We start from the raw sequence: 107,099 nt of genomic DNA on the forward strand, positions 1-107,099 counted from the left end.
AGCCCGCACGCAAACCGCTTGATCCTGCGGTCAGCGATATCCTGCGCCAAGAAGCCGCCCGCGAACAGCAATTGCGGACATCCGCCAGCACTGCGCCGCGCCAGACACAAGACGACACCACGCCCAAACCCGCCGTTGATGCCGCGCAAACCCGCCGCCGGATCGCCGGGCTGACCGAGGCCGAAGCAGCGGCCGAGGCCGATGTCCGCGTCGCGCCTGCCCCCAAACCTGTCAGGGCCGTCCGCGTGACACCGCCCCCCGCGCGCCCCGAACAGCCCCGCGTCATGCCCGCCAGATCAGCCGAAGCCACCGATGCCGATGCCAGTGTTGATTCCGCTGCCGATGACAGCGCGGATGACATGCCCAGCATGAATGACATCAACACCAGCCTGCGCACACGCGCCCAAGCGCCAGAGTCTGCGCTGACCCCCGCTGAAGAGGCCGAGATCATCACGCGGCGCGGCTTTCGGCGGGGCTTTGTCTTTGTGCTGCTGATCTTCGCTGTGCTGCTGGGGCCTTATATCCTGGCCGATCAGATCGTCGCCACCTTCCCCCAAAGCGCGGATGCCATGGCAAACTATAGCGCCACGCTGGATGCAATGCGCCTGTCGCTGAACCAGAGGGCCGGAGATTTGGGTGACTGGATCGCAGAGATCACCGCAGGCGCAAGCAACAGCCCGCCAGATCAGAACTGACCCAGCAACCGCCGCAGGTAATCGCGTTCCAGCGCGGGGCGGTCCTGTTCGGCGGACCGGCGGCGGATTTCGTCAAGCAATTCTGCCGCGCGGCGGTTGATATCGAGACCACCCAACAAGTTCTGATCGCTGCCCATCTGGCCGGTATTGCCGGTGTCGCGGCCCAGCGGATCGCGCTGACCGGGCGTCGCACGCCCTGCCGCCTCGCCCTGTTCGCCTTGCTGGCCCGCTGCGCCGGGCTGGCCTTCGGCCATGGCTTGCCCCAAGGCGCGCATCCCGTTGCGCAGGGCATCCAGCGCCTCGGCCTGCCGGTCGATCGCTTCGGCCAGATCGCCGCCGCGCAAGGCCTGTTCCGCACCTTCCATCGCCCCTTCGGCCTGATCAAGAGAGTCGCGCGCCGCCTCGCCCGCCGCGCCGGGCAGGTTGGGCAAGCCGTCGCGCTGGCGCTGCAATTCCTGCCGCAAGGCCTGCTGGCGCTGATCAAGGCTGCGCTGGTCGTCGGCTCCGGTGCCTTGCCCGTCCTGACCCTGCGCATCGCCCTGATCTTGCTGGCCGTCCTGCGGACCAGCTTGGCCCTGCTGGCCTTGTGGCTGTCCCGGCTGCTGGCCTTGCTGACCCTGATCAAAGTTGTCCTGCAGCTCGCGGAATGCTTCGTCAGACAGGTCCTGCTGGTTGCGCAGCGTTTCGGCCAGATCCTGCATTGATCGCTGGCCGGGCGTGGATGGGCCGTCGCCGCCACCCTCGCCCTGCGCGACGCGCATGTTTTCCATCAGGCGGTTCAGCTCTTCCATCAGCGCCTGTGCCTCGGCCATCCGGCCTTGCTGCATCAATTCCTCGATCCGGTCCATCATGGCCTGTAGATCGCTCATCGACATTTCCATGCTGTTTTCGCTGCTGTCGGGCTGATCGGTGCCATCGCCCGGTTCGGCCTGTTCGGCCAGCATGCGCATGTAATCATCCGTCGCTTCGCGCAATTCCTGCATCAATTCCGCGATTTCAGCATCAGAGGCGCCGTTGCGCATCGCCTCGGCCAGCCGTTCCTGCGCGCGGCGCAGACGTTCGCGGGCATCGGCCAGGCGGCCATCCTCCAGCTGGATCGCAAGATCCCAAAGCGCGGTCACGATCTCGGCCTGTGCCTCCGCATCCATGCCGGCCCCGATATTGGTATCAATCTGCCGGATGATCGTGCGCAGGCGCAGATACATCGCCTCTGAGGTAAAGATATCATCGGGCCGGTGCGAGATCGCGCGCAGGATCTGCCGCACGCGGCGGCTGTTGTCGCGTGACCACATCAGGTCGCGGCGCTGTTCGATCACCGCGCGGGCAAAGGGCTGAAAGAACCGCCGCCCCGGCAGGATCAACGGCTCTGGCGCGGTTGTCGCGGTCTGGCCCGTCGCATCGGTCACCGCCAGTTGCAGCGTGACAGGCAGGTTGGCCAAAGGATGCTCGCTGAGGTTTTCGACGAGGAAAGCATCAAATTCCGACCTATCCCCCGTGAAGGGCATCGGCAGATCCAGCACAAGCGGGTCAATCGGATCAGGTTCTGTGGCCAGACCGAAAACCCGGTCTACCGCGGCCAGATCAAGCGTGATCGTCGCGGTGCCGCTTTCGATGCCGTAATCATCACTTGCGCGGAAAGGCTGTGACATCTCGCCCATCGCGTCAGCGGTGATCGGATCGGTCAAGGCCACGACAGGTGGCGCATCAGCGACAGCAGTCACCCGCCAGCGCCGCCCGTTTTCGCCGTCCAGCACCAGCGTGCCGGAATAGAGGATCTCGAATTGCTGCTGGCCATCGCCAAGCCGGGTCGTCACCGCGTCGCCGCCCGAGACATCCTCGATCAACGCGATCCCGCCAGTGTCACCATAGACCCGCAGCGTGAGCCTGCTGCCCGCAGGCACCTGCAGCGGCCCTGCGGGGATATCGTTGAGATAAATCGAGGGGCGGCCCGTATAGGCGGGCGGCTCGATCCAGCCTTCCCAGACAGGACCGCTGGCCACTGCCGCAGACGACCCCGTCACGATGTCACCGACCGAGGCCACGCGCAGGAACGACCCGAACAACAGCGCCGTCACAAAAAACAGAACCGCGATGAAGCGCAGGCCGTAGGGGTCACGGTCCGCGATGCGCAGATCGGGTTCGACAGCGCGGGCCGATTGCGTGCGTGCGGCCATGCGCGCCACATGCGCCTGCCAGACCGCGATAGAGGCCGGATCAGAGGCCCCGATCGCCTGCACATCCGCGACAGCGGCAATCGGACGGCCCGGCATGGCGGCATCGACGCGGGCCAGCGCCGCGGTCGTTGTGGGCATCTGAAAATGGCGCAGGCCCCAGACCAGCGCGGCCAGCAAGGCCAGACCAGCAATCACCGCAAAGACCCAGACCACCGCCAGCGGCAGAAGATCCTGCCAGCCCATCATCAACGGCGCCAGACACAGAAAACCGATGGTCCAGACCGGCCAGAAACAGCGCACCAGATTTTCAGCCGCCATCCCGATCCGTGTCAGGCGGACCGGCAGGCGCAGGTGGCGCATCTGGTCGGGGATTTGTGTCAGCGTCACTCTCCGCTTGGGTGGGTCAGTCCAGCCATTCTGGCAGGCTATCGCGTGCGATCATCTCTTCATAGCTAGGGCGCTTGCGGATAACTGCAAATTGATCGCCATGGACCAGCACTTCGGGGATCAGCGGGCGCGAATTATATTCCGAGGCCATGACCGCACCATAAGCCCCCGCCGAGCGGAATGCGACAAGATCGCCCGGATGCATCGGCGGGATCTCGCGGCCCTTGGCAAAGGTGTCGCCACTTTCGCAGACCGGACCAACGATATCGTAAGGCACAGGCGCTGTGCCGGCGGCGGGTTCCACCACGGGAATGATATCATGCCATGCGTCATACATCGCCGGGCGGATCAGATCGTTCATCGCCCCGTCAAGGATCAGGAAATCGCGGTCTTCGCCGGATTTGACATAGATCACCTGCGACACCATCAGCCCGGCATTGCCCGAAATCAGCCGGCCAGGTTCAATCTCGATCTCGCAGCCCAGATGGCCCAATGTGCGTTCGATCATCGCGCCGTAGTCCGACGGCAGCGGCGGTGCCGCGTTCGAGCGCGCATAGGGGATGCCCAGCCCGCCGCCCAGGTCAAGACGGGTGATTTCGTGACCATCCGCACGCAAAGCTTCGGTCAATTCGGCGACCTTGGCATAGGCGGCCTCGAACGGGGCGAGGTCTGTCAGTTGTGACCCGATATGCACGTCGATGCCGACAACTTTCAGGCCCTTCAGGGTGGCGGCCAGCGCGTAAACCTCGCGCGCGCGCGAAATCGGGATGCCGAATTTGTTTTCCGACTTGCCGGTGGCGATTTTCGCATGGGTCTTGGCATCGACATCGGGGTTGATGCGCAGGGTGATCGGGGCCAGCTTGCCCAGCGACCGCGCCACCGCGTCCAGCATCACCATCTCGGGTTCGCTTTCGACGTTGAACTGGCGGATGCCGCCTTGCAGGGCCATGCGCATTTCATCCGCCGTCTTGCCCACGCCGGAAAACACGATTCTGTCGCCCGGCACACCTGCGGCCTTGGCGCGCAGATATTCGCCGCCCGATACCACATCCATCCCCGCGCCTGCCTGTGCCAGCACCCGCAAAACGGCGATGTTGGACAAGGATTTCATCGCGAAACAGACCAGATGATCGGCAAAGCCCAAAGCCTCGTCAAACAGCTGGAAATGCCGCGTCAGGGTCGCGGTGGAATAGACATAGAACGGCGTGCCCACGGCGGCGGCAATATCCGCGACAGCGACATCCTCGGCGTAAAGCGCGCCGTTGCGATAAAGAAAATGATCCAAAACGTGGTCCTAACGGGCAAAGCCGGGGCGGCTGCGCAGATATAGATAAAGCGGCAGGCCACAGCTGACACCGATCATGAATGTCGCAGGCACCGCCAGCAGGCTCAGGTAATTCTTGCGCGAAAACGCTTCATAGATCGCCCAGATCGTCAGCGTCACCGCGGCGATGGTCAGGTCCCAGACCAGACCGCTGGTCGCGGCATTGGCATGCCATGCATCCACCATCGCCATGATGTCCCATGTATGCGCATTGAACCAGCCGACAAAGTAATACATCGGATGGATCGCGCCCCAGACCGCCAATGCCAGCCAGATATAGCGCATCTTACAAACCAACCCCGACCGAGACGCGCCCACTGCTGGCCCCGACACTTCCATAGGTGCCGATGCCGCCCGACCCAAGGCTCAGCCCCAGATTGGCAGAGGGCGTGATCGGCGGTCCATCAGCGCCACAAGCGGCCAAAGCGGCAAAGGCCGCGATCAGGGCAAGACGTGTCATGTCAGAACCTCTTTCCAAGCGGCGACCCTTGCGCGGACCTGTGCCGGGGCCGTGCCACCATAACTAGTGCGCGAAGCGACCGAGTTTTCAACCCCCAACACATCGAAGACATCAGGCCTGATGCCATCATGCACGCCCTGCATATCCGCAAGCGTCAGGTCCGGCAGGTCGCAGCCTTTGGATTCGGCCAGTGCGACCAGCGATCCGGTGACGTGATGCGCCTCGCGGAACGGCAGGCCCAGTTCGCGCACCAACCAATCGGCCAGATCGGTGGCGGTGGAAAACCCGCTGCTGGCCGCAGATTTCAGCACATCGCGGTTGGCGGTCATATCGGCGACCATGCCCGTCATCGCGGCCAGCGCCAGCATCAGGCTGTCGGCGGCATCAAAGGTCTGTTCCTTGTCTTCCTGCATATCCTTGGAATAGGTCAGTGGCAGACCTTTCATCACCGTCATCAGCGCGACATTGGCGCCGAAAATCCGCCCGATCTTGGCGCGGATCAACTCGGCCGCATCAGGGTTGCGTTTCTGCGGCATGATCGATGATCCGGTGGACCATTTGTCCGACATCTTCACGAACCGGAATTGCGCCGAGGACCAGATCACCAGTTCTTCGGCCAGACGGCTGAGGTGCATGGCACAGATGCTGGCGGCTGCCAGAAATTCCAGCGCGAAATCGCGGTCGCTGACAGCATCCAGCGAATTGGCCATCGGGGCGTCAAAGCCCAAGGCCTCGGCTGTCATCTGCCGGTCGATGGGGAAGGACGTGCCCGCCAGCGCCGCAGCACCCAAAGGCGACAGGTTCATGCGTTTGCGTGCATCGGCGAAACGGCCCCGGTCGCGGGCGAGCATTTCGACATAGGCCAGCATATGATGGCCCCATGTCACCGGCTGCGCGGTTTGCAGATGGGTGAAACCGGGCATGACCCAATCCGCCCCCGCCTCTGCCTGCCCCAGCAGGGATAATTGCAAAGCTTGCAGCGCCGCATCCGCCTGATCGCATTGGTCACGCACCCAAAGCCGAAAATCCACCGCCACCTGATCATTGCGCGACCGTGCAGTGTGCAACCGGCCTGCCGGTTCGCCGATCAATTCGCGCAGACGGGATTCCACATTCATGTGAATATCTTCCAACGCTGTCGAAAACGGGAAGTCGCCCGTTTCAATCTCTGACAATACGGTGAGAAGGCCTTTGCGGATCGCCTCTGCATCTGTATCTGAGATGATGCCACAGGCGGCCAACATGGCGGCATGGGCACGCGAACCGGCGATGTCTTGGGGTGCCAGACGGCGGTCGAACCCGATCGAGGCGTTGATCGCCTCCATGATCGCGTCCGGTCCGGCGGCGAAACGGCCACCCCACATCGTGTTTGCGGTCTTGGTCATAAAGGAATGCGCCCATGCGTCAGTTGATGTCAGCCCTGCTTTATACGGCCCTGCTGGGCGTTGCAAACCTTGGCGCGGCCCAGCCTGCCGATATTGCCGACCTGCGCAGCGGTGACATGCGCAAGCTGGTGTTTCATGCCGCACCTGTTGCGGCATCTGACACGCCCTTTACCCATGAGGATGGCAGCGAAATGGTGCTGGCCGATCTGCAAGGGCGGTATGTCGTGCTGAACTTCTGGGCGACATGGTGCGCGCCCTGCCGGATCGAAATGCCGCATCTCTCGGCGCTGCAAAGCAACCTTGGCAGCGATGATTTCGAGGTGGTGACCGTGGCCGTCGGCCCCAACCCGCTGCCCGCGATGCAGCGCTTTTTCGATGAAATCGGCGTCGAGAACCTGCCGCTGCACACAGATGCGCGCCAGCGGTTCGCGCGCAGCATGGGGGTATTGGGCCTGCCCGTGACCCTGATCCTGAACCCCGATGGCATGGAAATCGCGCGGATGCAGGGCGAGGCGGATTGGTCCAGCGACAGCGCCATCGCCATCATCCGCGCGCTATTGGATGCCCCAAGCTAGGCGTGGCCTGCCGTTGCGGATAATAACAGCGGATCAATGCCCAGCGATTTCAGTGCGCTGGACCATTTATCGCCATTCGTGCGGCCAAAGATGATATCATCGCGCGGATCACAGGTCAGCCAGCCGTTTTGCAGGATTTCCTGTTCCAACTGCCCTGCCCCCCAGCCGGCATAGCCCAGCGCCAGCATCGCCTGTGCCGGGCCGCGCCCTGCGGCAATGTCTTCCAGCACATCCATTGTCGCGGTCATGCCGATCCCGCCACCGACCTCTAGCGTGCCCTGACCGGATGTGTATTCGGTCGAATGCAGCACGAATCCCCGCGCGGTTTCGACTGGGCCGCCGGTATGGACACGGATATCGGGCGTCGCGGCGGTATGGGGCAATTGCATCTGGTCCAGAAGATCGGTGAAGCTGATCTGCAACTGCGGTTTATTGACGATCAGGCCCATGGCGCCCTCGTCGGAATGGGCACAGATATAGATCACGCTTTTGGCAAAGCGCGGGTCGGCCATGTCGGGCATGGCGATCAGCAGCTTTCCGGTCAGATGGGTGGCAGATGGGTCCATTCGGGCAGAATGCGGGCGGGCGGTGTTTCGTGCAAGCCACAACATGTCAGGGTCTCGCCCAAACGTGACTTTTCATGTCACGCGGAATCGCCCAGATAACGATCATGCGCAAATTCTTGCTGATCCCTCTTGTCCTGTGCGGCCTGCCTGCGACCAGCTTTGGCCAATCGGTCGAAGACCTTGCGACCGTGACCGTGCTGCCCGGCTGGCGCGATGCGGATGGCAGTCATGTCGCGGCGTTGCGGATTGATCTGGCCGAGGGCTGGAAAACCTATTGGCGCGCGCCGGGCGACAGCGGCATCCCGCCGTCGTTTTCCTTTACCGGCGCCGATATCAGCGCCGTCCAGCCACATTTCCCCGTGCCAGAGGTCTATGAGGATTTCGGCATCCGCTCGATCGGATATGAAAATTCGGTGGTCTTTCCGCTGCGCCTGACCCTGCCCGAAGATGGCAGCAGTGTCAGCATGGCAGGGCAGATCGAAATCGGGGTGTGTGATGATATCTGCATTCCGGTCACGCTTGATTTTGCCGCTTTGCTGCCCGCTGACGGATCATCTGACCCCGCCATCGTGGCGGCCCTGCGCGACCGCCCCCTGACCGCCGCCGAGGCGCAGGTGCATGCCGTGACCTGCAAGCTGGAACCGATCAGCGACGGGTTGCAGATGACCGCGCAGATCACCATGGCCCCCAAAGCCGCCGAAGAAGTCGTGGTGATCGAGGCGGGCGATCCGCAGGTCTGGGTCTCCGAGCCGGTCGTCAGCCGCGCAGAGGATATCCTGACAGCGGTCGTCGATCTGGTGCATCTGACAGCCCAGCCCTTTGCGCTGGACCGTTCGCGCATCCGGATCACCGTGCTGGGCGCGGGTCAGGCGGTCGAAATCCGGGGCTGTGCCGCGGGCTAGGCCTGCCGCCTGCGCGCGACAAAGCGGATCGAAGCGATGGCATAGATCGCCAGCAACACCCCCGACAGCACCAGCACGAAGACCGCCAATGCGGGCGCGAACCCGCCTGCAAGCAAGGGCAAGACAGCCGTGACAGCAGCCAGCGGCTGGCCATGCAGCAACAAGGGCAGCACCAGCAGCGCAAAAAGCGCGGTCGCCGCAACAGCCCCGATTGCGGCAGGCAGCAGCATCGCCCAGCGCCTGCCGCGCAGCGCGCGTTTGGCCGATTGCACCTGCCGCGCCACATCGGCCTGCATCGCCATGACCGAGGGCACCACCAGCAGCACCAGCAGCATCCCGAAAGCCAGCCCGAACACCAGCGTCACCACCGTGGGTTTAAGAAATTCCGCCTGCGTCGAGCCTTCGTAAAGCAGCGGCGCCAGACCCAGCACCGTGGTCAGCGTGGTCAGCATCACGGCGCGCAGCCGGTCCACCGTGCCGTCGATGATGGCCGGCACCAGCCCACGGTCCTGCGCATATTCATCGACTGTCGTCACCAGCACGATACTGTCGTTGATGATGATCCCCACCATGCCGATCAGGCCCACCACGGTGAACATGCTCATCGGGATGCCCCAGATGTAATGGCCATAGATCGTGCCGACCAGCGCGAAGGGGATGATCGACATCACGACCAAAGGCCGCGTCCAGCTGCTGAAAATCCAGGCCAGCGTCAGGTAAATCCCCAGCAGCACCAGCACCAGCCCGACCTGCGCATCCGCAAGGAACCTGTTTTCCTGCTCGCTTTGGCCCGAAAGCTGCGTCTCGATCCCGAAATCGCTTTGCAGGCGGGGCAGGATATCGCCGGTGATGATCTGCGTGATCTCGGTCGCGCGGGCGGCATCGTCGCTGTCCAGTTCGCCGGTGACGGAAATCAGCTGGATGCCGTTTTCGCGCCGCACGGTGGAAAAACCGGTGCGGGTCTGCGTGGTGACCACATCGGCCAGCGCCACATAGACCCCATCGCCCGTGCGCAGCTGCGTGCGGTCCAGAAAATCGGCGGTCACTTCGGCATCTGGCAATTGCACGCGGATCGCGGCAGAGCGGTTGCCATCGGGGAAGGTCGCCGCCTCGATCCCGCCCAGCGTGTTGCGCAGCACCCGGCCCAAAGCCTCGATGCTCAGCCCCAGCGCCTGGCCCTGCGGGGTCAGTTGCAGCAAGAGTTCTTCCTTGTCATAGGCCAGCGAATCCTCCAGCGCCGAAATCTCGCCAAATTGCAAAAGCTCGGTTTTCAGCGCCTCGGCCGCGGCCTTGAGCGTGTCGCTATTCGCGCCGAAGAGCTGGATATCAAGGCCATCGGCACTTGGCCCTGACCCCCAGCTGCGGAAACTGACGGTTTCGGCCATCGGATGCTGCACGATGGTGTCTTGCAAGGCAGAGACAAAGGCATTGCTGCCATAGGGGCGGCTGTCGGCATCGATCAATTCGATGGTGATCGCGCCCAATTGATCGGCATCCTTGGTTTCGGACCCCGCAACCGGCCTGCCGGAATTGCCGCCGATCTCGGCGATGGCGATCAGCACGGGGTTGATACCGTATTCGGCCTCATAACGTGCGCCCAGCGCCTCGGTCGCGCGCTGCATCTCTTGCATCATGGCCAGCGTATCGGCGCGGGTGGCCCCGGGCAGCATGGCGAAATTGCCGGTGACCTGGCTTTGTTCAGGCGCGTTGAAGAACCGCCAGGCCACATCGCCGCGGATCACCAGCGCCACCGAAGAGGCAAGCGCCACCACCGCCAAGGCCAGGACAGGATAGCGCGCGGTGATCACCAGCGCCATGAACGGGCGGAACAGCGTGAACCGGAACCGGTCAAAGGCCCGGTTGACCGCCTTTGACGGCCTGTCATACCAATGATCCTTGGCCGAATGCGCGATAGCATGGGACAAATGGTTCGGCAGGATCAGGAAACATTCGATCAGGCTGGCGATCAGCACGACGATCACGGTAAAGGGAATATCCGCGATCAGATCGCCAAACCGCCCGCCAATGGCCACCAGCCCGAAAAACGCGATAATCGTCGTGACACTGGCGGAAAAGACCGGGCTGAACATGCGCCGGGCGGCGTTTTCGGCGGCAACGACGGGCGGTTCATTCAACTGTCTGACGCGGAAATCCGCATGTTCGCCAACGACAATCGCGTCATCCACCACGATCCCCAGCGTGATGATCAGCGCGAACAAAGAGATCATGTTGAACGTGATCCCCGCCGCCCACATCAGCGCCACCGCCGCCAGCATCGCCACCGGAATACCCGCCGCCACCCAGAAAGCCGTGCGCGCGTTCAAAAACAAGAACAACAGCGCCACGACCAGCGCCAGCCCCGTCGCGCCATTCGTCAGCAGGATATTCAGACGCCCGGTGATCTGTTCGGCGCGCGCATTGGTCAGGCGGATCGTGACGCCTTGGGGCAAGGAGGCCTCCATCTCGGCGGCGACCTGTGCGACACTGCGTTGCAGCCCGATGGCATCGCCGCTGGCAGAGCGCTGCACGACCACGGTGACTGCCGGATCAGCACCAACGAAATAGGCCCTTTCGCGGTCGATGCCCTCGACGCGCAGATTGGCCACATCGGCGATGGTCAGGAATGATCCGTCGGGATTGGCGCGCAGCGCGATTGCGCCGATTTGTTCAGCGGTGCGGCGTTCGACCCCGGTGCGCAGCCGCGCATTGGCCGAAACGTCACCTGCGGGCGCGGCCGCCGCTTCGGCGGCGATACGCTGGGCGATATCGGCCATGCCGATGTCATGTTCGATCAGCGACAGCGCAGGCACCTCGACCAGGATCGAGGGCGCAGCCACGCCCTGCACCACCACGCGGGTCACACCTTCGGCAAACAGCCGGGCAGCGAATTCATCGGCAAAGCGCCCAAGCTGGTCCACACCGACCGGCCCCGAGATCACAACATCGGTGACCCGGTCCGACCAGCCGCCGCGCCGCACGCTGGGGTCATCGGCATCATCTGGCAGGTTGCTGGCGCTGTCCACGGCCAGCTGCACGTCTTCGGCGGCGCGGTCGATGTCATAGCCCGGCTCGAATTCCAGCGTGATCCTTGCGCTGCCCTCGGTCGAGCGCGACGCGGACGAGGCCACGCCATCAACGGCCAGCAGCACCGGTTCCAGCACCTGCACGATGGCGGCATCGACATCCTCTGCACCGGCACCGGACCATGCGACATTGACGGTGATATTATCCACCACGACATCGGGAAAGAATTGTGCCCGCATATTGGGGATCGCCAGCGTCCCCGCCGCCAGCATCAACACAAGCAGCAGGTTTGCCGCCGTGCGGTGCCGCGTGAAATAGGACAGGATACCGCCCGCGCCCGCCGTCAGCCTGTCGCCGCCCGTCGCCATCAGCTGCCCATCCGGCTTTCCAGCCGTTCCACGGTTTCAAAGGATACTTCTTCCTGTTCCAGCTGCGCGATGATCCGGGCCTTGACCTCGTCGGGCATCTGCCCTTCGGCCACATAGGCGATCAGCCGCGCCCGCCGGTCAGGGTCCAGCGTGATCATCTGCGCGGTCTCTTCTGCAATCACGCCGGGGCGGATCGGGCGGACCTTGATCCCCGCCCCCAGCAAGGGCGAGCGTTCCATCACCACGGTCAACCCCGCAAGACCGCCGGCCGCGATGATCACATCATCGCCTTGGCGGCGCAGCACATCGACAGGCACGGGCTGCAGCCGGTCATCCGCATCGACAGTCAGGATCATCTGATCGGACCCGACAGCGGTGGCGGGCAAGAGCGCAACATCATCCAGCGCGGGTTCAGCGATACGCACGGTCACAAAATCACCGGGTCGAAAACCGGGGGCTGCATCAAGCTGGGCAAAGAGCTGCCGCCCGGTCTGCCCGGTGCCGACGCTGGCGCCTTCGCGGGTGATCCGGCCCAGCGCGGTCAGGTTCACACCAGAGGCATCCAGCGCCACGCTGACAGGCGCAGGCGTCAGATTGCCCGCCCCGTCCAGCAAGCGCGCATATTGCGAGGTCGAGACACGGAATGCGACCTCTAGCATGCTGGGATCCACCAGCCGCGCGAACATTTCATTGGCCGTCACCCGGCCCCCCGGACTGATCGTGACATCCGACAGGGTGCCGTCAAAGGCGGCGATAACCTCGGTTTCGGCAAGGTTGCGTTCGGCTTCGGCCAGATCGATGCGCACCCGCGCCAGCCCGGTCGTCGCCTGATCAATCCGCGCCTCGGCACTGGCGATGGATTGGCGGCGCGTCAGCACCGCAGCGGCGGCACTGGAGGCAGCCAATTCCGCCTCTTCGACAGTCGCTGCGGTGCCGACACCGCGCGCCTGCAGATCCACGGCACGGGCCAATGCCTGATCGCGCAGGGCCGCTTGCGCGCGCGCGGCGGCCAATTCATCACGCCCCAAGTCGAGCGCGCGTTCGGCATCGCGCAATTCGGCCTCGGCATCCTGCACATTGGCCCGGATACGCGCCAGCGCGGCCTCGGCCTCGACCGGGTCGATCCGGAGCAAAAGCTGGCCAGCGGTCACGGCACCGCCTTCGACCAGCGCGTCAGAGGCATGCCGGACGATACCGCCCGTGGCCGAGCGCAGGTCCAGCGTCCGCTGGCTGCGCAATTCACCAAAGGCCGTCAGTTCCGGCACAATGCTCTGCGGTGCCAGCGTCAGAACATTGACGCTGAATTCACGTTCGCGCTGCGCAAAACTGCGCGGTTCCTGCCCCAGCCGCGCCTCGACCGCAGATCGCACGGTATTTCCCGCCCATGCCAAAAGCACCAGCGTCATGGACAACAGGAAGATACCCGTCAGGCTTCGTCGCAAAAATCGCATTCAAAATCCCATCAGACCGCAATAAAAGGTGGTGCCACGCGGCGTTCTGTCCAGTGATACGCGCAAACGCGTTACTTCCGTCGCAAATGTTCGTCCAGACGGGGCATGATCTCGACAAAGTTGCAGGGCCGGTGCCTGAAATCGAGCTGTTTGCCCAGAATTTCATCCCAAGCATCGCGGCAAGCCCCCGGACTGCCGGGCAAGGCAAACAGATAAGTGCCCTGCGCCACACCCGCCGTCGCGCGGCTTTGGACCGCGCTGGTGCCGATCTTCTGCATCGACACGATGGTAAAGATCGTGCCGAAAGCATGAATTTCCTTTTCGTAAACATCGCGATGCGCCTCGACCGTGACATCACGCCCGGTCAGCCCGGTGCCCCCCGTCGTGATGATGACATCGACCTGTGCATCGGCGCACCAGTCGCGCAATTGCTGCGCGATCTGGTCGCGTTCATCCGGCAGGATCATGCGATGGGCAAGATGATGGCCCGCCGCGGCGATCCGGTCGACAAGGGTCTGGCCGGATTTATCCTCGGCCGGGGTGCGTGTGTCGCTGACCGTCAGCACGGCAATGCGAACGGGGATGAAATCGCGGCTTTCGTCGATCCGGCTCATGTCTTCAACCTTGCATTCAGTGTCAATAGATCGGCCCAGGCCGCGCGTTTGGCGGCGGGGTTGCGCAGCAGATAGGCGGGGTGGAACATCGGCAGGCAAGGCTTGCCAAGCACCTCGGCCCAGGTGCCGCGCAAAGTGGTAATGCCCTTTTGCCCCAAGAGCGCCTGACAGGGGGTGTTGCCCATCAGCACGATGATCTGCGGATCGGCCAGCGCGATATGGCGTGCCAGAAATGGCAGCATCATCGCGATTTCATCGGCATCAGGGGTGCGGTTGGACGGGGGCCGCCATGGCATGACATTGGTGATATAGACCGCGCGCGCTGGATCATCATGCGCGCGGCCCAGATCGATGGCGGCCAGCATCCGGTCGAGCATTTGCCCCGCCTGCCCGACAAAGGGCCTGCCTGCGCGGTCTTCCTCGCGGCCCGGCGCCTCGCCCACGATCATCACAGCCGCGCCGGGCTGGCCATCGGCAAAGACGGCATTGCGCGCGCCAAGCTTGATCTCGCAATGTTCAAAGGCGGCGATTGCCGCGGCAAGCGCAGGCAGATCGGGCGCAGCGGCAGCCGCGGCACGCGCCACGGCAACAGCGTCAAGCGCAGGCGCGGCATTAGGCGGCACCGCAGCGGCCACCGGCGCGGCCTTGACCGGCACCGGATCAAGCGCATAGCGATCCAGCGGCGCATCAAGGATCGCATCGGTCACGCCCAATTCGACCTGCCATTCCAGCGCCGCGCGGTCCTGCCAATATGTGTCTTGCGAATCCATTGACGCGACAATAGGCGCAATCGCGGCCCTTGTGCAGGGCCTGCGGCATTGAAGCCTGCGGGCGCGCGGCCTATAACCCACCGGACGACGGCAAAGGATCAGGGCATGACATTCCGCGCAAGGCATCTTCTGGGGATCGAACAGCTGCATCCGACAGAGATCACGACCCTGCTGGACCTTGCGGATACCTATGCCGATCACAACACAAGCGGCCATGCCCACCGCGAGGTGCTGGCCGGTCTGACCCAGATCAACATGTTCTTTGAAAATTCCACCCGCACGCAGGCCAGTTTCGAACTGGCGGGCAAAAGGCTGGGGGCCGATGTGATGAATATGGGGATGCAGGCGTCATCCATCAAAAAGGGCGAAACCCTGATCGACACGGCGCTGACGCTGAACGCGATGCGCCCCGACCTGCTAGTCGTGCGGCATCCGCAATCGGGCGCGGTGGACCTTTTGGCGCAAAAGGTCAATTGCGCCGTGCTGAACGCAGGCGACGGGCGGCACGAACATCCGACCCAGGCGCTGCTTGACGCGCTGACGATCCGCCGCGCCAAGGGCCGGCTGCACCGCCTGAATATCGCGATCTGCGGCGACATCGCCCATAGTCGCGTGGCACGGTCCAATATCATGCTGCTGGGCAAGATGGAAAACCGCATCCGCCTGATCGGCCCGCCCACGCTGATGCCCGCAGGGATCGGTGATTTCGGGGTCGAGGTTTATGACGACATGGTCAAAGGCTTGCAGGGTGTCGACGTCGTCATGATGCTGCGGCTTCAGAAAGAGCGTATGGACGGCGGTTTCATCCCCTCCGAGCGGGAATATTTCCACCGCTACGGGCTGGATGCGGCCAAATTGTCCCATGCGAAGCCCGACGCCATCGTCATGCACCCCGGCCCGATGAACCGCGGGGTCGAGATCGACGGCAATATCGCCGATGACATCAACCGCTCGGTGATCCAGAAACAGGTGGAAATGGGCGTGGCCGTGCGGATGGCCGCGATGGACCTGCTGGCACGCAACCTGCGCGAGGCCCGCCGCGACCAAAGCGTGATGGTGTAGGTGATGCTGAATATTCCCGCCAATGACCACGGCGCATTATATGTGCTGGCCGCGACGGCGACCGACGCGCCGACAATCGCAGCAATCCTGGGACCCGTCACGCTGAACACCGATTTCGTGGACCTGATCTCGCCGGACCAGCGCGCCACCGTGCCCCTGCCCGAGCTGATCCGTCAAGGCTATGACATGGCGCTGACAGCTGAACAGGAGGTCTTGTTACAGCAGGCGCAAGGCACAATCTTGCTGGTCATGTCACGCGCCTTTGACGGGCAGGCGCAGCAGATCGACCTGCCGGCAGGCACGGTACTGGTGACCGTGCTGCGCGAAACACCTGTGATCGCGGCATCTGAAAAGCTGACATCCCCCTCGGGCGCGGGTGCGCTGCCCGGCCCGCCCGCCAAACCCCGCAAATCCGACGCAAGAATGAGCGGGATGGTCGCCACCGCCGCCTTGCTGATCATGTTCGCGCTGGTCGGGCTGGTGGTCTGGGTCGGCGGATAAGCAAGTGCAAGGAACCAGACGCATGACCGCCACCTTTTTCGCTAATGCCCGGATCATCGACCCTGTCGCGCTCAGCGATGCGCCGGGCGGTCTCTTGGTTGTGGACGGCCTGATCCATGACGTGCTGCCAGCCGGGGCAACCCCGCCCGTGGGTGCGACGATCATTGATTGCGCCGGCTTGTGCCTTGCCCCCGGCATCATCGACATCGGCGTCAAGGTCTCTGAACCCGGCGAGCGGCACAAGGAATCCTTTCGCTCTGCTGGCCGGGCGGCGGCGGCCGGGGGTGTCACGACGATTGTGACCCGCCCCGATACCGACCCCAGCATCGACACGCCCGAGAAGCTGGAATTCGTCGCGCGACGCGCGCAGCTGGATGCGCCCGTGCATGTGCTGCCGATGGCGGCGCTGACCAAGGAACGCGCCGGTCAGGAAATGACGGAAATCGGGCTTTTATCCGATGCGGGTGCGGTGGCCTTCACCGATTGCGACCATGTGGTGACCAAAACCAAGGTGCTGGCCCGCGCGCTCAGCTATGCGCGCGCACTTGATGCGCTGGTGATCGGCCATGTGCAGGACCCCGGCCTGTCCGAAGGGGCGGTGGTCACAAGCGGCAAATTCGCATCCTTGCGCGGGCTGCCGGGGGTGTCACCGATGGCCGAACGCATGGCGCTCGACCGTGATATCAGCCTGCTGGAAATGACCGGCGCGCGCTATCACATCGACCAGATCACGACGGCCCGCGCGCTGCCCGCGCTGGAACGGGCCAAACGCAACGGGCTGCGGATCACGGCGGGCGTCAGCATCCACCATCTGACGCTGAATGACATGGATGTTGCGGATTACCGGACCTTTTTCAAACTGACCCCGCCGCTGCGTGCCGAGGATGACCGGATCGCCGTTGTCCAGGCCGTCGCCGAAGGGCTGATCGACGTGATCTGTTCGATGCACACACCACAGGACGAAGAAAGCAAACGGCTGCCCTTTGAAGAGGCCGCAAGCGGGGCCGTGGGGCTGGAAACCCTGCTGCCCGCCGCGATGCGGCTCTATCATGCAGGCCAGATCGACCTGCCGCGCCTGTTTCGTGCATTGGCGCTGAACCCTGCAAGGCTGTTGGGGCTTGCAGCAGGGCGGATGCTGGCCGGCGCCCCCGCCGATCTGGTGCTCTTCGACCCGGACGCGCCGTTCCAGCTGGACCGCACGACATTGCAATCAAAATCGAAAAATACCCCCTTTGACGGGGCGCGCCTGCAAGGCCGCGTGATCGGCACATGGGTGGACGGCACCCGCATCTGGGGGGGCGCATAATGCCCATGATCGAAAGCAGCCTTGCGGTTCTGGCGCTCTGGGGCGCGCTTGGCTATCTGCTGGGGTCGATCCCCGGCGGGGTGATCATGGCGCGGCTGATGGGCTTGGGCAATCTGCGCAATATCGGATCGGGCAATATCGGGGCGACCAATGTGCTGCGAACCGGCAACAAGAAAGCCGCAGCCCTGACCTTGATCTTCGACGCAGGAAAAGGCGCTATCGCCGTGCTGGCCGCACGCGCCGCCGCGCCCGAAGATGCGGTACAACTGGCGGCATTGATGGCCTTCATCGGCCATTGCTTTCCGGTCTGGCTGGGCTTCAGCGGCGGCAAGGGTGTTGCGACCTATCTGGGCATCCTGCTGGCGCTCGCTTGGCCGATGGGACTTGCGGCCTGCGGCATCTGGCTCGCGGTCGCGGTGATCACGCGCTATTCATCTCTCGCCGCCCTGGTCGCGGCGGGCTGGATGCCGGTCGTGATGGCCTTCACCGGTTACGGCGCAGCGGCCGCATTGGCAGCCAGCCTCGGCCTGCTGATCTATGCGCGCCACTGGGCGAACATCCAGCGCCTGCGCAGCGGAACCGAAGGCAAGATCGGGGCGAAATAACCCCATCTTCCGAGCCGAAATATCCCCGCCGGAGGCCGCAAGCGCGCAGCGCGCAGCCCAAATCGCCGCCTTAATAGCTGTATTCGGCGTAGATACGGTCCAGATCACCAGCCCAATCACCGTGATAATGATCCAGCAGATCATCCGCAGGTGTCTTGCCGGTCTCGACGGTTTCTTTCAATGCATTCAGGAAATGGGTCTCGTCGGGGACCAGCCCACCGGCGCCGGGCAAGGCGCGGGCTCGCAACCCTGCCTCGGAAATCGCCAAGACCTCGCGGGCCAGCGCATGCATGTCGATCCCTTCGACCTTCGCCTGCAACCCATCCACCGATGCAGCAACGCGCAAAGCGTCGCGCTGTGCGGCGGTCCAGTGCTTGCACAAATCCCATGCGGCATCCAGCGCGGTCTGATCATACATCAACCCGGTCCAGAAAGCAGGCAGCGCACATAGCCTGCGCCAGGGGCCGCCATCGGCGCCGCGCATCTCGATATATTGCTTCATGCGCGCTTCGGGGAACACGGTTGTCAGGTGATCAGCCCAATCGGACATGCGGGGCTTTTCCCCCGGCAGGGCGGGCAATTCACCGCGCAGGAAATCGCGGAACGACATGCCCAAAGCATCGATATATTTGCCGTCGCGATAGACGAAATACATCGGCACATCGAGAACCCATTGCACCCAAGCCTCAAAGCCGAAACCGTCCTCGAAGATGAAAGGCACCATGCCGGTGCGGCTGGCATCCAGATCACGCCAGATGCGCGCGCGCCATGATTTATGGCCGTTGGGCTTGCCTTCAAAAAACGGCGAATTGGCGAAAAGCGCTGTCGCCACGGGCTGCAAGGCCACGCCCACGCGCATTTTCTGGACCATATCCGCCTCTGACCCGAAATCGAGGTTCACCTGCACCGTGCAGGTCCGGCGCATCATCGCGGTGCCCATCGTGCCGACAGATTGCATATAGCGGTCCATCAGCTTGTAACGGCCCTTGGGCATCAGCGGCATCTGGTCATGCGTCCAGACGGGGGCCGCGCCCAGACCGATGAACCGCACGCCGATTTCGTCGGATACGGCTTTGACCTCGGCCAGATGGCTGTTCACCTCGTCGCAGGTCTGGTGGATGGTTTCCAAAGGTGCGCCCGACAATTCCAGCGCGCCGCCCGGTTCAAGGCTGACATTGGCGCCATCCTTGGTCAGGCCGATGATCTTGCCATCCTCTTCCACGCGGTCCCAGGCGAACCGGCTGTGCAAAGCCTCTAGCACCGCCTTGATCGACCGCGCACCGTCATAGGGCAAGGGTTGCAGCGTATCGGCGCAATAGCCGAATTTCTCATGCTCGGTCCCGATGCGCCACTGGTCCTTGGGCTTGCAGCCTTTGGCCAGCAATTCGGCCAATTGGTCGTGATGTTCAATCGGGCCGCCGCCGGTTTGAGGAATGGACATCGGGAAGGCTCCGTTCAGGGGGTCAGGGACGTATCCGTGACCTGCACCAGCGCATCTGTCAATGCAAGAGAGGACGCGCGCGCGACCATATCACCACCAGCGCATCCGGTGTGCGCGAAAGCACATCCAGCATTGCGCCGGTCTTGATCCCGGGCAGGGCAGCAAAGACATCAAACAAGGCATCTGCGCCTGCGGCATTGATCGGAATGGCGATGCGCTGGCCGCCGATCCCAGTCAGGATCCAGCTGGGGTCGGGATAGCTGCCGGGGTCGAGCGCCACCTCGGTCAGATCGTCAAGATCAAGGATACCCCCGTCAAGCGGGCCGAAATAGGCCAGCCTGCGTTCGCGCAGCTGCACCACCCCGGGCCCTTCACCATCCTGCGCAAAGCGCGCGCGCTGCATGGCGGCCAAGCCCCAGCCCAGCCCTGCGACACCGATCAGATAGCCCAGCCAGACATTCATGCCCGCCGCATTCAGCGCCCACCACAGGCCGAACAGCGCGACAGCACAAGCCGCCAGCACTTCGCGCCAGCGCCAGAAAAAGGCGCGCGCCTCGGGGCGGAAAAAGTCAGCCATGCACCACCTGTGGCGCATCATGCAGCACGATGGCAAAGTCCCCGATCTGGCGGAACCCCACGGCCTCATAGGCCTTGCTGGCAGCGGCGGTTGCCGCGAACAGGGTCGCGCGGGTCACACCGGCAGCACGCGCCTGCGCCAGATGCAGCGCCACCGCCCGCCGCGCAAGGCCGCGCGCGCGCAACTGGGGCCGCGTGTAAACCCCGCCGATCTGCACCGCATCGGGCAGAACCGCGTTGAAACCCGTCATCGCCACGGGCGTATCGCCATCAAACAGCACCCTGTGGCTGTCCGCCGCAAGATAGCTGTCGATATCCTTGATCGCCGTGGCCTCCATGGCACTCTCCTGCCCGAGCATTGTCTCTCGCAGATAGGCATGCCGCCAGCCGATCACCAGATCGCGCGGGGCATCGGCCAGCGGGTGCAGGGTCAGCCCATCGGTCGGCGGGATCACCAGATCGGCCAAGCGCAGGTCGTAATGCGGTTCGGTCGCGGCATATCCTGCCGCCCCTTGCAGACCCAGCCCCATGCGCAGGCCCGCGACCTGTGCCGCCTCGCCCAGAATCGCTGCAACCCGGTGGCCTTGCACCGCCGCGCGCAGATCGGCCCAAGGCTGCGTCGGACAGACCGGAAACAGGAAACCGGCATCAGTCATCGCGGCGATATCGGTGATCATGCCCTCCTTGTTGCGCAGCCAGAACGCCATCGCGCGCGGATGGCCGCCTGCCATGCCATGGTGGCGCAGGTTCGCCAGCGGGAACATCGCAATCGGCAAATGGCGGCGCAGAAACGCCACGATCTCGGCCCTGTCGGCCTGCGTGGCGCGGATCATCCCCAGTCGCCCAGCGCTTGCTGCCACAGCGTCAGCGCCGCGACCGCCGCCGTATCCGCACGCAGGATGCGCGGCCCAAGGCTGACGGCATGGGCAAAGGGCAAGGCGCGCAGCTTGTCGCGTTCCGCAGGCGAAAACCCGCCTTCGGGACCGATCAGCACCGCCCAGGGACCGGGCATGACAGGCAGGCGCACCGGCGCGCCGATGGCGGTTTCATCGCAGAACATCAGCTGGCGGTCCTTGGGCCAATCGGCCAGCAGCCGTTCCAGTTTCACCAGATCATCGACAGGGGGCACAAAGGTGCCGCCGCATTGCTCGGACGCCTCGATGGCATGGGCTTGCAGCTTGTCGGTGCGGATTCGGTTGGCGGACTGCGTAAAGTCGGTCCGCACCGGCATGATCCGCGCTGCACCCAGTTCCACCGCCTTTTCCACGATAAAGGCCGTGCGTTCCTTGCGGATCGGGGCAAAGACCAGCCACAAATCGGGCGGGGTTTGCAAGCCCCGCGTCTGCGCCTGACAGGCCAGCACGCCGCCCTTATTGCCTGCCTTTTCGACAATGGCGTCCCATTCGCCATCCCGGCTGTTGATCAGCGAGATCACGCCCCCCACCCCCAGCCGCATGACCCCGAAAAGATAATGCGCCTGATCACGGTTCAGCGGAACCGATTGCCCTACCCCCAAGGGGTGATCTACATAAAGCCGGACCTTGGATGCCATGAAGCGGAGCATATGACCCAAAACCCCCGGATGCCAGAGCCTGCGGGCCGTGTCGCGGATGCCGTGCGTGGAAACTGGGTGGACAGGGTCGCGCCTGCGCCCATGCGCCCGTTTCTGCGGTTGTCGCGCGCGGACCGGCCTATCGGCACATGGCTGCTGTATCTGCCCTGCCTATGGGCGCTGGCGCTGGCGGTGCTGGCAACAGGGCGGTTCGACAGCTTTGCGATCTGGATCATCGCGGGCTGCGGGATCGGAGCGTTTTTGATGCGCGGCGCGGGCTGCACCTGGAACGACATCACCGACCGCGACATCGACGGATCCGTGGCGCGCACAAGGTCGCGGCCGATTCCCTCTGGCCAGACCAGTGTCAAAGCGGCGGTGATCTGGATGATCGTGCAGGCGCTGGTGGCCTTTGGCATCCTGCTAAGCTTTCCGCCCGCAGCAATCGGCCTTGGCATCCTCGCGCTGCTGCCGGTGGCGGTCTATCCTTTCGCCAAACGGTTCACATGGTGGCCGCAGGTGTTTCTGGGGCTTGCATTCAACTGGGGCGCTTTGCTGGCATGGGCCGCTTATACCGGTAGCATCGGGGCGGCGCCTGTCGCGCTCTATCTGGCGGGGATCGCCTGGACGCTGTTTTACGACACGATCTATGCCTATCAGGACGCCGAGGATGACGCGCTGATCGGCGTGAAATCCACCGCGCGATTGTTTGGCGATCAGGCCCGGCGATGGCTGCGGCTGTTCCTGGCGCTGACAGTGATTCTGTTCGGCGCGGCGGTGCTGCTGGCCGCACAAGACAGGTCGGTCCTGTCGCTGGTCATCGCCTTGGGCGGGCCTTGGGCGATGGGCTGGCATCTGGCATGGCAGCTGCACCGCTTTGACGCAGACGACAATGCAGGGCTTTTGCGCCTTTTCCGTGCGAACCGCGATGCGGGTCTGATCCCTCTGCCATTTTTCGCCGTGGCGTTTCTGGTATGATTGAACACCCCGGCCGCAGGGCCTATGCAGGGCCGGGATAAAAGAAACGGAATTGAATGCGCCTTTCTGCCATTTTCATACGGATCATCGCCTTCAGTATCGCGGCGGCGGGATCGGTCGCTGCGGCGCAACTGACAGTCGCCTCGGTCGAAGACCGGTCCGTCGATGCCGTGCGCCAGACGCTCGCCGAGAACAGCTATGATTGGGCCGATGTCCTGGGCGACGGGTTGCAGGTGATCCTCGAAGGCACCGCCCCGACCGAGGCGCTGCGCTTTCGCGCCATCTCGGCGGCAGGCGGGGTCGTCGATGCCAGCCGCGTGATCGACAACCTGTCGGTTGCGGATGCCGCCGATTTCGCCCCGCCCGAATTCAAGATCGAGATCCTGCGCAATGACAGTGGCGTGTCGCTGATCGGCCTGATCCCGGCCAGCAGCAACAGGGATGCTTTGGCGCGCCGCATCACAAGGATCGCAAACGGGCAAAGCGTGGCGGATCTGCTGGAAACCGGCGATTACCCGATGCCGCCGACATGGCGCGCCGCCGTTGATTTCGCGATCGTCGCGCTGGAAATGCTGCCGCGCTCCAAGATCTCGGTCACGGCCGAGCGGGTCACGATCAGCGGGATCGCCGATAATCTGATCGAAAAGCGCAGGCTCGAAGCCGCCCTTGCCCGCAGCCGACCCGATGGCGTGCGGCTGGCGCTGGAAATCAACGCACCGCGCCCCGTGATCTCGCCTTTCACGGCGCGGTTCATTCTGGACGCCGATAGCGCAAGGTTCGATGCCTGCGCCGTCGATACCGTCGAAGCCCGCGAACTGATCCTGAACGCGGCCACCAGTGCCGGGCTGGTCGGCCAGGTGAATTGCATGCTGGCCCTTGGTGCCCCGTCGCAGGATTGGGGGCAGGCCGTGGCGCTGGCCATCAATGCCGTGCAGAACCTCGGCGGCGGCACGGTGACGCTGACCGATACCGATGTGATCTTGGTGGCCCTGCCCGGCACCGCACAGGCACGTTTTGACGATGCGGTAGGCCAGCTTGAAAACAGCCTGCCCGATGTCTTTGCGCTCAGCGCCGAATTGCCTGCATTGCCGGATGACGACGCCGAAGGCCCTCCGCAATTCACTGCCACGCTCAGCCCCGAAGGCCATGTGCAGCTGCGCGGGCGGATGCCGGATGATCTGACCAATATGGTCGCGCAGAATTTTGCCACCGCGAAATTCGGCCAGCGCAACATCACCATGCGCACCCGCGTCGTCGACGGCCTGCCCGCAGGGTGGTCGGTCCGCGTTCTGGCCGGGATCGAGGCGCTGTCAGAGCTGTCCAATGGCATTGTCATCGTGGAACCCCAGACGATCAGCCTGCGCGGCAATACCGGCAATGAAACCGCCGCAGCCGAGATTTCACGGCTGATGATCGACAAGCTGGGGCAGGCCGCCGATTTCAACCTCGACGTCACCTATGTCGAGGCGCTGGACCCTGTTGCGGCCTTGCCCACACCCGCGCAATGCATCGCCCAGATCATCATGATGACCGAAGGGCGCAAGATCACCTTTGACCCCGGCTCTGCCAGTATTACCGCCGCGGCCCAGCCCGTGATCGACGACATCGCCGAGGTGCTGCGGCTCTGCGGTGACCTGCCGATCCGGGTCGCGGGCTATACCGACAGCCAAGGCCGCGAGGAAATGAACCTGCGCCTGTCGCAAGACCGCGCCGATGCCGTGTTGACCGCCCTGCGCGCGCGCCGCGTGCCGGTATCCACCTTCGAGGCCGTGGGCTATGGCATGGCCAATCCGATCGCCGATAACGGCACCGAAGAAGGCCGCGAGGCCAACCGCCGGATCGAATTCAGCCTGATCCCGCCCGAAGAAGACGCCGTGACCGATGAAACTCTGCCTGAAGAGGTTGAAACCGACGCCGAAACCCCGCAAGACGGAACAGGGGACGATGCGGCAGAGGCGACACCTTGAACAGAACCGAATTCATCATCGCAACGGCCGTCATCTTGTTCGTGGCCTTCGCGCTGGGCTGGTTCGCCAGCTGGCTGGTCAACCGCTTTACCCGCGTGACCACATCGGAAATCGGCGAGTTGGACAAGATGGCCCAGGCCCTGCACGAGGCCGAGGAAACCCGCGACCAGGCAATCACCTATCTGCAACAGCGCGAGGCCGAGATGACCAATCAGCTGTCCCAGACCGAGGCTGAATTGCGCGCCGCCATGGACGGCCTGCGCGAGGCCCGCCGCGAGGCCGAGGAATTGCGCGGCTATATCGAACGCCAGCACGCAGGCTAAGGCGGATGCCCAGCACGCTGATCGTTCTAGCCCATCCCGAACCCCGCTCTTTCAACGCGCAATGGGCGCAGGCCAGCGCGGATGCCAGTGCCGCCCTCGGCCATGATGTGATCTGGTCCGATCTTTATGCCTTGGGCTTTGATCCGGCCGAACGCGCCGCGCATTACGATCATCCGGCTGATCTGCCTTTCGACGCGCTCAAGGCGCAGGGCCATGCGGCCGAAACGGTCTTGCCTGCCGATGTCGCGGCAGAGCTGGACAAGCTGCGCCGCGCGGACCGGATCATCTTTCACTTTCCGATGTGGTGGTTTGCGCCGCCTGCCATGCTCAAGGGCTGGTGCGACCGCGCGCTGGCGCATGGCGCGCTGCATAGCACGGCGGAACGTTTCGACACCGGTATGTTGCGGGGCAAAAAGGCGCTGCTTTGCGTGACCACCGGATCCAGCGCCGATGAAAGCGCGCATAACGGCAAGGAAGGCGATGTGAACCTGCTGCTTTGGCCGCTGGCCTATACGTTGCGCTATCTCGGGCTGACAATATTGCAGCCGGTCTGTGTGCATGGCGTGCATGGCTATCATCGCGGCGCGCGTGCGACGGCCCTTGCAGAAAGGTTGGGCAATGCGCTGGCGGGACAGGCCGGGCTGATCGCGGGTTTTGACGATCTGCCGGAAATCACCTTCAACGCCGATGACGGTTTTGACGCCAAGGGCCGGTTGCGCGCCGACAGACCCAGCGTGACGCCATTTATCCGGCATCACCCGTAGGGTGGGCTTAAGCCCACCTTACCTGGGCGCTGCGGCCCGTTGCAGCCGGTCGTTGATCGCGCGGCCCAGCCCGTGATCGGGGATCGGGGTGACAGCGATCCTTGTCGCGCCCATCGCATCCAGCTGGTGCAGACAATCGAACAGACGCGCTGCGGCCTCGGTCAGATCACCCGACGGCGACAGGTTCAGATCAGCCTCGACGCGACCAAAACCCAGCATCACCTCGCCGTCTTGCCGCGCGGTCGCGTTCAGCCGGACTTGCCCCAGCGGCGCGTAATGCGACAACAACTGACCGGGCGAGACCGGTGCGTCAGGGTTTTCCGCCGTGATCAGCGGCCGCCCCAGACAGGCGGCAATCGCCTCGGCCGGGATGCCGCCCGCGCGCAGCAATGTGGGCGCGCCAAGGCAGGCCACAATCGTTGATTCCAGACCCACGGCGCAAGCCCCGCCATCAACCAGCGCATCGATCCGGTCGCCCAGCCCTTCGCGCACATGGGCCGCTGTCGTCGGGCTGATCCGGCCTGACGGATTCGCCGAAGGTGCCGCCACCGGCCCATCGAAAGCGGCCAGCAAGCCCTGCGCGACCGGGTGATCCGGCACCCGCAGCGCGATACTGTCCAGCCCCGCCGTGACCAGCCGCGATATCCCCGCCTGCGCGCGCAACGGCAGCACCAGCGTCAAGGCACCGGGCCAGAAGGCCGCGGCCAGACGGCGCGCATCATCGTTGAAATCGCAGATCGCATGGGCGGCGGCGACATCACCCAGATGCACGATCAGCGGGTTGAACGCAGGCCGCCCCTTGGCCGCAAAGATCGCGGCGACAGCCTTGTCATTGCGCGCATCGGCGCCCAGACCGTAAACCGTTTCGGTCGGAAACGACACCAGCCCGCCCTGCGTCAGGATCTCTGCCGCCTGCACCAGACCGGCCGCATCGGGGCGCAAAAGGACGGCGTCCCGCGCGCTCATGACGTAGCGTTTAAGTTGAAGGGTGACATCAGATCGATAACTTTGCCATTGTCGTCACTGCATAGCCGCAGCACCCGGCCTTGCCAAGCAGACCATTCAGTCGGACCATTCAGTCGGAGATGTCCCCATGCCCTATCACGCCCCGATCCGTGATTTCCGGTTCCTGCTGGATCATGTCGTGGGCTTTGCCGAGGTGGCCGCCACCGACCGTTTCGCCGAGGCCACGCCCGACATGACCAATGCGATCCTGACCGAGGCCGGCAAGATGTGCGAAGACATGCTCGCGCCGCTGAACCAGATCGGCGACAAACATCCCGCGCATCTGGAAAACGGTGTCGTGCGCACCCCGCCGGGGTTTGCAGAAGGGTATCGCGCCATCGCGACCGGTGGCTGGATCGGCATGTCCGCGCAGGCGCAAAACGGCGGTCTTGGCCTGCCGATGACGCTGACCACCACCGTGAACGAGATGCTCTCGGGCGCTTGCCTTGCGCTGCAACTGAACCCGCTGATGACCCAAGGCCAGATCGAAGCGCTGGAACACCACGCCTCGGACGCGATCAAGGCCACCTATCTGCCGAAACTGATTTCGGGCGAATGGTGCGGCACGATGAACCTGACCGAACCGCAGGCGGGATCGGATGTAGGCGCGCTGCGCACCAAGGCCGAACCCAATGGCGACGGCAGCTATGCGATCACGGGGCAGAAAATCTATATCTCTTGGGCCGATAATGATTTCACCGCCAATGTCTGCCATCTTGTGCTGGCCCGCCTGCCCGACGGCAAGCCCGGCACCAAGGGGATCAGCCTCTTCATGGTGCCAAAACTGATCCCTGATGCAGATGGCAATCCGGGACAGAAGAACGACCTGCGCGTGGTCAGTCTGGAACATAAGATGGGCCTGCATGGATCACCGACCGCCGTGATGGAATATTCCGGCGCGACCGGCTGGCTGGTGGGGCCGGAACATGGCGGCATGGCCGCGATGTTCACCATGATGAACAACGCCCGTCTGGGTGTCGGCACGCAGGGAATCGGCACCGCCGAACGCGCGCTGCAGCACGCGCTGGCCTATGCGCAGGACCGCAAGCAAGGCCGCGCGCAAGGCACAGGTGCCATTATCGAACATGCCGATGTGCGCCGGATGCTGACCACGATGCGCGCCGATATCTATGCCGCCCGCGCCATCGCGCTGATGAATGCCGTGGCCATCGATATGGCGACGGCGACAGATGATCCCGCATGGCAGGCGCGCGCGGCCTTTCTGACGCCGATCACCAAGGCTTTTGGCACCGATATCGGCGTCGAGGCCAGCAATACCGGCGTGCAAATCCATGGAGGCATGGGCTTTATCGAGGAAACGGGGGCGGCGCAATTCGTCCGCGATGTGCGCGTCAGCACGATCTACGAAGGCACCAATGGCATTCAGGCGATGGATCTTGTCGCGCGCAAGCTGATGGATGGCGGCGATGCCGCGTTCCGACTGCTGGATGATGTGGTGCGCGGCGCAGAGGCCGCCAAGGCGACCCATCCCGATCTGGCCCATGCCGTCTGGGAAGCCGCCGAAACCCTGCGCGAGGCGACCGAATGGCTGGTCAGCCAGCCCGATCTGAACGACCGTTTCGCCGGTGCCGTGCCTTACCTGCGCGCCTTTGCGCGGGTGCTGGGCGGGCATGTGCATCTGGCCAGCGCCGTGGCGGGCGATGCAGGCCATTTGCGGCTGGCGACCTTCTATATCAAGCGGCTGCTGCCCGAACATATATCCCTTTTGGCACATGTGCGCGAAGGGGCGGCCGATCTTGCCGCGATCACACCTGCCGATCTGGCCGCCGCCTGATGCCTGACGGCGTCATGGGCATCCGTTATCCTTTTGCCGATCCGCCTGCTGCAGGCGAGGCGATCACAGTGGCCGATGGGATCTTGTGGATGCGGCTGCCGCTGCCGATGGCGCTGGATCACGTCAATGTCTATGCGCTGAATGATGGCGATGGCTGGACGATCGTGGATACCGGCTTTGCCAGCACAAAATCCAAGGCGATCTGGCAAGCGCTGCTGGATGGCCCTTTGGCAGGCAAGCCCGTCACCCGCGTGATCGTCACGCATCACCACCCCGATCATGTGGGGCTGGCGGGCTGGTTCGTGGCACAGGGGGCCGCGCTACATATGCCGCGCACCGGCTGGCTGATGGCGCGAATGCTGGTGCTGGATGCGCAGGACCGGCCCACGCCGGACACCATCGCCTTTTATGAACGCGCAGGCATGGCGGCGGATGAACTGGCCCGGCGCAAGGCCGAACGCCCGTTCAATTTCGCCGATTGCGTCGCCCCCCTGCCGCTGGGGTATCAGCGGTTGCGCGATGGCGACACGATCCGCATGGGCGGGCGCAAATGGGATATCCGCATGGGTGACGGCCATGCGCCTGAACATGCGACTTTCTGGTCGCGTGACGATGCGGTCGTGCTGGGCGGCGACCAATTGCTGCCCTCGATCAGCGCCAATCTGGGGGTCTATCCGACGGAACCTGATGCCGACCCGGTGAGTGATTGGATCGCGTCCTGCGAAAGGTTCCAGCCGCTGGCGCGCCCCGATCATCTGGTGCTTGGCGGGCATAAATTGCCCTTTACCGGCCTGCCCCTGCGGCTGAGGCAGATGATCGACAACCACCATGGCGCGCTGGACCGGCTGGTCGCGCATCTGGACCAGCCGCGCGCGGCGGGCGAGTGTTTTCTGCCGCTGTTCAAGCGCCAGATCGGCCCTGCCGAATACGGGTTGGCGCTGGTCGAGGCGGTGGCCCATCTGAACCATCTGCACCAAACCGGCCGCGCCACGCGGCAATTGCGCGACGACGGTGCTTTTGCCTATTCAGCCGCCTGAAGCGCTGCGGCGCGGCTCGGTCCGATTTCTTCGGTCTGCACACCCTCTGCCGTGATCCGGCACAGCATGTTGCAGGGCAGCGCGGTCCAGCGGTCGGTCATCCCGCATAAAGGTTCTGACGCGACAGCGCGCCCGCCGTTATCCAGCACGCCCGAAAGGTACAGTGTCGGGCTGTCCCCGCTAGAGGCATGACGGAAGGCAAACAGCCCCTGCCCATCCGAAAAGACACAGGTCAGCTTGACCGGACCGCTGGCATCCTCGGGTCCGATATCGCGCAGCGTGGCGGCGATGGCGGCGGCAGGGTCCGTGTCCAGCCCATGCGCCTGCATCGTCAGAAAGATCATCTCGCTATCGGTGGTGCCACGCCGCGCATCGAACAAGGCATCAGGCAGGGCAGCCATCATCCGCCGCTTGATCCGGCCGAAATGCGGGATCTGGCCGTTGTGACAAAATGACCAGCGGCCCAGCGCGAAAGGATGGCAATTCGCGCGGCTGGTTTCCCCCACGGTCGAGGCGCGGATATGCGCGATGAACAAATGCGACCGCACCATGCGGCACAGGTTGGTCAGATTGTCATCCGCCCAAGCGGGCAGCACGTCACGGTAGAGACCGGGTCTTTCGTCCTGACCATACCAGCTGATCCCGAAACCGTCGCCATTGACGGCCAGCTTGGCCTCGTTCGCATGCTGGCTTTGGGTCAGCAGCGAATGGCGCGGCCGCACGATGATGTTTTCCAACGGAATGGCCGGTCCGGTATAGGCGGCAATGCGACACATCAGTGGCGGTCCATGATCCGGGCATGCAACCGCTTGAGAATACGGCTGGCCGTCGTTTCGCATAGCGCGGGGATGAAGGCATGGACCAGTGCCGCCAAGGCCGCCACGCCCAGCCAGAATGCAAACCCCAAGGCAAAGCGCATATGCCCAAGATAGGTTTCATTCACGCTGGCCGGATGGTCCAGAAACAGGCTGGCGACAAGCGTGCTGCGGGTAGAGTCTTGGGATGTGTCTGACATGGAAACCTCTGTGCATGGCATTTGTGACAGGCTAGCCCTGAACGCCGCAAATCCGGTCCCAAAATACATTGTAATACGGGCTATTTATGAGATATCATCCCACATATGCCCGCTATTATCGACGAAACCGACCGCCGTATCCTGCAAGTGCTGCAAACCGACGCCAGCCTGTCCGTCGATGACATCAGCGCCGCCGTGCATCTGTCGCGCAATGCCTGCTGGCGGCGAATCAAGGCGCTGGAACAGGCGGGGGTGATCCGGGCGCGCGTCGCCTTGGTTGATCCGGCCAAGGTCGGCGTGCCGCTGATGGCGATGGTGCTGATCCGCACCAATGCCCATGACGCGCAATGGATGGATAAATTCCAGAAAGCCCTGCGCAGCCTGCCCGAGGTGGTCGGCGCCTATAGGATGACGGGTGATCTCGATTACGTTTTGCGCGTGCGCGTGGCCGATGTGCCGGCCTATGACGCGTTTTACAAACGGCTGACGGCGCGGATCTCGGTCTCGGATATTTCGGCCAGTTTCGTCATGGAGGAAATCAAGGAAACCACGGCGGTCCCGCTCTAGCGCATGACAAATCGTGACCACCTGACCGCGTGACAGCCTGCAACAAATCGGGTAAGCGAGAGCAAATCAGCAAATCAGGAGCCGACGATGGCCGACCACGACTATGAGCCCGGAAAGATGGACATCACCGAACAGGAAAAAACCTTTAACGGTTTCGTCAGCCTGTCGGTGAAAGGGGCGGTAATCTGCATCGCGCTGCTGATCCTGCTTGCGCTTGTGAACGCCTGATCACAGGTGCAGCGACGGTTCTTCCTGATCGGCGCGCCGCTGGCCTTGTCGGGCTGCGCTGCCCAAGAGGTCTGGGCGCCCGATGACATCGTCGCGCGCGCCATTTTTCGTGACCCCGACAACAGCTCTCTGACGCTCTATACGATGAAAAACAACGGCTCTGGCAACGGGGCCCATTCCGCGCTGCTGATCAATGCAAGCCAGCGGGTGCTGTTCGATCCGGCGGGGTCTTTCGTGCAGAACCGGATGCCGGAACGCAATGATGTGCTGTTCGGCGTGACACCAGAACTGGAACGGTTCTACGTCAGCTACCACGCCCGTGTGACCTATCATGTCGTCGGACAAACCGTACCGGTCGCGCCTGAAATTGCCGAACAGGCACTGCAACTGGCGCTGGCGAATGGGGCAGTGCCACAGGCGCATTGCGCGCGCGCCACCTCGCGGCTTTTGCGCCAATTGCCGGGCTTCGCTGGGATCCGGCAGACATGGTCCCCCAACCGGCTGTCAGATGATTTCGCCTACTTGCCCGGCGTGGAAACCCGCACCTACCGCGAGGACGACCCCGACGACAAGGGGATCGCCGCCGCCCGGATCAACGCCGTCCTTAGCGAATAGCGAATAACCACAGCGCCAGATAAAGCGTCCCGATCCCCGCAGCGATCCCCCAGATCGCGCTGCGGGTCTTGACGCCCACGGCCACCGTCACGACAGCCGCGACCATCCGCGCAGGATCGGGCGTGCCCTGCGTCGCAGCAGGCCAGAGCACAAGCGGCGCCACCATCCCCGGCAAAACCGCAACCGGCGTGAAACGCAGCAGTTTCAGCACGACAGGCGGCATCGGCCGATCACCGATCAACCCCAGAAACGAAAACCGGATCAGAAAGGTCCCGATCCCAAGGATCGCGATGATCAGCCAGATCTCGAAAGTGGTATAGGTCATGGCTTGCGCCTTTCCATCCAGGTCTCGACCAGCGCGCCCGTCACCATCGCCGCCGCCGCCGCCACCAGCAACCCGGTGCCCGAAGGCAGCCCGACCAGCGCCAGCGCGACGCTGACCGACACAGCCGCCGCCGCCACATGGGCCAGCGATTTCAGCATCGGCGACACCATGGCCAGGAACATGATCGGCACGATGAAATCCAGCGCCCAGGCCTCGGGAATGGCGGATCCAACCATGATCCCGACCAAGGTCATGATGAACCACAAAGGCGTGATCGGTGTGGCCACCCCCAGGAAATACAAGACACGGTCCTGCATGCGCATGTCGGGGCGCGCCTCATAGCGGGCGACAGAGGTGATATAGGTCTGGTCGAAATTCAGATAGGCCACCAGCGCACGTTGCCACAAAGGGGCGGCCCCCAGATAGGGCACCAAGGATGCCGAATACATCGCCATGCGCAGATTGACCGCCAATGCGGCCAGCAGGACAAAGGCGATGCCCGCATCCTCCATCATCATCTGCACGGCGGCAAATTGCGCAGCCCCCGCGATGACCAGAACCGTGAACCCCATCGCCTGGCCGACCGTTAGCCCCGCATCAGTCGCCACCACGCCGAACAAAGTCGCGAAAGGCACGGCCATCAGCACGAAAGGACTGCCATCGCGCAGCCCCGCCCAATAGGCGGATGGCGCAGGGGATTTGACGGTGGAACTTGTCATGGCTATGGCCTAGCTTGGCTGCGGTAAGGCAGGCTTAAACCCGTGAAATGGAAATGACAATTGGCACGACTTGATGATCTTTCCTCCTATCTGATCGCCCCCGATCCGGCAGCAGACCGGCTGACGCGGGCGGTCACCGGCACCGACCAGACCGGCGCGCCCATCGACCTGCGCGTGATCGAGGAACGGCCCCTGACGATCTATCTCAACGGCCAGGAAATCGTCACCGCCATGACAATCGGGGATTATCCGCGCTATCTGGCGCTGGGGTTCCTGCGCAACCAGGGCATGCTGCGCGCCGATGATACCGTGACCGGCATCGATTATGACGAAGAGCTGGAAACCGTGGTCGTGCGCACGGCGTCAAAAACCACCTTCGAGGACAAGCTGCGCAAGAAAACCCGCACCAGCGGCTGCGCGGTTGGCACGGTCTTTGGCGATATGATGGAAGGGCTGGCAGGCGTCACCCTGCCCGACATGCCGCTGCGGACCTCCGATCTTTACGCGCTGGCGGCAACGATCAACCGGACCCCCTCGCTCTATCTTTCGGCAGGGGCGATCCATGGCACGGTGCTGTGCCAGGGCGCGCGCCCGCTGGTCTATATGGAAGATGTGGGGCGCCATAATGCGGTGGACAAGATCGCCGGCTGGATGCACCACCACAAGGTCGAGGCCGGTGACAAATTGCTTTACACGACAGGGCGGCTGACCTCGGAAATGGTGATCAAGACGGCCCTGATGGGGATACCCGCGCTGGCCTCGCGGTCGGGTTTCACCGCTTGGGGCGTGGAAATCGCACGCGAAATCGGGCTGACCCTGATCGGGCGGATGAAAGGGCAGCGGTTTGTCTGCCTCGCCGGTGAAGACCGCCTGATCCGCGATGCCGATCCGGCCGCGATCCCGGACGAACCGGCGCGCGCCGGGCGAAAGGCCGCCACATGAATCCCGCAGCTTCTTTTTTCCAAAATACTCCCGCCGGAGGCTCCCAAATCACCGGCATCCACAGGTGTCTGCGTGAACGCGCCGCTTGGGGTGATCCTCGCGGGCGGGCTTGCGACGCGGATGGGGGGCGGCGACAAAGGGCTGTTGCCCTTGGGCGACAGCACGATCCTGGGGCATGTGATTGACCGGTTGGCGCCGCAGGTGGCGGGGCTGGCGCTCAATGCCAACGGCGATCCCGCGCGCTTTGCCGCGGTCGGCCTGCCGGTGATCGCAGACAGTATCGCGGATTTCGCAGGGCCTTTGTCGGGGGTGCTGGCGGGGCTGGACTGGGCGGCGGACCAAGGGGCCAGCCATATCGTGACCGCCGCCGCCGACACGCCGTTTCTGCCCTGCGATCTGGTACCGCGCCTGCAACTGGCGGGGGGCAATCAGGGGCTGGCGCTGGCGGCAAGCCCGGGGGGCCGACAGCCGACCTTTGGTCTGTGGCCGGTCGCCCTGCGCGAGGATCTGCGCGCAGCGTTGCTGGGCGGATTGCGCAAGGTCGTGCTTTGGACCAATGACCATGGCGCAGGCACGGCGGAATTCCCCGATGACATCGCCTTTTTCAACGTCAACACGCCGGATGATCTGGCCCGCGCGCAGGGAATGCTATGAAAATATATGGCATCGTCGGCTATAAAAACGCGGGCAAGACCGGGCTGATGGAACGGCTCGTGACAGAGATCACAGGCCGCGGGATCAGCGTGTCGACCCTCAAACACGCGCATCATACGTTCGACGTGGATCACCCCGGCAAGGATTCCTATCGCCACCGGCAGGCGGGGGCGCAGCAGGTGCTGCTTGCCTCTGGCACGCGCTGGGCGCTGATGAGCGAATTGCGCGGCGCGGCGGAACCGCCGCTGGCCGATCTGTTGCAGCTGTTGTCACCGGTCGATCTGGTGCTGGTCGAGGGCTATAAACGCGACGCCCATCCCAAGGTCGAAGCCTTTCGCGCCGTGACGGGCAATCCGCTGATCGCGCCGGGCGATCCGACCGTGCGCGCGGTGGCCAGTGACACGGGCCTGACATTGGACCGGCCGGTCTTTGATCTCGATGACACGGCCGCCATCGCCGATTTCATCCTCGCCGAGGTCGGATTGTAATGTGGGACACCGTGCTGATCGTCGATTGGTCAGGTGGCAACGACCGCGGCGCCAGCCCCAAGAAAGACGCGATCTGGACGGGTGTGGCCCGCGCAGGCCAGGCAGAGGACCCGGTCTATCACCGCAACCGCCAGCTGGCCGAGGCCTGGATCATCCAGTTTCTGACCGATGAACATGCCGCCGGACGCCGCGTGCTGGCCGGGTTCGATTTCGCCTTTGGCTATCCGGCAGGCTTCGGCCGGGTGCTGACCGGATCGGACGATCCTTTTGCGATCTGGGACTGGTTCGCCGCCCATGTGCAGGACAGCCCCAAGGCCAATAACCGTTTCGATCTGGCGGGGCAGATCAACGCGCGTTTCCCCGGGATCGGCCCGTTCTGGGGCAATGGGCTGGCGCGTGACATTCCCGACCTGCCCCGCAAGGGGCTGGCGCGGCATGGGCATGGGATCGCCGAAAAACGCGCGGCCGAACAGCAGGCGAAAGGGGCCTTTGCGGTCTGGCAGCTGTCTGGTGCGGGGGCTGTCGGCAGTCAGGTCATCATGGGGCTGCCAGTTCTGGCGCGGCTGCGGCAGCGCTTTGGTGCAGATCTGGCGGTCTGGCCGTTTGAGCCGCTGACCCCGCCGATCGCCTTGGTCGAGGTCTGGCCCTCGCTGATTGCCAAGACCATCGCCGCCACCTGCCCGCCAGGGGCGATCAAGGATGCGCATCAGGTCCGGGTTCTGGCACAGGCGATCTCGGCACTGGCGCCCGAAGATCTGGCACGCATGCTCGATGCGCCGGGTGGCACTGCCGAAGGCGCGATCCTGGGGCTGGGCCATGTGGCGCTGCTGGAACAGGCGGCCCGCGCGCCGGTCTTGCGCAATGATTGCTTTGCGCTGCCCCAAGGCGTGCATTGGACCCCGGTGGATCAGGCCTTGGCGCATCTGCGTCAGCATTTGCCACCCGTTGCTGGGGTGCAACCCCAGCCCCTTGCTGCCGCAGCAGGACAATATCTGGCACAGGATGTCACAGCCTTGCGCGCCCATCCCCCCAGCCCCAATGCGGCGGTTGATGGCTATGGCTTTGCCGGACCGGCAGGCACCGGCGCACAACGGCTGACGCTGGTCCAGGGGCGGTCCGCCGCGGGGCAACCTTATGACGGCACTATCCGCGCAGGACAGGCGATCCGCATCCTGACGGGCGCGGATTTGCCAGATGGCGTCGATACCGTGGTGATGCAAGAAGACGTGCAGGCAACCGATACGGCCATCACCTTTCAAGGCCCGCTCAAACGCGGGGCCAATGCGCGGGCCGCAGGCGAGGATATGGCCGCAGGCCAGATCATCGCGCGGCAGGGGCGCAGGCTGACCCCTGCGGATCTGGGCATGTGCGCCGCGGCAGGGATCGGCCAGCTGCTGGTCTATCGGCCTTTGCGGGTTGGCATCCTGTCCACCGGTGACGAATTGCGCGACCCGGGCAGCACGATTGCCCAAGGGCAGATTTTCGACGCCAACCGCCCGATGCTGGCCGCACTGGTGCACCAATGGGGGCATCAGGCGGTCGATCTGGGGCGCGCGCCTGATAACCGCAGCATCCTGCGTGGCATGCTGGATCAAGCAGCCGCGACCTGCGATGTGATCCTGACCTCGGGCGGGGCCTCGGCCGGGGACGAAGATCATATGTCCGCCTTGCTGGCCGGCACCGGCTCGCTGGCCTTGTGGCGGGTGGCGATGAAACCGGGGCGACCGCTTGCCATGGGTCTCTGGGGCGGCAGGCCGGTGCTGGGCCTGCCCGGCAATCCGGTCGCGGCGATGGTCTGCGCGCTGGTCTTTGCGCATCCGGCATTGGCGCTGATGGCAGGTGGCGACTGGCCGGAACCGCAAGGTTTTACCCTGCCCGCCGCCTTTGCCAAAACCAAAAAGGCCGGGCGGCGCGAATATCTGCGCGCCCGGATCAGGGATGGCAAAGCCGAGGTTTTCGCCTCGGAAGGATCGGGGCGGGTCAGCGGGCTGGCCTGGGCCGAAGGGCTGGTCATGCTGCCCGATGCGGCGATGACGATCACCCCCGGCGATCCGGTCACCTATCTGCCCTTTGGCAGTTTCAGATGAATATCACCATCGGCATCCCCGATACGCACCGGGCCGACGTCGCTGCGCTATATTGGGAAGCTTTTGGCGCAAAGCTGGGTTTGGTCATGGGGCCGAAACACCGCGCGCTTTTGTTCATCGGCCAGGTCCTGCGCGCCGATCACGGCATTTGCGCGCATGACGCGCAGGGCCGCCTGTTGGGGGTGGCGGGGTTCAAAACGCCGCAAGGCGCGCTGGTCAGCGGCAGTTTCACCGATCTGCGGCGGGTCTATGGCTGGGCCGGGGCCGTGCTGCGCAGCGGTCTTTTGGCGGCGCTGGAACGCGACACCGATAATGACCGTTTCCTGATGGACGGGATCTTTGTCGCCCCGGCATATCGCGGGCGCGGTGTGGGCAGCGCCCTGCTGGACGCAATCACCGCCGAGGCCAAGACGCGCGGTTACCGGCAGGTCCGGCTAGACGTGATCGACACGAACCCACGGGCGCGCGCGCTTTACCGGCAGCGCGGCTTTGTCGAGACGCAGACCCATCAGATGGGGCTGTGGCGGCATGTCTTTGGGTTCAATGCCGTCACAACCATGGTCCGCGATATCTAGCCCGACCCGATCAGCGCCCCAGCGGCAAAGACCAAGGCCCCGCCCAGAACCACCTGAAACACCGCCCGCCCCCATGGCGTCTGCATATATTTGTTCTGTATCCAGGCAATCGCCCATAATTCGACGACCACAACGATCAGTGCCACGGTCGTGGCGGTCCAGAAATCGGTGATCAGATAGGGCAGCGCATGGCCCAGACCGCCGATCGTGGTCATCACCCCTGCCGCCAGCCCGCGTTTATAGGGCGAACCACGGCCCGAAATCTTGCCGTCATCCGACGCAGCCTCGGTGAAACCCATCGAGATGCCCGCCCCCACCGAGGCCGCCAGCCCGACCAGAAACGTGGTCCATGTGTCCTGCGTTGCAAAAGCCACCGCGAAAATCGGGGCCAGTGTGGACACCGACCCATCCATCAACCCCGCCAGACCCGGCTGCACCCAGGTCAGCACGAATTGGCGATAGGCGGCGGATTCCTCGGTTGATTTGACATCACCATCCAGATGCGTCGCCGCCAAATTCGCGGCCTTGTCGGCATGCCCGGCCTCGGCTGCGGCCAGATCGCCCAGCAATTTGCGGGTCGCGGCATCGCGCGCATGACTGGCGGCGATTTCATAGAAACGCTGCGCATCATGTTCCATCCGCGCCGCCTCGTCGCGGATCCGCGCAAGGCCCAGGTTTTCAACCAGCCATGTCGGGCGACGTGCATAGAACCCGGCCACATGTTCGCGCCGGATCAGCGGGATGACATCACCGAACCGCGCGACATGCAGGTCGATCAGGCGGCGGCGATGCGCGTCCTCTTCAAGCGCCATACCATCGAAAACGGCGGCAGAGGCGGGATAGGCCGGGCGCAGTTTTTCGGCATAGGCACGATAGATGCGGGCATCATCCTCTTCGGATGAAATCGCCAGGGCAAGAATTTCCTGTTCCGACAGGTCGTTGAAACGGCGGCGGTCGGCGAATCCGAGAATCATCGGGCATCCTCCTTTAGAATGATTCTAACTTAGGCAGCCATGGCGCGCTGGCAAGTGCGGAAAGTGAACCCGTCAGTTCATTTTCTTATTGCACAAGTGAACTAGACTGTTTAGTTATGCCCTCACTCAGCACAGGAGACCCCCATGACCCGCCTGGTATTTGCATCCATGTTTTGTGCGGCCTTCGCAGCGCCTGCCCTGTCATTGTTCATCAGCCTGCCGTCGCTGACCCGCCCGCCGGTGATGCCGATCGAGGAACGCCCGGCCTCTTGCGGCATCGCACAACCGCTGGTCGAGGTCTGCGCCATGCCCATCGGATAGGCCGGGGCGCGTCTAATCACCTTGCCCAAAGTGAACCGCGCGGTTTATAGTGAACCCATGGGGAGATCATGATGCCAGATGGTGCAACAGAGCCGAAAAAGGGCCGCAAACTCGATCAGGTTCTGGAAGGTGCGCGTCAGGTGTTCATGTCCGACGGATATGAAGGCGCGTCAGTGGATGATATCGCGCGCGCTGCGGGCGTGTCCAAGGCGACGCTTTACAGCTATTTCCCGGATAAGAAATTGCTATTCATGCAGGTTGCGAAAATGGCCTGCCACCGTCAGGCCCGCCACGTTATCGAAACCGTTGATTTCAACGCCCCCGCGGCAGTCGTGCTGCGCAATATCGCAACCGAAATGGTCGATTTCATCACCTCTGAATTCGGCACCCGGGTCTTTCGTATCTGCGTCGCGGAAAGCAGCCGCTTCCCCGAGCTGGCACGCGAATTCTACGAATCTGCCCCGATGCTGCTGCGCGCGCGCGTCGTCGACTTTTTGCACATCGCGATGGAGCGTGGCGAATTGCAGATCGATGATGTCGTTCTGGCCGCCGACCAATTCCATGAATTATGCAAGGCGGATCTGTTCCTGCGCATGGTGTTCAGCATGTCCGACAATTTTACCCGCGCCGAACGGGACCGGGTCATCAATGGCGCGGTCGAGATGTTCATGGCCCGTTACGGCGTGAAAGCCTAATCCAGCCTGCGCGCCTCGAGGTGGTTGCCCTGGCCTTTGCGCACCTCGAACCGGCCCGATTTGACCAGAAGATCGGATAGTTTCGCGCTGCCATAGGTGCGCGGGTCGAAATCGGGGGCGGCGCGGGTGATATATTGGCCCAGCTGGCCCAGCGAATACCATTCCCCTTCGGCGTCGATACTATCCATCGCCTTGATCACCATCGGGATCGCGGCCGAGGGCGGTTTGCGTGTCGGCGTGCTTGCAGGGGCGGGCTTTGTCGTCTCGCCTTTGGCGGCGACCGGCTGATCCTTGTCCTGATCCACAAGGTTTTCGATCAAGATGAACCGGTTGCAGACATTGCGCAGGCTGACGGGCGCCTTGCCTTCACCGATCCCGATCACGACGACACCGTTTTCGCGCAGCCGGTTGGCCAGGGCTGTGAAATCGCTGTCGGAACTGACCAGCACGAAGCCGTCAAATCGGCCCGAGTGCAGAATATCCATCGCATCGATGACCAGGCCGATGTCGCTGGCATTCTTGCCACGGGTATTGGCGGTTTCCTGATTGGCGACAAGGCCCAGCTCTACGACCTCTTTCTTCCAGCCGCCCAAGGCGGGGCTGGACCAGTCACCGTAAACCCGGCGCAGGGCCGGTTCGCCATAGGTGGTGACCTCGCGCAGGATGGGGCCTGCGTATTTGGCAGGGATATTATCCGCGTCGATCAACACGGCCAGCAACATACGATCCTTGGCCATGTCTGCCCTTTCTGTGCCGGTGGTCCAGCTTAAAATTCGACAACCGCGCGGATGCTTTCGCCCGCATGCATCAGATCAAAGCCCTTGTTGATGTCCTCAAGCTTCAGCCTATGGGTGATCATCGGGTCGATCTCGATCTTGCCCTGCATATACCAATCCACGATCTTGGGCACATCCGTGCGCCCGCGCGCGCCGCCAAAGGCCGTGCCACGCCAGCTGCGCCCGGTCACCAGCTGAAACGGCCGGGTCGAGATTTCGGCCCCTGCAGGTGCCACGCCGATGATGATGCTTTCGCCCCAGCCTTTATGCGCGGCTTCCAATGCGGTGCGCATCACGCCGACATTGCCGGTGGCGTCGAATGTGTAATCGGCCCCGCCCTTGGTCAGCGCCACCAGATGCGCGACCAGATCGCCCGTCACTTTCGACGGGTTCACGAAATCGGTCATGCCGAAACGGGTGGCCATCTCGACCTTGCTGTCGTTCAGGTCGACACCGACGATCTGGTCAGCGCCCGCCAGACGCAGACCCTGAAGCACGTTCAGCCCGATCCCGCCCAAACCAAAGACGATGGCACGGCTGCCGATTTCGACCTTGGCGGTGTTGATGACCGCACCGATGCCAGTGGTGACACCGCAGCCGATGTAACAGATCTTGTCGAATGGCGCATCCTTGCGCACCTTGGCCAGCGCGATTTCCGGCAGGACCGTGTGATTGGCAAAGGTCGAACAGCCCATGTAATGCAGGATCGGCGTGCCATCGAGCATCGAAAACCGGCTGGTGCCGTCGGGCATGAGGCCTTGGCCCTGGGTCGTGCGAATCGACTGGCACAGGTTGGTTTTCGGGTTCAGGCAATATTCGCATTCGCGGCATTCGGGCGTGTAAAGCGGGATGACGTGATCGCCGGGCTGCAAGGATGTGACCCCTTCGCCGACCTCGATCACGACGCCTGCACCTTCATGGCCAAGAATGGCGGGAAACAGGCCCTCGGGGTCGGCGCCCGAACGGGTGAATTCATCCGTATGGCAAATGCCCGTTGCCTTGATCTCGACCAGAACCTCGCCCGCGCGCGGGCCTTCGAGATTGACTTCCATGACCTGCAAAGGCGCGCCAGCCGCCATTGCCACTGCTGCTCTTGTGCGCATATCGACCTCTCCGTGCTGCGATAAACTGTTGATCTGCGAAACCGGGCGGGATTTCAACCACCCACTTGCCAAAGCCGGTGATAGCAGGAAAACTGACGCCATGCGCCATCTGATCCCCTTGCTGTTTCTTGCCGCCTGCGCCAGCACGCAGGACCCGCCCCGCGGCCCGTCGCTGCCCGATACCTGCGGCGCGGGTGATTACAGCTATCTTGTCGGACAGCCCGCCCGCGCGCTGGAACGGGTGCTGATCATGGAAGAATTGCGCATCATCCGCCCCCAAACCATGGTGACGATGGATTACCGCGCGGGCCGGATCAATTTCAAGATCAGCGATCAAGATATCATCACGGATGTCACCTGCGGCTAGGGCATAGCGAAAGTCCTCGATGCCACGGACTGGGTGGGGGCTTTGGGCCGCAGCATCGAGGTAGCATTTCGCTATGTGTTAACTATTGCCAAGCTGTGTGTTCCAATTTGGCTGCGCTCTGGGCATTCCGGCGGTATTATTGCGGCGGAACCAAGGCTGCGCGCGGTCCTTCTGTCAAAGGGGCTTGATTTCAGGGGCGGTCGGCGCGAGCATTCCCAATGACCATCCAGACCCCTACCCCGTTCGACGCGCCCGCACAGGTCGCTTTTCACCGCACCGAACTGGCGCTGATTCTCGGGCTTTATGGACGGATGGTCGCGGCGGGCGAATGGCGCGACTATGGCATTTCCAATCTGCGCGACATGGCGGTCTTTTCGATCTTCCGGCGCACGGCGGAAAATCCGCTGTACCGGATCGAGAAACATCCCCGCCTGCGGCTGCGCCAGGGGCAATATGCCGTGGTCGGCATGGATGGGCAGGTGCTGAAACGCGGCAATGACCTGCGGTCCGTGCTGCAGGTGCTGGAACGCAAGCTGATCCGGCTGGTCACGAAATAATTTATACCTGACTAAAAAACTCAGGTTGACATTCCGGCCCGTCGGCAGGATGATCTGACCGTGTCCAGCCAGCCTGTCCCCCCGTGCAAGCAAGCCCGATCAAATATTTGAAAGGTCCGTGGCAAATGACAATTCACTCTCTTCCCAAGTCGGCGACACCGGCAACCCGCGCGCTTCCGGCCCATGAGGCATCCCGTTTGACCGAAGGCGGGGACCAGGCCCATATCGTGCTGAACGATCAGACCTACACTTTGCGGATCACCCGTGCCGGCAAGCTGATCTTGACGAAATGACCATTCATGACCCGTCGCTTGGCAGCCAGGCGATCACCCGCCTGTCCCAGCTTGATGATCTGGAAGCCTGCGTCGTGATCTATCTGCGCCTGTGGTGCGCGGGGCCTGTGGGACGTTGCGCCATGCGCAGCGATCTGGCCAATGGTCTGGGCGCGCCGCGCGCGGCAATGGCGACCGATGCTTTCGCGGCGATGTTCAGCATGCTGACCCGCCACCCGCGCAACCCGCTGCGCCATAACGCCTTGCAAAGCGCCTGCCTGCATCCGGACGAGACCAGCTTTGCGCGCTTTGTGGCGCAGGCGGCCAGTGGCGACCGCGAAGGCGCGTTATGGTTGGCACTGCCGATGGTGCGCGCCGATCTGGCCCCGCAGCTGACGGCGGCGGCGACCGATTTCGGCTTGCGGATCAGGCAGATGCTGGTGCAGCGGCCCGATACAACGCCCTATCTGCACTAGATCCGGCGGCGCGCAGTGATCGGACCGCCGCCCTGTGCGGCGATGCGCAGGGTTGCGGCCTCCAGCGGTTCATAAGCGGTGGCCATGTGATGCGCATTGGCATGGATCAGGGTTGCCGCATCCACCATCATCGCAACATGGCCGCGCCAAAAGATCAGGTCACCGCGCTGCGCCGCACCGCCAAAATCGGCGCCAAGTCCCGCGCATTGCAGATCGCTATCCGCAGGACATGCGACAGCGCAGGCCCCCAAGGCGGCCGCCACCAGCCCTGAACAATCAATGCCCCGCGTGGAATTGCCCCCCCAAAGATAGGGCACCCCGAAATGCAGCTGCGCCACGGTGGCCGGATCGGTGAACGGCCGGTCCAGTGGGCGCAAATGCTTTTTCGGGACATAGCCGACCGTCGTCTCAAAGAATTTTGCCCGTTCATCCAGCACGCTGACCCGCGCCCCGAATGGCAGCGCCATGACATCGGGCGATTTCATATCCTCGGTCAGATAGGCATGGGTGGCTGCTGTGCCGACACTATGGGTGACCTGCTGCACAGGCCCCAACCTGTCCGAGGCGACATAGCCGACATAGCCATCCACCGCCTGCACAAAGGACCAGCCACCCCGATCCTCGAAGACCGTCACGACCGCGCCCAGCAGCAATTGGCGGTCCCGCGCGCCCGCAGGTGCGGCGCAAAGGTCGCTGAACGGCCGGATCAGCATCATCGGCTGGCCTGCCAGATAGCGGTCAGCCGTGACCTGCCCCGCCAGATGCAGGGCCGCGACACGCCCATTGGCCGGTGTCAGGCGGCGGTCGGTCACAGGCGCAAAAGCTGCGGCAATGCCGCCAGCACCGCCCGCGCGCCCATGCCGATGCCGCCCTTGGGGCGCGACGGGGCCGCGGATGGCTGCCAGCCGTAGATATCGAAATGGACATAGGGGCTTTGCACGAACCGCCGCAGGAACAAGGCCGCAGTGATCGCACCCGCCATGCCGCCACCCGGCGCATTGTCCAGATCGGCAATGCCCGGTTCGATCAGCGCCTCATAGGGGTCATGAAACGGCATCCGCCAGACCGGATCGGCCACCTGCCGCGCGGCTGTGGCGATGGCGGCGGCATGATCGTCGCTGTCGGTAAAGAACGGCGCCAGATCCGGCCCCACCGCGACCCGCGCAGCCCCGGTCAGCGTCGCCATGGAAATCACCAGATCGGGCGTTTCCTCATCCGCCAGCGCCAGCGCATCGGCCAGCACCAGGCGGCCTTCGGCATCGGTATTATTGATCTCGACCGTCAGCCCCTTGCGCGAGGATAGAATATCCTGCGGCCGAAACGCATTGCCCGCGATGCTGTTTTCAACGGCGGGGATCAGCACGCGCAGCCGCAGCTTGACGCCCAGCGCCATGATCATCTGCGCCAGCCCCAGCACCGTCGCCGCACCGCCCATATCCTTTTTCATCAACCCCATGGAGGCACCGGGTTTGATATTCAGCCCACCAGTGTCGAAACACACGCCCTTGCCAACCAGCGTCAGGGTCGGACCGGCATCGCCCCAGCGCATGTCGATCAGGCGCGGCGCGCGGGTGCTGGCGCGCCCGACCGCATGGATCAGCGGAAAATCCGTGATCAGGTCGTCACCTGTCGTGACAGTGATCGCGGCATCATGGGCCAGGGCCAGAACGCGCGCGGCATCCTCCAGCTCTTGCGGCCCCATATCCGATGCGGGCGTGTTGATCAGGTCGCGGGTCAGCGCCTCGGCCTGAGCGATGATCTGGATGCGCGCCGCGTCGATCCCGTCAGGCGCAACAAGCCCCGCGATCGGCGTGGCGGCTTTGCGGTAACGGTCGAACTGATAGCCCGCCAGCAACCAGCCAAGGGCGGCTTCTTCCAGATCAAGGCCCGACAGGCCGGATGCGATGCGATAGACGCCCTTGGGCAATTGCCGCGCCACGGCCCCGATGTGGAACCGCCCGCGCGCGCGCGCCTGCGCCGTGCCATAGCCGACCAGCACCTCGGCCAGACCGCCCTGCGCATCGGGCAAGACCAAGACCTGCCCCAGCGCGCCGGTAAACCCATGCTGGCTGGCCCAGGCCTGCCCGGCCGCAGGCAAGGCGGCGATATATGCGGATGCCTCTTGCGATGGCAGAACATGCAGTGGGATCGCATCAGGATTAGCGGCAGCAAAAGTCAGGCGCATGGGTCATCCAGTCAGGTCATATCACCTGACAGAGTAACCGCCGCCATCCGGGCTGCAAGGGCCATCCGCTGTCACGGATCGCGGAAATCCCACAGCTCTGTCACGGTGACGTCAAAGGCGCGTTCCAGCCGCCCCAGAATTGCGGCAAGCGCGTGACGGTCGCCAAAAGCGGCCGCATCCGCGACATGTTTGGCAGCAAGGGCAACATCGGTCAGCCCGATCTGCCCCGCCACCAGTGCGATCCGGGCTGCGGGCTTGGCCATGGCCGCATGATCGGCCGCGGCCAGCCGCTGCTGCAACTGGTCCAGCCAATTGGCCATGCCTTCGAGGATATCGCATAACATATCTTCTGCCGCGCGGCCGGGATGATCGGCAAAAACCTGCGCCAACCGGCTTGGATCGCGCTGCGCGCCGCCAAGCTGGCGCAGAAAAACAACCTCGCAGCCGGGGCGGGGATGGGCGATGTGGAAATGCATTGTCTTGTCCATGACCCCAGCCTTACGATACCGACATTCCCAGAAGGTTGACGGAAAAGTAAAAATCGCTCGAAATTCATAAAAATGCGACGTATTCCCTCCAAAGATTGCAAGGATTGATGCATGCACTATGTCCGCCCGCTTCCGGCCTATCTGGTCGAGCGCTATCACGGCTGGAAAGCGACCGTTTTCGAATCCAACAGGTTTGTTTTCGGGGAACTCGCCGCAAAGGGTCAGCAGCCACGGGTCATGATCGTCTCTTGCTGCGACAGCCGGCTGCATGTCACATCAATCTTTGGCGCCGATCTTGGCGAATTGTTCATTCACCGCAATATCGCCAATCTGATCCCGCAATATGAACCCGACGGGCTGCATCACGGCACATCCGCCGCCGTGGAATACGGTGTGCGCACGTTGAAAGTGCAGCATCTGATCGTGCTGGGCCATTCGGGCTGCGGCGGCGTCGAGGGCTGCTATAACATGTGCGCGGGACATGCCCCCGACCTGAACGAAAAGTCCAGCTTTGTCGGCCGCTGGCTCGATATCATGCGCCCGGCCTATGACGGGCTTCCGGCGGGCGATGATTCCAGCCGCAAACAGGCGCTGGAAAAGGCCTCCATTCTGGTTTCATTGCAAAATCTGATGACCTTCCCCTTCATCCGCAGCGCCGTGCTTGATGGCAGCATCAGCCTGCATGGGCTGTGGAAAGATATCGGCGAAGGCCTGCTTGAAACCTATGACCCGACCGACGATTGCTTTGTCCCATTGTGAAAGCCTGATATGATCGAAATACTGTCCCTCGCCGGCGCAAACCTGATCTCGCCGATTATCCTGAGCTTTGCGCTGGGGCTTTTGGCGGCTCTGGCGCGGTCCGACCTGACCATCCCCGAGGCCGTGGCCAAGGGCATGTCGATCTATCTGTTATTTGCGATCGGGTTCAAGGGCGGGGTCGCGGTCAGCGCGCATGGCATCGACCAGACGCTGGTGCTGGCCCTGCTGGCGGGGCTTGTGCTGTCTTTTACGCTGCCGCTGCTGGCCTTTGGTCTGCTGCGGGTGTTGACGGGGCTGTCGGCCGTGGATGCGGCCGCTGTCGCGGCGCATTACGGCTCGATCAGCATCGTGACCTTCGTTGCGGCAACATCCGTGCTGCAAGGGCGGATGATCTCGTCCGAGGGCTATATGGTTGCGGTCGCCGCCGTGATGGAAGCCCCCGCCATTCTCTCGGCGCTCTGGCTTGTGGCGCGCTCGGGCGGCGAGGCCCGGATGGAGCCCGGGCTGATCCGCGAATTGCTGCTGAACGGCTCGATCGTGCTGCTGGTCGGGGCGTTTTTCATTGGCGCGATCACCGGCGAAAAAGGCTTTGCCGAAATCAGCGCCTTCATCGAGGCCCCGTTCAAAGGTGTCTTGTGCCTGTTCTTGCTGGATATGGGGCTGATCGCAGGGCGTGGATTGCGCCAGTCGCGCGGCGTGCTGGGCCTGGGCGCTGTCGGTTTTGCCATCGCGATGCCGCTGGTCAGCGCGCTGCTCGGCCTCGGTGTCGGCGCGTTGATCGGGCTGTCGCTGGGCGGGATCGTGCTGATGATGGTGCTTTGCGCCTCGGCCAGCTATATCGCCGTGCCCGCCGCCATGCGCGTCGCCTTGCCAGAGGCCAATCCGGCAATATACCTGACGCTCTCGCTGGGCGTGACCTTCCCCTTCAACCTGACGCTGGGCATCCCGCTCTATCTTGCCATCGCCCAAGCCGTGACCGGAGCCTGACATGCAGACCCATATCGCCAAACGCGTCGAAATCGTGATCGAAGCCCCGCTGGAACGCCGCCTGACCGAGGCGCTGACCGCCGCGGGGGTCACCGGCTATACCGTGCTGCCGGTTCTGGGCGGGTCGGGACGGTCAGGGCAATGGTCGCGCGACGGACAGGTCGGGCGCGCGGGCATGGTCAGCGTGGTCTGCCTGATCAAGCCGAAACGGCTGGACGGGCTGCTGGATGCGATCTTTGCCGTGGTCAAGAAACATATCGGCGTCGTCAGCGTCACCGATGCCCATGTGCTGCGCGCCGAACGGTTCTGATCCGCGCGGGGACAGGCCGAAGATACTTTTAAGCCTCCGGCGGGGATATTTAGGCTCGGAAGATGGGGGTAAGTCGCTCTGCATCTTCCGAGTAAAAATATCCCCGCCGGAGGCCCAAAAGTTTCTATCCGGCCGCCTGCCCCCATCCCGCCGATTGCATTTCGCGCAAGCGGCTGGCGGTGCGGGCGAATTCGAACGTGCCTTCACCTTCGAGATAGAGCATCTCGGGGCTGGCGGCAGCCGAACAGATCAACCGCACCTTCGCCTCGTAAAGCGCGTCGATCAGCGTGACAAAGCGTTTCGCCTCGTTGAAATTGCTGCGCGACAGGGCGGGGATATCCTCGAGGATCAGCACCCGTACGGCATCGGCCAGCGTCAGGTAATCCGCGGGGCCAAGCGGGCGACCGCACAGATCATAGAATGTCGCCCGCGCGACCCCGTTGTGAAACCGCGGCAGCGTGACCTGCCGTCCGTTGACATGCAGCACCAGCGCCTCGGACTGGCCCATGCTGAAATCATCCCAGATGGCGTTGATCGCGGCACGGGACACGGCATCAATCGGGGTGAAATAGCTGGGGCTGCCGGCCAGACGGTCCTGCCGGTAATCGGTTGCGCTGGCCAGTTCATGCAGGACCATCCGCTCCTTGAGAAGCGCGATGAAAGGCAAGAAAAGCTGCCGGTTCAGCCCGTTGAGATAAAGATCATCGGGTGGCCGGTTCGATGTCGTCACCACCACGACCCCTGCCGCCATCAGCGCGGTAAAAAGCCGCCCGACGATCATCGCATCGGTGATGTCGCTGATCTGCATTTCATCAAAGGCCAGAAACCGCACCCGGCCTGCCAGTTTAGCCGCCACTGGGGCGATGGCGTCATCCACCCCGTCCTTGCGCGCCAGCGCGATTTCGGCATGGACCCATTGCATGAAAGCGTGGAAATGCCAGCGTTCCTTGGGCGCATCCACCGTGGCAAACAGCATATCCATCAACATGGATTTGCCCCGCCCGACCCCGCCCCAAAGATAAAGCCCCTTTGCAGGCGGCGGCCTCTTGCGGAAAAAGCCGGTTTTGACCGGGACGGCCAGCGCTGCCCTGATCCGCTCTAACGCGGGCAAGGCTGCGCTTTGCGCCGGATCGGGCGTCAGTTTGCCTGCGGCGACGGCGGCCTCATATGCCTGTTGGATGGTCATGCGCGCTGCATAGCGTGACTGCCCTGCCTTGAAAAGGACCGCCCGCAGGTCAGCCGCGCAGGGCGGTGCGCAGCGCCTTGATCGTCTCGGCCGGGTGGCTATAGGGCATTGCATGGCCTGCCTTTGGCACGACCTCTTGGCGCGCATCGCGGTTCCACTGAGCCAGCAGCCCAAGCGCGGATAGCGTGGTGATCTCGTCCTTCTCGGCCCAGATCGCAACCACGGGCAGCGCCAGAGCCGCGATCTTGCGATGCTCTTTTTCCAACCTTTGGGACAGGATGCCGCGTCGGCTTGACAGGATCGCACGCAAAGAACCCCGGCGGTTCAGCGCGGCATGTTGCGCCGCCTGCATGATATTGAGGGTCAGGTTCGGCCCATTTGCCGGGATCGCCGCCCGCAGGTAACGGCAGCCGAACATGCCATGGACCCAATCGCCGACCACCGGGGTGCGGCGACAGAAACGGGTGAACCGATCCTCGCTGCTGCTGATCCCGGCCGAGGCAAAAAGCATCAGCCGAGTCACGCGGTGCGGGTGCTGCGCGGCAAAGAGCGTCGCGATTGATCCGCCCATGTCATAGCCGACCAGCGTCACCGCTTCCGGGACCTGCTGATGGTCCAGAAGGTCCGACAATTGCCGTGTGAAAAACCGGCCATCCTGTCGTCCACGCACTGCATCGGACAGGCCCCGCCCGTAAAGATCATAGACCAGCACCCGGTAGCCCAGCTGGCCCAGCCCTTCGGCCAGGTCGACCATGCAGACAGAGGGTGTCGCGACCCCGTGGATCAGCACCGCAACCGGCCCCCGCGCCGAGCCCAGCCAGCGATAACAGGTCACCCCCTGCGACAGGGCTGCGAAATCGCCCCTGGCCCCTTGCCGCGCGTCAGCCCCGATGCTGACCCGCCGCCTGTCCAACCACCACGGCAGCACCGCGATCCCCGCAAGGGCCAGCACCAAGATCACCAGATACCACATCGGCCCGCATCCTATCAGCCGCGCGCTTGCCAGACATCCAGAATATGCCGGCAGGTCATCAGATCGAGATGCGCGCCACCCCCGTTCTTGAACAGGGTAATCTCGTCGGGATTATGGCGCTTGAACTGGTCCAGCGCGTAATAATCGGCGATGATATCATTTTGCGTGATCGCCCCGGCCGCGATGGGGATTTTCAGCTCTCCGATATGGTGAGTCGTGGTGTCCCGGCTATCGACGAAAATGCGCGCTTTTTGCAGGGCGGCATCATCCGCTTCGCGCATATCGGGGCGGTAGGCGCCGATCAGGTCAAGATGGGTGCCGGGTTGCAACCACTGGCCCTTGATCAAAGGCGCCGTGGACATGGTGGCAGAGGTCACGATATCCGCGCCGCGCACCGCCTGTTCCAGATCACCCGCGACAGTCACATCCGGAAAGGCTTGGCGAAATGCCTCGGCCCCCTCGGCAGAGCGGTTCCAGATTGTGAACCGCGCGTCGGGAAAGGCCGCGCCATAGGCCTGCCGCAGCGACTGGCCCACGGTACCCGCGCCGACGATCAGGATATTGCGGCTGTCGGGCCGTGCCAGCAGGCGCGCCGCCAGCAGGCTGTCACCGGCGGTTTTCCATTTTGTCACCAGATGGAAATCAAGGATCGCCTCCAGCGCGCCATCTGTCCCTGAAAACAGGTTCACCGCCCCGCCGATGGCAGGTTTGCCCAGCGCCTTGTTGGCGGGAAAGATCGTGGCGCATTTCACCGCCAGCCCCAGCCCCGCGATCCAGGCGGACCGGTTCAGCAGGGTGTTTTGCCCTTCGTAAAGGAACACATCGGCGACATCGGCCTTTGGCCCTTGATGCCCTGCCGCCAGCGCATCGGTCAGGGCGAGCCAGTCGAGCATGGGATCGGCTTCGGCAAAGGGGATCATCACGGTCATCGGGCTTGGCTTTCTGTCAAAAGACCCGCAGCCACCAGCCGGTCGGCCCAGCCCTGCGGATGTGTGAAAAGATGCGTCTGCCAACCGCGCGCGGCAGCGGCGGTGATATTGTCGATCCGGTCATCGGCGAACAAAAGCGATGCGGGATCAAGGCCGCAATCATCCTCGACCATCTGATAAATGGCGGCGTCGGGTTTGATCACCGCCATATGCCCCGAAATATAGCGCCGGTCGAATTCGGACAGGAACGGATAGACCGGTTCGGCGATCTCGAAGGTCTGGATGCCGAAATTGGTCAGCGCGAAGACCGGCACAGCGTTGCCGCGCAGCGCCCGCAGCAGCCGCACCGAATGGTCGATGGCGGGGGATGCCATCTCGATCCAGCGGTCGTGCCACATCAGCACCTCGTCGCGCCAATCGGGGTTGGCCTCGGCTGCGGCATGGATCGTGTCGCGGAAATGTTCGCCACGGTCCACCGCGTCATTGATCCCGTGCAGGTCGATGGCGGCGAACATCGCGGCGCGGCGGTCGGCACCGATGACGCTGTCGAAAAACCGTTCGGGCTGCCATTCGATCAGCACATTACCAATATCGAACACCACGGCCTGGACATCTGGCATCTTCGTTCCTTTGCTTAGGGGCGCGCCGCCGCGCGGACCGCCCGTTCCAGCGCATCCAGAAACCTTGCGCGGTCCGCCTTGGTGAATGGCTTGCCGCCGCCTTGCCGGAACGGATCGGCGGCGCGCATATCGGCCATCAGGTCGCGTGTCGCCAGCACATTGCCGATATTGGCCTGTGTCAGCGGCTCGCCATTATGTTTCAGCACCAGCGCGCCATTGGCGATGCAGCGCGCCGCCAAGGGAATATCGCCGGTGATCACCACATCGCCCTTGGTCGCGCGATCCGCGATCCACATATCAGCCACATCGGGACCATCAGGGACCACCACCGTTTCGACCAGCGGATTGGCCGAGGGCCGGATGCCACCGTTCGAGACGACAAACATGCCCAGCCCGTGGCGGGTGCCGACGCGTTCCACCTCGGCCTTTACGGGGCAGGCATCGGCATCGACATAGATCATGCGTAAAGCGCCTGCGCATGGAAATCGATATGGTCTTCCATGAAGGTCGCGATAAAGAAATAGGAATGGTCATAGCCCTTTTGCAGGCGCAAGACCCCGTCCTGACGGCGCGCGGCCATGGCGGCGGCCAGATGTTCGGTGCCCAAAAGATCGCCGAATTGGTCCGCGGTGCCGGTGTCGATCAACACGGGGCCGTCGAAGCCATTTTTCTGCATCAACAGCGTCGCGTCATGCGCGGCCCAAGCCGCTTCGTCCGCGCCCAGATAGGCGGTGAATTGCTTGCGGCCCCAATCGCTGCGCGTCGGATGGCAGATCGGCGCAAAGGCGGAAACAGACCGAAACCGCCCCGGCAGACCCATCGCCAGTGTCAGCGCGCCATGCCCGCCCATCGAATGGCCAGTGATGGCTTGGCGGTCCATATCCAGCGCAAATTTCGCCCCGATCAGATCAGGCAATTCTGCGCTGATGTAGTCCCACATCTGGAAATGCGGTGCCCAAGGATCTTGGGTGGCATTCACATAGAACCCCGCGCCCTGCCCCAGATCGTAAGCTTCGTCATTGGCGACGCCTTCGCCGCGTGGCGAGGTATCGGGGAAAACAACCGCAATGCCTTGTTCGGCGGCCCAGCCTTGGGCACCGGCCTTGATCATCGCGTTTTCATGCGTGCAGGTCAGGCCGGACAGGAACCACAAGACCGGCACGGGGCCGGTGGCGGCCTCTTCTGGCAGGAACAGGCCAAAGGTCATCTCTGTGCCGCAGGCTTTGGAGGCGTGGCTATAGACGCCCTGTGTGCCGCCAAAGCAGCGGTTTTCCGCGATTGTTTTCATCTGTCTGTCCTATCCCATGAATCCCGTGACCCAGCCGATCACCAGCGACACCGTGACCACGCTGCCCGCCGTTGACACCAGGATCGACGCCGATACGCGCGCGGGTGCGACGCCGTAATGCTGCGCCAGAATGAACACATTGCCCGCCACGGGCAGCGCGGCGGCGGCGATCATCACGCCCGCAGCATAGGGGTCGATTGTAAACACCAAAAGCGCGGCAATGGCCACGGCCGCAGGATGCAGCACCAATTTGCAAAACGTCAGCCAGCCCGCGACCGCGACCCGTTCGGCAGATTTCGTGGCCAGCGATGCGCCGATGGCGAACAAGGCCCCCGGTGTCGCCGCGGCCCCCAGCAAGACCATGAATTCATTGATCGGCACCGGCACGGTCCAGCCAAGGGACGACACCGTCAGCCCCAAGGTGATCGACACGATCATCGGGTTCTTGATCAGCCCGGTGAAGACGGTGACAAGGATCACCGGCGACATGCGCCCATCGCGCGATCCGGTGATCAGGATCACGATCAGGCTGCCAAAGACGATCAGATCAACCGCCAAGACCAGCATGATCGGGCCAATGGCTGGTTCACCCAGCAACAGCACCAGCATCGGGATGCCAAGGAAACCGACATTGCCGATCACCGCGCATTGCGCCTCGACCGCGGCTTCGGTCATCGGGCGGTTGCGGCGCAGGGCCACCAATGTGGCCAGCACATAGACCACCGATGTCCCCGCCAGATAGGCAAAGACGAACTGCCAATCAAGGATCGCATCCAGCGACAGATTGGCCGAAAACCGGAACAGCATCGCCGAGAGCGCAAAGTAGAACACGAATTTCGTCAGATAGGCGGTGGCTTCGGCGGAGAAGAACTTGGTCCGGCCAGAGCCGTAGCCAAGGGCGATCAGCATGAAGAAAGGCAAGGTCTTAAGAAAGATATCCCACATGGCCTAGTCAAAGGTCCGTGTCGCGCGCCCAAGCAGCATAAAGGCGCGCGCAGTGCGGGTCTCTGCCAGCGCAAGCAGGTCGGTATCAGTGGCGTTTTGCACGAATGTCACAAGGATTTCATCGAAACGGCGCATGAAATGATGCACGGCATCGCGAAAGATCGTGTCCTCGCGCATCCGCGCCGCAACCACCGACAGCGCGGTGCCATCGCGGACCGCCCCCAAGCCGTCGATACCGCGCCCGCGTTCCCCCTTGGCGAAACGACGCCACAGATCGGCGCTGGCGGGGTCGGGCCGCAAATCATCCATGTAAATGCCATCCTGCGACAAAAGCGTCAGCACATCCTGACTGGCCTGCACCAGACGGCGCGCCTGCCGGTCGCGCAAGGCCCGGCGCAATGCCGCGAAACCATCGGTATCGTCCTGATTCTCTGGAAAGTTCAAGGCGCGCACCAGATCGGGGCGTTCCAAGGGCGGATCGTCATCCTCGGGTCCGGGACCCAGCGCCAGCGTCGGCTGGTCGGCCTGCCCTTGCGCGGGCGCGCGCGGCGCGATCTGGCGCGACATCTCGCGGCGGGATGCGAACTGCGATGCGGCATCGGGCGCCGGGGTCGGTGCAGGCGCAGGGGCCAGTGTGGGAGCGGGCGCAGGCGCAGGTGCCGGTGCAGGAGCGTGGCGGGCGTCGATCAGGGCCTGCCGCAGGGCATCGATCGTGGCTTGCATGCTTTGGGTCTGCGCAACCATCCGGCGCGCCGTGCGGGCCGACAGCAAGGCGATCCATGCCATACCCACCGGCAGGCATAGGGCCAGCAGCATCACCACATGACGCAGACCATCCGTATCCGCCGGCAGAAACCAGAAGAACAGCCCCATGCCGACGATCCAGAGAACGGACAGCAGGGCCGCCACGGTTTCGGTCTGCGTCAAGCCTTGCAGATCATCTGTGTGCGGCCTTTGCGGCATCGCCTGCGCGCTTTCTATTTATAGGTGATCTTCAATATCTCGTAGCTGCGTACGCCGCCCGGCGTGCTGACCTCGATACTGTCGCCTTCCTCTTTGCCGATCAAGGCACGCGACAGAGGCGATTTCATGTTCAGCTTGCCGCTTTCGATATCGGCCTCGTATTCGCCGACGATCTGATAGGTCTTTTCCTCGTCGGTGTCTTCATCGACCAGCACGACGGTCGCGCCGAATTTCACCGGACCCGAGAATTTCGACGGGTCGATCACCTCGGCCAGCGAAATCACGCTTTCCAGTTCTTTCACGCGCCCTTCGATAAACGACTGCTTTTCCTTTGCGGAATGGTATTCGGCGTTTTCCGATAGATCGCCATGTTCGCGCGCCTCCGAGATCGCGCGGATGATCGCGGGGCGTTCCACGGTTTTGAGATGCTTGAGTTCAGCATCAATCTTGTCGAAACCCGCACGGGTTAGTGGAATCTTTTCCATCTCGCAGGCCCTCCCGGGCGAAAAATATCAGTCCGACGTTCATAGCCTATCAGGGCAGAGCAAAGTCAAGGCCTGCCGCACGCTTGTCGGCGGTGGCACATTTTGACGCCGTGTCTTGATTGCCCCGTGGCTATGCATCAGGTAACGCTTGCTGCGACCAGATAAAAGGGGGCTGCCCCCGATCTTGACAGGCCCGTTTTCTAAAGGACAGACAATGACCCAGATTGAACGCGAAGCGATGGAATATGATGTCGTCATCGTTGGCGCAGGCCCCGCAGGTCTGTCCGCCGCGATCCGCCTGAAACAGCTTGACGCCGATCTGAACGTGGTCGTTCTGGAAAAAGGGTCAGAGGTCGGCGCGCATATCCTGTCGGGCGCCGTGCTGGACCCTGTCGGGCTGAACCAGCTGATCCCCGATTGGAAGGCCAAGGGCGCGCCCCTGAACGTGCCGGTGACCGAAGATAATTTCTACATGCTGGGGCAGGCCGGACAAATCCGCATCCCCAATATGGTGATGCCGCCTTTGATGAACAACCACGGCAATTACATCGTCTCGATGGGCAATGTCTGCCGCTGGCTGGCCGAACAGGCCGAGGAATTGGGCGTCGAGATTTTCCCCGGCATGTCCTGTTCAGAGGTCGTCTATGGCGCGGATGGCGCGGTCAAAGGCGTGGTGGCCGGTGAATTCGGCAAGAACCCCGATGGCACCCAAGGGCCTAACTATGAACCCGGCATGGAATTGCACGGCAAATATGTCTTTCTTGGCGAAGGTGTGCGCGGATCGCTGTCCAAACAGGTGATCGCGAAATTCGATCTGGATGCGAATTCCGACGTGCAGAAATACGGCCTCGGCATGAAGGAAATCTGGGAAATCGACCCCGCCAAGCACAAACCCGGCACCGTGACCCATACGATGGGCTGGCCGCTGGACAGCAATGCAGGCGGTGGGTCTTTTATCTATCACCTTGATAATAATCAGGTTTATGTCGGCTTTGTTGTCCACCTGAACTATAAGAACCCCTATGTATTCCCCTATATGGAATTCCAGCGGTTCAAACATCACCCGATGGTGGCGGACCTGCTGAAAGGCGGCAAACGCGTGGCTTATGGCGCGCGCGCGATTTCCGAAGGCGGGTTCCAGTCGCTGCCGCAGCTGGCCTTTCCGGGCGGTGCGCTGCTGGGCTGTGCGGCAGGCATGGTCAACGTGCCGCGCATCAAGGGCAACCATAATGCCATGCTGTCCGGCATCGCCGCCGCCGAGGCTGCTGTTGGCGCGATCAAGGCCGGCCGCAGCGGTGACGCGCTGGACGATTACGACGCTGCCGTGCGCAATGGCCTGATCGGGCGCGACCTGAAAAAGGTCCGCAATGTCAAACCGCTCTGGTCGCGTTACGGTCTGATGGCGTCACTCAGCCTTGGGGGCACGGATATGTGGCTGAACACATTCGGTATCCGGCTGGGCACGCTCTTGCATGGCAAGACCGATGCCGCCGCGACCGAACCCGCATCCAAGCATAAAGTGATCGATTACCCCAAACCCGACGGCACTTTGTCGTTCGACCGGCTGACCAATGTCGCCTTCAGCTTTACCAATCACGAAGAAAGCCAGCCTGCGCATCTGCAGTTAAAGGATCCCGCCCTTCCGGTGGCGGTGAACCTGCCCAAATTCGCAGGCCCTTCTGCGCGCTACTGCCCCGCGGGTGTTTATGAATTCGTCGGCTCTGGCGATGACACGCGGTTCCAGATCAATTTCCAGAACTGCGTGCATTGCAAGACCTGCGATATCAAGGACCCCAGCCAGAACATCGTCTGGACGGTCCCGCAGGGTGGCGACGGGCCGAATTACCCCAATATGTAATCGCAGGTTAGCCTGCCGCAATGACCTGCGGCAGGCTAAGCGGGTTCAGTCCGCGCCATTGGCCAGCGGGCCAAGCGCGTTCAACCCTTTGAGGATATCAATCGCATAGGCCAGCTGGTAATCCTGTTCGCGCAATTGCGCGGCGGTTTCGGCGCGGGCGCGTTCTTGCTCGACCTGACGCAGCTGGTCTTCGGACAGGCCGTTGTTCAAGGCCCCGCGCAAATCAGCCTCTGAGCGCGTCGCGGGCGCGTCATCTTCCTCATCGGTGGCGGGCTGCGGGCGTGGCTGTTCCACGATGATATCAGGCGAAATACCCAAAGCCTGGATAGACCGGCCCGATGGTGTGTAATAGCGCGATGTGGTCAGGCGCATCGCCCCCTCGCCGCGCAGGGGCACAACGGTCTGCACCGATCCTTTGCCAAAGGAATTGGTGCCCACGATGATCGCGCGGCGATGGTCCTGCAAGGCCCCCGCCACGATTTCCGAGGCCGAGGCAGAGCCGCCATTGATCAGCACCACAATCGGCTTGCCTTCGGCCAGATCGCCGGATGTGGCGTTAAAGCGTTCGCCATCCTCGGGGTTGCGGCCACGGGTCGAGGTAATCTCGCCTGCATCCAGAAAAGCATCGGCAACATAGATCGCCTGGCTAAGCAGGCCGCCGGGGTTGTTGCGCAAATCCAGTACGATCCCGTCGATATTGTCCAAGCCTCCGGCAGCAGCGACCTGTTCGGCCATGCCGTCGCGCAGATTGGGAAAGGTCTGTTCGTTAAAGGTGGACACGCGCAACACGACGGCATCACCTTCGGTGCGGGTGCGCACGGCGGTCAGCTTGATCGTGTCGCGGATGATCGACACTTCGAAGGGTTCCACTTCACCTTCGCGCACGACGGTGATCACGATTTCCGATCCGACAGGGCCGCGCATCAGGTTCACCGCATCATCCAGCGTCAGGCCCATCACGCTTTCGCCATCAACGGCCGTGATGAAATCGCCCGCCATGATACCCGCAACATCCGCCGGTGTGCCATCCATGGGCGAGACGACCTTGACCCAGCCTTCCTCTTGCGTGACCTCGATCCCCAGACCGCCGAATTCACCCGATGTCTGCACGCGCATCGCGGCGGCATCCTCGGCAGACAGATAGCTGGAATGCGGATCAAGGGATGTCAGCATGCCATTGATCGCGGCCTCGATCAGTTCTCGGTCATCGACCTCTTCGACATAGCCCGCGCGGATCCGCTCGAAGATATCGCCAAACAGATCCAGCTGTTCGTATACGCTGGTTTGTTGACCCTGCTCTTGCGCCAAGAGAGGGCCCGCCACCTGACTTGTCACCAAGAGCCCCAGCACAGCACCGCCTGTCGCGGCCATCATCAGCTTATTCATCGGTTTTCCCATTCTATTCCAGCGCGAACCATGCATCCGGGTTGACCGAAGCTTGCCCATCCCTGACCTCAAGATAAAGGGGCTGCGTGGTCTGACCGGCATCAATCGCCTGATTGTGACCAAGATTAGCGTCATCCATGCCGATGTCCCCCCCATGAGACCAAGTGGCGCACCAGCCGCGATGATCTCGCCGGGTTGGCCAAAGGCCTCGGCCATGCCCGCGATCACGAAAAGCACATCCTCGGCCGGTTCCAGAATGACGACATTGCCATAGTCAAGCAAGGGTCCGCGAAACAGCAGCGTGGCGCGCACCGGCGATGTGACCAAGGCCTGCGGGGCAGCGGCGATGGTGATACCGGGGCGGTCCGGGGTGCCGGTGCGGATGATCCCGGCCACCGGCAAAGGCAGATCGGCCGCAGGCGCAAGGTCGGTCTGTGCGGGCATGTCCAGCCCCGCAAGCTCGGATGCCAGCGCCGCCAGCGTTTGCGCAGAGGCCAGACGCTGCGCGCTTTGCGCCGGATCCTCGACAAAACGGCGCGGCACATCCTGCCGTTCCGAAATCGCGCGGCCCAAGGCCGCGCGCGCCGTCTGGGCGAAATCCAACCCTTCGCGCAACATTTCTGCCGCGGCGATCCGCCGGTCGCGCAGGTCGCGCAACCTGTCAAACTCGCGCTGCAACCGGATCACGTCATCGCGCAGGGCCGGGGTCAGATCGGCGATGATCATACCGGCGCGCACGGCCCCGACCGGCCCTTCGGGATTGGCCAGCATCACCGGCTGCGGGCTTTGGCCGATACTGGCCAGCACCATCAGAAACCCCGCAATCTCGTCGCGGCGCGCGGCCAGATCGGCGGCCACCTCGGCTTCAGCTGCGGTGATCTCGCGCAGGCTCTGGCGCATGGCAAGCAGCCCTGCCTCATAGGCCTGCACGGTCTGGGTCAGCGCGGCGACCTGATCGGCCGCCCCCTCTGCCGCGCCAAGCTGGGCATTGGCAGCCAGCAGCTGGCGCGCAGCGTCATCGGCGCTTTGCTGGGCGGCGGCAGGCAGGGCAAGCAGGATCAGGATGGCGGCCCATCTCATCGCCGGATCAGCGTCCGGCCGGTCATCTCAGGCGGCAGCGCCAGCCCCATCAGGTCAAGCATTGTGGGCGCCAGATCGGCCAAACGCCCGTCGCGCAGGGTGACGCCGTCAGGCCCGCCGACCAGCGCGACTGGCACAGGGTTCAGCGTATGCGCGGTATGCGGCCCGCCCGTGACGGGATCGATCATGGTTTCGCAATTGCCGTGATCCGCGGTAACGATCATCGCACCGCCCGCCTCCTGCAACGCCGCCAGCACCGCACCCAAACCGGTATCGACAGCCTCGCAGGCTTTGACGGCGGCGGCGATATCGCCGGTATGGCCGACCATATCGGGATTGGCGTAATTGGTGACGATCAGATCATAGCCCGCACCAATCGCCTGGACAAAAGCCTCGGTCACTGCGGCTGCGGACATTTCGGGCTGCAAATCATAGGTCGCGACCTTGGGCGATTGCGGCATATGGCGGTCCTCACCGGGATAGGGCGTCTCGACCCCGCCATTGAGGAAAAACGTCACATGCGGATATTTCTCGGTTTCGGCCAGCCGGAACTGGCGCAGACCGTGCTGGGCGACCCAAGCCCCCAGCGTGTTCTGGATATCGCGCTTGGGAAAGACGATGTCGAACCAGCCATCATGGCGGTCCGAATAGGACACCATGCCCAGCAGCGCCACAAGCGCGGGCTGCTGGCGCGCAAAGCCGTCGAATTCCGGATCAGCGATGGCGGCCAAGATCTCACGCGCGCGGTCGGACCGGAAATTCAGGCAGAAAAGCCCGTCATCCGGCGCAAAACCGGGATAATCGCCGATCACATGGGCGGGGATGAATTCATCGGTCTGACCAGCCGCCTGCGCCGCGGCAACCGCCGCCAGCGGATCAGCGGCAGGCACGCCCTGGCCCAGCACCATGGCGCGATAGGCGGTCTCGACCCGGTCCCAGCGGTTATCGCGGTCCATCGCGTAATAGCGGCCTGTCACGGTGGCGATGCGTGCCTGAGGCGGCAACATCTCGATCAAGGCCGTCATGAAATGGCCGGCCGAGGATGGGGCCACATCGCGCCCGTCGGTGATGGCGTGCACAATGACCGGCACACCCGCATCGGTGATGGCGCGGGCCGCGGCGGCGATATGGGCCAGATGGCCATGCACGCCACCATCCGACACCAGCCCCATCAAATGCGCGGCCCCGCCGCTGGCGCGCAGCTTGGCGATAAACCCGGCCAGCGCGGCATTGCGAAAAAACGAGCCATCCTCGATCGCCAGATCGATCTGGCCCAGATCCATCGCCACCACGCGGCCCGCGCCGATATTGGTATGGCCGACCTCGGAATTGCCCATCTGGCCGGTGGGCAGGCCCGCATCATTGCCATGGGTCAAAAGCTTGGCATGCGGGCCTTGCATGATCGCATCGAAATGCGGGGTCTGGGCCAGCTTGGGCGCATTGCCTTCGACAATGTCGCGCAGGCCCCAGCCATCCAGAATGCACAAAACGACAGGTTTGGGGGCGGACATGGCGAACTCCTCTGCATGCCCGCGATTCATACCGCCGGATCAGCCCAGCGCCAACCCGGCCAGCACCTTCTTTTTTCCAAAAATACTCCCCGCGCGGAGCGCATCAAACCCGGTGATACGGCCCGCCCGACAGGATCGACGCCGCCCGGTACAGCTGTTCGGCCAGCATCACCCGCACCAGCATATGCGGCCAGACCATCGCGCCGAAACTCAAAGACGCATCCGCATCGGCGCGCAAGGCGGGGTCGATCCCATCCGCGCCGCCGATCACAAAGGCCACATCCTGCCGCCCTTGATCGCGCCAGCCTGCCAGCAGGTCGGCAAATTGCGGCGAGCTCATCACCCGCCCGCGTTCATCCAATGTGCAGATCAGCGCGCCAAGCGGCACCGCACGGCGCAGCAATGCGGCCTCTGCCGCCATGCCGCCGCCCTTTTTATCCTCGACCTCGATCAGCTGCGCAGGGCCAAGCGCCAAGGCGCGTCCCGTCCGCTCGAACCGGGTCAGGTAATCATCGTATAAATCACGCTCGGGCCCCTGCCGCAGCCGGCCCATGGCGCAAATCTGGATGCGCATCAGCCCGCGGCGACTTTGCCCGGCTGCCACATCTTTTCAAGCTGATAGAACTCGCGCACTTCGGGGCGAAAGATATGGACGATCACATCGCCGGTATCCACCAGCACCCAATCGCCGGTATCTTTGCCTTCGGTCTTGGAAATGATGCCAAGATCCTGCTTGAGCCTGTCGGTCAGCTTTTCCGCCATGGCGCTGACCTGACGCGTCGACCGGCCAGAGGCGATGACCATGTAATCACCCATTTCCGACTTGCCGCGCAGATTGATCTGCACGATGTCTTCGCCTTTGTCATCATCAAGGGATTGCAGAACAGCCGCCAGAATGGTTTCGCTATTCACATTTGTCAGAGCCTGCATGGCATTGGCTCCGCTTGTGGCCGCCGGTGCAGCCGAGTGGGAAAGAGACAGTTCATTGTCCTCCTGGGTTGGCGCCGACAGGGCCTCGGCGCAGGGCATAGCTATAAACTAGCAATCGCGTGGCCATTTTTCAACAAATCCGACAGCGCAAGCCGCCCCTTTGGCGGAAATACCCCGCCATGGCAATGCCAGATCAGGCGGCAGGATCAATAAACGCCTTGCCATCGGGCATCGCCAGAACCGCGGGCAGCTGCGCCATCGCCTGTGAAAGCGGGACAATGCCCGCCAGATCGGTGGTCCATGCCCGGGTCACGAAACGCTCTTGGATCGTCGCAAAGGCCTGCGGGATGCGGGCGGGGTCGACCTCTTTCATCCAGCGCGTCAGCCAGAACCCTTCGATCCTTTTGCCTTGAAAGATCAATTGCCCCAGCGCGGCCAGTTTCGGCGCATCGGTGGATAATTTGCCGTAATTGACCCAGCGCGCGCCGTTCGGCATCGCGAAAAACAGATCGGCGGTGAACTGGTCGCCCACGGCATCCAGCAGGATGCGCGGCTGATAGGTCTTGAACAAGGCCCGTGCCTGCGCCAGCGGATCAGCCGCGCCGGTCACGATCACCTCGGCCGCCCCCAGCGCAAGCAAGGCCTCGGCCTGCGCGGCGCGGCGCACCACGGCAATCGCGGGGATGCCAGCGTCGCGGCCCAGGGCGATCAGTAACTTACCCAATTGCGAGCCTGCCGCATTCAGCACGAAACTATCGGCCCCGCTGTCGCGGACAAGGTCGAACATTGCAAGCGCGGTCAGCGGGTTCACCAATTGCCCTGCGGCATCGACATCCGCCAGATCGGGGCGGCAGGGGATCAGCCCGCTGATATCGGTCATCGCATATTCGGCCCATGTGCCCGACGCCCCGGCAAAGAAACTGACGCGCTGACCCAGCAGCGGTGTGTCACCACCGACAACTTCGCCCACGCCTTCGAAACCGGCAGGCTGGCCCGAAACGCGCGGCTGGCCATATTCGCCCTTGATGAAATGGATATCCGACGGGTTCACGGCGGCCAGTTTCACCTTGATCAGCGCCTGCCCTTGGCCGGGGCTCGGCACGGGGATGTCGCGCAAGGCCAGGAATGGCGCAGCATCGGCAAGGGCGGGGCCGGTCTGGGTGCCGGCATAGCCATCCTGCACTTGCACAAGCGCGCGCATCATCTGGGGAAGTGTCATAGATCAAAACTTGCAAAAACGGGGGCATGGTCGCTGGGTTTGTCCCAGCCACGCACATGACGCAACACACGCGAACCATGCGCCGCACCCGAGATATCGGTCGTCGCCCAGACATGATCAAGCCTGCGCCCCTTGTCGGCGGCATCCCAATCGGGTGACCGATAGGACCACCAGCTATAAAGATTGCCCAGCGGGATATCCTGTCGCGTCACGTCAACCCAAGCGCCTGCGTCCATCACCTGCCCGAAATGATCGACCTCGATCGGCGTGTGGCTGACCACCTTCAGCAGCGCCTTGTGGTTCCAGACGTCATCTTCACGCGGGGCGATGTTCAGATCGCCAACAAGGATGGATTTTTCCGGCTTCAATGCGTGATAGGCGTCGCGCATATCGGTCAGGTAATCCAGCTTGTTGCCGAATTTGGCATTGACCGTGCGGTCGGCAATATCGCCACCGGCGGGGACATAATGATTATGGATCGTCACGCCGTTTTCCAGCCGTGCCGCGACATGGCGGGCATGGCCCAATGCGGCGTAATCCTCGCCCCCGGCTTCCTGCAATGGCAGCTTGGAAATGATCGCCACCCCGTTATACCCTTTTTGCCCGCGCGCGACCATATGGGTATAGCCCAGCGCCTGAAACTGCGCGACGGGGATCAGGTCAACCGGGCTTTTGCATTCCTGCAGGCACAGGATGTCGGGGGATTCGTCGCGCAGCAATTGCAGCACAAGCTCTTCGCGCAGGCGGACCGAATTGATGTTCCAAGTGGCAAGGGTAAAGGGCATGGCAGGCTTTCTTTGAGAAGGTCACAAAAGGGCGGCAGTCGGCGTGATATGGCCCGTCACACGGCCATCCCAGTTCAACACCGGCGGTGTCATCCGTGCGCGCGCGGCGGGATGATCGGCATTCAGCACACCCAGTTTGACAAGGATCGACGCCATGACGCATTCGCTGGCGCGCGTCGCACCATCGGTGATCTTGAGCGCGACACCCAGTCGCTTTTCGGGGATGATCGCGATGAACACGCCCTCGGCCCCGGTTTTCACCGCGACCTTGCCATCCATCGCGCGCATCAGATCAGTGCAGGCGCGGCCTTGGCCTGCGACCAGTTCTGGAAAGGCCATCATGGCTTCGGTCAGTTTCTGCGCCGCCGTGCTGCGGGTGTCGCTGCGATCCTGCGCCGAGGCGAAAAACGCCATCGCGCGGGCAAGGCCGTGGACCGTGCAGGCATGGTTCGGGGCGGTGCAGCCGTCGATGCCGTAACCCGGGCTGGTTTCCTGGGTGACTTCCTCAAAGGCGGATTTGCATGCGATCTGCACCGGGTGGTCGATCTCGGTGTATTCGGGCCCTGCTTGCAAATGTTTGGTCAGCGTCAGGAAACCTGCGTGCTTGCCAGAACAATTGTTGTGGATACGGCAGGGTTCGCGGTGTGCACGGATCATCGACAGGTAAAGATCCTTGTCGCGCGACGCTTGCGGGCCGCAGCGGAAATCATCATCCCCCAGCCCCAGATCGGCCAGCCAATCGCCGACCATGGCCACATGCAAAGGCGCGCCTTCATGCGAGGCACAGGCCAGCGCCAGCTGTTCGCCCTTCAGATGCGCGCCTGCACCGCTTTCCAAAAGCGGCAGCGCCTGCAGCATCTTGCAAGAGGATCGCGGATAGATCACCGCCTGCGGGTTGCCCCAGGCCTGCAGGATCGCGCCGTGATGGTCGCACACGACCGCATGGCCCTGATGCAGACTTTCGCACAGATCGCCGCGCCAGACTTCGACCAGATCAACAGGATGTGTCATGTGATGCCTTCTTGGTTTGTTGCTTTCACTGCATTACTTTGCCGAGTGAATTTTTCAGGGGTTTCCCCGAGGCGCTTTTTCTTGATAGCAAGCAACGTAACGGGTTACAGACGTTCCTGCCAGTGCAAAGGGTGCCGCAAGACGCGTCCAGGCTGGCGCGAACATCCCGAGGCAACGACGGTTTGGAGACGACAGGATGATCTTGAAGACGATGACAACGGCCGGCTTTCTGGCAGCGGTGACACTGGCAGGGATGGCGGGCGCACAAGAGCAAAGCGAAAACCGCGTGACGGCGACATCCGACTGGTCGGTTTATGTCGAGACAAGCCCGCGCGAATGCTGGGCCGTATCCGCCCCGGTCGAGACCATCAACACGCGCGATGGCACAGCGGTCGATGTGAACCGTGGTGATATCCAGCTGATCATCTTCTACCGTCCCGGTGACAATATCACGGGCCAGATCATGTTTGCCGGTGGCTATCCTTTTGCCCCCGGCTCTGTCGTGACGGTGCGGATCGGGGATACAACCTATGAATTGTTCACCGAGGGCAATTTTGCATGGCCCGCGTCGTCCGAGGATGATGCGCGCATGGTGGCCGCGATGAAGCGCGGTGCCGATGCCACCATCGTCGGCCGGTCCTCGCGCGGGACCCAGACCAGCGACAAGTTCAGCCTGATCGGCTTTACCGCCGCGGTGGACGAGGCAGCCAGCCGCTGCGCGGGGTGATGGATCTGTAAAAAACTTCTCTGCCTCCGGCGGGGATATTTATACTCGGAAGATGGGGGCGGTTTTCTTGTGGAAACCGGCCCTTTCGCCTATATGGCGGCGATACCCTGCCAGAAAGACCTATGATGGACGCCCAAGCCCCGATCACGCAAGACGTGCTGACCATTCCGCGCAAGGCGGTCGAAGGGTTGCCGAACCTTGTCGGCATGACCCGCGAGGCGATGCGCGCGGCGCTAATTGCAGCGGGCACGCCCGAAAAGCAGGCGAAGATGCGCGTGGGCCAGATCTGGCAATGGATCTATCACTGGGGCGTGCGCGATTTTGCCCTGATGACCAATCTGGCCAAGGATTACCGTGCCATGCTGGCCGCCAATTTCGTGGTCGCCGTGCCAGAGGTCGTGACCCGTCAGCTGAGCGGCGACGGCACCCGCAAATATCTGGTGCGCATCGCGGGCGGCCATGAGGTCGAGGTGGTCTACATCCCCGAAACCGACCGTGGCACGCTTTGCATATCGTCGCAGGTGGGCTGCACGCTGACCTGTTCGTTCTGCCATACCGGCACCCAGAAACTGGTGCGCAACCTGACCAGTGCCGAAATCATCGGGCAGGTCATGGTCGCGCGCGACGATCTGGGCGAATGGCCGGTACAGGGCGCGCCCAAGGATGAAACCCGGCTTTTGTCCAATATCGTGCTGATGGGCATGGGCGAGCCTTTGTATAATTTCGAAAATGTCCGAGATGCGATGAAGATCGCGATGGACCCGGATGGCATTCAGCTGTCGCGCCGCCGGATCACCCTGTCGACATCCGGCGTCGTGCCGGAAATCGCGCGCACGGCGCAGGAAATCGGCTGCCAATTGGCGATTTCCTTTCATGCCACCACCGACGAGGTCCGCGACAAGCTGGTCCCGATCAACAAGCGCTGGCCCATCGCCGATTTGCTCGACGCGTTGCGCAGCTATCCCAAGGTCAGCAATTCAGAGCGGATCACATTTGAATATGTCATGCTGGACGGTGTGAACGACAGCGATGCCGATGCCCGCCGTCTGATCAAGCTGATCGATGGCATTCCGGCCAAGATCAACCTGATCCCGTTCAACGAATGGCCCGGCGCGCCCTATCGGCGGTCATCGAACAACCGCATCCGCGCCTTTGCCGATATCATCTATAAGGCGGGCTATGCCTCGCCGATCCGCACCCCGCGCGGCGAGGATATCATGGCCGCCTGTGGCCAGCTGAAATCGGCAACCGAACGCGCGCGCAAATCCAAGGCCCAGATCGCGCAAGAGGCGGGGCTGTGATTTTGGCGCGCCGCTAAGGGTTTTTTTACCAATTTATGGTGAAAAGGCTGCATGACGCATATCATCCTTGGCCTGCCACCTGAAATCATGGACGCCCTGCAACATCTGGCTGGCCGTAATGATGCCGAGATCCAAAGGATCATCTGCGAAGCCCTGCGCAATGATTTTCATCGCCGTGCCAGAATGGCGCGCGATCGCGGGCATAAACCTGTCGCCGCCTGAAACCGGCGGCGGCAGGCGATTATCCTGTCAGACCAACAGCCTGCGGATGTCCTGATGCAGCCAAGGCTGCGTTTCAGACAATCCGCTGGATCGCTGCGATGATCGCCGCAACCGGCTGGTCGATCCGCACCGCAATCGTCGGATTCTGCGGGGTTTCCAGCGTCGCATATTGGCTGTCAAGCAGGCTGGCGGGCATGAAATGCCCCTGCCGCTGCGCCAGACGCGCCAGCACCACGTCACGCGGCGCATCCAGATAGGCGATCCGCAGGCCGGGCACCGCCGCGCGCAGATGGTCGCGGTAGGATTTGCGCAGCGCCGAACAGGCAAAGACCACCGGCCCGTCCTGGCGCGCTGCCTGCACCGCCTGCCCCAGCGCATCCAGCCAGGGCCAGCGCATCGCATCGGTCAAGGGCTGGCCTGCCGCCATCTGCGCCCGGTTCTGCGGCGGATGATAATCATCGCCATCCAGAAAGCGCGCCCCGATAGAATTCGCCAGACCGGCCCCGATTGTGGACTTGCCACTGCCCGAGACGCCCATGACCATGATCGCGGGATGCATCTTAGCGGCCGGGGATTTCGCTGCGCTTGGTGCCGGTGCCTTCCCAGCTGTCCATCGCCACCAGCGCCTCTTCGGCGGTTTCGACAAAACGGAACAGATCAAGGTCATCGGCAGAGATCGTGCCCGCCTCGGCCAAGGCATCCCAATTGATGATCTTTTCCCAGAACGCCCGGCCAAACAGCAGGAATGGCACATTGCCCATCCGGCCAGTCTGGATCAGGGTCAACGCCTCGAAGGTTTCGTCCAGCGTGCCAAACCCGCCCGGAAACACGCAGACTGCAGACGCGCGCATCAGGAAATGCATCTTGCGGATGGCGAAATAGTGAAAGTTGAAACACAGCTCTGGCGTCACATAGGCATTGGGTGCCTGTTCATGCGGCAGCACGATGTTCAACCCGATGGACCGCCCGCCCGCATCCTGCGCACCGCGATTGCCCGCCTCCATCACACCCGGCCCGCCGCCCGTGACGATGACATTGTCGGTGCCGCCCGCCTGCAAGGACCGCTCTGTGACCAGCCGCGCGAATTTGCGCGCCTCGTCGTAATAGGCCGAGAGGCCCGCCAGCGTTGCGGTCTTGGCTGTGTCCTTTTGCGCCGGTTCAGGGATACGCGCGCCGCCGAACAGGACGACGGTCGAATTGATCCCCGCCTCGTTCATCATCAGTTCGGGTTTGAGTAGTTCAAGCTGCAACCGCACCGGGCGCAATTCCTCGCGCAGCAGGAATTCCTGGTCGGCAAAGGCCAGCGCATAAGACGGCGCACGCGTCTGCGGCGTGTCGGGGATATGGGTCGCGGCCTCGCGGTCCTGCTGGCTGTCACGAAACGGATGGCGGCGGTCGTCTTTCATGGCGTCTTCCTTGCATTGCGCCCTCGGGCAGTTCCGGTCTATAGCCCCTTGCAACCGCGAGCCACAGCAAAACCGGAGAAACCCATGTCAAACGCCGCCCTGGAAACCGCCATCGAAGCCGCATGGGATGCGCGCGACACGATTACCCCCGCCACCACAGGCGCCGTCCGCGACGCGATCGAAACCACGCTGAACGCGCTGGACAGCGGCAGCTTGCGCGTTGCGGAAAAGCAGGCGGACGGGGCCTGGCATGTCAACCAATGGGCCAAGAAAGCCGTTCTGCTGTCGTTCCGTCTGAACGATATGGAACCGATTTCCGGCGGCAATGGCGGCAGCACATGGTGGGACAAGGTGCCATCGAAATTTGACGGCTGGGGCGAAAACCAGTGGCGCGCTGCCGGTTTTCGCGCTGTGCCCGGGTCCATCGTGCGCCGGTCCGCGTTTATCGGCAAAGGCGTCGTGCTGATGCCGTCTTTCGTGAACCTTGGCGCCTATGTCGATGAAGGCACAATGGTCGATGGCTGGGCCACGGTCGGGTCCTGCGCGCAGATCGGCAAGAACGTACATCTGTCAGGCGGCGTCGGCATCGGCGGCGTGCTGGAACCGATGCAGGCGGGGCCCACAATCATCGAGGATAATTGCTTTATCGGTGCCCGGTCAGAGGTCGTCGAAGGCTGCATCATCCGCGAAGGGTCCGTGCTGGGCATGGGCGTTTTCATCGGCCAATCCACGAAAATCGTCGACCGCGCCACCGGCGAGGTGATGTATGGCGAAGTGCCCCCCTATTCGGTGGTCGTGGCAGGCTCCATGCCATCCACCAACGGGATCAACCTTTACTGTGCCGTGATCGTCAAACGCGTCGATGAAAAGACACGGTCCAAGACCGGCATCAACGAATTGCTGCGCGACTGACATGATCCTTAGCCGGATCCTTGCGCGCAGGCGGATCGCGACGGGCAACATGCCCTCGTTCCGCGCGGCCTGGGCGCCGGTGGTGGTTGATATCGCGATGATCGCGCTGCTGCTTGCGCTGGTTTGGCAGCCGATCCTGACGGCGGTCTATATTGCCGGGTTGCCACTTGTCGGGACGATCATGGTCCTGTTGTGTACCATCTACCTGCCCTTTCACATCATCGTCGTGATATCGACGCTCTGGGCCGTCAAATCCCGCTGGATCGAGGAAGACAGCAAATGACCAAGAAGGAAAGCCGCCAAAAGGTGTTCACCCTGCTGGTCGAGGTTGGGCGCAGCACCGGTGACGGCCTGCCCGACGGGGCGACGGGTGCGGCGCTGATGTGCTATGCCTCGGGCGTGGACGAGGCCGAGGCGGTGCGCGAAACCGTGGCGATCCTGAAACAGGCCGATCTGGCACCGCTGGATGTGTCAGGCTATGGCACGCTGGACGAACGGCTGGCCGAAGGGCACGATATCCCCGATGAGGAACGCGCATTGATGCAGCGCGCACTGGATGAAAACAGCGTCATCGTGGCCCAGATGACACCGTTCTACGACAAGGCGGATTAGCATTTCGGGCAAAGCAGAGACTGCTTTTCGTTGCCTCTCGCTTCGCTCGAACGCGAAAAGCAATCAAAGTTGTCTGATAACCCCGAAACGCTTTAAACCGCGACCTTGCGGCTTTCATCGAGGTAAATCTCGCGCAGCCGTGCCGCGACAGGCCCGGGCGTGCCTGCGCCCACGGCAGCACCGTCGATTTCCACCACCGGCATGACGAATGCGCTGGCCGAGGTGATGAACGCCTCATCCGCCGCCTGCGCCTCTGCGATGGAAAAACTGCGCTCTTCAACATGCATCTGCGCTTCGCGCGCGAAACGCAGCACGGCGGCGCGGGTGATCCCATGCAGGATTTCATTGCCCAGATGGCGGGTGATGATCGTATTGCCCTTGACGATATAGGCGTTGTTGGATGTGCCTTCGGTCACCATCCCATCCTCGACCATCCAGGCGTCATCGACACCGGCGGCCTTGGCCATCATCTTGCCCATCGATGGGTAGAGCAGCTGCACCGTCTTGATATCCCGTCGCGCCCAGCGCTGGTCGGCAACCGAAATCACCTTGATCCCGGTCTTGGCGACAGGGCTATTGGCAAGGCCCGGCTTGTTCTGGGTGAACAGCACCACGGTCGGCATGCAGGTTTCAGGGTCCGGAAAGACGAAATCGCGGTCACCGGGCGCGCCACGGGTGATCTGCAGATAGATCATGCCTTCTTCGATCCCGTTCAGGCGCACCAATTCGCGGTGGATCTCCAACAGGTCGGGCAGACATGCCGGGCGCGGCATGTCGAGCTCATTCAAGGACCGTTCCAGCCGTTTGGCATGACCGGCGAAATCGATCAGCTTGCCGTCCAGCACAGATGTCACCTCATAAACGCCATCGGCCATCAGAAAGCCACGGTCAAAGATCGAAATCATGGCTTCGTTTTCAGGCAGATAGGTGCCGTTGACATAGACTATGCGCATATTCATCCCCAAAGCTCGGCAGCGGGCGGATGCACGCCGCTGTCGTCAAAATGCAAAGCTGCATCCCGGTCTTCGGCCAATAACAGCGGCCCGTCAAGGTCCGTAAAGGCCACGCCCTGCGCCAGTATCGTCGCAGGGGCCATGGCCAGCGACGATCCGACCATGCAGCCCACCATGATCCCATATCCTTCGGCCTGCGCCTGCGCCTTCAGCGCCAGCGCCTCGGTCAGCCCGCCGGTTTTATCCAGCTTGATATTGACCATGTCATATTTGCCGCGCAGGGCGGGCAGGCTGGCACGGTCATGGCAGCTTTCATCCGCGCAAACCGGCAAAGGCCGCGCGATTTCCGCCAGCATGTCATCCGCCCCCGCAGGCAAGGGCTGCTCGACCATCTGCACGCCAAGGCGGATCAGATGCGGGGCCAGATCGGCGTAAACCTCGGCGGTCCAGCCTTCATTGGCATCCACGATGATGCGCGCGGTGGGCGCGCCACGGCGCACGGCCTCCAGCCGGGCCATATCATCCGGCGTGCCAAGCTTGATCTTCAACAATGGGCGATGCGCATTCTGCGCCGCCTGTGCCTGCATCGCGGCGGGCCTGTCCAGCGACAGCGTATAGGCGGTGATCTCGGGGCGCGGCACGGGCAGACCCAGCAGGTCCCAGACGCGCTTGCCTGCCTTTTTCGCCGCATGATCCCAGAATGCACAATCCAGCGCATTGCGCGCGGCCCCTGCGGGCAAAGCATCCTGAAGATCAGGCCAAGCCCCCGCAAACCCCGCAATCTGCGCGGCGACACTTTCCAAAGTCTCGCCATAGCGCGCATAGGGCACACATTCGCCGCGCCCGACAATCCCGCCATCCGCCACCGTCACGGTCAGCACCTTGGCCTCGGTCCGCGACCCGCGGCTGATGGTGAACACCTGCGCCAGCCGGAACACATCAGATGAAACTGCAACCTTCATCATCTTACGAGCCCAAATATCCCCGCCGGAGGCATCGGGTTTCGCCAGAAATCCGACATCAGATCGCCTCCAGCGCATCAACCAGCCGCGCTGCCCCTTGCCGGAACGTATCGACCGTGGGCAAGCCCATCCGCCCTTCGACCTCGGCCAGATAGGCCAAGGCATCAACCTCGGACAGATGCTGCGTGTTGACCGAGATGCCGACGATCTGACAGGCCGGGTTGGCGATGCGGGCGATCGGCAGCACCATGTCGCGCAAAGCTTCCAGCTTGGGCAGCGCATAGCCGGGCAAGCCGCGCATATGTTTGCGCGTCGGTTCATGCGCCAGCACCAGCGCATCGGGCTGGCCGCCATGGATCAGCGCCATGGTCACACCGGAATAGGACACATGGAACAGGCTGCCCTGCCCTTCGATATGATCCCAATGATCGGGGTCGTTGTCGGGGGTCAGATATTCCACGGCCCCCGCCATGAAATCCGCGACCACCGCATCCAGCGGCACGCCGCCGCCGGTGATCAGGATACCGGTCTGGCCGGTGGGGCGGAAGGTGGATTTCATGCCGCGCTTTTGCATCTCGATATCCATGGCAAGGCCGGTATACATCTTGCCCACCGAACAATCGGTGCCGACGGCCAGACAGCGCTTGCCCGTCCGTTTCACACCATTGGCGATCGGATAGGCCACCGATGGCACACGCACGTCAAACAGGCTCCGGCCATGCTCTTCGGCGGCGGCGACCAGATCAGGCTCGTCGCGCAGCAGGTTATGCAGGCCCGAGGCCAGATCGAACCCCAGCGCCAGCGCCTGCAACAGCACCTCTTTCCACGCGGCAGAGATCACGCCGCCCCGATTGGCCACGCCGATGACCAGCGTCTTGGCGCCGGCGGCCCGCGCCTCTTGCAGCGTCATATCCGCCATGCCGACATCGGCCCCGCAGCCGGGCATCCGGTATTGGCCCACGGCATTCTGCGGACGCCAATCCTTGATCCCCTGCGCCACTTTCGCGGCCAGCTGGTCCGGCGCATCGCCAAGAAACAAAAGATAGGGGGTCTGGATCATCGCAAGCTCCGGTCAATCGGTTAAGGACATGGACAGTCTATCGCGGAAAAGGCCGGATATTCTTTGCAAAATCATTGCCTGATGACAATTTATTCGAAGCTTTCTGCGCCATAGGCCGATTCTACCGTAAAAGCCACCATCCACATCACCCGGATTAAAATCACCCGCGCAACGCAAAAGCCCGGACGCGAACGCCCGGGCTTTCGTTGATTTTGCAAGGCTGGATCAGCCTTTGGAAAACTCTGGATAGGCTTCCATACCCAGCTCGCTCAGGTCCAGACCGGTCACTTCCGATTCCTGGCTGACGCGGATCCCCATGGTCATCTTGAAGATATACCACACGACGAGGGACACGAAGAAGGTGAACACACCGTAGGCCACGATACCGGTCAGCTGTGTCATCAGGCTGGTGCCGTCATTGTAGAAGACAACAGCAATGGTGCCCCAGATACCGGCGAACAGGTGGACAGGGATCGCACCGACGACATCGTCGATCTTCAGCTTGTCCAGCAGCGGCACGGCGAAGACCACGATCACACCACCGACAGCACCGATCCAGAGCGCGCCAAACAGCGTCGGATAGAGCGGTTCCGCAGTGATGGCGACCAGACCGGCCAGCGCGCCGTTCAGCACCATGGTCAGATCGACCTTCTTGTACAGGATCTGCGTCAGGATCAGCGCGGTCACCGCACCGGCAGACGCCGCCATGTTGGTATTCGCAAAGATCCGGCCGACATCGGTGATGTCACCCACGGTGCCCGCAGCCAGCTGCGAACCGCCGTTGAAACCGAACCAGCCCAGCCACAGGATGAACGTCCCCAATGTGGCCAGCGCAAGGTTGGAACCGGGCATCGGGTTGACGCGGCCATCCTTGTATTTGCCCAGACGCGGACCCAGCACGATGGCACCAGCCAAAGCAGCCCAGCCACCGACCGAATGCACAACAGTCGAACCAGCAAAGTCAGAGAAGCCCATCTCAGACAGCCAGCCGCCGCCCCACTGCCAGGACCCCGAGATCGGATACATGAAGCCCGTCAGCACGACGACAAAGGCAAGAAACGGCCACAGTTTGATCCGCTCGGCCAGCGCACCCGACACGATGGATGCCGTGGCAGCAACGAACATCAACTGAAAGAAGAAGTCCGACGCAACAGAGGCGTAATCAAGCGATGCCTCATCCGCGCCAAGGCCCACAGCCTCTAGCACCGTGATGTTGAAGAACCCGCCGACATAGCCGTTGAAATCGCCCGGATACATCAGGTTAAAGCCGACCAGCCAATACATGATGCCCGCGATGGAAAACAACGCGATATTCTTGGTCAGCTGCGTGGTGACGTTCTTGGACCGGACCAGACCAGCCTCGAGCATGGTAAAGCCAGCCGCCATCCAGAACACCAGAAAGCCGCCCACAAGGAACAGCAGGGTGGTCATGATATAGGGGCCGATTTCGTCGAAGGTGGGTGCCACTTCCGCCTCTTGCGCGAAGCCCGCCATGGGAAGCAGCGCAAGCCCCGCCCCAAGCATAATTAGTTTTTTCATATTCATGGATTTGTTCCTCGTTGCGCCGCGTTTACAGCGCGTCATCATTGGTCTCGCCGGTGCGCACGCGCACTGCGCTTTGCACGTCGAGCACGAAAACCTTGCCGTCGCCGATCTTGTCGGTCTTGGCGGTGGTGGTGATGGTAGAGACGACCTGATCAGCCATGCTGTCAGGCACGACGATCTCGAGCTTCACCTTGGGCACAAAATTCACGGCATATTCCGCGCCGCGATAGATTTCTGTATGGCCCGACTGCGATCCGAACCCCTTGATTTCTGACACCATCATGCCGCGCACGCCGATGGTGGTCAGCGCTTCGCGGACCTCCTCCAGCTTGAACGGCTTGATTGTTGCAATGATGAGTTTCACGTTCTTCCCCTCGCAATGGATTGCGGCAACGCCCAGCCCGGCGTCCGCTTGCACGCACCAAAGAACGCGGCAGTGCAGCATCGGCAAGGATTTGCCTATGTGCGGACGGGTTCAGATCGGGTGAGTTTGCACAAATATTGCACAATTTAATCGCTTTGCCCAATTAATAAGCAAAGCAAAAAGAGGAGAGCGCGACTCATCGCATCTCTACAATTCCTTTCCATCCGTTTAAGATATCGCAAAACAGGCGCAGATACATTCGGGCGGATCATGAGCAGCAACGGCAAAAGACGGACACCGCTGGTGGCCGACAAACGCTATCCCGACAAGGCCAGCCCGAAAAAACCGGCTGCCAAGAAAGCTGCCAAAACACCGCCGCCCCCGCGCAAGCCGCGCAGCCGCAAGCCAGCCCGCCGCGCGCGTCCGACCACATTGCTGGGATGGCTGCTCTGGCCGTTTCGTCTTTTGCTGCGGATCATCTGGGCGATCACCTGGCGCAGCGGGCTTGTTGCCGCGCTGATCGTCGCGGCGGTGTCGATGTATTTTGCCCAGCAAATGCCCCCGATCCAAACCCTGATCGACCAGCGCGCGCGCGGATCGGTCACCATGGCCGATCTGACCGGAGAGGTCTTTGCCTGGCGCGGCGACCAGTTCGGCGGCATGGTCACGGCGCGCAACATATCCCCGCATCTGCATGATGCCGTCGTCGCCACCGAGGACCGGCGCTTTTATCGCCATTTCGGCCTGTCGCCGCGCGGCATCGCCTCTGCCATTCGCATTAACATGAATGAAGGGCGCGGCCCTTTGTCCGGCAACGGCGGGTCCACGATAACCCAACAGACAGCAAAACTGCTTTGCCTTGGCGTGCCCTATGATCCCAACGCTTGGGAATCAGAGGCCGCCTATGAAGCGGATTGCCGCCGCACGACGCTGGCCCGCAAGATCCGCGAGGCATTTTACGCCATCGGCATGGAAATCGCCTATACCAAGGAAGAGATCCTGACACTTTACCTCAACCGTGCCTATTTGGGCGCGGGCAGTCGCGGGTTCGAGGCGGCCGCACAGCGCTATTTCGGGATCTCGGCCGCCGAGGTGAACCCAGCCCAGGCCGCAATGCTGGCGGGGCTGCTCAAGGCGCCGTCTACCCTGGCCCCCACGGCGAATATCGAACGCTCCCGCGAACGGGCCGCTGTCGTGATCGGGTTGATGGCCGATCAGGACTATCTGACCGCCGCGCAGGCAAGCGAGGCGCTTGCCAACCCCGCAAGGCTGTCACGCGCCGCCGAGGCCCGGTCGGGCGGGTTCTTTGCCGATTGGGTCATGGAAAGCGGGCCGGAATTCTTTACCCGCAACACCACCGAAGACGTGATCATCCGCACCACGCTTGACCAACGCATCCAGCGCGCCGCCGAAGAGGCCTTGGTATCGGTGTTCGAAAATCAGGTCGCCGAAGGGTCCGAGGCGCAGGCCGCGATCGTGGTCATGTCCGCCGACGGGGCCGTGCGCGCCATGGTCGGCGGGCGTAATTTGCGCGCCACGGGTGCGTTCAACCGCGCCACACAGGCCTTGCGCCAGACCGGTTCGGCCTTCAAGCCTTTCATCTATGCCGCAGCGCTCGATCTGGGCGTGTCGCCCTATGCGATGGTCAATGATGCGCCGCAATGCTGGTCGATCCGCGGATCGCGCGAATGGTGTCCCGAGAATTATGACCGCGAATTCAAAGGGCCGGTGACCCTGACCCAGGCGCTGGCCGAAAGCCGCAACCTGCCTGCCATCCTGCTGTCCGAGGATGTCGGCCGCGAATATGTCCGCAATGTCGCCAATGGGTTCGGCTTGCAAGGCGAACTGGCCGAAGGGCCGGCATTGGCGCTGGGTGTTTCGGAAAGCACGCTGCTGAACATCACCGGGGCCTATGCGGGCATCCTGAACGGCGGGTCACAGGTAACGCCTTACGGCTTGCTCGATCTGCGGATTCTGGGCGATTCAGAGGTCTTGATGGATTCCCAAGGCGCCGGCATCGGCAAGCGGATCATCAGCGCAGAGGCCGCGCGCCAATTGACCTGGATGATGACCCGCGTCGTCGAAGAAGGCACCGGACGGCGCGCCCGCATCGCGGGCTGGGAAATCGCGGGCAAGACCGGTACCACGAATTCATCGCGCGATGCATGGTTCATCGGCTTTACCGGCGATTATGTCACCGGGGTCTGGATGGGCTATGACAACAACACGCCGTTGCGCGGTGTGACGGGTGGCGGCCTGCCCGCCGATATCTGGCGCGAAACCATGGTCCGTGTGCTGGAAGGCCAGACGCCCATACCGCTGCCCATGATGGTGCCACAGACAGCAGCCCCCACGGGCATTCTGGACAGCCAAGGCGGTGAAGTCGTGGATGACGACATCGTCAATCTGCTGGATCTGCTGGTCCAAGGGGCCGCGGCGAACTGAGACCAGCGCTAGGGTGCCACATCCGGGCAAAGCCCGTAAACAAAAACATAGCCGTTCCAGACCATATAGAGCCCGGCGCCATCGGCGGTGCGCATCATCATCGCCCGCTCGGACCATTGCTGGCCATCCGCTGCACATTCCATCGTGTAAAGCGTGGCATCCATGCCGTTGACATCCACCGGGCGGGTCATCTGGCACTGCGTTTCGACCCCGTAAAACACCCCTTCGGCGATCCGCACCGAGGTTCCATCGCCGCCGATCACCGCGCAATCGGCATCGGCGGTCTGCCGGTAAATGCCATCATAGGGTGCCGCCGCCGCCATGGCAGGGACAAGGCCGATCAGAACGGCGGATTGGCGCAAAAATCGGTTCATCTTCCATTCATGCGGCAAATCGGGCGCGTAATCAACAAGATCAAGTTGCGCCACAAGCGGATGTTATCGCATTGCCTGCCCGCCCCGTATTGGCAAGCTTGTTAACCCATCCATGCTTTGATCCGGGCCACAGACAGGCATCGCCGGATCAGCGGGCAAGGGGCAAGATGACACAGGCGGCGACGGCAGCAGGACAGGCGGAATTGCGCGGCGCATGGCGCGACAGCCGGCTGCTTTATTGGGTCGTCGGTATCTTCAGCTTTTTCGTCAACCTGCTGATGCTGACCGGCCCGCTTTACATGCTCAACGTCTATGACCGCGTCTTGCACGCGCGGTCCGTGGAAACGCTGGTCGCGCTGACGGTGCTGGTGGCGTTTCTCTATGGGGTGATGGGCCTCCTCGATTACGTCCGGGGACGTGTGATGGCGCGGGTCGGCGCGCGGTTTCAGGCGCGGCTGGACCGGCGGGTCTTTGCGGCGGTGATGGCGGCCACGACCCAGCACCGCGCCCCGCGCGCGGCGGCGACCGGCCTGCGCGATCTGGAATCGGTGCAGCGGCTGATCACCTCGCCCGCGCTGATGGCGCTGTTTGATCTGCCTTGGGCGCCGCTCTTTTTCTTTGGCATCTTCATTTTCCATCCGCTGATGGGGCTGCTGGCAATTTGCGGCGCGCTGGTGCTGGTCGTCGTCGCCGTGCTGAACCAGATCAGCACCCGCGCGCCCTTGGCGCAGGCCAATGCGGCCAGTTTTACCTCTGATCAGATGGGCAACCAGATCCGGCAAGAAAGCGAGATGGTCCATGCGCTGGGCATGCGCGGTGCTGCCTTTGATCGCTGGCAGCTGGCGCGCAATGCAGCACTTGATGCCAGTATCGGCGCGTCGGATGCCGCCGGCAGCTATACCGCGCTGACCAAGACGTTCCGGCTGTTCCTGCAATCGGCCATGCTGGGGCTTGGCGCCTATCTGGTGCTGCTGGGTCAATTGTCGCCCGGCGCGATGATCGCGGGCTCGATCCTGCTGGGCCGCGCGCTCGCCCCGGTCGAGATGATCGTGGGCCAATGGGCCATATTCCAGCGCGGGCGCGAAGGCTGGGGCAATCTGGCGGTGCTGCTGGGGCAGGTCACGCCAGAGGCCGCGCGCACCCGCCTGCCAAAGCCCAAGGCAAGGCTGCGTGCCGAACAGATCACAATCATCCCGCCGGGAGAAAGTGTCGCCGCCCTGCGCATGGTCAGTTTCGATCTGGGCGCAGGGCAGGCCGTGGGGGTCATCGGCACATCCGGCGCGGGCAAATCCACGCTGGCGCGCGCGCTGACCGGCGTCTGGCAACCAGCGGGCGGGCAGATCAGGCTGGATGGCGCGGCGCTGGATCAATATGACCCGGACGTGCTGGGCCAGCATATCGGCTATCTGCCGCAGCGGGTGCAATTGTTTGACGGCACGATCAAGGACAATATCGCCCGCATGGCGATGTTGCCCGATGACGCCGCCGTGGTGCTGGCCGCGCAAAAGGCAGCCGCGCATGACATGATCCTGACCTTGCCTGACGGCTATGACACCCGCGTGAGTGCTACCTCGGGCCGCTTGTCCGGCGGACAGATCCAGCGGATCGGGTTGGCCCGCGCGCTTTATGGCAATCCGGTGGTGCTGGTGCTGGATGAACCCAATTCCAACCTCGACAATGACGGATCACTGGCGCTGAACGCCGCGATCCGCGCCTTCAAGGCGGCAGGCGGGATCGTGTTCATCATGGCGCACCGGCCTGCGGCCATTCAGGAATGCGACCTGTTGCTGGTGATCGATGGCGGGATGCGCCGCGCCTTTGGCCCCAAGGACAAAGTGCTGGCCGATATGGTCCAGAACCACGCGCAGATCACCCGCGCTACAGCCCAATCCGGGGGCGTATCATGAATACGCATTGGCCGGTCCGGCGCTATATGATCATCGGCACCGCCGCGCTGGCCGTGCTGGTGGGTGGGCTCGGCACATGGTCGGTGCTGGCGCAGATCAATGGCGCGGTCATCACCAGCGGCCAGATCGAGGTGGATCGCAACCGCCAGATCGTGCAGCACCCGTTTGGCGGGGTGGTCGCCGATATCCTTGTGGCCGAAGGCGACAGCGTGGCCAGGGGCGACCTGCTGATCCGGCTGGACCCGACCGACCTGCAATCGGAACTGGCAATCGTCGAAGGGCAATATTTCGAAATCCTTGCCCGCCGCGCGCGGCTGACGGCGGAACGCGATGATGCAAGCGCGCTGGTCTTTGACCCGGTCCTGCGCGACGCAGGCACCCCTGCGGCCGCCGAATTGATGCAGGGGCAGGAACGGCTATTCGCGGCGCGGCTGGAAACCAGCCTGCAATCCACCCATCAGCTGACCCAGCAACGCGCCCAGATCGCCAGCCAGATCACCGGCATCACCGCGCAGCAAACCGCGCTGCAAACCCAACAGCGCCTGATCGCGCGCGAATTGGCCGACCAGCAAAGCCTGCTGGATCGCGGCCTTTCACAGGCCAGCCGCGTGCTGGCCCTGCAACGCGAAGCGGCGAGCCTTCTGGGCCGCCTTGGTGAATTGACAGCGCAGGCCGCGCAGGCCGCCGAACGCATGACCGAGATCGAGATCCAGATCCTCGGCCTGTCGTCCTTTCGCCGGGAAGAGGCGATCACCCGCCTGCGCGATCTGCAATTCAGCCAGCTGGAACTGGCCGAACGCCGCCAGATGCTGCTGCGCCAGCGCGACCAGCGCGACATCCGCGCGCCGGTCGCGGGGATCGTCTATGGCATGCAGGTCTTTGCGCCCCGCTCTGTCATCCGCCCCGCCGATCCGGTGTTGTTCCTGATCCCCCAAGACCGCCCCCTTGTGATCGCAGCACAGGTGCAGACCACGGATATTGATCAGGTCTTTGTCGGGCAGGACGTGACCTTGCGGTTTTCCGCCTTTGACCAGCGGCGCACGCCGGAACTGGCCGGGCGGGTGACGCTGTTATCGGCGGATGCGTTTCAGGATCAGGCGACGGGCCAGTCTTTTTACCGCGCCGAAGTGCAGCTGAACGACGGCGAATTGCAGCGACTGCCCGCCGATCTGGCCCTGCTGCCAGGCATGCCGGTCGAGGCTTTTTTGCGCACCGGTGACCGCAGCCCGATGGATTACCTGATCAAGCCGCTGGCGGATTATTTCGCCCGCGCGTTTCGCGACAGCTGATTGCGCGCCGCCGCATTGCCCGCTAGCGTCCGGCCAAACAGCCAAGGAGACTGATATGAGCGTGATCGAAACCCGTCTGGCCGAACTGGGCGTGACCCTGCCCGACGCCCCTGCCCCCGCGGCGAATTATGTCCCCTTCGTGCAAACAGGCAATCTGGTGCATGTCTCGGGGCAAATTTCGGCCAATGCGGATGGCATGATCAAGGGCAAGCTGGGCGTCGACATGGATGCTGACGCAGGTGCCGCCGCCGCGCGCGCCTGTGCGATCAGCCTGCTGGCGCAGCTCAAGGCCGCTTGCGGCGGTGATATCGACCGGCTGGTGCGGGTGGTCAAACTGGTGGGTTTCGTCAATTCCACCTCCGATTTTGGCGACCAACCCAAGGTGATCAACGGTGCCTCTGATTTCATGGTTTCCGCCCTTGGTGACAAGGGCCACCATGCGCGCTCTGCCGTCAGTGCCGCCAGCCTGCCCTTTGGCGTCGCCGTTGAAATCGAAGGCATCTTCGAGATCGCATGACCCTGCCTGCCGCCTTTCTTGCCCGCCCCATCGCGCATCGCGCCTTGCATGACCGCAAGGCGGGGCGGGTCGAAAATTCCATCGCCGCGATCAAGGCCGCGATTGCCGCCGGTTACGGGATAGAAATCGACGTGCAATTGTCCAGCGATGGCCATGCGATGGTGTTTCACGATGACAATCTGGACCGGCTGACTGCGCAAAGCGGACCGCTGCGCGCATGCAGCCGTGCGCAACTGGAACAGACCCCGCTGAAAGACGACACCGGCACGATCCCCGCGCTAAAGGATGTGCTGGCGCTGGTCGCAGGCCAAGTGCCCCTGCTGATCGAGATCAAGGATCAAGACGGCCAGATGGGGCCGGATGTCGGCGCGCTTGAACGCGCGACCTGCGCGGCGCTGGCCGATTACAAAGGCGATGTCGCGCTGATGTCCTTCAACCCGCATAGCATCGCCGCCTGCCGGACCCTCGCCCCCGCCATTCCGCGCGGGCTGGTCACATCCGCCTATGATCCGGTGTTCTGGCCCGATCTGCCCGCTGCGGTGCGCGACCATCTGCGCGCCATTCCCGATTACGACCGTGTGGGTGCCTGTTTCATCAGCCACGAGGCCAAAGATCTGCCCCGCCCCCGCGTGGCCGAGATCAAGGCGACAGCCGCGCCGATCCTGTGCTGGACCATCCGTTCGCCGCAAGATGAGGCAAAGGCACGGTTGATCGCGGATAATGTGACCTTCGAGGGCTATCATGCTTGACGCGCGCCGCGCGCCAGCCAGTTAAAGCAGATGGACGGATCAGCGATCGAAATCACCACCCATGCCAGTATCAACGGCATCACCCCCGCCGATTGGGATGCCTGCGCCTGCCCCGAGGCCGCCGATGGCCGCCCCATCGACCCGTTCACAACGCATCGTTTTCTCAAGGCGCTAGAGGACAGCTATTCTGTTGGGGCGGGCACCGGCTGGCAGCCGCGCTACTTAAGCGCGCAGCAAAACGGCCAGATCATCGCGGTGGCCCCGCTTTATGCCAAGGGGCATAGCCAGGGCGAATATATCTTTGATCACAATTGGGCGCATGCCTATGAAAACGCAGGCGGGCGGTATTATCCGAAGCTCCAGATCGCGGTGCCGTTCACGCCCGCCACGGGGCGGCGGTTCCTGACCCGTCCGGGGCATGAGGCCGTGGGCATGGCCGCCTTGGTCCAGGGTGCTGTCCAGATCGCCGCCGACAACAACCTGTCATCCTTGCACGCGACCTTCTGCACCGAGGCCGAGGCGCTGGCAGGGGCCGAAATGGGCCTGCAACCCCGCATCGGGCAGCAGTTTCACTGGGTCAACGACGGCTATGGCGGGTTTGACGATTTCCTTGCCAGCCTGTCCAGCCGCAAGCGCAAGAATATCCGCAAGGAACGCGAGACCGCGCAGGGCTTCGGCGGGCAGATCCTGGCGCTGACCGGCGACCAGATCCAGCCGGAACATTGGGATGCGTTCTGGCAATTCTATCAGGACACCGGCAACCGCAAATGGGGCACGCCGTATCTGACGCGGAATTTCTTTCACTTCGCGCATCAGACTTTGCGCGATGATATGCTGATGGTGCTGGCGATCCGTGATGGCGTGCCTGTCGCGGGCGCGCTAAACTTTATCGGGCGCGACACGTTATATGGCCGCTATTGGGGCTGCACCGAACACCATGCCTGCCTGCATTTCGAATTATGCTATTATCAGGCCATCGACTTTGCCATCGCCCATGGCATGGCGCGGGTCGAGGCGGGCGCGCAGGGCGAACACAAGCTGGCGCGCGGCTATCTGCCGGTCCCGGTGCATTCGCTGCATTGGTTCGCGGATGCCGGTTTTCGCGATGCGGTGGGCCGCTATCTGCTGGCCGAACGCGACGCGGTGGATCACGAAATCGAGGTGCTGACCAGCTATGGTCCGTTCCGCAAATCAGACAGGGAGGAACACCAATGACCGACGCATTGACCCAAACCGAACGCGACAGCGACCTTGCCCCCCTTCTGGCCAATGGCTGGCAATTGGTCGAAGGGCGCGACGCGATCCATAAGCAATTCGTCTTTCGCAACTTTATCGACGCCTTTGGTTTCATGACAAAGGTTGCCCTTTGGGCCGAAAAATGGAATCACCACCCCGAATGGTCGAATGTCTATAAAACCGTCGAGGTGACATTGACGACCCATGACGCGGGCGGATTGTCGGCGCTGGACACCAAACTGGGTGCGAAAATGGACGCGCTCGCCGGGGGCTGACTTGGACAATTTGCTGACGACAGAGATTATCAACGGGCGCACATTGGCCGATCTGCTGACGCTCGAATTCATGGTTTCGATCTTTGGCAGTGTCCTTGCGGCGATCCTGATCCTGATCACGGGGTTTATCATTGGCGGCTGGCTGCGCGGGCGGCTGATCCGCGTGGGGCAGATGAACCGGCATCTGGACGCGACTTTGTTCAGCTTTCTGGGCAATATCGTCCGCTATGTGATCATCGGCTTTGCGTTTCTGTTCGTTCTCAACACTTTCGGGGTGCAGACGACATCTTTTGTGGCGGTCATCGGTGCCGCCGGTCTGGCCATCGGTCTGGCCTTGCAAGGCACATTGTCCAATATCGCGGCGGGTGTGATGATCGTGTTCTTCCGCCCCGTGAAACTGGGTGATTTCGTCGAGGTCAACGGCCAGATGGGCACGGTGAAAGAAATCAACCTCAACTTCATCGAACTCGCGTCGATTGCCAATGTGCAGATCATCATTCCCAACAGCCAGGTCTGGGGCAATACGATCGTCAATTATTCCGTCTATGACAGCCGCCGCGCGGAATGGGTGTTCGGCGTCAGCTATGGCGCGGACCTGAAACTGGCCGAGGAGACGATCCGCATGACGATCCTGTCGGACCCACGGTCCTGGGCAGAGCCTGCACCGTTCATTCAGGTCAACAACCTTGGCGATTTCTCGGTCGATTTTCTGGTGCGGGTCTGGTGTTCCAGCGCCGATTTCTTTCAGTATCAGGCCGATATGAAGCGGCAGGTGAAAGAGGCGCTAGACGCAGCCGGTGTGGAAATCCCCTTCCCGACGCGCAGGGTGCTCAACACCACCGAATGAAAAGGGCGGCCCTTTGGCCGCCCTTGTCGTTATGCCAGTTCCGCGAGCAGCGTTTGACCAGCCGAGATTTCGCACTGACCCGGTCCTGCCTCTTCGTTCAGGATCTTGACCACGCCATCCTCGACCAGCATCGCATAGCGCCGCGAGCGGTTCACGAAACCGACAGGCCCTGCGCTGAAATCCATCCCGATGGCGGTGGTAAAGGCGCTTTCGGCATCCGCCAGCATGGTGATGCCGGTTTCCATCGCGCCGGTGCTTTCGCCCCAGGCCTTCATCACGAAAGGATCATTGACCGACATGCAGATGATCTCATCCACGCCTTTGGCCATGAAATCGTCATAGGTCGCCATAAAGCTGGGCACATGGGCCGTGGTACAAGTGCCGGTAAAGGCGCCGGGCAGCCCGAAGATCACGACCTTGCGGCCTTTGATCTTATCGGCAAGAGCCACCGGCTCTGGTCCATTGTCACCCATCACCAGCAAAGTCGCATCCGGTAGTGTATCGCCTGTCTTGATTGTCATGGCTTTCGCCCCCTCTTCGCGTTGTATCGCCGATTGCTTCCCATATAGAGTGCGGCAAAACAAGTGGTGTCACCAAGGGAACAGTTTCATGACGCATGTTGTTGTCGCAGGCGCGGGGCAGGCCGGTGCATCTGTGGTCGCGAAATTGCGCGCCGAAGGGTTCGCAGGTGCCATCACATTGATCGGCGCAGAACCGGTCCCGCCCTATCAGCGCCCGCCCCTGTCCAAAGCCTATCTGCTGGGCGATATGGCGCAAGAACGGCTCTATCTGCGGCCAGCCGAATTTTACGCCGACCAAGGTATCACCCTGCGGCTTGGCACCCGCGTCGTGGCGGTTGATCCAGCGGCAAAGACCGTCACGCTGACCGGTGATGAAATGCTGGGCTATGATCATCTGGTGCTGACGACGGGCGCGCATCCGCGCATCTTGCCTGCGGCGATTGGCGGTATGCTCGACGGTGTCTATGCGATGCGCGATCTGGCCGATGCCGATGCTTTGGCCCCTGAACTGGTCGCAGGGCGGCAGGTGCTGATCGTCGGCGGCGGCTATATCGGGCTAGAGGCGGCGGCGGTCGCGGCCAAGCGCGGGTTGCGCGTGACGCTGGTGGAAATGGCTGACCGTATCCTGCAACGGGTGGCGGCGCCGCAAACCTCGGATTATTTCCGCGCCTTGCACCAATCGCATGGCGTCACGATCCGCGAAGGGCTGGGGCTGGGCCGTCTGCTGGGCGATAGCCGTGTGACGGGGGCGCGGCTGACCGATGGCACCGAACTGGCCGTGGATTTCGCCATTATCGGTGCGGGGATCACGCCTGCGACCATCTTGGCCGATAGCGCGGGCCTGCATGTCGAGAACGGCATTACGACCGATAGCCACGGCCGCACATCCGACCCGCATATCTGGGCCGCCGGCGATTGCGCATCCTGCCTGTTTCACGGCAACCGCATCCGGCTGGAAAGCGTCGGCAATGCCATTGATCAGGCCGAGGCCGTGGCGCTGAACATCATGGGCCGCGACCTGCCCTACCAGCCCAAACCCTGGTTCTGGTCGGATCAATATGATTGCAAGCTGCAGATCGCGGGGCTGAATACGGGCTATACGGATGTGCATATCCGCAAGGGCGACGCGCCCGGCGTGCAATCGCATTGGTATTATCGCGGCGCGGACCTGCTGGCGGTGGATGCGATGAATGATCCGCGCAATTACATGATCGGCAAGCGCCTGATCGAGGCGGGCCGCAGCCCCGACCCCGCGCTGATCACCAACCCTGCCACCGATATGAAGGCGCTGCTGGCCGCATGAGGATCATCGCAGGCACCCATCGCGGCACCCAGCTGGCCGCTGTCGGCGCGGGGGATGACGCCGCCCATCTGCGCCCGACCAGCGACCGGGTGCGCGAAAGCCTGTTCAACGTGCTGCAAGGCGGCCGGTTCGGCGATATCCTGCGCGGGGCGCGGGTGCTGGACCTGTTCGCAGGCACGGGTGCGCTGGGGCTAGAGGCGTTGTCGCGCGGCGCTGTTCATGCGACCTTTGTCGATAACGGGCGCGCGGCGCAGCTGCTGATCCGCGCGAATATCGCCAAGCTGCGGCGCGAACGGGACACCCGCCTGATCCCGACCAGCGTCGTGGCGATCCCCGCAGGCCAGCCCTGCAATCTGGTGTTTCTTGATCCGCCTTATGGTCTGGCGCTGGGACATGCCGCGCTGGATGCCGCATTGCGCCAAGGCTGGATCGCGCCAGAAGCGCTGATCGTCTGGGAAGAAGGGCGCGGCCAAGTCGCCCCCGAAGGATTCTCTGTCGTCGATCAGCGCCGCTATGGCGAGACATTCATCACCCTGATGCGCCGCGATCAGGCCGGTTGAAGCACCGCCGCAGGGGCAACCCACCAATTCATATGCGCAATCTGCATCCGGCGCGCGACCTGACGCGCGGTCGCCATATCCTTGACCAAGCCGTAACATGTGGCCCCCGACCCCGACATGCCCGCATAGCTGACAACGGGCAGCGCGCGCAATGCGGCAATCGCTTGGGTGATTGCGGGTGCGATGCTTTCGGCGGGGGCTTGCAGATCGTTGCGCTGTGCGGCCAGCCATCGCGCGAAACCGTCGTAATCCAGCCCCTGCGGCAAAGCATCCATGCCGCTGCCATCGCGGCTGGTCAGCGCCTGAAACACCGCCGCCGTCGGCACATCGACAGGCGGGCGCACCAGCACCAATGCGCAATCAGGCAGAGGCGGCACATCGGACAGCCTGTCACCGATACCGGTCATGCGCGTCGGTGCCGGGGCTTGCAGACAGACCGGCACATCGGCACCCAAGGCGACCACCTCGGGGGCATCGGCGGGCAAAGGCGGCACGCCCCAAAGCTCTGCCAGCATCGCAAGGGTCAGCGCCGCATCCGACGACCCGCTGCCGATGCCCGCCGCATGGGGCAGATGTTTTTCCAAGGTCAGCGCAGCGCCGAGCTCGACCCCGCGCACCCGTTGCAGCGCGATGGCTGCCCGCATCATCAGGTTGCTGTCATCATTCGGCACGCCGGGCGAAAACGGACCCGTGACGCTGAGCCGCATATCAGGCGAGCTGGTGGCGCTCAGCTGGTCGCAGACCCCGGCAAAGACCACCAGCGAATCCAGCAGGTGATAGCCGTCATCGCGGCGGCCGGTCACATGCAAGGTCAGGTTGACCTTGGCGGGGGCTGTGGCCTTAATCGTTGCCACGGGCCAGCCTGAGAGGCTCTTTGCCTTCGGCGATCAGCACAAGATCAAGACCGCTGCTCAGCTTGTCGCGGATGCGCTGCGCATCAGCCTCGGCAGGGTTGAAGGACAAGGCGCGCTGCCATTGAAACCGCGCCTCTATGGTGCGGCCCACGGCCCAATAGGCATCGCCCAGATGGTCATTGATCACAGGATCGACAGGTTCCAGCGTCGCGGCGCGTTCAAGGATTTCAACCGCTTGCTGAAAATCGCCCAGCTGGAACAGCACCCAGCCCAGCGAATCGACAATCGCCCCGTTATCAGGCAAGGCCGCAACGGCGGTTTCGATCATCGCCAACGCCTCGTCCAGCTTTTCGCCGCGTTCGACCAGCGAATAGCCCAGGTAATTCAGGATCTGTGGATTATCAGGCTGCAAGGCCAGCGCGGCACGGAAATCGGCCTCGGCCTCGGGCCAAAGGTCAAGCTGGTGATTGGCGATGCCGCGCGTATAGAAAACGATCCATTTGGCGGGGGCTGCATCATCATAAAGCGCCAGCGCGCGGGTATAGGCGGCTTTGGCGTCTTCCAGACGGTCAGCCTCGCGCAGCAGGTTGCCCTTGGCGGCAAAAACCCGCGGCATATCGGGGTAACTGCGCGACAAGGCTTGCAGAACCTCCATCGCAGCATCCTGCCTGCCGGCCGCGCGCAGCACATCGGCGCGCCCCAGCTCGGCCGAAGGAAACGCCAGATCGTCCCGCGCGACGCCGGTATAGGCGGCATTGGCCAGATCATATTGCCCCAGATCTTCCAGCAAGCCTGCGGTCATCAGCAAAGCTGGCGTGTTTTCGGGGGCCAGCGATGTGGCGGCCCGTGCGAACAGCAGGGTAAAGGTGTCAGGCACATCGGTCTGCACCAGACCCGCCACGGTGATATAGACCTCTGCCAACCCCGCCCGCGGGGTCGGCACCGCGGCAAAAGGCACGGCCTCGCCCGCCACCAAGGCAGCGCGCAGCGCGGCCACCCCCGCATCGGGCTGGCTGCCGAAGATACCGTCAAGCAAGTCCAGCGCTTGGGGATTGCGACCCAGCTGGCTGAGGATCTCGATATGGGCGATGGCGCTTTTGCGGCTGTATTGCATATCCGGGCGCGCGGAAAACAACGCTTCGGCCCCGTCGAAATCACCAACCGATGCAAGGGCATAGGCTTTGTGGGTGATCCCGTACATCGTCATATTGGCGGTCTCGATCACCTGATCGAACTGAGCCAGCGCGCGCCGGATATTGCCATTGCCCATATGCGCCCAGCCCTGCGTCAGCCCATCGACCAACGGGCCGACAGAGCGGCCGCTTTCCAGCGCCTCGAAGATGCCATACCAATTGCCGGTCTTGGCATCAGCGACATTGATGACAAGATCGGCAATCTGGCTGGGCAGACGCAGACGCACCATTTCGCGGGCCATCACCTCGGCCTTGTCGAAATCGCCCAGCGCCACGAAAGAGGTCAGCGCGCTTTCGAGCAGGACAGGATTGCCCGGATCAGCCTGCAAGGCCGCGCTGAAATATTGCGCGCCCTGGGCAAAATCATTGGCCCCCGCCGCCTGCCGCCCGGCCAGATAGGCCCCAAGATCGGCCTGCGCCAGCGCAGCCCCCCCCGGCGCGCAAAGCGCGGCCGTCATGCCAGCGATCAGGATTTTTCTTAGCACGCTCATGCCTCACTTTCGGGCTTATGCCTTGACGCTAGCCTTTCACCCGATGTCTTGCAAATATGTGCGGCTGTCGGGCAGCAATAAGTCGCGGATCGCGCGCTGATAGGCCCACAAACAAAGAGGCAGGCCCGAAAGCCTGCCGTCTCGTCCCGCCCCACTGCCCGGCAACGCCCGTTTTTATGGCGCTTTGCGTTGCACAGACCCTATGCGATGAAGTGATTCGTCGTCAAGTGACTGATTCGCCCTAGCTGGTCGGGGCGTAAATTTCGCAGATCGGGCTGACGGGGGTCGGGCTGACCAGAAACGGGGTTTCCGGTGGCATCCCGCTTTGTTCCAGCCAGACACCGTTCAGGCAGAAATCCTGCGCGTAATTGCCAAGATTGAAGCCGAAACCCGGATCGCCGCAATCATCGGCATCGCCATTCGCATTCCAGGCCTGGCTGACACCCAGCCCCAGCTCATCGGGGGTCAGGAAGGCACCGCGCTGCGGATCAAAATGCAGCTGCCATGTGGCATCCGCTTTGCGTGTCTGCATGTCCCATTTGCCGATCAGAAGGCCGTCAAGATAGCCCGCGATACGAAAATCGGTCACATCGTTTTCCGTGACCAGTGGCTGGGACAGCGCGGGCGGGGACACCGTCATCTGACCGGTCATCGTATAGCCATTGGCACCTTGCCAGCAGAAATAGAAATCAACCGCTTGCGCCTGCGTCCCGATCAAGACGGCAGCGGTCGCGGCCAATCTGGTGATCATGCCTCGTTTTCCCGGATGACATGGCCCGCCAGATAGAGCGACCCGCAGATCAGGATGCGCGCCTGCGGATGCGCGGCCCTGATCGCGCTGATCGCATCCTGCATGCTGGCGGCGGTGGTGGCGGGCAGCCCGACCTCTGCGGCAAAGCGGGCGGTATCCTCGGCGGGGATCGTATTCGCCTCGCCGGGGATGGACAGGGCGGTCAGGCTTTGGGCCACCTGCGCCAAGGGCCGCAGATAGCCTGCGATATCCTTGGTGTTCAGCATGCCGCAGATCAGATGCGTCGGGCGCGGCGATTGCGCGCGCAGGGTCGCGGCAAGAGCCACGCCCGCGGCCGGGTTATGCCCGCCGTCCAGCCAGAGTTCGGCAGGGGCGGCCAGATCGACCAAAGCACCCTTGGTCAGCTTTTCCATCCGCGCGGGCCAATAGGCACGGGTGACGGCCGCCTCGCAGGCGGGTTCATCCTTGCCCAAAGCCCGCAGCGCGGCAATGGCGGCGCCTGCATTCATCACCTGATGCGGGCCGGGCAGATTGGGCAAAGGCAAATCCAAAAGACCGCGCTCATCTTGATAGATCAGCCGGTCGCGTTCGCTGCTGACATGCCAATGTTGGCCATAAGCCAGCAACGGCGCACCGTTGCGCGCGGCGACCGCCTCGATCACATCCATGCTTTCGGGATGTTGCGGGCCGACGACGCAGGGCACGCCGCGCTTGATGATCCCCGCCTTTTCGCCCGCGATCGCGGCCAAGCTGTTACCCAGATATTGCTGGTGGTCCATATCGACCGGCGTGATGATGGTCAGCGCGGGCCGTGCCACAACATTGGTCGCATCCAGTCGCCCGCCAAGCCCGACCTCGAGCAGCGTGTAATCGGCGCGTGTTTCGGCAAAGGCCAGCAAGGCCGCGACGGTGGTGATCTCGAAATAGGTGATCGGGTCGGTGCCATTGGCGTGATAACAGCGGTCCAGCACATCACTTAGCGCGGGTTCGCTGATCAATGCGCCCGCCAGCCTGATGCGTTCGTGAAACCGCGCCAGATGCGGGGATGTATAGGCATGCACGACGCTGCCGCCCTGTTCCAGCCCGGCGCGGATCATCGCTTGGGTGGACCCTTTGCCATTGGTGCCCGCGACATGGATGACGGGGGGCAGCTGGTCCTGCGGATCGCCCACAGCCGCCAGCAGGCGCCAGACGCGATCCAATGTCAGGTCGATGACCTTGGGGTGCAGCGCCATCATCCTTTGCAGGATAACGTCAGAATCTTGTGTCACTTGGCAGCATCCACCGGTTCGGCTGTGGGGGCAGGCAAGTCGCCTTTGACCGCCGGGGCCTGTCTGGTCAGCAGGCGCACGATGGTGATCAGCTCGTCCTTAAGATGGGTGCGTTTGGTCACCCGGTCCAGCATCCCGTGATCCAGCAGATATTCCGCGCGCTGAAACCCTTCGGGCAGCTTTTCCCCGATGGTCTGTTCGATCACCCGCGCACCGGCAAAACCGATCAGCGCATTGGGTTCGGCAATCTGGACATCGCCCAGCATGGCATAGGATGCGGTCACGCCACCCGTGGTCGGATGGGTCAGCACGACGATATAGGGCAGCCCCGCTTCTTTGAGCATCTGCACGGCGATGGTGGTGCGCGGCATCTGCATCAGCCCAAGGATACCTTCTTGCATCCGCGCCCCACCGGCTGCGGAAAACAGGATCAGCGGGCGTTTGAGCGCAATGGCGCGTTCGGCGGCGGCGACGATGGCATTGCCGACATACATCGACATCGACCCGCCCATGAAGGAAAAATCCTGCACCGCAACGACGACACCGGTGCGGCCCATATCGCCCTCGGCCACCAGCATCGCGTCTTTTTCGCCGGTCTTCTTGCGGGCTTCCTTGATGCGGTCGGTATATTTCTTCTGATCGCGGAAATGCAAAGGGTCGGCGACAGGGTCAGGAACGGCCACCTCGACAAAGACGCCGCCATCAAACAAGGCCCGCAGCCGGTCGCGCGCGCCGATGGCCATATGGTGATCGCAATTGGTGCAGACGTTCAGATTGTCCGACAATTCGCGGTGAAACAGCATGGTCCCGCATTCGGGACATTTGGTCCACAGATTCTCGGGCACTTCGCGGCGCGAAAACAACGAGTTGATCGTCGGGCGAACGTAATTGGTGATCCAGTTCATGGGCGGGCCTTCTGCTTGACCCAAAAGAGATATGACCCTGCGGCTGAAAATGCAATCAGCGCTTGATCGCGATCCTGGCCGCCAGCCACATCACCAGCACCCAAAGCGCCAGCGTCAGCCCCTGCACGATCAGGAGCGGATCAAGCAGGCGCGCAAGGCTGTAATCAAGCGCGGCGGGATCTTCATAAGGATAGACGAACAGCGCCAGCCCCGAGGCCGGCCAATCCGCAACCGCGTAAAGCAGCAATGCAAAGGCATTATTGGCCAGATGCAGCCCGATCGCGGCCCCCAGATTGCCGGTCCGCGCGGTCAGATCGGCGCAGGCCAGCCCCAGCAAACCCGCCCAGACCGCCCAGATCACCCCATCAGCAGGACCATAGCCGTTCCAATAATGCAGCGCCCCGAACAGGGCCGACGGACAAAACATCCATAGCCAGCGCGCGCCTGACAGGCAGGCCATCTGCTGTTGCAAATAGCCGCGAAAAAGCAGCTCTTCGGTGCCGACCTGCACCAAAAGCGCCAGCAGTGCGACAGGCAACAGCACCAGCCAAGCCCCAAGATCGCGCATGACCAAAGCGTCATCCACCAGCGCCGCGGGCGGGACCAGTTCGATCAGCAGCAAGACCAGCCCGACCGCCCCGCCTACCCGCTTGAGATCAGCCCAAGCCGCGCTGCGATCCCCGACCAGCGACCAAAAGCCACGCCTGTGCAGCAGATGCAGCAAAACCACCAAGCCCAGCCCCGCGACGGCAAAGCTGAAAAATTGCAGCAAGGTGCCGAATGCGCTTGTGCCCGCGATATAGGCCGCACGCGCCTCGGCGGGCAAAAACAAGGCCAGAACAACAGGTGACAGGCTAAAAATCAGCGCGACCAAGGCCATCATGGCAACCACGCGCCACAGGTCCCGCACCGGCCATGCAGGGCGGATGAACGCGGCATGGGCGCGGTAAGGATCACTCATGCGCCTGTTTAGACAGCCATCCACACCGCCTGCAATGGCGGTTTCGCGCTTGTGTCAGTGACGCCCGTTATTTAGACCGTGTCCAACAGTTTTTCGGGGAGAGATATCATGCCAAACACTCGTGTCGACAAATCCAGATTGCCCAGCCGCCATGTGACCGAAGGCGCATCGCGCGCGCCGCATCGGTCCTATTTCTATGCGATGGGGCTGGATGAACATGAAATCGCGCAGCCTTGGGTCGGTGTCGCCACCTGCTGGAACGAGGCAGCCCCTTGCAATATCACGCTGAACCGGCAGGCGCAGGCCGTCAAGCTGGGCGTCAAGAACGCCAAAGGCACGCCGCGCGAATTTACCACGATCACCGTCACCGACGGCATCGCGATGGGCCATGAAGGAATGCGCTCATCGCTCGCTTCGCGCGAAGCCATCGCCGATACGGTGGAATTGACGATGCGCGGCCATTGCTATGACGCTTTGGTCGGTCTGGCGGGCTGCGACAAATCGCTGCCGGGCATGATGATGGCGATGGTGCGGCTGAATGTGCCGTCGGTGTTCATCTATGGCGGGTCGATCCTGCCGGGCCGGTTGAACGGGCAGGACGTGACCGTCCAAGACGTGTTCGAGGCCGTGGGCAAGCATCAGGCCGGCAATATGTCGGATGCGGAACTGGAAATCCTCGAACGCGTGGCCTGTCCATCTGCCGGGGCCTGTGGCGGGCAATTCACCGCCAATACCATGGCTTGCGTGTCTGAAGCCATCGGTCTGGCGCTGCTGAATTCCTCGGGTGCGCCCGCGCCTTACGAATCGCGCGACCAATATGGCGTGGCTTCGGGCGAGGCGGTGATGAACCTGATCGCCAAGAACATCCGCGCCCGCGATATCGTGACACGCAAATCGCTGGAAAATGCGGCCCGCATCGTGGCCTGCACCGGCGGGTCCACCAATGCCGGTCTGCACCTGCCCGCCATCGCCGCCGAGGCCGGGATTGATTTCGATCTGGCCGATGTCTGCGAGATTTTCCGCGATACCCCCTATTTCGTCGATCTGAAACCCGGCGGCAAATATGTGGCCAAGGATCTTTACGAAGCAGGCGGCGTGCCGATCGTTCTGAAAGAACTGCGCAAGGCTGGTCTGATCCACGAGGATTGCATGACAGCGACAGGCCGCGTGATCGGTGAAGAACTCGACATGATCAAAGGCGAGGCGGATAACCGCGTCATCTATTCCGTTGAGAACCCGATCACCAAGACCGGCGGTGTCGTTGGCCTGAAAGGCAACCTTGCCCCCGAAGGCGCGATTGTGAAGGTCGCGGGCATGTCCGAGGAAGAACAGCTGTTCACCGGCCCCGCCCGCGTGTTCGAATGCGAAGAAGACGCTTTCGAAGCCGTGAAAGCCCGCCAATATGAAGAAGGCGAAGTCATCGTCATCCGCAACGAAGGCCCCAGAGGCGGCCCCGGCATGCGCGAGATGCTGTCCACCACCGCCGCCCTGTCCGGCCAAGGCATGGGCAAAAAGGTCGCGCTGATCACCGATGGCCGCTTTTCGGGGGCAACCCGCGGGTTCTGCGTGGGCCATGTCGGCCCAGAGGCCGCACAGGGCGGCCCAATCGCGCTGTTGAAAGACGGCGATATGATCACGCTGAATGCCCATACCGGCGAATTGTCGGTCGCGCTCAGCGATGCGGAACTGGAGGAGCGGCGCAAAAACTGGTCCGGCCCGCGCGACACGATCTATGCCTCGGGTGCTTTGTGGAAATATGCGCAGCTGGTCGGGTCCACCCGTCTGGGCGCGCTGACCCATCCCGGCGCAAAGGGTGAAAAACACATCTACATGGACCTTTAGGCCCATGATCGGGCGCGCCATCGCCTGTGTCGGGATCGTGGCCCTTGCCGCTTGCGATCCGGTGGTGGTGGCGCAGCCCGTGACGATGCTGAACGGCGATCTGGTGGTCACGCCACCTGAGGGATATTGCGCCGATCCCCTATCCAGCCGCCCGCGCGCTGGTTTCGCGGTCTTTGCGCCCTGTGTCACGCTGGGTGCGGACGCGCCGGTGCCGTCCATCATCGGCGTGGCGATTGTACAGGCAGGCGATGCGGGATCGGCCATGGTCACCGGCGGCGAAAGCGCCTTGCATGAATTCCTGACCAGCCCGCAGGGCGCGGGGCTGTTGGACAAAGGCGGCAGCGGCGCGACGATCAGCGTGATTTCATCGCAGGCAATCGGCGGGCGGGTGATCGTCCATTTCCGTGACACGGGCCCCGCACCGATGGCGGGGCTTGGCTCCGACGAATGGCGCGTCTTTACCGATATGAATGACCGGCTTGTCACGGTCTCGGTGCGCGGTCTGGATGACGCGCCGCTGTCTGCCATGCGCGGGCGCGCCTTGCTGGATCAGGTCTTGCGCGGCTTGTCGCCAGGCGTGATGATGGCCGATGCGACGCCATAGCCGGCTGCCCGCGAAAGGACCGCGAACCGATGCCAATCACACCACAGACCCTGCTGGGCCGGCTGTTTCACAAAGGCGCGCTGGCGCGGTGGCGCGCGGCGGCGCGGCATGCGGATAAAACGGATCTGATCGCCCTGCGCGCGCAACGCTATCAGGCGCGCCAATTGAAATCCGCGTTACAGGACCTGTGCGATCAGGCCGACGACCGGCTGACACCGCCGCTGCATGGGTCTGACAATTTCGCCCGGCCGGTCGGGACGGATTGGTCCTGGCGGCCCGCGCTCTGGCGGCTGCGTCTGGACAAGGGCGGATATGCACCGGTGCAGGACAACACCAGGATCGGCGATGAGATCGGTTTCTTTCACGATTGCCCCCGGTCGCAAATCGCTGTCCGGCAAATCAGAAACATGCGCGATATCGAGGTCGCCCCTTTCGCCTTGCGGATGGAGGTTTTCCATTTCACCGGAAATTACCTGTCGCTTGTCGTCGATCTGCCAGCACAAAGCTGCGCGGGGCTGCGCAAACAGCATATCATCGCGCTATCAACCGTGATCACGGCGGAACAGCCGGTCAATATCTCTGCCCGGCTGAACCTGCGCCATGGCCCGAATACCGAACAGATCCTGCTGCCGCTTCTGCAAGACGGGGCGCAATCGACCGTTGCCTTCGATCTGGCCTATACCCAATTGAACGAACAGCGCGCAGAGAATATCTGGATCGATCTGATGTTCGAAAACCCTGCGATGAACAATGTAACCTTGCGCGATCTGACCATCTGCCGTTATCCGCGCGCGCAAATTTGAAAGGTGCTTCATGTCTGATCCGGTTCTGACAAGCGCGCAGCTGCGCGCGGGTATCTGGGACTTTCGCGTGACCTGCGCGACGACACCCGCGCTGATCGCCAGTCATGAAGGACAGCCGCTGCCCGGGCTGCGCTGCGATCCGGATACAGGAACAGGCAGCTGGCGGTGCAGCCTGCCGGTGCCTGCCGCGATCCTGAGCGAAGGGCTGCAGACTATCGTGATCCACACCGCCGCGGGCGTCACCATCGGCAGCCTGGCGATCCTGTCGGGCGCGGCGCTGGCTGATGATATCCGCGCGGAAATCGACCTTCTGCGCAGCGAACTCGACCTGCTGAAAGCGGCCTTTCGCCAGCAGCATCATTCCCAAACACACTAGCGCGGTGCGCTTTGCGGCCGGGGGCGCAACCCAATGCCCTTTGCGCGACAGGGCTGGCATCTGCCGATGTGACGCCACGTTGGGCGTGACGCGCGGGGCGGCTTTGGCCATGCTTCGCCCATCAAGGGAGCCCCGCCATGTCGCAATATCCACATCTTCTTGCACCGCTTGATCTGGGGTTCACCACGCTCAAGAACCGCGTGTTGATGGGGTCGATGCATACGGGGCTGGAAGAGACCGGCGATTGGAACCGCGTCGCGGAATTCTACGCCACCCGCGCGCGCGGCGGTGTCGCGCTAATGGTCACGGGCGGCATGGCCCCCAACCCAGAAGGCGGCGTTTTTCCCGGTGCGGCGGGGCTTTATACCGATCAGGACATCGCCAATCACCGGATCGTCACGACCCGCGTCCATGATGCTGGCGGCAAGATCGCGATGCAGATCCTGCATGCGGGCCGCTATGCCTACGGCCCCAAATGCGTCGCCCCTTCGGCGATCAAATCCCCGATCTCGCCTTTTGCGCCGCAAGAGCTGGACGAGGACGGGATCGAAAAGCAGATCAGCGATATCGTCACCGCCGCCACCCGCGCCCGCGCCGCAGGCTATGACGGGGTCGAGCTGATGGGATCGGAAGGCTATTTCATCAACCAGTTTCTGGTGACCCACACCAACAAGCGCACCGACCGCTGGGGCGGGTCTTATGAAAACCGCATGCGCCTGCCGGTCGAGATCATGCGCCGCCTGCGCGCCGCCGTCGGCCCCGATTTCATCGTGATCTACCGGCTGTCGATGATCGACCTGATCCCGAACGGATCGACCTGGCAAGAGGTCGTCCAGCTGGCCCGCGCGATGCAGGATGCCGGTGCCAGCATCATCAACACCGGCATTGGCTGGCACGAGGCGCGTATCCCCACTATCGCCACATCCGTGCCGCGCCGCGCCTTTGCATGGGTCACCCGCAAGCTGATGGGCGAGGTGTCGATCCCGATCATCACCTCGAACCGGATTAACACGCCCGATGTCGCCGAACAGGTGCTGGCCGAGGGCTGCGCCGATATGGTCAGCATGGCGCGCCCCTTCCTTGCCGATCCCGATTTCGTGGCCAAGGCCATGGCGGGCAAAGCCGCCGAAATCGCGCCCTGCATCGCCTGCAATCAGGCCTGTCTGGATCATACTTTCAGCGGCAAGCTGTCGTCCTGTCTGGTCAATCCGCGCGCCTGCCATGAAACCGAACTGACCGTGACGCCCGCCGCCAGCCCCAAGACAATCGCTGTCGTCGGCGCTGGCCCTGCGGGGCTTGCCGCGGCGCTCACCGCGGCGGAACGGGGGCATCATGTCACGCTTTTCGACAAGGCAGACAGGATCGGTGGTCAGCTGAACCTTGCCAAGCAGGTGCCGGGCAAAGAAGAATTCTGGGGGCTGGTCGATTATTACGACACGATGGTTGCGCGGGCGGGGATCACGCTGAAACTGGGCCACACCGCGACGCCAGATGATCTGGACAGTTTCGATGAGATCATCATCGCGACCGGCGTGCTGCCGCGCGATCCCGCCATTCCGGGGCAGGATGCGCCCCATGTGCTGTCGTATATCGAGGTGCTGCGCGGCGATGCCAAGATCGGCGAAAAGGTCGCGATCATCGGCGCAGGCGGGATCGGTTTCGACGTGGCCGATTACCTTGTCACCGGCAAAAGCCCGACCGAACACCTGCCTGATTGGCTGGTGGAATGGGGCGTGGGTGATCCAGCCGAGGTGCGCGGCGGATTGCGCCCCGAAGGCCCGCAGCCCGATGCAGCCGCGCGGCAGGTCACATTATTGCAGCGCAAGGCCGAGAAACTGGGCAAACGACTGGGCAAAACCACCGGCTGGATTCACCGCGCCGGGCTGCAAATGAAGAATGTCCAGATGATCGGCGGCGTGAATTACGACCGGATCGACGCCGATGGGCTGCACATCAGCCAGGGTGCGGATCACAGCGACCCCAAGCTGATCGCCGCCGATACAATCGTGTTATGCGCGGGCCAATTGCCCGAACGCAGCCTGGCAGATCAATTGATCATGGCGGGGCGACAGGTGCATGTGATCGGCGGGGCGGATGTCGCGGCCGAACTGGACGCGAAACGCGCCATCGACCAGGGCACCCGGCTGGCAGCGATGCTCTAGCGCAGCGCCGGACGCGTATATCAGCCACAGCCTGAGGCTATTTTCTGTTTCCGCAGCGTCACCAAAGCTGATCCCGTTCCCCATATTGTCAGGCATTCGTCCCATTCCTGCCTGAATTTGCGGTCAGGACTGGGTCAAGGGCACAAGCAATGTGGATGTCGGGAATGGATCGCCTCACGGAAATGGAAGCCTTTGCAACCGTGGTTGACCAAGGTGGCTTTACCGATGCGGCAAAGAAAATGGGGATCTCCAAATCGGCGGTGTCCAAACATGTCTCTGCCCTAGAGGCGCGTCTGGGCGCGCGGCTGCTCAACCGGACCACCCGCCGCGTCAGCCCGACGGAAATCGGGCTGGCCTATTACGACCGCGCCCGCCGCGTGCTGAACGACGCAGGCGAAGCCGATGCGCTGGTCACATCCATGCAAACCGCGCCATCGGGTCTGCTGCGGATCAGCGTCGCCACCGATTTCGGGATGAACCATCTGTCACCGGTTCTGGGCGCATTTTTGGGCGCCTATCCCGATATCACCGTGAATATGGTGCTGAACAACCGCTATGTCGAACTGATCTCGGAAGGTTTTGATATGGCGGTGCGGATCGGTGAAATGGAAGACAGCACCTTGCGCGCGCATAAGTTGACCGAAACGACCCGCCGGATGATCGCCAGCCCGGGCTATTTCGCGCAATACGGCCGCCCCGAGAAAATCGACGATCTGAACGATCACAAGCTGCTGCATTATTCCAACCAGGCCAATTCAGCGGTCTGGAAACTGACCGCGCCCTCGGGCGAGAAACGGCAGGTCCGCACCGCAGGCTGGCTGACGGTGAACGACGGCCAATCCTTGCTGAACGCCTGTATCGGCGGGCTGGGCATCGCCTATCTGCCCAGTTTTCTCTATGCCGAGGCCAAGCGCAGCGGCCTGGTCGAAGAAGCGATCCCCGATCTGCCGCATGAAACCCTGGGGATCTACGCCGTCTATCCACAAGGACATTTCACACAGCCCAAAGTCCGCGCCTTTGTCGATTTTCTGTCCAAGACCTTTGCCGACAAAGGCCCCGACAGTTGGTAACAGCGCCGATCATGGGGCCATCAACGATCTATTAATTTATACCGGCTACCTTGCGCTTGTCGGTTGCGGGGGCGGGTATGGAAAAGATCATCAATCTACTCGCACCGCGCAACAGGCTGGGCGTGGTCCTGCGGGTCGTGCTGTTCACCATCGCAATCGGCTTGGCCAATATGGTGTTTGCAGTGACCATCGTGCCACGGCTGCCAGACGTGCCGCTGGTCTATGATTTGACCCGGGCGCTTGTCGTCGGCGTGCCGTTTCTTTGGCTGTTTTTCGCGGTGATGCTGCATCAGGTCCGTTTGCAACGGCGGCTATCGTTCCTATCCTGCAGGGATTGGCTGACGGGGCTGAATAACCGGCGCACCTTCTTTGATCTGGCCACGCTGCGGACCCAGCAATGTAAAACCGGCATCCTGTTGATGCTGGATGCGGATCATTTCAAGCAGATCAATGACACTTATGGGCATCAGGCGGGCGATTCCTGTTTGAAAGCGATTGCTTACATGCTGAACCGGAACCTGCGCACCGGCGATATCAGCGGCCGAATCGGGGGCGAAGAATTCGCCATCCTGCTGGCGGATACCACGCCAGACCACGCCCGCGTGATCAGTGAACGGCTTGCCAAACCCATTCCGTTTCGGGCCGGCCCCGCACATCTGACGGTCACGCTGTCGATCGGGGCCGTCGTTGCCACGCCCGACACGCCGCTGGATGTGCTGTTCAGCCTCGCTGACCGGGCCTTGTATCAGGCCAAATCCGAAGGGCGCGCGCGCGTCGTCTTTGCAGAGCCTGTTTTCGACACGACCCAGATCAGGCTGGCCGTCTGATCACGCTAATCCGTGGATGTGATGATGACTTCGACACGCCGGTTGGCATCGCGCCCCGCCGCCGTCAGATTGGACGCAATCGGGGCAAGATATCCCATGCCTTCGGCAGCCAGCTGACGCCGGTCCACGCCATGAAGGGTCACAAGCCGTTCCAGCACAGACCGCGCGCGCCGCTGCGACAGGGCGATATTGGTGTCCAGCGGACCGGCAGAATCGGTATGGCCGACCAGCGCAACCGCCCTGTCGGGATAGGCCGCAAGATAGGCCGCAAGTTCCGATAGCGATGCGAAATCACCAGTCCCCAATTGCGCAGAGCCTGTCGCGAAATCCAGATCGCGCAGGATCGCATGCCCCTGTTCTTCCAGCTGCTGGGCAAGCCTGCCCACCGCATCGGCCTGTCCGACCGGCGCCGCTGTCGCGCTGGCCAGAGGTTGCATATCAAAATCCGCCGGGGCGATCCGTGTCACCTGCACAAAGCTGGCATCGGCCATGCGGCTGACCAGCAGCGTCAGATATTCCAGCCCGCCCGGTATCGTCCTCTCGGCAGCCAGATAGCGGAAATCGCCGATATTCACCTGCATCTCTGGCGGCGGCAAGCTGTCGATTGCAAAGCGAAAGTCAAAGCCGCCGCAGGCCTCTGTCTGGCATTCGAACAGGATCCGGTAGCGCGCATCGCGCAATTGCGCCCGCAAGGGCTGCAACAATTCCAACGTGGTCAGCGCCTGCGTCCCAAGCCGCCACGCCTGCCGCGTCACCTGCCCTTCGACGGGCGTTATCGGCACCGCCCCGTCAAGCCAGCGCCCGGTTGGCAGCGCATAGCTTTCCAGAGCCGCGTGATCTTCGCGCTGCAAATGGGCATCTGCGGGGAAATCCAGCACCTGCGCCTGCGCCGCCATGCCCCATAGCGCCAGCATTGCTGCCGCAAGTCTGATCATCGGGCCTGCGCGTGATAGGCGTCATTGGGGCGCATATCGGTCGCCGAGGCGATCCGGTTGGTCATGTTGAAGAATGCAGCGACAGCGGCGATATCCCAGATATCACGGTCCGAAAACCCGACCTGGCGCAGCGCGTCGCGGTCCTTTTCGGTGATCGTCCCGCTGGCCAGCGTCATGGTCTCGGCGAATTGCAGCATCGCTGTCTGGCGCGCATCCAGCGGGGCCACCCGCCAGTTCATCACCAGCATTTCGCCCAAGGCCGGGTCCCCCGACATCTGCCGCACCGCCGCCCCATGCGCGGTCAGGCAATAATAGCATTTATTGGCCGAAGAGACCGCCACGGCGATCATCTCGCGTTCCAGTTTGGACAGGCCCGATGGGGCCAGCATGACATCATTGTAAAGCCCGCTAAAGGCGTTCAGCTTGTCGATGTCAAAGGCATAGGCGCGCAGGACATTGGGCACGAACCCCAGTTTTTCCTGACAGATATCGAAATATTTCTGTGTCGCCTCCGGCAGCGGGTCGACCATCGGCAGATCAAGGGCGGTCGGTTGGTCAGTCAAGGGCGTCCTCCGGTGCGATACGATAATGATACTGTCCCACAACCGCCATCCCGAGGGAAGCATAGAGCGTATTGGCCCCGGTATTGGCCTGTGTCGCAACCAGCGTCAGCCAGCGTGCGCCCTGCCCCTGCGCCCAAAAGGCGCTGGCGACCATCATATGCCGCGCCAGACCTTGGCGGCGATGCGCGGGCGCGATTTCAACCGCATGGACCATGGCGCAATCACCTTGGATGCCCGCAAACAAGGTCCCTGCGGGCCGGTCCTTGGCGCGCCCGAGGATCGTTGTTTTCGGCATCGGCGCGCGGTCCATGATGGCAAGCCTGCCTGCGCTGATGCCACCCGCCGCCCAGATCTCGGCCTGTGCGGCCAGCGGTGGCCAGACCTCGAAGGTCGTCACGGGTGGCGGGCGCTGGATCGCCATCCGGTCCAGCGCGACCGCATGGATATTGACGGGGTCCTTGACCAGATAGCCGCGCTGCGCCAGCGCATCGTCCAGCGCCGCCTCGCCCGCGCGGATCATGAACAGCGGCCTCTGGCCTGCCGCGCGCATGGTGGATGCTGCCAGCGCGATATCCTGCGGCGTCCAAGGCGCCTCTGCCGTGGCGGAACAGACGCGGCTGCTGTTGCTGGGATCAAGCCGGATCGTCCAGGGACCGATGCTGCGCCGCGCGGCAGGCGGCCAGGTGCTTTCCATCACCTGATAGCATTGCTGCGCGGATGGCAGTTTCATGCGGCGAACAGGTCTTGCAGGCGGACAAAGGCGGCCTCGACCGCGGCCGGATCTGCGCCCCGGATCACAAGATTGGCACCGTAGACACCATTGCGCTGGAACGGATAGGACCCGACGGACAGGTCGGGGTGGTCCGCCGCAAAAACACCCAAAGGTCCGGCGATATCGCCCTCGCCCCGGATCACCTCGATCGTGCGGGACAAAAGCGGCGCGCCGCCGGTCAGGGTCGGCAACACGGTGGCGACCATCGCCTGAAACACCGATGGCACGCCCGCCATCACATGGACATTGCGGATGCTGAACCCCGGTGCCGTGCTGACGGGATTGTCGATCAGCGTGGCGCTGGCGGGGATGCGGGCCATGCGCAGACGCGCGGCGTTCAATTCCTGCCCCGAGCGGTCGTAATGCGCCTGCAACAGCGCGCGCGCATCATCGCGCACGTCGATTGTGTCGCCAAAGGCGGCGGCGATGCAATCGGCGGTGATATCGTCATGCGTCGGCCCGATCCCCCCGCTGGTGAAGACATGGTCAAACCCCGCCGAGAGCGCCTGCACGGCGGTGATGATCGCGGGGGCGTCGTCGCTGACGATACGGACCTCGCGCAGGTCGATGCCCACCTCGGTCAGCCGCCCGGCCAGATGGTGCATATTGGCATCGCGGGTCCGGCCCGAAAGGATTTCATCGCCGATCACCAGCATGGCGGCAGTGGGGTTGGGCATGTGTCGTCTCCTGTCATGTCATGGGCTTTATAGATCGTGCCACGCGCTTTGCCATGCCCTAGAACTTTGGCGAGACTTGCCATATATCGTCCGGCAGATGGCAAAGGATAGCGACTTGGATACGAACAAAGGCCGCCTGACCAAAGACGGCATCCGGATTTACGACCCCGCCGATTTCGACGGCATGGCCAAGGCAGGCGCGCTGGCGGCGATGATCCTTGACGAGATAGCAGCGCAGGTGACCCCCGGCCAGACCACGGGCGCGCTGGACCGCATCATCACCCAGATGGTGGATGATGCCGGTGCGGTCTCGGCGACGATCGGCTATAAAGGGTATCAGCACGCCAGCTGCATTTCGGTCAATCACGTCGTCTGCCACGGCATCCCCGGCGACAAGGTGCTGAAGGATGGCGATATCCTGAATATCGACGTCACCGTGATCCTTGACGGCTGGTATGGCGACACCAGCCGGATGTATGTCGCAGGGACCCTGTCGCGCAAGGCTGAGCGGCTGATCGACGTGACCCATGCCGCCTTGATGAAAGGCATCGCCGCCGCCAAGCCCGGCAATACCTTTGGCGATATCGGCCATGCGATCCAGACCTATGCCGAAAGCCACCGCATGTCGGTGGTGCGCGATTTCTGCGGACATGGTTTGGGCCGGGTGTTTCATGCGCCGCCCAATGTGCTGCATTACGGGCGCGCGGGCACCGGGGCCGTGCTGGAACCGGGGATGTTCTTTACCATCGAGCCGATGATCAACCTTGGCCGCCCCGAAACCAAAGTGCTGGCCGATGACTGGACCGCCGTCACCCGCGATAAATCTTTATCGGCGCAGTTCGAACATTCCGTTGGGATCACCGCCGACGGCTGCCAGATCTTCACCGCATCACCCAAGGGGCTGTTCCACCCGACCTATCCCGTCTAGCCGATGGGAAACCGGTTCTGGCCTACGCTTGTCCTGATCGTGGCACTGGTCCTTGCGGGGCTGTCGATCTTGCGGCTGGAACAGGCGGGCGCGGGGATTGTGACGTCAGAGCGGAGGGTGGGCGAGACCCCCGTCACCGTGTCGCGGCTGCCCGATGTGACCGACGCCCCTGTCGTCGTGATCGCCCATGGCTTTGCCGGATCGCGCCAGTTGATGATCGGTTTCGCGCAGACGCTGGCGCAGGCGGGCTATATCGTCGCCAGCTATGATCTGGAAGGACATGGACGTAATCCGGTGCCGATGTCGGGGGATGTGGCGTCGGTTGATGGCACGACGCGGCTGCTGGTTGCGGAACTGGGCCGCGTGATCGATGCCAGCCTGGACCTGCGCGGCGCGAATGGGGAATTGGCGTTGCTGGGGCATTCCATGGCCTCCGACATCATCGTGCGGCAGGCGATTGCCGATCCCCGCGTGGAGGCGACCGTAGCCCTGTCGATGTTTTCAACCGAAGTGACGGCGGATGCGCCTGCCAATCTGCTGGTGATCAATGGCGCATGGGAGACCGCATTGGCGGCCGAGGCCTTGCGCGTCCTGCGCCTGACCGATCCTGACGCGACATTCGCGCAGACCCTGGGCGATCCGGCAGCGGGCACAGGGCGGCGCGCGGTGCTGGCCCCATCGGTGGAACATGTCGGCGTGCTCTATTCCTCGACCAGCATGATCGAGACGCGCGACTGGCTGAACGCGGTATTCGACCGCCCGTCTGACACGCCTATCGCCGCACGCGGTGGCTGGATCGCGCTACTGATTGTCAGCGTGACAGCGCTGGCCTGGCCTTTGGCACGGCTGGCGCGGCCTTTGCGCGCAGCCACACCGCCCAAGCGCCTGCCGCGCGGCGCATTCTGGGCTGCGAGCTTGGTGCCGACGATCCTGACGCCGCTGATCCTGTGGCCCTTCGACATCGGGTTTCTGCCCGTGCTGGTCGCCGATTACCTTGCGCTGCATTTCGCGCTATTCGGGGGGATCGGCCTTTTGTTCCTTGCCCGCGCGGGGGCCCTGCGCTGGGATGCGACAGGATTGCTGCTGGCGCTGCCCATTGCGTTGTTCTGCATCGGCATCTTCGGCGCGATGCTGGATATCTATGTGGCCTCCTTTTTCGCGGTCGAAGCGCGGATCTGGATCATCCTGGCCATCGCGGCAGGGGCGGTGCCGTTCATGCTGGCCGATGCCTATCTGACCGAGGCAGGGCATGCGCCTTTGTGGCGGGTGCTGGTGGTGCGCGCCAATGCGCTGGTCTCGCTTGGGATTGCCACGGCGCTGGATATGGAAGGGCTGTTCTTTCTGCTGCTGATCCTGCCGATCATCCTGCTATTCTTCGTGCTTTTCGGCACTTTGGGCGGCTGGATCGGGCGGGCGACACAGCGTCCCATGGCGGCGGGTCTGGGCCTTGGCCTGTTTCTGGGCTGGGCCTTGGGGATGACATTCCCGCTTTTCGCGGTGTGATCTTGCAATCGCGGGGCGCATCGGTATCTTTGCGGCGTTGCTAGCGGCGACACCTTTCCCCCCACATCATCACGAAAGGATGCACGCGATGCGCCTGCCCCCCTATGCCATGCTGGCCCTGCTGGCGCTGACGCCACCTGCCTTTGCCCAAGAGGTGACGTTGCGGTTCCAGCACTTTGTCTCGCCTGCCAGTGCCAATCCGACCTATTTCATGCAGCCTTGGGCCGATGCGATCGAGGAACAGTCCGGCGGACGGATCAAGG

At 63.0% G+C, this 107,099-nt stretch carries 117 protein-coding genes (2 of these 117 only partly in view); 57 read left to right on the plus strand and 60 right to left on the minus strand.

All coding sequences use genetic code 11. From position 1 onward, the window contains the following. Nucleotides 1–695 carry the 3' portion of a zinc-ribbon domain-containing protein gene (locus LOKVESSMR4R_RS14140; RefSeq protein ID WP_087209606.1) on the plus strand. The gene continues 154 nt to the left of window position 1, outside the view, so the window shows 695 of its 849 coding nt (coding positions 155–849); the start codon falls outside the window, past its left edge; its stop codon occupies nt 693–695. Here the strand turns inward: LOKVESSMR4R_RS14140 and LOKVESSMR4R_RS14145 are convergent. Genes LOKVESSMR4R_RS14145 through argH form a run of 5 tightly spaced genes read right to left on the minus strand, consistent with a single transcriptional unit; the run spans nt 686 to nt 6,425 of the window. Further along, nucleotides 686–3,229 (minus strand): TIGR02302 family protein, encoded by a 2,544-nt coding sequence (locus LOKVESSMR4R_RS14145; RefSeq protein ID WP_087213305.1) that lies wholly within the window; start codon nt 3,227–3,229, stop codon nt 686–688. The genes LOKVESSMR4R_RS14140 and LOKVESSMR4R_RS14145 overlap by 10 nt on opposite strands. 43 nt (nt 3,230–3,272) lie before the next feature. Further along, a complete protein-coding gene (lysA, locus tag LOKVESSMR4R_RS14150; protein WP_087209609.1) occupies nt 3,273–4,541 on the minus strand; it encodes a diaminopimelate decarboxylase in 1,269 nt (422 codons plus the stop codon). 9 nt (nt 4,542–4,550) lie between these two features. After that, entirely contained in the window at nt 4,551–4,865 is a 315-nt protein-coding gene (locus LOKVESSMR4R_RS14155) for a DUF2834 domain-containing protein (protein WP_087209612.1), read from the minus strand. Nucleotide 4,866: 1 nt separating this feature from the next. Then, the gene (locus LOKVESSMR4R_RS20475; RefSeq protein ID WP_204248680.1) at nt 4,867–5,040 is read right to left on the minus strand and encodes a hypothetical protein; all 174 of its coding nucleotides are present in this window, start codon (nt 5,038–5,040) and stop codon (nt 4,867–4,869) included. Further along, nucleotides 5,037–6,425 carry an argininosuccinate lyase gene (gene argH, locus LOKVESSMR4R_RS14160; RefSeq protein WP_087209615.1) on the minus strand — a complete coding sequence of 463 codons (1,389 nt, stop codon included), beginning with the start codon at nt 6,423–6,425 and terminating at the stop codon, nt 5,037–5,039. The genes LOKVESSMR4R_RS20475 and argH overlap by 4 nt, the downstream gene beginning before the upstream one ends. Before the next feature lie 14 nt (nt 6,426–6,439). Between argH and LOKVESSMR4R_RS14165 the strand changes: the two genes are divergently transcribed. Then, a complete protein-coding gene (locus LOKVESSMR4R_RS14165) occupies nt 6,440–7,000 on the plus strand; it encodes a TlpA family protein disulfide reductase (RefSeq protein ID WP_087209618.1) in 561 nt (186 codons plus the stop codon). Here the strand turns inward: LOKVESSMR4R_RS14165 and LOKVESSMR4R_RS14170 are convergent. After that, nucleotides 6,997–7,566, minus strand: coding sequence for a YqgE/AlgH family protein (locus LOKVESSMR4R_RS14170; RefSeq protein ID WP_087209621.1), 570 nt, complete (start codon nt 7,564–7,566; stop codon nt 6,997–6,999). The genes LOKVESSMR4R_RS14165 and LOKVESSMR4R_RS14170 overlap by 4 nt on opposite strands. 74 nt (nt 7,567–7,640) lie before the next feature. On the opposite strand from LOKVESSMR4R_RS14170, the gene LOKVESSMR4R_RS14175 reads away from it, so the two are divergent. Beyond that, entirely contained in the window at nt 7,641–8,468 is an 828-nt protein-coding gene (locus LOKVESSMR4R_RS14175) for a protein-disulfide reductase DsbD domain-containing protein (RefSeq protein WP_237331799.1), read from the plus strand. On the opposite strand, the gene LOKVESSMR4R_RS14180 is transcribed toward LOKVESSMR4R_RS14175, so the two are convergent. From LOKVESSMR4R_RS14180 to LOKVESSMR4R_RS14195, 4 genes are all read right to left on the minus strand, one after another. Then, nucleotides 8,465–11,860: an efflux RND transporter permease subunit gene (locus LOKVESSMR4R_RS14180; protein WP_087209626.1), complete on the minus strand. Its 3,396-nt coding sequence runs from the start codon at nt 11,858–11,860 to the stop codon at nt 8,465–8,467. The two genes, LOKVESSMR4R_RS14175 and LOKVESSMR4R_RS14180, sit on opposite strands and share 4 nt — an antisense overlap. Further along, the gene (locus LOKVESSMR4R_RS14185; RefSeq protein WP_087209629.1) at nt 11,860–13,311 is read right to left on the minus strand and encodes an efflux RND transporter periplasmic adaptor subunit; all 1,452 of its coding nucleotides are present in this window, start codon (nt 13,309–13,311) and stop codon (nt 11,860–11,862) included. Before LOKVESSMR4R_RS14185 ends, LOKVESSMR4R_RS14180 begins: the two co-directional genes overlap by 1 nt. Nucleotides 13,312–13,382: 71 nt before the next feature. Further along, a complete protein-coding gene (gene moaB / locus LOKVESSMR4R_RS14190) occupies nt 13,383–13,925 on the minus strand; it encodes a molybdenum cofactor biosynthesis protein B (protein WP_087209633.1) in 543 nt (180 codons plus the stop codon). Beyond that, complete coding sequence (locus LOKVESSMR4R_RS14195) at nt 13,922–14,695, minus strand: uracil-DNA glycosylase (RefSeq protein WP_087209637.1); 774 nt, start codon at nt 14,693–14,695, stop codon at nt 13,922–13,924. The genes moaB and LOKVESSMR4R_RS14195 overlap by 4 nt, the downstream gene beginning before the upstream one ends. A gap of 105 nt (nt 14,696–14,800) precedes the next feature. Here LOKVESSMR4R_RS14195 and LOKVESSMR4R_RS14200 point away from each other — a divergent pair, with 105 nt between their 5' ends. From LOKVESSMR4R_RS14200 to plsY, 4 genes are read left to right on the plus strand one after another with little or no spacing between them, the layout of a single operon-like run. After that, the gene (locus tag LOKVESSMR4R_RS14200; protein ID WP_087209640.1) at nt 14,801–15,757 is read left to right on the plus strand and encodes an aspartate carbamoyltransferase catalytic subunit; all 957 of its coding nucleotides are present in this window, start codon (nt 14,801–14,803) and stop codon (nt 15,755–15,757) included. A 3-nt stretch (nt 15,758–15,760) separates the two neighbouring features. Next, complete coding sequence (locus tag LOKVESSMR4R_RS14205; RefSeq protein WP_087209643.1) at nt 15,761–16,258, plus strand: hypothetical protein; 498 nt, start codon at nt 15,761–15,763, stop codon at nt 16,256–16,258. Between the two features lie 22 nt (nt 16,259–16,280). After that, nucleotides 16,281–17,564 carry a dihydroorotase gene (gene pyrC / locus LOKVESSMR4R_RS14210; protein ID WP_087209645.1) on the plus strand — a complete coding sequence of 428 codons (1,284 nt, stop codon included), beginning with the start codon at nt 16,281–16,283 and terminating at the stop codon, nt 17,562–17,564. Further along, nucleotides 17,564–18,169, plus strand: coding sequence for a glycerol-3-phosphate 1-O-acyltransferase PlsY (gene plsY / locus LOKVESSMR4R_RS14215; protein ID WP_087209648.1), 606 nt, complete (start codon nt 17,564–17,566; stop codon nt 18,167–18,169). Before pyrC ends, plsY begins: the two co-directional genes overlap by 1 nt. 70 nt (nt 18,170–18,239) lie before the next feature. Here the strand turns inward: plsY and LOKVESSMR4R_RS14220 are convergent, their stop codons facing one another. The 4 genes from LOKVESSMR4R_RS14220 to LOKVESSMR4R_RS14235 are packed head-to-tail and all read right to left on the minus strand — an operon-like array spanning nt 18,240 to nt 21,738. Next, nucleotides 18,240–19,610 (minus strand): glutamate--cysteine ligase, encoded by a 1,371-nt coding sequence (locus LOKVESSMR4R_RS14220; RefSeq protein ID WP_087209651.1) that lies wholly within the window; start codon nt 19,608–19,610, stop codon nt 18,240–18,242. A 58-nt stretch (nt 19,611–19,668) separates the two neighbouring features. Further along, nucleotides 19,669–20,187 (minus strand): hypothetical protein, encoded by a 519-nt coding sequence (locus LOKVESSMR4R_RS14225; RefSeq protein WP_087209654.1) that lies wholly within the window; start codon nt 20,185–20,187, stop codon nt 19,669–19,671. Next, nucleotides 20,180–21,019 carry a GNAT family N-acetyltransferase gene (locus LOKVESSMR4R_RS14230; protein ID WP_087209657.1) on the minus strand — a complete coding sequence of 280 codons (840 nt, stop codon included), beginning with the start codon at nt 21,017–21,019 and terminating at the stop codon, nt 20,180–20,182. Before LOKVESSMR4R_RS14230 ends, LOKVESSMR4R_RS14225 begins: the two co-directional genes overlap by 8 nt. Further along, nucleotides 21,016–21,738 carry a 16S rRNA (uracil(1498)-N(3))-methyltransferase gene (locus tag LOKVESSMR4R_RS14235; protein ID WP_087213308.1) on the minus strand — a complete coding sequence of 241 codons (723 nt, stop codon included), beginning with the start codon at nt 21,736–21,738 and terminating at the stop codon, nt 21,016–21,018. Before LOKVESSMR4R_RS14235 ends, LOKVESSMR4R_RS14230 begins: the two co-directional genes overlap by 4 nt. Before the next feature lie 12 nt (nt 21,739–21,750). Here LOKVESSMR4R_RS14235 and ubiA point away from each other — a divergent pair, with 12 nt between their 5' ends. The 4 genes from ubiA to LOKVESSMR4R_RS14255 are packed head-to-tail and all read left to right on the plus strand — an operon-like array spanning nt 21,751 to nt 25,770. Beyond that, complete coding sequence (gene ubiA, locus LOKVESSMR4R_RS14240; protein ID WP_087209659.1) at nt 21,751–22,716, plus strand: 4-hydroxybenzoate octaprenyltransferase; 966 nt, start codon at nt 21,751–21,753, stop codon at nt 22,714–22,716. A gap of 56 nt (nt 22,717–22,772) precedes the next feature. Further along, a complete protein-coding gene (locus tag LOKVESSMR4R_RS14245) occupies nt 22,773–24,683 on the plus strand; it encodes an OmpA family protein (protein ID WP_087209662.1) in 1,911 nt (636 codons plus the stop codon). Further along, entirely contained in the window at nt 24,680–25,006 is a 327-nt protein-coding gene (locus tag LOKVESSMR4R_RS14250) for a hypothetical protein (RefSeq protein WP_087209665.1), read from the plus strand. Before LOKVESSMR4R_RS14245 ends, LOKVESSMR4R_RS14250 begins: the two co-directional genes overlap by 4 nt. A 5-nt stretch (nt 25,007–25,011) precedes the next feature. After that, entirely contained in the window at nt 25,012–25,770 is a 759-nt protein-coding gene (locus LOKVESSMR4R_RS14255) for an NAD(P)H-dependent oxidoreductase (protein ID WP_087209668.1), read from the plus strand. Between the two features lie 18 nt (nt 25,771–25,788). On the opposite strand, the gene LOKVESSMR4R_RS14260 is transcribed toward LOKVESSMR4R_RS14255, so the two are convergent. Beyond that, nucleotides 25,789–26,736 carry an L-threonylcarbamoyladenylate synthase gene (locus LOKVESSMR4R_RS14260; protein ID WP_087209671.1) on the minus strand — a complete coding sequence of 316 codons (948 nt, stop codon included), beginning with the start codon at nt 26,734–26,736 and terminating at the stop codon, nt 25,789–25,791. Between the two features lie 127 nt (nt 26,737–26,863). Between LOKVESSMR4R_RS14260 and LOKVESSMR4R_RS14265 the strand changes: the two genes are divergently transcribed. After that, complete coding sequence (locus tag LOKVESSMR4R_RS14265) at nt 26,864–28,570, plus strand: acyl-CoA dehydrogenase (protein WP_087209674.1); 1,707 nt, start codon at nt 26,864–26,866, stop codon at nt 28,568–28,570. Further along, nucleotides 28,570–29,607 carry an MBL fold metallo-hydrolase gene (locus LOKVESSMR4R_RS14270; protein ID WP_087209677.1) on the plus strand — a complete coding sequence of 346 codons (1,038 nt, stop codon included), beginning with the start codon at nt 28,570–28,572 and terminating at the stop codon, nt 29,605–29,607. Before LOKVESSMR4R_RS14265 ends, LOKVESSMR4R_RS14270 begins: the two co-directional genes overlap by 1 nt. Here LOKVESSMR4R_RS14270 and LOKVESSMR4R_RS14275 read toward each other — a convergent pair. Both LOKVESSMR4R_RS14275 and LOKVESSMR4R_RS14280 read right to left on the minus strand, forming a co-directional pair. Next, the gene (locus LOKVESSMR4R_RS14275) at nt 29,592–30,383 is read right to left on the minus strand and encodes a class II glutamine amidotransferase (protein ID WP_087209680.1); all 792 of its coding nucleotides are present in this window, start codon (nt 30,381–30,383) and stop codon (nt 29,592–29,594) included. The two genes, LOKVESSMR4R_RS14270 and LOKVESSMR4R_RS14275, sit on opposite strands and share 16 nt — an antisense overlap. After that, nucleotides 30,383–30,622 carry a DUF6356 family protein gene (locus tag LOKVESSMR4R_RS14280; protein ID WP_087209683.1) on the minus strand — a complete coding sequence of 80 codons (240 nt, stop codon included), beginning with the start codon at nt 30,620–30,622 and terminating at the stop codon, nt 30,383–30,385. The genes LOKVESSMR4R_RS14275 and LOKVESSMR4R_RS14280 overlap by 1 nt, the downstream gene beginning before the upstream one ends. Before the next feature lie 105 nt (nt 30,623–30,727). Here LOKVESSMR4R_RS14280 and LOKVESSMR4R_RS14285 point away from each other — a divergent pair, with 105 nt between their 5' ends. The 3 genes from LOKVESSMR4R_RS14285 to LOKVESSMR4R_RS14295 all read left to right on the plus strand — a co-directional run bounded on the left by LOKVESSMR4R_RS14285 (nt 30,728) and on the right by LOKVESSMR4R_RS14295 (nt 32,032). Further along, complete coding sequence (locus LOKVESSMR4R_RS14285) at nt 30,728–31,189, plus strand: Lrp/AsnC family transcriptional regulator (protein WP_087209686.1); 462 nt, start codon at nt 30,728–30,730, stop codon at nt 31,187–31,189. Nucleotides 31,190–31,276: 87 nt separating this feature from the next. After that, nucleotides 31,277–31,417 (plus strand): aa3-type cytochrome c oxidase subunit IV, encoded by a 141-nt coding sequence (locus LOKVESSMR4R_RS14290; RefSeq protein ID WP_087209689.1) that lies wholly within the window; start codon nt 31,277–31,279, stop codon nt 31,415–31,417. 6 nt (nt 31,418–31,423) lie between these two features. Continuing rightward, complete coding sequence (locus tag LOKVESSMR4R_RS14295; RefSeq protein WP_087209693.1) at nt 31,424–32,032, plus strand: hypothetical protein; 609 nt, start codon at nt 31,424–31,426, stop codon at nt 32,030–32,032. On the opposite strand, the gene LOKVESSMR4R_RS14300 is transcribed toward LOKVESSMR4R_RS14295, so the two are convergent. Both LOKVESSMR4R_RS14300 and LOKVESSMR4R_RS14305 read right to left on the minus strand, forming a co-directional pair. Then, nucleotides 32,022–32,357, minus strand: coding sequence for an AzlD domain-containing protein (locus LOKVESSMR4R_RS14300; RefSeq protein ID WP_087209694.1), 336 nt, complete (start codon nt 32,355–32,357; stop codon nt 32,022–32,024). The genes LOKVESSMR4R_RS14295 and LOKVESSMR4R_RS14300 overlap by 11 nt on opposite strands. Further along, entirely contained in the window at nt 32,354–33,076 is a 723-nt protein-coding gene (locus tag LOKVESSMR4R_RS14305; protein WP_087209698.1) for an AzlC family ABC transporter permease, read from the minus strand. The genes LOKVESSMR4R_RS14300 and LOKVESSMR4R_RS14305 overlap by 4 nt, the downstream gene beginning before the upstream one ends. Before the next feature lie 60 nt (nt 33,077–33,136). Between LOKVESSMR4R_RS14305 and LOKVESSMR4R_RS14310 the strand changes: the two genes are divergently transcribed. From LOKVESSMR4R_RS14310 to LOKVESSMR4R_RS14330, 5 genes are all read left to right on the plus strand, one after another. Further along, a complete protein-coding gene (locus LOKVESSMR4R_RS14310) occupies nt 33,137–34,018 on the plus strand; it encodes a formate dehydrogenase accessory sulfurtransferase FdhD (protein ID WP_087209701.1) in 882 nt (293 codons plus the stop codon). Nucleotides 34,019–34,090: 72 nt separating this feature from the next. Then, nucleotides 34,091–34,672 carry a molybdenum cofactor guanylyltransferase MobA gene (gene mobA / locus LOKVESSMR4R_RS14315; RefSeq protein ID WP_087209707.1) on the plus strand — a complete coding sequence of 194 codons (582 nt, stop codon included), beginning with the start codon at nt 34,091–34,093 and terminating at the stop codon, nt 34,670–34,672. Then, entirely contained in the window at nt 34,669–35,160 is a 492-nt protein-coding gene (mobB, locus tag LOKVESSMR4R_RS14320) for a molybdopterin-guanine dinucleotide biosynthesis protein B (RefSeq protein WP_087209710.1), read from the plus strand. Before mobA ends, mobB begins: the two co-directional genes overlap by 4 nt. Continuing rightward, nucleotides 35,160–37,247 carry a gephyrin-like molybdotransferase Glp gene (glp, locus tag LOKVESSMR4R_RS14325; RefSeq protein WP_087209713.1) on the plus strand — a complete coding sequence of 696 codons (2,088 nt, stop codon included), beginning with the start codon at nt 35,160–35,162 and terminating at the stop codon, nt 37,245–37,247. The genes mobB and glp overlap by 1 nt, the downstream gene beginning before the upstream one ends. Beyond that, complete coding sequence (locus LOKVESSMR4R_RS14330) at nt 37,244–37,822, plus strand: GNAT family N-acetyltransferase (RefSeq protein WP_087209715.1); 579 nt, start codon at nt 37,244–37,246, stop codon at nt 37,820–37,822. Before glp ends, LOKVESSMR4R_RS14330 begins: the two co-directional genes overlap by 4 nt. Here LOKVESSMR4R_RS14330 and mbfA read toward each other — a convergent pair. After that, nucleotides 37,819–38,796, minus strand: coding sequence for an iron exporter MbfA (gene mbfA / locus LOKVESSMR4R_RS14335; RefSeq protein WP_087209718.1), 978 nt, complete (start codon nt 38,794–38,796; stop codon nt 37,819–37,821). The genes LOKVESSMR4R_RS14330 and mbfA overlap by 4 nt on opposite strands. A gap of 144 nt (nt 38,797–38,940) precedes the next feature. Here mbfA and LOKVESSMR4R_RS20245 point away from each other — a divergent pair, with 144 nt between their 5' ends. Next, nucleotides 38,941–39,117, plus strand: a complete 177-nt coding sequence (locus LOKVESSMR4R_RS20245) for a hypothetical protein (protein ID WP_157898231.1) — start codon at nt 38,941–38,943, stop codon at nt 39,115–39,117. Nucleotides 39,118–39,188: 71 nt separating this feature from the next. Further along, entirely contained in the window at nt 39,189–39,812 is a 624-nt protein-coding gene (locus tag LOKVESSMR4R_RS14340; RefSeq protein WP_087213312.1) for a TetR/AcrR family transcriptional regulator, read from the plus strand. Here the strand turns inward: LOKVESSMR4R_RS14340 and LOKVESSMR4R_RS14345 are convergent. Continuing rightward, nucleotides 39,809–40,549: an NYN domain-containing protein gene (locus LOKVESSMR4R_RS14345; protein ID WP_087209720.1), complete on the minus strand. Its 741-nt coding sequence runs from the start codon at nt 40,547–40,549 to the stop codon at nt 39,809–39,811. The genes LOKVESSMR4R_RS14340 and LOKVESSMR4R_RS14345 overlap by 4 nt on opposite strands. 29 nt (nt 40,550–40,578) lie before the next feature. Next, nucleotides 40,579–41,691: an S-(hydroxymethyl)glutathione dehydrogenase/class III alcohol dehydrogenase gene (locus LOKVESSMR4R_RS14350; protein WP_087209723.1), complete on the minus strand. Its 1,113-nt coding sequence runs from the start codon at nt 41,689–41,691 to the stop codon at nt 40,579–40,581. 100 nt (nt 41,692–41,791) lie between these two features. Between LOKVESSMR4R_RS14350 and LOKVESSMR4R_RS14355 the strand changes: the two genes are divergently transcribed. The 4 genes from LOKVESSMR4R_RS14355 to LOKVESSMR4R_RS14370 all read left to right on the plus strand — a co-directional run bounded on the left by LOKVESSMR4R_RS14355 (nt 41,792) and on the right by LOKVESSMR4R_RS14370 (nt 43,363). Further along, on the plus strand, nt 41,792–42,058 hold the full coding sequence (locus tag LOKVESSMR4R_RS14355) for an I78 family peptidase inhibitor (protein ID WP_162290734.1): 267 nt from the start codon (nt 41,792–41,794) through the stop codon (nt 42,056–42,058). A gap of 218 nt (nt 42,059–42,276) precedes the next feature. Beyond that, nucleotides 42,277–42,615, plus strand: coding sequence for a DUF2794 domain-containing protein (locus LOKVESSMR4R_RS14360; protein ID WP_087209729.1), 339 nt, complete (start codon nt 42,277–42,279; stop codon nt 42,613–42,615). 125 nt (nt 42,616–42,740) lie between these two features. Beyond that, complete coding sequence (gene hemP, locus LOKVESSMR4R_RS14365; protein WP_087209732.1) at nt 42,741–42,908, plus strand: hemin uptake protein HemP; 168 nt, start codon at nt 42,741–42,743, stop codon at nt 42,906–42,908. Further along, the gene (locus LOKVESSMR4R_RS14370; protein ID WP_087209735.1) at nt 42,905–43,363 is read left to right on the plus strand and encodes a hypothetical protein; all 459 of its coding nucleotides are present in this window, start codon (nt 42,905–42,907) and stop codon (nt 43,361–43,363) included. The genes hemP and LOKVESSMR4R_RS14370 overlap by 4 nt, the downstream gene beginning before the upstream one ends. Here the strand turns inward: LOKVESSMR4R_RS14370 and LOKVESSMR4R_RS14375 are convergent. The 3 genes from LOKVESSMR4R_RS14375 to LOKVESSMR4R_RS14385 form a co-directional block, all read right to left on the minus strand. Further along, on the minus strand, nt 43,360–44,175 hold the full coding sequence (locus tag LOKVESSMR4R_RS14375; RefSeq protein ID WP_087209738.1) for a C40 family peptidase: 816 nt from the start codon (nt 44,173–44,175) through the stop codon (nt 43,360–43,362). The genes LOKVESSMR4R_RS14370 and LOKVESSMR4R_RS14375 overlap by 4 nt on opposite strands. Next, nucleotides 44,172–45,548: a leucyl aminopeptidase family protein gene (locus LOKVESSMR4R_RS14380; protein WP_087209740.1), complete on the minus strand. Its 1,377-nt coding sequence runs from the start codon at nt 45,546–45,548 to the stop codon at nt 44,172–44,174. The genes LOKVESSMR4R_RS14375 and LOKVESSMR4R_RS14380 overlap by 4 nt, the downstream gene beginning before the upstream one ends. Before the next feature lie 71 nt (nt 45,549–45,619). Then, nucleotides 45,620–46,036, minus strand: coding sequence for a hypothetical protein (locus LOKVESSMR4R_RS14385; protein ID WP_087209743.1), 417 nt, complete (start codon nt 46,034–46,036; stop codon nt 45,620–45,622). A gap of 111 nt (nt 46,037–46,147) precedes the next feature. Here LOKVESSMR4R_RS14385 and LOKVESSMR4R_RS14390 point away from each other — a divergent pair, with 111 nt between their 5' ends. From LOKVESSMR4R_RS14390 to LOKVESSMR4R_RS14400, 3 genes are read left to right on the plus strand one after another with little or no spacing between them, the layout of a single operon-like run. After that, nucleotides 46,148–46,795, plus strand: a complete 648-nt coding sequence (locus tag LOKVESSMR4R_RS14390) for a carbonic anhydrase (protein WP_087209747.1) — start codon at nt 46,148–46,150, stop codon at nt 46,793–46,795. 9 nt (nt 46,796–46,804) lie between these two features. Next, nucleotides 46,805–47,782, plus strand: coding sequence for a sodium-dependent bicarbonate transport family permease (locus LOKVESSMR4R_RS14395; RefSeq protein WP_087209750.1), 978 nt, complete (start codon nt 46,805–46,807; stop codon nt 47,780–47,782). A 1-nt stretch (nt 47,783) separates the two neighbouring features. Next, nucleotides 47,784–48,092, plus strand: coding sequence for a P-II family nitrogen regulator (locus LOKVESSMR4R_RS14400; protein ID WP_087209753.1), 309 nt, complete (start codon nt 47,784–47,786; stop codon nt 48,090–48,092). 124 nt (nt 48,093–48,216) lie between these two features. Here the strand turns inward: LOKVESSMR4R_RS14400 and zapE are convergent, their stop codons facing one another. From zapE to greA, 9 genes are read right to left on the minus strand one after another with little or no spacing between them, the layout of a single operon-like run. Then, nucleotides 48,217–49,278 carry a cell division protein ZapE gene (zapE, locus tag LOKVESSMR4R_RS14405; RefSeq protein WP_087209757.1) on the minus strand — a complete coding sequence of 354 codons (1,062 nt, stop codon included), beginning with the start codon at nt 49,276–49,278 and terminating at the stop codon, nt 48,217–48,219. Nucleotides 49,279–49,327: 49 nt separating this feature from the next. Continuing rightward, nucleotides 49,328–50,251 (minus strand): alpha/beta fold hydrolase, encoded by a 924-nt coding sequence (locus LOKVESSMR4R_RS14410; protein WP_087209760.1) that lies wholly within the window; start codon nt 50,249–50,251, stop codon nt 49,328–49,330. 14 nt (nt 50,252–50,265) lie between these two features. Next, nucleotides 50,266–51,180: an ornithine cyclodeaminase family protein gene (locus tag LOKVESSMR4R_RS14415; RefSeq protein ID WP_087209763.1), complete on the minus strand. Its 915-nt coding sequence runs from the start codon at nt 51,178–51,180 to the stop codon at nt 50,266–50,268. Further along, the gene (locus LOKVESSMR4R_RS14420) at nt 51,177–51,800 is read right to left on the minus strand and encodes an HAD family hydrolase (RefSeq protein WP_087209765.1); all 624 of its coding nucleotides are present in this window, start codon (nt 51,798–51,800) and stop codon (nt 51,177–51,179) included. Before LOKVESSMR4R_RS14420 ends, LOKVESSMR4R_RS14415 begins: the two co-directional genes overlap by 4 nt. 14 nt (nt 51,801–51,814) lie before the next feature. Beyond that, the gene (locus LOKVESSMR4R_RS14425) at nt 51,815–52,261 is read right to left on the minus strand and encodes a YaiI/YqxD family protein (protein ID WP_087209768.1); all 447 of its coding nucleotides are present in this window, start codon (nt 52,259–52,261) and stop codon (nt 51,815–51,817) included. Beyond that, on the minus strand, nt 52,258–53,088 hold the full coding sequence (fghA, locus tag LOKVESSMR4R_RS14430) for an S-formylglutathione hydrolase (protein ID WP_087209771.1): 831 nt from the start codon (nt 53,086–53,088) through the stop codon (nt 52,258–52,260). Before fghA ends, LOKVESSMR4R_RS14425 begins: the two co-directional genes overlap by 4 nt. Before the next feature lie 9 nt (nt 53,089–53,097). Beyond that, nucleotides 53,098–54,033, minus strand: coding sequence for an AEC family transporter (locus tag LOKVESSMR4R_RS14435; protein WP_087209774.1), 936 nt, complete (start codon nt 54,031–54,033; stop codon nt 53,098–53,100). Between the two features lie 3 nt (nt 54,034–54,036). Next, on the minus strand, nt 54,037–54,996 hold the full coding sequence (locus LOKVESSMR4R_RS20250) for a hypothetical protein (RefSeq protein ID WP_157898232.1): 960 nt from the start codon (nt 54,994–54,996) through the stop codon (nt 54,037–54,039). Between the two features lie 14 nt (nt 54,997–55,010). Beyond that, complete coding sequence (greA, locus tag LOKVESSMR4R_RS14450; protein WP_087209779.1) at nt 55,011–55,481, minus strand: transcription elongation factor GreA; 471 nt, start codon at nt 55,479–55,481, stop codon at nt 55,011–55,013. Between the two features lie 214 nt (nt 55,482–55,695). On the opposite strand from greA, the gene LOKVESSMR4R_RS14455 reads away from it, so the two are divergent. After that, nucleotides 55,696–57,339 carry an electron transfer flavoprotein-ubiquinone oxidoreductase gene (locus LOKVESSMR4R_RS14455; RefSeq protein ID WP_087209782.1) on the plus strand — a complete coding sequence of 548 codons (1,644 nt, stop codon included), beginning with the start codon at nt 55,696–55,698 and terminating at the stop codon, nt 57,337–57,339. Between the two features lie 45 nt (nt 57,340–57,384). Here LOKVESSMR4R_RS14455 and LOKVESSMR4R_RS14460 read toward each other — a convergent pair whose 3' ends face one another. The 7 genes from LOKVESSMR4R_RS14460 to LOKVESSMR4R_RS14495 form a co-directional block, all read right to left on the minus strand. Further along, nucleotides 57,385–58,725 carry a S41 family peptidase gene (locus tag LOKVESSMR4R_RS14460; RefSeq protein WP_087213315.1) on the minus strand — a complete coding sequence of 447 codons (1,341 nt, stop codon included), beginning with the start codon at nt 58,723–58,725 and terminating at the stop codon, nt 57,385–57,387. Between the two features lie 1,076 nt (nt 58,726–59,801). Further along, nucleotides 59,802–61,316 carry a 2,3-bisphosphoglycerate-independent phosphoglycerate mutase gene (gene gpmI / locus LOKVESSMR4R_RS14470; RefSeq protein ID WP_087213318.1) on the minus strand — a complete coding sequence of 505 codons (1,515 nt, stop codon included), beginning with the start codon at nt 61,314–61,316 and terminating at the stop codon, nt 59,802–59,804. A gap of 103 nt (nt 61,317–61,419) precedes the next feature. Beyond that, a complete protein-coding gene (rlmH, locus tag LOKVESSMR4R_RS14475) occupies nt 61,420–61,890 on the minus strand; it encodes a 23S rRNA (pseudouridine(1915)-N(3))-methyltransferase RlmH (RefSeq protein ID WP_087209785.1) in 471 nt (156 codons plus the stop codon). After that, on the minus strand, nt 61,890–62,345 hold the full coding sequence (gene rsfS, locus LOKVESSMR4R_RS14480; RefSeq protein ID WP_087209788.1) for a ribosome silencing factor: 456 nt from the start codon (nt 62,343–62,345) through the stop codon (nt 61,890–61,892). The genes rlmH and rsfS overlap by 1 nt, the downstream gene beginning before the upstream one ends. 94 nt (nt 62,346–62,439) lie before the next feature. After that, nucleotides 62,440–63,465: a zinc-binding dehydrogenase gene (locus LOKVESSMR4R_RS14485; RefSeq protein WP_087209791.1), complete on the minus strand. Its 1,026-nt coding sequence runs from the start codon at nt 63,463–63,465 to the stop codon at nt 62,440–62,442. Next, on the minus strand, nt 63,462–64,250 hold the full coding sequence (locus LOKVESSMR4R_RS14490) for an exodeoxyribonuclease III (protein ID WP_087209794.1): 789 nt from the start codon (nt 64,248–64,250) through the stop codon (nt 63,462–63,464). Before LOKVESSMR4R_RS14490 ends, LOKVESSMR4R_RS14485 begins: the two co-directional genes overlap by 4 nt. A 21-nt stretch (nt 64,251–64,271) precedes the next feature. Next, entirely contained in the window at nt 64,272–65,261 is a 990-nt protein-coding gene (locus tag LOKVESSMR4R_RS14495) for an asparaginase (RefSeq protein WP_087209796.1), read from the minus strand. Nucleotides 65,262–65,457: 196 nt separating this feature from the next. Here LOKVESSMR4R_RS14495 and LOKVESSMR4R_RS14500 point away from each other — a divergent pair, with 196 nt between their 5' ends. The 3 genes from LOKVESSMR4R_RS14500 (at nt 65,458) to LOKVESSMR4R_RS20480 (ending at nt 67,511) form a co-directional block, all read left to right on the plus strand. Beyond that, a complete protein-coding gene (locus tag LOKVESSMR4R_RS14500) occupies nt 65,458–65,988 on the plus strand; it encodes an invasion associated locus B family protein (protein ID WP_087209800.1) in 531 nt (176 codons plus the stop codon). A 125-nt stretch (nt 65,989–66,113) separates the two neighbouring features. After that, complete coding sequence (gene rlmN / locus LOKVESSMR4R_RS14505) at nt 66,114–67,289, plus strand: 23S rRNA (adenine(2503)-C(2))-methyltransferase RlmN (protein WP_087213321.1); 1,176 nt, start codon at nt 66,114–66,116, stop codon at nt 67,287–67,289. Between the two features lie 51 nt (nt 67,290–67,340). Further along, the gene (locus LOKVESSMR4R_RS20480; RefSeq protein WP_204248681.1) at nt 67,341–67,511 is read left to right on the plus strand and encodes a hypothetical protein; all 171 of its coding nucleotides are present in this window, start codon (nt 67,341–67,343) and stop codon (nt 67,509–67,511) included. A 73-nt stretch (nt 67,512–67,584) separates the two neighbouring features. Here LOKVESSMR4R_RS20480 and LOKVESSMR4R_RS14510 read toward each other — a convergent pair whose 3' ends face one another. Both LOKVESSMR4R_RS14510 and LOKVESSMR4R_RS14515 read right to left on the minus strand, forming a co-directional pair. Further along, nucleotides 67,585–68,070 (minus strand): gluconokinase, encoded by a 486-nt coding sequence (locus LOKVESSMR4R_RS14510; protein ID WP_087209803.1) that lies wholly within the window; start codon nt 68,068–68,070, stop codon nt 67,585–67,587. Nucleotide 68,071: 1 nt separating this feature from the next. Then, entirely contained in the window at nt 68,072–68,917 is an 846-nt protein-coding gene (locus LOKVESSMR4R_RS14515; RefSeq protein ID WP_087209805.1) for an LOG family protein, read from the minus strand. Between the two features lie 84 nt (nt 68,918–69,001). Here LOKVESSMR4R_RS14515 and dapD point away from each other — a divergent pair, with 84 nt between their 5' ends. From dapD to LOKVESSMR4R_RS14530, 3 genes are read left to right on the plus strand one after another with little or no spacing between them, the layout of a single operon-like run. After that, the gene (gene dapD / locus LOKVESSMR4R_RS14520) at nt 69,002–69,829 is read left to right on the plus strand and encodes a 2,3,4,5-tetrahydropyridine-2,6-dicarboxylate N-succinyltransferase (RefSeq protein WP_087209808.1); all 828 of its coding nucleotides are present in this window, start codon (nt 69,002–69,004) and stop codon (nt 69,827–69,829) included. 1 nt (nt 69,830) lies between these two features. Then, the gene (locus tag LOKVESSMR4R_RS14525) at nt 69,831–70,112 is read left to right on the plus strand and encodes a hypothetical protein (RefSeq protein ID WP_237331800.1); all 282 of its coding nucleotides are present in this window, start codon (nt 69,831–69,833) and stop codon (nt 70,110–70,112) included. Next, the gene (locus LOKVESSMR4R_RS14530) at nt 70,109–70,441 is read left to right on the plus strand and encodes a hypothetical protein (protein WP_087209811.1); all 333 of its coding nucleotides are present in this window, start codon (nt 70,109–70,111) and stop codon (nt 70,439–70,441) included. The genes LOKVESSMR4R_RS14525 and LOKVESSMR4R_RS14530 overlap by 4 nt, the downstream gene beginning before the upstream one ends. A 92-nt stretch (nt 70,442–70,533) precedes the next feature. Here the strand turns inward: LOKVESSMR4R_RS14530 and LOKVESSMR4R_RS14535 are convergent, their stop codons facing one another. From LOKVESSMR4R_RS14535 to LOKVESSMR4R_RS14555, 5 genes are all read right to left on the minus strand, one after another. Beyond that, a complete protein-coding gene (locus tag LOKVESSMR4R_RS14535) occupies nt 70,534–71,400 on the minus strand; it encodes a D-amino-acid transaminase (protein ID WP_087209814.1) in 867 nt (288 codons plus the stop codon). After that, nucleotides 71,397–72,356, minus strand: coding sequence for an N-acetyl-D-Glu racemase DgcA (dgcA, locus tag LOKVESSMR4R_RS14540; protein ID WP_087209817.1), 960 nt, complete (start codon nt 72,354–72,356; stop codon nt 71,397–71,399). The genes LOKVESSMR4R_RS14535 and dgcA overlap by 4 nt, the downstream gene beginning before the upstream one ends. Before the next feature lie 58 nt (nt 72,357–72,414). Next, on the minus strand, nt 72,415–73,416 hold the full coding sequence (gene dgcN / locus LOKVESSMR4R_RS14545; RefSeq protein ID WP_087209820.1) for an N-acetyltransferase DgcN: 1,002 nt from the start codon (nt 73,414–73,416) through the stop codon (nt 72,415–72,417). 225 nt (nt 73,417–73,641) lie between these two features. Next, a complete protein-coding gene (locus tag LOKVESSMR4R_RS14550) occupies nt 73,642–74,955 on the minus strand; it encodes an ammonium transporter (RefSeq protein ID WP_420645916.1) in 1,314 nt (437 codons plus the stop codon). Between the two features lie 31 nt (nt 74,956–74,986). Beyond that, on the minus strand, nt 74,987–75,325 hold the full coding sequence (locus LOKVESSMR4R_RS14555) for a P-II family nitrogen regulator (protein ID WP_087213326.1): 339 nt from the start codon (nt 75,323–75,325) through the stop codon (nt 74,987–74,989). A 270-nt stretch (nt 75,326–75,595) separates the two neighbouring features. Here LOKVESSMR4R_RS14555 and LOKVESSMR4R_RS14560 point away from each other — a divergent pair, with 270 nt between their 5' ends. Beyond that, nucleotides 75,596–77,770, plus strand: a complete 2,175-nt coding sequence (locus LOKVESSMR4R_RS14560) for a transglycosylase domain-containing protein (RefSeq protein ID WP_087209826.1) — start codon at nt 75,596–75,598, stop codon at nt 77,768–77,770. Nucleotides 77,771–77,778: 8 nt separating this feature from the next. On the opposite strand, the gene LOKVESSMR4R_RS14565 is transcribed toward LOKVESSMR4R_RS14560, so the two are convergent. Continuing rightward, the gene (locus LOKVESSMR4R_RS14565; protein WP_087213329.1) at nt 77,779–78,144 is read right to left on the minus strand and encodes a hypothetical protein; all 366 of its coding nucleotides are present in this window, start codon (nt 78,142–78,144) and stop codon (nt 77,779–77,781) included. Nucleotides 78,145–78,311: 167 nt separating this feature from the next. Here LOKVESSMR4R_RS14565 and LOKVESSMR4R_RS14570 point away from each other — a divergent pair, with 167 nt between their 5' ends. The 7 genes from LOKVESSMR4R_RS14570 to LOKVESSMR4R_RS14600 are packed head-to-tail and all read left to right on the plus strand — an operon-like array spanning nt 78,312 to nt 84,964. Then, a complete protein-coding gene (locus tag LOKVESSMR4R_RS14570) occupies nt 78,312–80,051 on the plus strand; it encodes a type I secretion system permease/ATPase (RefSeq protein WP_087209828.1) in 1,740 nt (579 codons plus the stop codon). Then, nucleotides 80,048–81,340, plus strand: a complete 1,293-nt coding sequence (locus LOKVESSMR4R_RS14575; RefSeq protein WP_087209832.1) for an HlyD family type I secretion periplasmic adaptor subunit — start codon at nt 80,048–80,050, stop codon at nt 81,338–81,340. The genes LOKVESSMR4R_RS14570 and LOKVESSMR4R_RS14575 overlap by 4 nt, the downstream gene beginning before the upstream one ends. Nucleotides 81,341–81,395: 55 nt before the next feature. Continuing rightward, nucleotides 81,396–81,857 carry a RidA family protein gene (locus LOKVESSMR4R_RS14580; protein ID WP_087209835.1) on the plus strand — a complete coding sequence of 154 codons (462 nt, stop codon included), beginning with the start codon at nt 81,396–81,398 and terminating at the stop codon, nt 81,855–81,857. Next, a complete protein-coding gene (locus tag LOKVESSMR4R_RS14585; RefSeq protein WP_087209839.1) occupies nt 81,854–82,606 on the plus strand; it encodes a glycerophosphodiester phosphodiesterase family protein in 753 nt (250 codons plus the stop codon). Before LOKVESSMR4R_RS14580 ends, LOKVESSMR4R_RS14585 begins: the two co-directional genes overlap by 4 nt. Before the next feature lie 30 nt (nt 82,607–82,636). After that, nucleotides 82,637–83,821, plus strand: coding sequence for a GNAT family N-acetyltransferase (locus tag LOKVESSMR4R_RS14590; protein WP_087209842.1), 1,185 nt, complete (start codon nt 82,637–82,639; stop codon nt 83,819–83,821). Beyond that, a complete protein-coding gene (locus tag LOKVESSMR4R_RS14595) occupies nt 83,818–84,117 on the plus strand; it encodes a 4a-hydroxytetrahydrobiopterin dehydratase (RefSeq protein WP_087209845.1) in 300 nt (99 codons plus the stop codon). The genes LOKVESSMR4R_RS14590 and LOKVESSMR4R_RS14595 overlap by 4 nt, the downstream gene beginning before the upstream one ends. A 1-nt stretch (nt 84,118) precedes the next feature. Continuing rightward, on the plus strand, nt 84,119–84,964 hold the full coding sequence (locus LOKVESSMR4R_RS14600) for a mechanosensitive ion channel family protein (RefSeq protein ID WP_087209848.1): 846 nt from the start codon (nt 84,119–84,121) through the stop codon (nt 84,962–84,964). 29 nt (nt 84,965–84,993) lie between these two features. Here the strand turns inward: LOKVESSMR4R_RS14600 and LOKVESSMR4R_RS14605 are convergent, their stop codons facing one another. Further along, nucleotides 84,994–85,485 carry a peroxiredoxin gene (locus LOKVESSMR4R_RS14605; RefSeq protein WP_087209851.1) on the minus strand — a complete coding sequence of 164 codons (492 nt, stop codon included), beginning with the start codon at nt 85,483–85,485 and terminating at the stop codon, nt 84,994–84,996. An 88-nt stretch (nt 85,486–85,573) separates the two neighbouring features. Between LOKVESSMR4R_RS14605 and LOKVESSMR4R_RS14610 the strand changes: the two genes are divergently transcribed. Together LOKVESSMR4R_RS14610 and rsmD are read left to right on the plus strand one after the other, a co-directional pair. Then, nucleotides 85,574–86,788, plus strand: coding sequence for an NAD(P)/FAD-dependent oxidoreductase (locus LOKVESSMR4R_RS14610; RefSeq protein ID WP_087209854.1), 1,215 nt, complete (start codon nt 85,574–85,576; stop codon nt 86,786–86,788). Beyond that, nucleotides 86,785–87,348 (plus strand): 16S rRNA (guanine(966)-N(2))-methyltransferase RsmD, encoded by a 564-nt coding sequence (gene rsmD / locus LOKVESSMR4R_RS14615; protein ID WP_087209857.1) that lies wholly within the window; start codon nt 86,785–86,787, stop codon nt 87,346–87,348. The genes LOKVESSMR4R_RS14610 and rsmD overlap by 4 nt, the downstream gene beginning before the upstream one ends. On the opposite strand, the gene LOKVESSMR4R_RS14620 is transcribed toward rsmD, so the two are convergent. From LOKVESSMR4R_RS14620 to LOKVESSMR4R_RS14645, 6 genes are all read right to left on the minus strand, one after another. Then, nucleotides 87,336–88,202, minus strand: a complete 867-nt coding sequence (locus LOKVESSMR4R_RS14620; RefSeq protein WP_087209860.1) for a 4-(cytidine 5'-diphospho)-2-C-methyl-D-erythritol kinase — start codon at nt 88,200–88,202, stop codon at nt 87,336–87,338. The genes rsmD and LOKVESSMR4R_RS14620 overlap by 13 nt on opposite strands. After that, entirely contained in the window at nt 88,189–89,886 is a 1,698-nt protein-coding gene (locus LOKVESSMR4R_RS14625) for a tetratricopeptide repeat protein (RefSeq protein WP_237331801.1), read from the minus strand. Before LOKVESSMR4R_RS14625 ends, LOKVESSMR4R_RS14620 begins: the two co-directional genes overlap by 14 nt. 241 nt (nt 89,887–90,127) lie before the next feature. After that, complete coding sequence (locus LOKVESSMR4R_RS14630) at nt 90,128–90,637, minus strand: hypothetical protein (RefSeq protein WP_087209863.1); 510 nt, start codon at nt 90,635–90,637, stop codon at nt 90,128–90,130. Further along, the gene (locus tag LOKVESSMR4R_RS14635) at nt 90,634–91,875 is read right to left on the minus strand and encodes a bifunctional folylpolyglutamate synthase/dihydrofolate synthase (protein WP_087209866.1); all 1,242 of its coding nucleotides are present in this window, start codon (nt 91,873–91,875) and stop codon (nt 90,634–90,636) included. The genes LOKVESSMR4R_RS14630 and LOKVESSMR4R_RS14635 overlap by 4 nt, the downstream gene beginning before the upstream one ends. A gap of 29 nt (nt 91,876–91,904) precedes the next feature. After that, nucleotides 91,905–92,813 carry an acetyl-CoA carboxylase, carboxyltransferase subunit beta gene (accD, locus tag LOKVESSMR4R_RS14640; protein ID WP_087209869.1) on the minus strand — a complete coding sequence of 303 codons (909 nt, stop codon included), beginning with the start codon at nt 92,811–92,813 and terminating at the stop codon, nt 91,905–91,907. 55 nt (nt 92,814–92,868) lie between these two features. Further along, nucleotides 92,869–93,774: a CPBP family intramembrane glutamic endopeptidase gene (locus tag LOKVESSMR4R_RS14645; RefSeq protein ID WP_087209872.1), complete on the minus strand. Its 906-nt coding sequence runs from the start codon at nt 93,772–93,774 to the stop codon at nt 92,869–92,871. Nucleotides 93,775–93,882: 108 nt separating this feature from the next. Here LOKVESSMR4R_RS14645 and ilvD point away from each other — a divergent pair, with 108 nt between their 5' ends. The 7 genes from ilvD to LOKVESSMR4R_RS14680 all read left to right on the plus strand — a co-directional run bounded on the left by ilvD (nt 93,883) and on the right by LOKVESSMR4R_RS14680 (nt 101,458). Then, on the plus strand, nt 93,883–95,616 hold the full coding sequence (gene ilvD / locus LOKVESSMR4R_RS14650; protein ID WP_087209876.1) for a dihydroxy-acid dehydratase: 1,734 nt from the start codon (nt 93,883–93,885) through the stop codon (nt 95,614–95,616). A gap of 4 nt (nt 95,617–95,620) precedes the next feature. After that, on the plus strand, nt 95,621–96,220 hold the full coding sequence (locus LOKVESSMR4R_RS14655; protein ID WP_087209879.1) for a dihydroxy-acid dehydratase: 600 nt from the start codon (nt 95,621–95,623) through the stop codon (nt 96,218–96,220). Between the two features lie 29 nt (nt 96,221–96,249). Beyond that, nucleotides 96,250–97,023 carry a DUF6478 family protein gene (locus tag LOKVESSMR4R_RS14660; RefSeq protein WP_087209882.1) on the plus strand — a complete coding sequence of 258 codons (774 nt, stop codon included), beginning with the start codon at nt 96,250–96,252 and terminating at the stop codon, nt 97,021–97,023. A gap of 10 nt (nt 97,024–97,033) precedes the next feature. Next, complete coding sequence (locus LOKVESSMR4R_RS14665; RefSeq protein ID WP_087209885.1) at nt 97,034–97,399, plus strand: hypothetical protein; 366 nt, start codon at nt 97,034–97,036, stop codon at nt 97,397–97,399. 137 nt (nt 97,400–97,536) lie between these two features. Beyond that, entirely contained in the window at nt 97,537–99,561 is a 2,025-nt protein-coding gene (locus tag LOKVESSMR4R_RS14670) for an NADPH-dependent 2,4-dienoyl-CoA reductase (RefSeq protein ID WP_087209888.1), read from the plus strand. A 164-nt stretch (nt 99,562–99,725) separates the two neighbouring features. Then, nucleotides 99,726–100,631: a LysR family transcriptional regulator gene (locus LOKVESSMR4R_RS14675; protein ID WP_087209891.1), complete on the plus strand. Its 906-nt coding sequence runs from the start codon at nt 99,726–99,728 to the stop codon at nt 100,629–100,631. A 77-nt stretch (nt 100,632–100,708) separates the two neighbouring features. Then, on the plus strand, nt 100,709–101,458 hold the full coding sequence (locus tag LOKVESSMR4R_RS14680) for a GGDEF domain-containing protein (protein ID WP_087209896.1): 750 nt from the start codon (nt 100,709–100,711) through the stop codon (nt 101,456–101,458). Nucleotides 101,459–101,463: 5 nt separating this feature from the next. On the opposite strand, the gene LOKVESSMR4R_RS14685 is transcribed toward LOKVESSMR4R_RS14680, so the two are convergent. The 4 genes from LOKVESSMR4R_RS14685 to LOKVESSMR4R_RS14700 are packed head-to-tail and all read right to left on the minus strand — an operon-like array spanning nt 101,464 to nt 104,405. Next, complete coding sequence (locus LOKVESSMR4R_RS14685; protein ID WP_087209899.1) at nt 101,464–102,393, minus strand: OmpA family protein; 930 nt, start codon at nt 102,391–102,393, stop codon at nt 101,464–101,466. Beyond that, on the minus strand, nt 102,390–102,956 hold the full coding sequence (locus LOKVESSMR4R_RS14690) for a peroxidase-related enzyme (protein ID WP_237331802.1): 567 nt from the start codon (nt 102,954–102,956) through the stop codon (nt 102,390–102,392). Before LOKVESSMR4R_RS14690 ends, LOKVESSMR4R_RS14685 begins: the two co-directional genes overlap by 4 nt. After that, a complete protein-coding gene (locus LOKVESSMR4R_RS14695) occupies nt 102,949–103,686 on the minus strand; it encodes a GNAT family N-acetyltransferase (RefSeq protein WP_087209905.1) in 738 nt (245 codons plus the stop codon). Before LOKVESSMR4R_RS14695 ends, LOKVESSMR4R_RS14690 begins: the two co-directional genes overlap by 8 nt. Next, nucleotides 103,683–104,405 (minus strand): competence/damage-inducible protein A, encoded by a 723-nt coding sequence (locus tag LOKVESSMR4R_RS14700; RefSeq protein WP_087209907.1) that lies wholly within the window; start codon nt 104,403–104,405, stop codon nt 103,683–103,685. The genes LOKVESSMR4R_RS14695 and LOKVESSMR4R_RS14700 overlap by 4 nt, the downstream gene beginning before the upstream one ends. A 97-nt stretch (nt 104,406–104,502) precedes the next feature. On the opposite strand from LOKVESSMR4R_RS14700, the gene map reads away from it, so the two are divergent. From map to LOKVESSMR4R_RS14715, 3 genes are all read left to right on the plus strand, one after another. Beyond that, on the plus strand, nt 104,503–105,333 hold the full coding sequence (gene map, locus LOKVESSMR4R_RS14705) for a type I methionyl aminopeptidase (RefSeq protein WP_204248682.1): 831 nt from the start codon (nt 104,503–104,505) through the stop codon (nt 105,331–105,333). Between the two features lie 39 nt (nt 105,334–105,372). Beyond that, a complete protein-coding gene (locus LOKVESSMR4R_RS14710) occupies nt 105,373–106,836 on the plus strand; it encodes an alpha/beta fold hydrolase (protein WP_237331803.1) in 1,464 nt (487 codons plus the stop codon). A gap of 88 nt (nt 106,837–106,924) precedes the next feature. Beyond that, nucleotides 106,925–107,099: the start of a TRAP transporter substrate-binding protein gene (locus tag LOKVESSMR4R_RS14715; protein ID WP_420645890.1), read on the plus strand. It continues 851 nt past the right edge of the window; the window shows 175 of its 1,026 coding nt (coding positions 1–175); the start codon lies at nt 106,925–106,927; its stop codon lies off the right edge, out of view.

It is taken from the genome of Yoonia vestfoldensis (assembly GCF_002158905.1).
In the GTDB taxonomy this organism is placed as follows: domain Bacteria; phylum Pseudomonadota; class Alphaproteobacteria; order Rhodobacterales; family Rhodobacteraceae; genus Yoonia; species Yoonia vestfoldensis_B.

Excerpts from the sequence above, each read along its gene's own strand:
- LOKVESSMR4R_RS14145 (WP_087213305.1), bottom strand. The coding sequence starts at position 3,229 with ATGCGCCACCTGCGCCTGCCGGTCCGCCTGACACGGATCGGGATGGCG.
- LOKVESSMR4R_RS14155 (WP_087209612.1), bottom strand. The coding sequence starts at position 4,865 with ATGCGCTATATCTGGCTGGCATTGGCGGTCTGGGGCGCGATCCATCCG.
- LOKVESSMR4R_RS20475 (WP_204248680.1), bottom strand. The coding sequence starts at position 5,040 with ATGACACGTCTTGCCCTGATCGCGGCCTTTGCCGCTTTGGCCGCTTGT.
- argH (WP_087209615.1), bottom strand. The coding sequence starts at position 6,425 with ATGACCAAGACCGCAAACACGATGTGGGGTGGCCGTTTCGCCGCCGGA.
- LOKVESSMR4R_RS14165 (WP_087209618.1), top strand. The coding sequence starts at position 6,440 with ATGCGTCAGTTGATGTCAGCCCTGCTTTATACGGCCCTGCTGGGCGTT.
- LOKVESSMR4R_RS14170 (WP_087209621.1), bottom strand. The coding sequence starts at position 7,566 with ATGGACCCATCTGCCACCCATCTGACCGGAAAGCTGCTGATCGCCATG.
- LOKVESSMR4R_RS14175 (WP_237331799.1), top strand. The coding sequence starts at position 7,641 with ATGTCACGCGGAATCGCCCAGATAACGATCATGCGCAAATTCTTGCTG.
- LOKVESSMR4R_RS14180 (WP_087209626.1), bottom strand. The coding sequence starts at position 11,860 with ATGGCGACGGGCGGCGACAGGCTGACGGCGGGCGCGGGCGGTATCCTG.
- LOKVESSMR4R_RS14185 (WP_087209629.1), bottom strand. The coding sequence starts at position 13,311 with ATGCGATTTTTGCGACGAAGCCTGACGGGTATCTTCCTGTTGTCCATG.
- moaB (WP_087209633.1), bottom strand. The coding sequence starts at position 13,925 with ATGAGCCGGATCGACGAAAGCCGCGATTTCATCCCCGTTCGCATTGCC.
- LOKVESSMR4R_RS14195 (WP_087209637.1), bottom strand. The coding sequence starts at position 14,695 with ATGGATTCGCAAGACACATATTGGCAGGACCGCGCGGCGCTGGAATGG.
- LOKVESSMR4R_RS14200 (WP_087209640.1), top strand. The coding sequence starts at position 14,801 with ATGACATTCCGCGCAAGGCATCTTCTGGGGATCGAACAGCTGCATCCG.
- LOKVESSMR4R_RS14205 (WP_087209643.1), top strand. The coding sequence starts at position 15,761 with ATGCTGAATATTCCCGCCAATGACCACGGCGCATTATATGTGCTGGCC.
- pyrC (WP_087209645.1), top strand. The coding sequence starts at position 16,281 with ATGACCGCCACCTTTTTCGCTAATGCCCGGATCATCGACCCTGTCGCG.
- plsY (WP_087209648.1), top strand. The coding sequence starts at position 17,564 with ATGCCCATGATCGAAAGCAGCCTTGCGGTTCTGGCGCTCTGGGGCGCG.
- LOKVESSMR4R_RS14220 (WP_087209651.1), bottom strand. The coding sequence starts at position 19,610 with ATGTCCATTCCTCAAACCGGCGGCGGCCCGATTGAACATCACGACCAA.
- LOKVESSMR4R_RS14225 (WP_087209654.1), bottom strand. The coding sequence starts at position 20,187 with ATGGCTGACTTTTTCCGCCCCGAGGCGCGCGCCTTTTTCTGGCGCTGG.
- LOKVESSMR4R_RS14230 (WP_087209657.1), bottom strand. The coding sequence starts at position 21,019 with ATGATCCGCGCCACGCAGGCCGACAGGGCCGAGATCGTGGCGTTTCTG.
- LOKVESSMR4R_RS14235 (WP_087213308.1), bottom strand. The coding sequence starts at position 21,738 with ATGGCATCCAAGGTCCGGCTTTATGTAGATCACCCCTTGGGGGTAGGG.
- ubiA (WP_087209659.1), top strand. The coding sequence starts at position 21,751 with ATGACCCAAAACCCCCGGATGCCAGAGCCTGCGGGCCGTGTCGCGGAT.
- LOKVESSMR4R_RS14245 (WP_087209662.1), top strand. The coding sequence starts at position 22,773 with ATGCGCCTTTCTGCCATTTTCATACGGATCATCGCCTTCAGTATCGCG.
- LOKVESSMR4R_RS14255 (WP_087209668.1), top strand. The coding sequence starts at position 25,012 with ATGCCCAGCACGCTGATCGTTCTAGCCCATCCCGAACCCCGCTCTTTC.
- LOKVESSMR4R_RS14260 (WP_087209671.1), bottom strand. The coding sequence starts at position 26,736 with ATGAGCGCGCGGGACGCCGTCCTTTTGCGCCCCGATGCGGCCGGTCTG.
- LOKVESSMR4R_RS14265 (WP_087209674.1), top strand. The coding sequence starts at position 26,864 with ATGCCCTATCACGCCCCGATCCGTGATTTCCGGTTCCTGCTGGATCAT.
- LOKVESSMR4R_RS14270 (WP_087209677.1), top strand. The coding sequence starts at position 28,570 with ATGCCTGACGGCGTCATGGGCATCCGTTATCCTTTTGCCGATCCGCCT.
- LOKVESSMR4R_RS14275 (WP_087209680.1), bottom strand. The coding sequence starts at position 30,383 with ATGTGTCGCATTGCCGCCTATACCGGACCGGCCATTCCGTTGGAAAAC.
- LOKVESSMR4R_RS14280 (WP_087209683.1), bottom strand. The coding sequence starts at position 30,622 with ATGTCAGACACATCCCAAGACTCTACCCGCAGCACGCTTGTCGCCAGC.
- LOKVESSMR4R_RS14285 (WP_087209686.1), top strand. The coding sequence starts at position 30,728 with ATGCCCGCTATTATCGACGAAACCGACCGCCGTATCCTGCAAGTGCTG.
- LOKVESSMR4R_RS14290 (WP_087209689.1), top strand. The coding sequence starts at position 31,277 with ATGGCCGACCACGACTATGAGCCCGGAAAGATGGACATCACCGAACAG.
- LOKVESSMR4R_RS14300 (WP_087209694.1), bottom strand. The coding sequence starts at position 32,357 with ATGACCTATACCACTTTCGAGATCTGGCTGATCATCGCGATCCTTGGG.
- LOKVESSMR4R_RS14305 (WP_087209698.1), bottom strand. The coding sequence starts at position 33,076 with ATGACAAGTTCCACCGTCAAATCCCCTGCGCCATCCGCCTATTGGGCG.
- mobB (WP_087209710.1), top strand. The coding sequence starts at position 34,669 with ATGAAAATATATGGCATCGTCGGCTATAAAAACGCGGGCAAGACCGGG.
- glp (WP_087209713.1), top strand. The coding sequence starts at position 35,160 with ATGTGGGACACCGTGCTGATCGTCGATTGGTCAGGTGGCAACGACCGC.
- LOKVESSMR4R_RS14330 (WP_087209715.1), top strand. The coding sequence starts at position 37,244 with ATGAATATCACCATCGGCATCCCCGATACGCACCGGGCCGACGTCGCT.
- mbfA (WP_087209718.1), bottom strand. The coding sequence starts at position 38,796 with ATGATTCTCGGATTCGCCGACCGCCGCCGTTTCAACGACCTGTCGGAA.
- LOKVESSMR4R_RS20245 (WP_157898231.1), top strand. The coding sequence starts at position 38,941 with ATGACCCGCCTGGTATTTGCATCCATGTTTTGTGCGGCCTTCGCAGCG.
- LOKVESSMR4R_RS14340 (WP_087213312.1), top strand. The coding sequence starts at position 39,189 with ATGCCAGATGGTGCAACAGAGCCGAAAAAGGGCCGCAAACTCGATCAG.
- LOKVESSMR4R_RS14345 (WP_087209720.1), bottom strand. The coding sequence starts at position 40,549 with ATGGCCAAGGATCGTATGTTGCTGGCCGTGTTGATCGACGCGGATAAT.
- LOKVESSMR4R_RS14350 (WP_087209723.1), bottom strand. The coding sequence starts at position 41,691 with ATGCGCACAAGAGCAGCAGTGGCAATGGCGGCTGGCGCGCCTTTGCAG.
- LOKVESSMR4R_RS14355 (WP_162290734.1), top strand. The coding sequence starts at position 41,792 with ATGCGCCATCTGATCCCCTTGCTGTTTCTTGCCGCCTGCGCCAGCACG.
- LOKVESSMR4R_RS14360 (WP_087209729.1), top strand. The coding sequence starts at position 42,277 with ATGACCATCCAGACCCCTACCCCGTTCGACGCGCCCGCACAGGTCGCT.
- hemP (WP_087209732.1), top strand. The coding sequence starts at position 42,741 with ATGACAATTCACTCTCTTCCCAAGTCGGCGACACCGGCAACCCGCGCG.
- LOKVESSMR4R_RS14370 (WP_087209735.1), top strand. The coding sequence starts at position 42,905 with ATGACCATTCATGACCCGTCGCTTGGCAGCCAGGCGATCACCCGCCTG.
- LOKVESSMR4R_RS14380 (WP_087209740.1), bottom strand. The coding sequence starts at position 45,548 with ATGCGCCTGACTTTTGCTGCCGCTAATCCTGATGCGATCCCACTGCAT.
- LOKVESSMR4R_RS14385 (WP_087209743.1), bottom strand. The coding sequence starts at position 46,036 with ATGGACAAGACAATGCATTTCCACATCGCCCATCCCCGCCCCGGCTGC.
- LOKVESSMR4R_RS14390 (WP_087209747.1), top strand. The coding sequence starts at position 46,148 with ATGCACTATGTCCGCCCGCTTCCGGCCTATCTGGTCGAGCGCTATCAC.
- LOKVESSMR4R_RS14395 (WP_087209750.1), top strand. The coding sequence starts at position 46,805 with ATGATCGAAATACTGTCCCTCGCCGGCGCAAACCTGATCTCGCCGATT.
- LOKVESSMR4R_RS14400 (WP_087209753.1), top strand. The coding sequence starts at position 47,784 with ATGCAGACCCATATCGCCAAACGCGTCGAAATCGTGATCGAAGCCCCG.
- zapE (WP_087209757.1), bottom strand. The coding sequence starts at position 49,278 with ATGACCATCCAACAGGCATATGAGGCCGCCGTCGCCGCAGGCAAACTG.
- LOKVESSMR4R_RS14410 (WP_087209760.1), bottom strand. The coding sequence starts at position 50,251 with ATGTGGTATCTGGTGATCTTGGTGCTGGCCCTTGCGGGGATCGCGGTG.
- LOKVESSMR4R_RS14415 (WP_087209763.1), bottom strand. The coding sequence starts at position 51,180 with ATGACCGTGATGATCCCCTTTGCCGAAGCCGATCCCATGCTCGACTGG.
- LOKVESSMR4R_RS14420 (WP_087209765.1), bottom strand. The coding sequence starts at position 51,800 with ATGCCAGATGTCCAGGCCGTGGTGTTCGATATTGGTAATGTGCTGATC.
- LOKVESSMR4R_RS14425 (WP_087209768.1), bottom strand. The coding sequence starts at position 52,261 with ATGATCTATGTCGATGCCGATGCCTGCCCCGTAAAGGCCGAGGTGGAA.
- fghA (WP_087209771.1), bottom strand. The coding sequence starts at position 53,088 with ATGAAAACAATCGCGGAAAACCGCTGCTTTGGCGGCACACAGGGCGTC.
- LOKVESSMR4R_RS14435 (WP_087209774.1), bottom strand. The coding sequence starts at position 54,033 with ATGTGGGATATCTTTCTTAAGACCTTGCCTTTCTTCATGCTGATCGCC.
- LOKVESSMR4R_RS20250 (WP_157898232.1), bottom strand. The coding sequence starts at position 54,996 with ATGCCGCAAAGGCCGCACACAGATGATCTGCAAGGCTTGACGCAGACC.
- greA (WP_087209779.1), bottom strand. The coding sequence starts at position 55,481 with ATGGAAAAGATTCCACTAACCCGTGCGGGTTTCGACAAGATTGATGCT.
- LOKVESSMR4R_RS14455 (WP_087209782.1), top strand. The coding sequence starts at position 55,696 with ATGACCCAGATTGAACGCGAAGCGATGGAATATGATGTCGTCATCGTT.
- LOKVESSMR4R_RS14460 (WP_087213315.1), bottom strand. The coding sequence starts at position 58,725 with ATGAATAAGCTGATGATGGCCGCGACAGGCGGTGCTGTGCTGGGGCTC.
- gpmI (WP_087213318.1), bottom strand. The coding sequence starts at position 61,316 with ATGTCCGCCCCCAAACCTGTCGTTTTGTGCATTCTGGATGGCTGGGGC.
- rlmH (WP_087209785.1), bottom strand. The coding sequence starts at position 61,890 with ATGCGCATCCAGATTTGCGCCATGGGCCGGCTGCGGCAGGGGCCCGAG.
- rsfS (WP_087209788.1), bottom strand. The coding sequence starts at position 62,345 with ATGCCCTGCGCCGAGGCCCTGTCGGCGCCAACCCAGGAGGACAATGAA.
- LOKVESSMR4R_RS14485 (WP_087209791.1), bottom strand. The coding sequence starts at position 63,465 with ATGACACTTCCCCAGATGATGCGCGCGCTTGTGCAAGTGCAGGATGGC.
- LOKVESSMR4R_RS14490 (WP_087209794.1), bottom strand. The coding sequence starts at position 64,250 with ATGCCCTTTACCCTTGCCACTTGGAACATCAATTCGGTCCGCCTGCGC.
- LOKVESSMR4R_RS14495 (WP_087209796.1), bottom strand. The coding sequence starts at position 65,261 with ATGACACATCCTGTTGATCTGGTCGAAGTCTGGCGCGGCGATCTGTGC.
- LOKVESSMR4R_RS14500 (WP_087209800.1), top strand. The coding sequence starts at position 65,458 with ATGATCTTGAAGACGATGACAACGGCCGGCTTTCTGGCAGCGGTGACA.
- rlmN (WP_087213321.1), top strand. The coding sequence starts at position 66,114 with ATGGACGCCCAAGCCCCGATCACGCAAGACGTGCTGACCATTCCGCGC.
- LOKVESSMR4R_RS20480 (WP_204248681.1), top strand. The coding sequence starts at position 67,341 with ATGACGCATATCATCCTTGGCCTGCCACCTGAAATCATGGACGCCCTG.
- LOKVESSMR4R_RS14510 (WP_087209803.1), bottom strand. The coding sequence starts at position 68,070 with ATGCATCCCGCGATCATGGTCATGGGCGTCTCGGGCAGTGGCAAGTCC.
- LOKVESSMR4R_RS14515 (WP_087209805.1), bottom strand. The coding sequence starts at position 68,917 with ATGAAAGACGACCGCCGCCATCCGTTTCGTGACAGCCAGCAGGACCGC.
- dapD (WP_087209808.1), top strand. The coding sequence starts at position 69,002 with ATGTCAAACGCCGCCCTGGAAACCGCCATCGAAGCCGCATGGGATGCG.
- LOKVESSMR4R_RS14525 (WP_237331800.1), top strand. The coding sequence starts at position 69,831 with ATGATCCTTAGCCGGATCCTTGCGCGCAGGCGGATCGCGACGGGCAAC.
- LOKVESSMR4R_RS14530 (WP_087209811.1), top strand. The coding sequence starts at position 70,109 with ATGACCAAGAAGGAAAGCCGCCAAAAGGTGTTCACCCTGCTGGTCGAG.
- LOKVESSMR4R_RS14535 (WP_087209814.1), bottom strand. The coding sequence starts at position 71,400 with ATGAATATGCGCATAGTCTATGTCAACGGCACCTATCTGCCTGAAAAC.
- dgcA (WP_087209817.1), bottom strand. The coding sequence starts at position 72,356 with ATGAAGGTTGCAGTTTCATCTGATGTGTTCCGGCTGGCGCAGGTGTTC.
- dgcN (WP_087209820.1), bottom strand. The coding sequence starts at position 73,416 with ATGATCCAGACCCCCTATCTTTTGTTTCTTGGCGATGCGCCGGACCAG.
- LOKVESSMR4R_RS14550 (WP_420645916.1), bottom strand. The coding sequence starts at position 74,955 with ATGAAAAAACTAATTATGCTTGGGGCGGGGCTTGCGCTGCTTCCCATG.
- LOKVESSMR4R_RS14560 (WP_087209826.1), top strand. The coding sequence starts at position 75,596 with ATGAGCAGCAACGGCAAAAGACGGACACCGCTGGTGGCCGACAAACGC.
- LOKVESSMR4R_RS14565 (WP_087213329.1), bottom strand. The coding sequence starts at position 78,144 with ATGAACCGATTTTTGCGCCAATCCGCCGTTCTGATCGGCCTTGTCCCT.
- LOKVESSMR4R_RS14570 (WP_087209828.1), top strand. The coding sequence starts at position 78,312 with ATGACACAGGCGGCGACGGCAGCAGGACAGGCGGAATTGCGCGGCGCA.
- LOKVESSMR4R_RS14575 (WP_087209832.1), top strand. The coding sequence starts at position 80,048 with ATGAATACGCATTGGCCGGTCCGGCGCTATATGATCATCGGCACCGCC.
- LOKVESSMR4R_RS14580 (WP_087209835.1), top strand. The coding sequence starts at position 81,396 with ATGAGCGTGATCGAAACCCGTCTGGCCGAACTGGGCGTGACCCTGCCC.
- LOKVESSMR4R_RS14585 (WP_087209839.1), top strand. The coding sequence starts at position 81,854 with ATGACCCTGCCTGCCGCCTTTCTTGCCCGCCCCATCGCGCATCGCGCC.
- LOKVESSMR4R_RS14590 (WP_087209842.1), top strand. The coding sequence starts at position 82,637 with ATGGACGGATCAGCGATCGAAATCACCACCCATGCCAGTATCAACGGC.
- LOKVESSMR4R_RS14595 (WP_087209845.1), top strand. The coding sequence starts at position 83,818 with ATGACCGACGCATTGACCCAAACCGAACGCGACAGCGACCTTGCCCCC.
- LOKVESSMR4R_RS14605 (WP_087209851.1), bottom strand. The coding sequence starts at position 85,485 with ATGACAATCAAGACAGGCGATACACTACCGGATGCGACTTTGCTGGTG.
- LOKVESSMR4R_RS14610 (WP_087209854.1), top strand. The coding sequence starts at position 85,574 with ATGACGCATGTTGTTGTCGCAGGCGCGGGGCAGGCCGGTGCATCTGTG.
- rsmD (WP_087209857.1), top strand. The coding sequence starts at position 86,785 with ATGAGGATCATCGCAGGCACCCATCGCGGCACCCAGCTGGCCGCTGTC.
- LOKVESSMR4R_RS14625 (WP_237331801.1), bottom strand. The coding sequence starts at position 89,886 with ATGAGCGTGCTAAGAAAAATCCTGATCGCTGGCATGACGGCCGCGCTT.
- LOKVESSMR4R_RS14630 (WP_087209863.1), bottom strand. The coding sequence starts at position 90,637 with ATGATCACCAGATTGGCCGCGACCGCTGCCGTCTTGATCGGGACGCAG.
- LOKVESSMR4R_RS14635 (WP_087209866.1), bottom strand. The coding sequence starts at position 91,875 with ATGATGGCGCTGCACCCCAAGGTCATCGACCTGACATTGGATCGCGTC.
- accD (WP_087209869.1), bottom strand. The coding sequence starts at position 92,813 with ATGAACTGGATCACCAATTACGTTCGCCCGACGATCAACTCGTTGTTT.
- LOKVESSMR4R_RS14645 (WP_087209872.1), bottom strand. The coding sequence starts at position 93,774 with ATGAGTGATCCTTACCGCGCCCATGCCGCGTTCATCCGCCCTGCATGG.
- ilvD (WP_087209876.1), top strand. The coding sequence starts at position 93,883 with ATGCCAAACACTCGTGTCGACAAATCCAGATTGCCCAGCCGCCATGTG.
- LOKVESSMR4R_RS14655 (WP_087209879.1), top strand. The coding sequence starts at position 95,621 with ATGATCGGGCGCGCCATCGCCTGTGTCGGGATCGTGGCCCTTGCCGCT.
- LOKVESSMR4R_RS14660 (WP_087209882.1), top strand. The coding sequence starts at position 96,250 with ATGCCAATCACACCACAGACCCTGCTGGGCCGGCTGTTTCACAAAGGC.
- LOKVESSMR4R_RS14665 (WP_087209885.1), top strand. The coding sequence starts at position 97,034 with ATGTCTGATCCGGTTCTGACAAGCGCGCAGCTGCGCGCGGGTATCTGG.
- LOKVESSMR4R_RS14670 (WP_087209888.1), top strand. The coding sequence starts at position 97,537 with ATGTCGCAATATCCACATCTTCTTGCACCGCTTGATCTGGGGTTCACC.
- LOKVESSMR4R_RS14675 (WP_087209891.1), top strand. The coding sequence starts at position 99,726 with ATGGATCGCCTCACGGAAATGGAAGCCTTTGCAACCGTGGTTGACCAA.
- LOKVESSMR4R_RS14680 (WP_087209896.1), top strand. The coding sequence starts at position 100,709 with ATGGAAAAGATCATCAATCTACTCGCACCGCGCAACAGGCTGGGCGTG.
- LOKVESSMR4R_RS14685 (WP_087209899.1), bottom strand. The coding sequence starts at position 102,393 with ATGATCAGACTTGCGGCAGCAATGCTGGCGCTATGGGGCATGGCGGCG.
- LOKVESSMR4R_RS14695 (WP_087209905.1), bottom strand. The coding sequence starts at position 103,686 with ATGAAACTGCCATCCGCGCAGCAATGCTATCAGGTGATGGAAAGCACC.
- LOKVESSMR4R_RS14700 (WP_087209907.1), bottom strand. The coding sequence starts at position 104,405 with ATGCCCAACCCCACTGCCGCCATGCTGGTGATCGGCGATGAAATCCTT.
- map (WP_204248682.1), top strand. The coding sequence starts at position 104,503 with ATGGCAAAGGATAGCGACTTGGATACGAACAAAGGCCGCCTGACCAAA.